This window comes from Nonomuraea sp. NPDC050404 (genome assembly GCF_040655495.1).
Taxonomy (GTDB): Bacteria; Actinomycetota; Actinomycetes; order Streptosporangiales; family Streptosporangiaceae; genus Nonomuraea.
Window position 1 is genome coordinate 280,845 of the sequence record NZ_JBFAKB010000003.1, and the last position, 109,850, is coordinate 390,694.

113 protein-coding genes, 4 tRNA genes, 2 pseudogenes and 1 riboswitch (1 of these 120 only partly in view) are annotated in these 109,850 nt (G+C 69.5%); of the genes and pseudogenes, 54 read left to right on the forward strand and 65 right to left on the reverse strand.

Going from position 1 to position 109,850, the window contains the following annotated elements:
* The 4 genes in view from AB0I81_RS09700 to AB0I81_RS09715 are tightly spaced (at most 17 nt apart) and all read right to left on the reverse strand, a layout consistent with a single transcriptional unit that may run on beyond the window.
* Positions 1-18 carry the 5' end (the start) of an FtsW/RodA/SpoVE family cell cycle protein gene (locus tag AB0I81_RS09700; RefSeq protein ID WP_360652863.1) on the reverse strand. 1,404 nt of this gene lie to the left of the window's left edge, so 18 of the gene's 1,422 nt are visible here — the first part of the coding sequence; the start codon lies at positions 16-18; its stop codon lies beyond the left edge, outside the window.
* Complete coding sequence (locus AB0I81_RS09705) at positions 19-1,317, reverse strand: Stp1/IreP family PP2C-type Ser/Thr phosphatase (RefSeq protein ID WP_360652866.1); 1,299 nt, start codon at positions 1,315-1,317, stop codon at positions 19-21.
* The gene (locus AB0I81_RS09710) at positions 1,314-1,784 is read right to left on the reverse strand and encodes an FHA domain-containing protein (RefSeq protein ID WP_360652869.1); all 471 of its coding nucleotides are present in this window, start codon (positions 1,782-1,784) and stop codon (positions 1,314-1,316) included. The genes AB0I81_RS09705 and AB0I81_RS09710 overlap by 4 nt, the downstream gene beginning before the upstream one ends.
* A 17-nt stretch (positions 1,785-1,801) precedes the next feature.
* On the reverse strand, positions 1,802-2,542 hold the full coding sequence (locus AB0I81_RS09715; protein ID WP_360652872.1) for a DUF3662 and FHA domain-containing protein: 741 nt from the start codon (positions 2,540-2,542) through the stop codon (positions 1,802-1,804).
* A gap of 200 nt (positions 2,543-2,742) precedes the next feature.
* Between AB0I81_RS09715 and AB0I81_RS09720 the strand changes: the two genes are divergently transcribed.
* Positions 2,743-2,825, forward strand: a tRNA-Leu gene (locus AB0I81_RS09720).
* Between the two features lie 252 nt (positions 2,826-3,077).
* On the opposite strand, the gene AB0I81_RS09725 is transcribed toward AB0I81_RS09720, so the two are convergent.
* Both AB0I81_RS09725 and AB0I81_RS09730 read right to left on the reverse strand, forming a co-directional pair.
* Positions 3,078-4,088 (reverse strand): hemolysin family protein, encoded by a 1,011-nt coding sequence (locus AB0I81_RS09725; RefSeq protein ID WP_360652875.1) that lies wholly within the window; start codon positions 4,086-4,088, stop codon positions 3,078-3,080.
* Entirely contained in the window at positions 4,085-5,437 is a 1,353-nt protein-coding gene (locus tag AB0I81_RS09730; RefSeq protein ID WP_360652878.1) for a hemolysin family protein, read from the reverse strand. Before AB0I81_RS09730 ends, AB0I81_RS09725 begins: the two co-directional genes overlap by 4 nt.
* Before the next feature lie 243 nt (positions 5,438-5,680).
* Between AB0I81_RS09730 and AB0I81_RS09735 the strand changes: the two genes are divergently transcribed.
* A complete protein-coding gene (locus AB0I81_RS09735; protein WP_360652881.1) occupies positions 5,681-7,003 on the forward strand; it encodes an LCP family protein in 1,323 nt (440 codons plus the stop codon).
* Positions 7,004-7,214: 211 nt separating this feature from the next.
* Here AB0I81_RS09735 and AB0I81_RS09740 read toward each other — a convergent pair whose 3' ends face one another.
* Positions 7,215-7,862: a GPP34 family phosphoprotein gene (locus AB0I81_RS09740; RefSeq protein ID WP_360652884.1), complete on the reverse strand. Its 648-nt coding sequence runs from the start codon at positions 7,860-7,862 to the stop codon at positions 7,215-7,217.
* Between the two features lie 23 nt (positions 7,863-7,885).
* Between AB0I81_RS09740 and AB0I81_RS09745 the strand changes: the two genes are divergently transcribed.
* Together AB0I81_RS09745 and AB0I81_RS09750 are read left to right on the forward strand one after the other, a co-directional pair.
* The gene (locus AB0I81_RS09745; RefSeq protein WP_360652887.1) at positions 7,886-8,491 is read left to right on the forward strand and encodes a TenA family protein; all 606 of its coding nucleotides are present in this window, start codon (positions 7,886-7,888) and stop codon (positions 8,489-8,491) included.
* A gap of 30 nt (positions 8,492-8,521) precedes the next feature.
* A complete protein-coding gene (locus tag AB0I81_RS09750; RefSeq protein WP_360652890.1) occupies positions 8,522-9,400 on the forward strand; it encodes a DNA-formamidopyrimidine glycosylase family protein in 879 nt (292 codons plus the stop codon).
* A 58-nt stretch (positions 9,401-9,458) separates the two neighbouring features.
* Here the strand turns inward: AB0I81_RS09750 and AB0I81_RS09755 are convergent, their stop codons facing one another.
* Entirely contained in the window at positions 9,459-10,868 is a 1,410-nt protein-coding gene (locus AB0I81_RS09755) for an MFS transporter (protein ID WP_360652893.1), read from the reverse strand.
* Between the two features lie 120 nt (positions 10,869-10,988).
* Here AB0I81_RS09755 and AB0I81_RS09760 point away from each other — a divergent pair, with 120 nt between their 5' ends.
* The 3 genes from AB0I81_RS09760 (at position 10,989) to AB0I81_RS09770 (ending at position 13,241) form a co-directional block, all read left to right on the forward strand.
* Positions 10,989-11,378, forward strand: a complete 390-nt coding sequence (locus AB0I81_RS09760) for a helix-turn-helix domain-containing protein (protein WP_360652896.1) — start codon at positions 10,989-10,991, stop codon at positions 11,376-11,378.
* Positions 11,375-11,698, forward strand: a complete 324-nt coding sequence (locus tag AB0I81_RS09765) for a rhodanese-like domain-containing protein (protein WP_360652899.1) — start codon at positions 11,375-11,377, stop codon at positions 11,696-11,698. Before AB0I81_RS09760 ends, AB0I81_RS09765 begins: the two co-directional genes overlap by 4 nt.
* Positions 11,699-11,820: 122 nt before the next feature.
* A riboswitch (TPP riboswitch) is annotated at positions 11,821-11,934 on the forward strand.
* Positions 11,925-13,241: a cytosine permease gene (locus AB0I81_RS09770; RefSeq protein WP_360652902.1), complete on the forward strand. Its 1,317-nt coding sequence runs from the start codon at positions 11,925-11,927 to the stop codon at positions 13,239-13,241. It overlaps the preceding riboswitch by 10 nt.
* 91 nt (positions 13,242-13,332) lie before the next feature.
* Here the strand turns inward: AB0I81_RS09770 and AB0I81_RS09775 are convergent, their stop codons facing one another.
* Complete coding sequence (locus tag AB0I81_RS09775) at positions 13,333-13,905, reverse strand: methylated-DNA--[protein]-cysteine S-methyltransferase (RefSeq protein ID WP_360652905.1); 573 nt, start codon at positions 13,903-13,905, stop codon at positions 13,333-13,335.
* Between the two features lie 95 nt (positions 13,906-14,000).
* On the opposite strand from AB0I81_RS09775, the gene AB0I81_RS09780 reads away from it, so the two are divergent.
* Both AB0I81_RS09780 and AB0I81_RS09785 read left to right on the forward strand, forming a co-directional pair.
* Complete coding sequence (locus AB0I81_RS09780) at positions 14,001-15,869, forward strand: PAS domain-containing sensor histidine kinase (protein WP_360652908.1); 1,869 nt, start codon at positions 14,001-14,003, stop codon at positions 15,867-15,869.
* 142 nt (positions 15,870-16,011) lie between these two features.
* Positions 16,012-16,443, forward strand: coding sequence for an ATP-binding protein (locus AB0I81_RS09785; protein ID WP_360652911.1), 432 nt, complete (start codon positions 16,012-16,014; stop codon positions 16,441-16,443).
* Positions 16,444-16,460: 17 nt separating this feature from the next.
* On the opposite strand, the gene yidC is transcribed toward AB0I81_RS09785, so the two are convergent.
* The 3 genes from yidC to AB0I81_RS09800 form a co-directional block, all read right to left on the reverse strand.
* Positions 16,461-17,102 (reverse strand): membrane protein insertase YidC, encoded by a 642-nt coding sequence (gene yidC / locus AB0I81_RS09790; protein WP_360652914.1) that lies wholly within the window; start codon positions 17,100-17,102, stop codon positions 16,461-16,463.
* 192 nt (positions 17,103-17,294) lie between these two features.
* Complete coding sequence (locus AB0I81_RS09795; protein WP_360652918.1) at positions 17,295-17,492, reverse strand: DUF6412 domain-containing protein; 198 nt, start codon at positions 17,490-17,492, stop codon at positions 17,295-17,297.
* Complete coding sequence (locus AB0I81_RS09800) at positions 17,492-17,665, reverse strand: hypothetical protein (protein WP_360652921.1); 174 nt, start codon at positions 17,663-17,665, stop codon at positions 17,492-17,494. Before AB0I81_RS09800 ends, AB0I81_RS09795 begins: the two co-directional genes overlap by 1 nt.
* 104 nt (positions 17,666-17,769) lie before the next feature.
* On the opposite strand from AB0I81_RS09800, the gene AB0I81_RS09805 reads away from it, so the two are divergent.
* Both AB0I81_RS09805 and AB0I81_RS09810 read left to right on the forward strand, forming a co-directional pair.
* Positions 17,770-18,465 (forward strand): response regulator transcription factor, encoded by a 696-nt coding sequence (locus tag AB0I81_RS09805; RefSeq protein ID WP_360652924.1) that lies wholly within the window; start codon positions 17,770-17,772, stop codon positions 18,463-18,465.
* A 70-nt stretch (positions 18,466-18,535) separates the two neighbouring features.
* A complete protein-coding gene (locus tag AB0I81_RS09810; protein ID WP_360652927.1) occupies positions 18,536-19,651 on the forward strand; it encodes a HAMP domain-containing sensor histidine kinase in 1,116 nt (371 codons plus the stop codon).
* Positions 19,652-19,763: 112 nt separating this feature from the next.
* Here the strand turns inward: AB0I81_RS09810 and AB0I81_RS09815 are convergent, their stop codons facing one another.
* The gene (locus AB0I81_RS09815; protein WP_360652930.1) at positions 19,764-20,159 is read right to left on the reverse strand and encodes a hypothetical protein; all 396 of its coding nucleotides are present in this window, start codon (positions 20,157-20,159) and stop codon (positions 19,764-19,766) included.
* Positions 20,160-20,346: 187 nt separating this feature from the next.
* Here AB0I81_RS09815 and AB0I81_RS09820 point away from each other — a divergent pair, with 187 nt between their 5' ends.
* From AB0I81_RS09820 to AB0I81_RS09835, 4 genes are all read left to right on the forward strand, one after another.
* Entirely contained in the window at positions 20,347-20,694 is a 348-nt protein-coding gene (locus tag AB0I81_RS09820; protein WP_360652933.1) for an STAS domain-containing protein, read from the forward strand.
* Between the two features lie 39 nt (positions 20,695-20,733).
* Positions 20,734-21,462, forward strand: a complete 729-nt coding sequence (locus AB0I81_RS09825; RefSeq protein ID WP_360652936.1) for a glycosyltransferase — start codon at positions 20,734-20,736, stop codon at positions 21,460-21,462.
* A gap of 186 nt (positions 21,463-21,648) precedes the next feature.
* Positions 21,649-22,188, forward strand: coding sequence for a DinB family protein (locus AB0I81_RS09830; protein ID WP_360652939.1), 540 nt, complete (start codon positions 21,649-21,651; stop codon positions 22,186-22,188).
* 45 nt (positions 22,189-22,233) lie between these two features.
* Complete coding sequence (locus tag AB0I81_RS09835) at positions 22,234-24,987, forward strand: hypothetical protein (RefSeq protein ID WP_360652942.1); 2,754 nt, start codon at positions 22,234-22,236, stop codon at positions 24,985-24,987.
* Positions 24,988-25,037: 50 nt separating this feature from the next.
* On the opposite strand, the gene AB0I81_RS09840 is transcribed toward AB0I81_RS09835, so the two are convergent.
* Entirely contained in the window at positions 25,038-25,241 is a 204-nt protein-coding gene (locus AB0I81_RS09840; protein ID WP_360652945.1) for a hypothetical protein, read from the reverse strand.
* Between the two features lie 219 nt (positions 25,242-25,460).
* On the opposite strand from AB0I81_RS09840, the pseudogene mptB reads away from it, so the two are divergent.
* Positions 25,461-26,468 (forward strand): annotated as a pseudogene (gene mptB, locus AB0I81_RS09845) (polyprenol phosphomannose-dependent alpha 1,6 mannosyltransferase MptB); the annotation flags it as partial.
* Positions 26,469-26,706: 238 nt separating this feature from the next.
* On the opposite strand, the gene AB0I81_RS09850 reads toward mptB, so the two are convergent.
* Entirely contained in the window at positions 26,707-28,932 is a 2,226-nt protein-coding gene (locus AB0I81_RS09850) for a hypothetical protein (protein WP_360652947.1), read from the reverse strand.
* 59 nt (positions 28,933-28,991) lie between these two features.
* On the opposite strand from AB0I81_RS09850, the gene AB0I81_RS09855 reads away from it, so the two are divergent.
* The 3 genes from AB0I81_RS09855 (at position 28,992) to pheA (ending at position 31,630) form a co-directional block, all read left to right on the forward strand.
* Positions 28,992-30,197 (forward strand): glycosyltransferase 87 family protein, encoded by a 1,206-nt coding sequence (locus tag AB0I81_RS09855; RefSeq protein WP_360652951.1) that lies wholly within the window; start codon positions 28,992-28,994, stop codon positions 30,195-30,197.
* A gap of 22 nt (positions 30,198-30,219) precedes the next feature.
* Positions 30,220-30,639, forward strand: coding sequence for a DUF4446 family protein (locus tag AB0I81_RS09860; RefSeq protein WP_360652954.1), 420 nt, complete (start codon positions 30,220-30,222; stop codon positions 30,637-30,639).
* Between the two features lie 70 nt (positions 30,640-30,709).
* Positions 30,710-31,630 carry a prephenate dehydratase gene (gene pheA / locus AB0I81_RS09865; RefSeq protein WP_360652957.1) on the forward strand — a complete coding sequence of 307 codons (921 nt, stop codon included), beginning with the start codon at positions 30,710-30,712 and terminating at the stop codon, positions 31,628-31,630.
* A gap of 3 nt (positions 31,631-31,633) precedes the next feature.
* On the opposite strand, the gene AB0I81_RS09870 is transcribed toward pheA, so the two are convergent.
* Positions 31,634-32,272 (reverse strand): response regulator transcription factor, encoded by a 639-nt coding sequence (locus AB0I81_RS09870; protein ID WP_360652960.1) that lies wholly within the window; start codon positions 32,270-32,272, stop codon positions 31,634-31,636.
* On the reverse strand, positions 32,260-33,504 hold the full coding sequence (locus AB0I81_RS09875) for a sensor domain-containing protein (RefSeq protein WP_360652962.1): 1,245 nt from the start codon (positions 33,502-33,504) through the stop codon (positions 32,260-32,262). The genes AB0I81_RS09870 and AB0I81_RS09875 overlap by 13 nt, the downstream gene beginning before the upstream one ends.
* Before the next feature lie 133 nt (positions 33,505-33,637).
* Here AB0I81_RS09875 and AB0I81_RS09880 point away from each other — a divergent pair, with 133 nt between their 5' ends.
* Complete coding sequence (locus tag AB0I81_RS09880; protein WP_360652965.1) at positions 33,638-34,591, forward strand: CPBP family intramembrane glutamic endopeptidase; 954 nt, start codon at positions 33,638-33,640, stop codon at positions 34,589-34,591.
* A gap of 41 nt (positions 34,592-34,632) precedes the next feature.
* A complete protein-coding gene (gene serS, locus AB0I81_RS09885) occupies positions 34,633-35,895 on the forward strand; it encodes a serine--tRNA ligase (RefSeq protein ID WP_360652968.1) in 1,263 nt (420 codons plus the stop codon).
* Here the strand turns inward: serS and AB0I81_RS09890 are convergent.
* Both AB0I81_RS09890 and AB0I81_RS09895 read right to left on the reverse strand, forming a co-directional pair.
* Positions 35,859-37,268: a hypothetical protein gene (locus AB0I81_RS09890; RefSeq protein WP_360652970.1), complete on the reverse strand. Its 1,410-nt coding sequence runs from the start codon at positions 37,266-37,268 to the stop codon at positions 35,859-35,861. The genes serS and AB0I81_RS09890 overlap by 37 nt on opposite strands.
* A 319-nt stretch (positions 37,269-37,587) precedes the next feature.
* Entirely contained in the window at positions 37,588-37,791 is a 204-nt protein-coding gene (locus tag AB0I81_RS09895) for a cold-shock protein (RefSeq protein ID WP_080043977.1), read from the reverse strand.
* 223 nt (positions 37,792-38,014) lie between these two features.
* On the opposite strand from AB0I81_RS09895, the gene AB0I81_RS09900 reads away from it, so the two are divergent.
* Complete coding sequence (locus AB0I81_RS09900) at positions 38,015-38,812, forward strand: HAD family hydrolase (protein ID WP_360652974.1); 798 nt, start codon at positions 38,015-38,017, stop codon at positions 38,810-38,812.
* Positions 38,813-38,879: 67 nt separating this feature from the next.
* Here AB0I81_RS09900 and AB0I81_RS09905 read toward each other — a convergent pair whose 3' ends face one another.
* Positions 38,880-39,395, reverse strand: coding sequence for a bacterial proteasome activator family protein (locus AB0I81_RS09905; RefSeq protein WP_360652976.1), 516 nt, complete (start codon positions 39,393-39,395; stop codon positions 38,880-38,882).
* 5 nt (positions 39,396-39,400) lie between these two features.
* Positions 39,401-40,357, reverse strand: a complete 957-nt coding sequence (locus tag AB0I81_RS09910) for an NAD(P)H-quinone oxidoreductase (RefSeq protein WP_360652979.1) — start codon at positions 40,355-40,357, stop codon at positions 39,401-39,403.
* 114 nt (positions 40,358-40,471) lie between these two features.
* Between AB0I81_RS09910 and AB0I81_RS09915 the strand changes: the two genes are divergently transcribed.
* Positions 40,472-42,808, forward strand: coding sequence for an AAA family ATPase (locus AB0I81_RS09915; RefSeq protein ID WP_360652982.1), 2,337 nt, complete (start codon positions 40,472-40,474; stop codon positions 42,806-42,808).
* Position 42,809: 1 nt separating this feature from the next.
* On the opposite strand, the gene AB0I81_RS09920 is transcribed toward AB0I81_RS09915, so the two are convergent.
* A tRNA-Ser gene (locus tag AB0I81_RS09920) sits at positions 42,810-42,896 on the reverse strand.
* Between the two features lie 36 nt (positions 42,897-42,932).
* On the opposite strand from AB0I81_RS09920, the gene AB0I81_RS09925 reads away from it, so the two are divergent.
* The gene (locus tag AB0I81_RS09925) at positions 42,933-43,274 is read left to right on the forward strand and encodes an STAS domain-containing protein (RefSeq protein ID WP_360652985.1); all 342 of its coding nucleotides are present in this window, start codon (positions 42,933-42,935) and stop codon (positions 43,272-43,274) included.
* A 33-nt stretch (positions 43,275-43,307) separates the two neighbouring features.
* Here the strand turns inward: AB0I81_RS09925 and AB0I81_RS09930 are convergent, their stop codons facing one another.
* Positions 43,308-44,153 carry an NUDIX domain-containing protein gene (locus tag AB0I81_RS09930; protein ID WP_360652988.1) on the reverse strand — a complete coding sequence of 282 codons (846 nt, stop codon included), beginning with the start codon at positions 44,151-44,153 and terminating at the stop codon, positions 43,308-43,310.
* A 298-nt stretch (positions 44,154-44,451) separates the two neighbouring features.
* Between AB0I81_RS09930 and AB0I81_RS09935 the strand changes: the two genes are divergently transcribed.
* On the forward strand, positions 44,452-45,594 hold the full coding sequence (locus tag AB0I81_RS09935; protein ID WP_360652991.1) for a methyltransferase domain-containing protein: 1,143 nt from the start codon (positions 44,452-44,454) through the stop codon (positions 45,592-45,594).
* A gap of 46 nt (positions 45,595-45,640) precedes the next feature.
* Here the strand turns inward: AB0I81_RS09935 and AB0I81_RS09940 are convergent, their stop codons facing one another.
* Genes AB0I81_RS09940 through AB0I81_RS09960 form a run of 5 tightly spaced genes read right to left on the reverse strand, consistent with a single transcriptional unit; the run spans position 45,641 to position 49,358 of the window.
* The gene (locus AB0I81_RS09940; RefSeq protein WP_360652994.1) at positions 45,641-46,369 is read right to left on the reverse strand and encodes a M15 family metallopeptidase; all 729 of its coding nucleotides are present in this window, start codon (positions 46,367-46,369) and stop codon (positions 45,641-45,643) included.
* Positions 46,370-46,398: 29 nt separating this feature from the next.
* Positions 46,399-46,875 (reverse strand): universal stress protein, encoded by a 477-nt coding sequence (locus tag AB0I81_RS09945; protein ID WP_360652997.1) that lies wholly within the window; start codon positions 46,873-46,875, stop codon positions 46,399-46,401.
* Between the two features lie 13 nt (positions 46,876-46,888).
* Positions 46,889-47,125, reverse strand: a complete 237-nt coding sequence (locus tag AB0I81_RS09950; protein ID WP_360653000.1) for a hypothetical protein — start codon at positions 47,123-47,125, stop codon at positions 46,889-46,891.
* Entirely contained in the window at positions 47,122-47,553 is a 432-nt protein-coding gene (locus AB0I81_RS09955; protein ID WP_360653003.1) for a hypothetical protein, read from the reverse strand. The genes AB0I81_RS09950 and AB0I81_RS09955 overlap by 4 nt, the downstream gene beginning before the upstream one ends.
* Entirely contained in the window at positions 47,550-49,358 is a 1,809-nt protein-coding gene (locus AB0I81_RS09960; RefSeq protein WP_360653005.1) for an MDR family MFS transporter, read from the reverse strand. Before AB0I81_RS09960 ends, AB0I81_RS09955 begins: the two co-directional genes overlap by 4 nt.
* A gap of 97 nt (positions 49,359-49,455) precedes the next feature.
* On the opposite strand from AB0I81_RS09960, the gene AB0I81_RS09965 reads away from it, so the two are divergent.
* The 3 genes from AB0I81_RS09965 (at position 49,456) to AB0I81_RS09975 (ending at position 52,620) form a co-directional block, all read left to right on the forward strand.
* Positions 49,456-50,016: a TetR family transcriptional regulator gene (locus AB0I81_RS09965; RefSeq protein ID WP_360653008.1), complete on the forward strand. Its 561-nt coding sequence runs from the start codon at positions 49,456-49,458 to the stop codon at positions 50,014-50,016.
* Between the two features lie 225 nt (positions 50,017-50,241).
* Positions 50,242-51,561, forward strand: a complete 1,320-nt coding sequence (locus AB0I81_RS09970; RefSeq protein WP_360653011.1) for a glycoside hydrolase family 6 protein — start codon at positions 50,242-50,244, stop codon at positions 51,559-51,561.
* A 78-nt stretch (positions 51,562-51,639) separates the two neighbouring features.
* On the forward strand, positions 51,640-52,620 hold the full coding sequence (locus tag AB0I81_RS09975; RefSeq protein ID WP_360653014.1) for an LLM class flavin-dependent oxidoreductase: 981 nt from the start codon (positions 51,640-51,642) through the stop codon (positions 52,618-52,620).
* Here the strand turns inward: AB0I81_RS09975 and AB0I81_RS09980 are convergent.
* Positions 52,617-53,075, reverse strand: coding sequence for a hypothetical protein (locus AB0I81_RS09980; RefSeq protein WP_360653017.1), 459 nt, complete (start codon positions 53,073-53,075; stop codon positions 52,617-52,619). The genes AB0I81_RS09975 and AB0I81_RS09980 overlap by 4 nt on opposite strands.
* Positions 53,059-53,874 (reverse strand): PAS domain S-box protein, encoded by an 816-nt coding sequence (locus AB0I81_RS09985; RefSeq protein WP_360653020.1) that lies wholly within the window; start codon positions 53,872-53,874, stop codon positions 53,059-53,061. Before AB0I81_RS09985 ends, AB0I81_RS09980 begins: the two co-directional genes overlap by 17 nt.
* A gap of 146 nt (positions 53,875-54,020) precedes the next feature.
* On the opposite strand from AB0I81_RS09985, the gene AB0I81_RS09990 reads away from it, so the two are divergent.
* Positions 54,021-54,239, forward strand: a complete 219-nt coding sequence (locus AB0I81_RS09990) for a hypothetical protein (RefSeq protein ID WP_360653023.1) — start codon at positions 54,021-54,023, stop codon at positions 54,237-54,239.
* A 4-nt stretch (positions 54,240-54,243) separates the two neighbouring features.
* Here AB0I81_RS09990 and AB0I81_RS09995 read toward each other — a convergent pair whose 3' ends face one another.
* The 3 genes from AB0I81_RS09995 to AB0I81_RS10005 are packed head-to-tail and all read right to left on the reverse strand — an operon-like array spanning position 54,244 to position 58,198.
* A complete protein-coding gene (locus AB0I81_RS09995; RefSeq protein WP_360653026.1) occupies positions 54,244-55,530 on the reverse strand; it encodes a VWA-like domain-containing protein in 1,287 nt (428 codons plus the stop codon).
* Positions 55,527-56,750, reverse strand: coding sequence for a MoxR family ATPase (locus AB0I81_RS10000; protein WP_360653029.1), 1,224 nt, complete (start codon positions 56,748-56,750; stop codon positions 55,527-55,529). Before AB0I81_RS10000 ends, AB0I81_RS09995 begins: the two co-directional genes overlap by 4 nt.
* 59 nt (positions 56,751-56,809) lie before the next feature.
* Positions 56,810-58,198 (reverse strand): hypothetical protein, encoded by a 1,389-nt coding sequence (locus tag AB0I81_RS10005; RefSeq protein WP_360653032.1) that lies wholly within the window; start codon positions 58,196-58,198, stop codon positions 56,810-56,812.
* A 195-nt stretch (positions 58,199-58,393) separates the two neighbouring features.
* Between AB0I81_RS10005 and AB0I81_RS10010 the strand changes: the two genes are divergently transcribed.
* Positions 58,394-59,380 (forward strand): ATP-binding cassette domain-containing protein, encoded by a 987-nt coding sequence (locus AB0I81_RS10010; protein ID WP_360653035.1) that lies wholly within the window; start codon positions 58,394-58,396, stop codon positions 59,378-59,380.
* Positions 59,377-60,213 carry an ABC transporter permease gene (locus AB0I81_RS10015; protein ID WP_360653038.1) on the forward strand — a complete coding sequence of 279 codons (837 nt, stop codon included), beginning with the start codon at positions 59,377-59,379 and terminating at the stop codon, positions 60,211-60,213. The genes AB0I81_RS10010 and AB0I81_RS10015 overlap by 4 nt, the downstream gene beginning before the upstream one ends.
* A gap of 1,668 nt (positions 60,214-61,881) precedes the next feature.
* On the opposite strand, the pseudogene AB0I81_RS10020 reads toward AB0I81_RS10015, so the two are convergent.
* A pseudogene (locus AB0I81_RS10020) lies at positions 61,882-63,261 on the reverse strand (BTAD domain-containing putative transcriptional regulator); the annotation flags it as partial.
* Between the two features lie 264 nt (positions 63,262-63,525).
* On the opposite strand from AB0I81_RS10020, the gene AB0I81_RS10025 reads away from it, so the two are divergent.
* Together AB0I81_RS10025 and AB0I81_RS10030 are read left to right on the forward strand one after the other, a co-directional pair.
* Entirely contained in the window at positions 63,526-64,086 is a 561-nt protein-coding gene (locus tag AB0I81_RS10025; RefSeq protein WP_360653041.1) for a MauE/DoxX family redox-associated membrane protein, read from the forward strand.
* The gene (locus AB0I81_RS10030; RefSeq protein ID WP_360653043.1) at positions 64,086-64,607 is read left to right on the forward strand and encodes a TlpA disulfide reductase family protein; all 522 of its coding nucleotides are present in this window, start codon (positions 64,086-64,088) and stop codon (positions 64,605-64,607) included. The genes AB0I81_RS10025 and AB0I81_RS10030 overlap by 1 nt, the downstream gene beginning before the upstream one ends.
* Before the next feature lie 137 nt (positions 64,608-64,744).
* Here the strand turns inward: AB0I81_RS10030 and AB0I81_RS10035 are convergent, their stop codons facing one another.
* From AB0I81_RS10035 to AB0I81_RS10065, 7 genes are read right to left on the reverse strand one after another with little or no spacing between them, the layout of a single operon-like run.
* Positions 64,745-65,419 carry a hypothetical protein gene (locus tag AB0I81_RS10035; RefSeq protein WP_360653046.1) on the reverse strand — a complete coding sequence of 225 codons (675 nt, stop codon included), beginning with the start codon at positions 65,417-65,419 and terminating at the stop codon, positions 64,745-64,747.
* Positions 65,416-66,105: a vWA domain-containing protein gene (locus tag AB0I81_RS10040; protein WP_360653049.1), complete on the reverse strand. Its 690-nt coding sequence runs from the start codon at positions 66,103-66,105 to the stop codon at positions 65,416-65,418. Before AB0I81_RS10040 ends, AB0I81_RS10035 begins: the two co-directional genes overlap by 4 nt.
* On the reverse strand, positions 66,102-67,064 hold the full coding sequence (locus AB0I81_RS10045) for a serine/threonine protein kinase (protein WP_360653052.1): 963 nt from the start codon (positions 67,062-67,064) through the stop codon (positions 66,102-66,104). Before AB0I81_RS10045 ends, AB0I81_RS10040 begins: the two co-directional genes overlap by 4 nt.
* Entirely contained in the window at positions 67,061-68,077 is a 1,017-nt protein-coding gene (locus AB0I81_RS10050; protein WP_360653055.1) for a hypothetical protein, read from the reverse strand. The genes AB0I81_RS10045 and AB0I81_RS10050 overlap by 4 nt, the downstream gene beginning before the upstream one ends.
* Positions 68,074-69,021 carry a hypothetical protein gene (locus tag AB0I81_RS10055; protein ID WP_360653058.1) on the reverse strand — a complete coding sequence of 316 codons (948 nt, stop codon included), beginning with the start codon at positions 69,019-69,021 and terminating at the stop codon, positions 68,074-68,076. The genes AB0I81_RS10050 and AB0I81_RS10055 overlap by 4 nt, the downstream gene beginning before the upstream one ends.
* 1 nt (position 69,022) lies before the next feature.
* Positions 69,023-71,239, reverse strand: a complete 2,217-nt coding sequence (locus AB0I81_RS10060; protein ID WP_360653061.1) for a hypothetical protein — start codon at positions 71,237-71,239, stop codon at positions 69,023-69,025.
* A 14-nt stretch (positions 71,240-71,253) separates the two neighbouring features.
* Positions 71,254-72,414, reverse strand: coding sequence for an AfsR/SARP family transcriptional regulator (locus AB0I81_RS10065; RefSeq protein WP_360653064.1), 1,161 nt, complete (start codon positions 72,412-72,414; stop codon positions 71,254-71,256).
* Positions 72,415-72,561: 147 nt separating this feature from the next.
* Between AB0I81_RS10065 and AB0I81_RS10070 the strand changes: the two genes are divergently transcribed.
* Entirely contained in the window at positions 72,562-72,777 is a 216-nt protein-coding gene (locus AB0I81_RS10070; RefSeq protein ID WP_360653067.1) for a DUF397 domain-containing protein, read from the forward strand.
* A 111-nt stretch (positions 72,778-72,888) separates the two neighbouring features.
* Here the strand turns inward: AB0I81_RS10070 and AB0I81_RS10075 are convergent, their stop codons facing one another.
* Complete coding sequence (locus tag AB0I81_RS10075; RefSeq protein WP_360653070.1) at positions 72,889-73,770, reverse strand: helix-turn-helix transcriptional regulator; 882 nt, start codon at positions 73,768-73,770, stop codon at positions 72,889-72,891.
* Positions 73,771-74,519: 749 nt separating this feature from the next.
* Here AB0I81_RS10075 and AB0I81_RS10080 point away from each other — a divergent pair.
* Entirely contained in the window at positions 74,520-75,191 is a 672-nt protein-coding gene (locus AB0I81_RS10080) for a hypothetical protein (protein WP_360653073.1), read from the forward strand.
* A gap of 434 nt (positions 75,192-75,625) precedes the next feature.
* Here the strand turns inward: AB0I81_RS10080 and AB0I81_RS10085 are convergent.
* Together AB0I81_RS10085 and AB0I81_RS10090 are read right to left on the reverse strand one after the other, a co-directional pair.
* A tRNA-Arg gene (locus tag AB0I81_RS10085) sits at positions 75,626-75,698 on the reverse strand.
* Between the two features lie 158 nt (positions 75,699-75,856).
* On the reverse strand, positions 75,857-76,261 hold the full coding sequence (locus tag AB0I81_RS10090) for a hypothetical protein (protein ID WP_360653076.1): 405 nt from the start codon (positions 76,259-76,261) through the stop codon (positions 75,857-75,859).
* Between the two features lie 308 nt (positions 76,262-76,569).
* Between AB0I81_RS10090 and AB0I81_RS10095 the strand changes: the two genes are divergently transcribed.
* From AB0I81_RS10095 to AB0I81_RS10120, 6 genes are all read left to right on the forward strand, one after another.
* On the forward strand, positions 76,570-77,895 hold the full coding sequence (locus AB0I81_RS10095; protein ID WP_360653079.1) for a histidine kinase: 1,326 nt from the start codon (positions 76,570-76,572) through the stop codon (positions 77,893-77,895).
* Positions 77,892-78,530 (forward strand): response regulator transcription factor, encoded by a 639-nt coding sequence (locus tag AB0I81_RS10100; protein ID WP_360653082.1) that lies wholly within the window; start codon positions 77,892-77,894, stop codon positions 78,528-78,530. Before AB0I81_RS10095 ends, AB0I81_RS10100 begins: the two co-directional genes overlap by 4 nt.
* A 1,269-nt stretch (positions 78,531-79,799) precedes the next feature.
* Complete coding sequence (locus tag AB0I81_RS10105; protein WP_360653085.1) at positions 79,800-80,078, forward strand: hypothetical protein; 279 nt, start codon at positions 79,800-79,802, stop codon at positions 80,076-80,078.
* A gap of 1 nt (position 80,079) precedes the next feature.
* Positions 80,080-80,811, forward strand: a complete 732-nt coding sequence (locus AB0I81_RS10110) for a prolipoprotein diacylglyceryl transferase family protein (RefSeq protein WP_360653088.1) — start codon at positions 80,080-80,082, stop codon at positions 80,809-80,811.
* Entirely contained in the window at positions 80,808-82,334 is a 1,527-nt protein-coding gene (locus AB0I81_RS10115; protein WP_360653091.1) for a radical SAM protein, read from the forward strand. The genes AB0I81_RS10110 and AB0I81_RS10115 overlap by 4 nt, the downstream gene beginning before the upstream one ends.
* A complete protein-coding gene (locus AB0I81_RS10120; protein WP_360653094.1) occupies positions 82,331-82,567 on the forward strand; it encodes a hypothetical protein in 237 nt (78 codons plus the stop codon). Before AB0I81_RS10115 ends, AB0I81_RS10120 begins: the two co-directional genes overlap by 4 nt.
* Here the strand turns inward: AB0I81_RS10120 and AB0I81_RS10125 are convergent.
* The 5 genes from AB0I81_RS10125 to AB0I81_RS10145 are packed head-to-tail and all read right to left on the reverse strand — an operon-like array spanning position 82,557 to position 86,300.
* On the reverse strand, positions 82,557-83,666 hold the full coding sequence (locus tag AB0I81_RS10125) for a hypothetical protein (RefSeq protein WP_360653097.1): 1,110 nt from the start codon (positions 83,664-83,666) through the stop codon (positions 82,557-82,559). The genes AB0I81_RS10120 and AB0I81_RS10125 overlap by 11 nt on opposite strands.
* Positions 83,663-84,139: a SigE family RNA polymerase sigma factor gene (locus tag AB0I81_RS10130; protein WP_360653100.1), complete on the reverse strand. Its 477-nt coding sequence runs from the start codon at positions 84,137-84,139 to the stop codon at positions 83,663-83,665. Before AB0I81_RS10130 ends, AB0I81_RS10125 begins: the two co-directional genes overlap by 4 nt.
* A 48-nt stretch (positions 84,140-84,187) precedes the next feature.
* Positions 84,188-84,646: a MaoC family dehydratase gene (locus tag AB0I81_RS10135; RefSeq protein WP_360653103.1), complete on the reverse strand. Its 459-nt coding sequence runs from the start codon at positions 84,644-84,646 to the stop codon at positions 84,188-84,190.
* Positions 84,647-84,657: 11 nt separating this feature from the next.
* Positions 84,658-85,785 (reverse strand): hypothetical protein, encoded by a 1,128-nt coding sequence (locus tag AB0I81_RS10140; protein ID WP_360653106.1) that lies wholly within the window; start codon positions 85,783-85,785, stop codon positions 84,658-84,660.
* Entirely contained in the window at positions 85,782-86,300 is a 519-nt protein-coding gene (locus AB0I81_RS10145; protein WP_360653109.1) for a SigE family RNA polymerase sigma factor, read from the reverse strand. The genes AB0I81_RS10140 and AB0I81_RS10145 overlap by 4 nt, the downstream gene beginning before the upstream one ends.
* A 220-nt stretch (positions 86,301-86,520) precedes the next feature.
* Between AB0I81_RS10145 and AB0I81_RS10150 the strand changes: the two genes are divergently transcribed.
* Positions 86,521-87,702: an ATP-binding protein gene (locus AB0I81_RS10150; protein WP_360653112.1), complete on the forward strand. Its 1,182-nt coding sequence runs from the start codon at positions 86,521-86,523 to the stop codon at positions 87,700-87,702.
* 103 nt (positions 87,703-87,805) lie between these two features.
* Here AB0I81_RS10150 and AB0I81_RS10155 read toward each other — a convergent pair whose 3' ends face one another.
* The gene (locus tag AB0I81_RS10155; protein WP_360653115.1) at positions 87,806-88,597 is read right to left on the reverse strand and encodes a MauE/DoxX family redox-associated membrane protein; all 792 of its coding nucleotides are present in this window, start codon (positions 88,595-88,597) and stop codon (positions 87,806-87,808) included.
* Positions 88,598-88,602: 5 nt separating this feature from the next.
* Positions 88,603-89,550, reverse strand: a complete 948-nt coding sequence (locus AB0I81_RS10160; protein ID WP_360653118.1) for a hypothetical protein — start codon at positions 89,548-89,550, stop codon at positions 88,603-88,605.
* Positions 89,551-89,767: 217 nt separating this feature from the next.
* On the opposite strand from AB0I81_RS10160, the gene AB0I81_RS10165 reads away from it, so the two are divergent.
* Positions 89,768-90,259, forward strand: coding sequence for a SigE family RNA polymerase sigma factor (locus AB0I81_RS10165; protein ID WP_360653121.1), 492 nt, complete (start codon positions 89,768-89,770; stop codon positions 90,257-90,259).
* Here the strand turns inward: AB0I81_RS10165 and AB0I81_RS10170 are convergent.
* Positions 90,218-90,730 (reverse strand): MarR family transcriptional regulator, encoded by a 513-nt coding sequence (locus AB0I81_RS10170; RefSeq protein ID WP_360653124.1) that lies wholly within the window; start codon positions 90,728-90,730, stop codon positions 90,218-90,220. The two genes, AB0I81_RS10165 and AB0I81_RS10170, sit on opposite strands and share 42 nt — an antisense overlap.
* Positions 90,731-90,833: 103 nt before the next feature.
* On the opposite strand from AB0I81_RS10170, the gene AB0I81_RS10175 reads away from it, so the two are divergent.
* From AB0I81_RS10175 to AB0I81_RS10185, 3 genes are all read left to right on the forward strand, one after another.
* On the forward strand, positions 90,834-91,397 hold the full coding sequence (locus AB0I81_RS10175; RefSeq protein WP_360653127.1) for a YceI family protein: 564 nt from the start codon (positions 90,834-90,836) through the stop codon (positions 91,395-91,397).
* 176 nt (positions 91,398-91,573) lie between these two features.
* Positions 91,574-91,663, forward strand: a tRNA-Ser gene (locus AB0I81_RS10180).
* Positions 91,664-92,066: 403 nt separating this feature from the next.
* Positions 92,067-93,092 (forward strand): hypothetical protein, encoded by a 1,026-nt coding sequence (locus AB0I81_RS10185; protein WP_360653130.1) that lies wholly within the window; start codon positions 92,067-92,069, stop codon positions 93,090-93,092.
* A gap of 1,234 nt (positions 93,093-94,326) precedes the next feature.
* On the opposite strand, the gene AB0I81_RS10190 is transcribed toward AB0I81_RS10185, so the two are convergent.
* Positions 94,327-94,746 carry a profilin gene (locus AB0I81_RS10190; RefSeq protein ID WP_360653133.1) on the reverse strand — a complete coding sequence of 140 codons (420 nt, stop codon included), beginning with the start codon at positions 94,744-94,746 and terminating at the stop codon, positions 94,327-94,329.
* Between the two features lie 233 nt (positions 94,747-94,979).
* On the reverse strand, positions 94,980-95,585 hold the full coding sequence (locus AB0I81_RS10195) for a hypothetical protein (RefSeq protein WP_360653136.1): 606 nt from the start codon (positions 95,583-95,585) through the stop codon (positions 94,980-94,982).
* A 113-nt stretch (positions 95,586-95,698) separates the two neighbouring features.
* On the opposite strand from AB0I81_RS10195, the gene AB0I81_RS10200 reads away from it, so the two are divergent.
* Together AB0I81_RS10200 and AB0I81_RS10205 are read left to right on the forward strand one after the other, a co-directional pair.
* The gene (locus AB0I81_RS10200) at positions 95,699-96,274 is read left to right on the forward strand and encodes an RNA polymerase sigma factor (protein WP_360653139.1); all 576 of its coding nucleotides are present in this window, start codon (positions 95,699-95,701) and stop codon (positions 96,272-96,274) included.
* Positions 96,275-96,276: 2 nt separating this feature from the next.
* On the forward strand, positions 96,277-96,918 hold the full coding sequence (locus tag AB0I81_RS10205) for a hypothetical protein (protein ID WP_360653142.1): 642 nt from the start codon (positions 96,277-96,279) through the stop codon (positions 96,916-96,918).
* A gap of 8 nt (positions 96,919-96,926) precedes the next feature.
* Here AB0I81_RS10205 and AB0I81_RS10210 read toward each other — a convergent pair whose 3' ends face one another.
* Together AB0I81_RS10210 and AB0I81_RS10215 are read right to left on the reverse strand one after the other, a co-directional pair.
* Complete coding sequence (locus tag AB0I81_RS10210; protein ID WP_360653144.1) at positions 96,927-97,616, reverse strand: hypothetical protein; 690 nt, start codon at positions 97,614-97,616, stop codon at positions 96,927-96,929.
* Between the two features lie 68 nt (positions 97,617-97,684).
* Positions 97,685-97,999, reverse strand: a complete 315-nt coding sequence (locus AB0I81_RS10215) for a hypothetical protein (RefSeq protein ID WP_360653147.1) — start codon at positions 97,997-97,999, stop codon at positions 97,685-97,687.
* A gap of 211 nt (positions 98,000-98,210) precedes the next feature.
* Between AB0I81_RS10215 and AB0I81_RS10220 the strand changes: the two genes are divergently transcribed.
* Positions 98,211-99,110: a hypothetical protein gene (locus tag AB0I81_RS10220; RefSeq protein WP_360653150.1), complete on the forward strand. Its 900-nt coding sequence runs from the start codon at positions 98,211-98,213 to the stop codon at positions 99,108-99,110.
* Here AB0I81_RS10220 and AB0I81_RS10225 read toward each other — a convergent pair.
* Together AB0I81_RS10225 and AB0I81_RS10230 are read right to left on the reverse strand one after the other, a co-directional pair.
* Entirely contained in the window at positions 99,107-100,714 is a 1,608-nt protein-coding gene (locus tag AB0I81_RS10225) for an SMI1/KNR4 family protein (RefSeq protein WP_360653153.1), read from the reverse strand. The genes AB0I81_RS10220 and AB0I81_RS10225 overlap by 4 nt on opposite strands.
* 282 nt (positions 100,715-100,996) lie before the next feature.
* Positions 100,997-101,401 (reverse strand): hypothetical protein, encoded by a 405-nt coding sequence (locus AB0I81_RS10230; RefSeq protein ID WP_360653155.1) that lies wholly within the window; start codon positions 101,399-101,401, stop codon positions 100,997-100,999.
* A gap of 261 nt (positions 101,402-101,662) precedes the next feature.
* On the opposite strand from AB0I81_RS10230, the gene AB0I81_RS10235 reads away from it, so the two are divergent.
* From AB0I81_RS10235 to AB0I81_RS10245, 3 genes are all read left to right on the forward strand, one after another.
* Positions 101,663-101,878, forward strand: a complete 216-nt coding sequence (locus AB0I81_RS10235) for a hypothetical protein (protein ID WP_360653158.1) — start codon at positions 101,663-101,665, stop codon at positions 101,876-101,878.
* 77 nt (positions 101,879-101,955) lie between these two features.
* Positions 101,956-102,453, forward strand: a complete 498-nt coding sequence (locus AB0I81_RS10240; protein ID WP_360653161.1) for a DinB family protein — start codon at positions 101,956-101,958, stop codon at positions 102,451-102,453.
* 35 nt (positions 102,454-102,488) lie between these two features.
* Positions 102,489-102,731 carry a hypothetical protein gene (locus tag AB0I81_RS10245; protein WP_360653164.1) on the forward strand — a complete coding sequence of 81 codons (243 nt, stop codon included), beginning with the start codon at positions 102,489-102,491 and terminating at the stop codon, positions 102,729-102,731.
* Positions 102,732-102,748: 17 nt separating this feature from the next.
* On the opposite strand, the gene AB0I81_RS10250 is transcribed toward AB0I81_RS10245, so the two are convergent.
* Positions 102,749-103,942, reverse strand: a complete 1,194-nt coding sequence (locus tag AB0I81_RS10250; protein WP_360653167.1) for an MFS transporter — start codon at positions 103,940-103,942, stop codon at positions 102,749-102,751.
* 92 nt (positions 103,943-104,034) lie between these two features.
* On the opposite strand from AB0I81_RS10250, the gene AB0I81_RS10255 reads away from it, so the two are divergent.
* Positions 104,035-105,162 carry a hypothetical protein gene (locus AB0I81_RS10255; RefSeq protein WP_360653170.1) on the forward strand — a complete coding sequence of 376 codons (1,128 nt, stop codon included), beginning with the start codon at positions 104,035-104,037 and terminating at the stop codon, positions 105,160-105,162.
* Positions 105,163-105,184: 22 nt separating this feature from the next.
* Here the strand turns inward: AB0I81_RS10255 and AB0I81_RS10260 are convergent, their stop codons facing one another.
* The 3 genes from AB0I81_RS10260 to AB0I81_RS10270 form a co-directional block, all read right to left on the reverse strand.
* The gene (locus AB0I81_RS10260; RefSeq protein ID WP_360653173.1) at positions 105,185-105,559 is read right to left on the reverse strand and encodes a VOC family protein; all 375 of its coding nucleotides are present in this window, start codon (positions 105,557-105,559) and stop codon (positions 105,185-105,187) included.
* A gap of 2 nt (positions 105,560-105,561) precedes the next feature.
* Positions 105,562-105,939, reverse strand: coding sequence for a VOC family protein (locus AB0I81_RS10265; RefSeq protein ID WP_360653175.1), 378 nt, complete (start codon positions 105,937-105,939; stop codon positions 105,562-105,564).
* Positions 105,940-106,044: 105 nt separating this feature from the next.
* Positions 106,045-107,049 carry a S1 family peptidase gene (locus AB0I81_RS10270; protein ID WP_360653177.1) on the reverse strand — a complete coding sequence of 335 codons (1,005 nt, stop codon included), beginning with the start codon at positions 107,047-107,049 and terminating at the stop codon, positions 106,045-106,047.
* A gap of 270 nt (positions 107,050-107,319) precedes the next feature.
* Here AB0I81_RS10270 and AB0I81_RS10275 point away from each other — a divergent pair, with 270 nt between their 5' ends.
* A complete protein-coding gene (locus AB0I81_RS10275; protein ID WP_360653180.1) occupies positions 107,320-107,802 on the forward strand; it encodes a hypothetical protein in 483 nt (160 codons plus the stop codon).
* Here the strand turns inward: AB0I81_RS10275 and AB0I81_RS10280 are convergent.
* The 3 genes from AB0I81_RS10280 to AB0I81_RS10290 all read right to left on the reverse strand — a co-directional run bounded on the left by AB0I81_RS10280 (position 107,796) and on the right by AB0I81_RS10290 (position 109,768).
* Positions 107,796-108,935 (reverse strand): MFS transporter, encoded by a 1,140-nt coding sequence (locus tag AB0I81_RS10280; RefSeq protein WP_360653183.1) that lies wholly within the window; start codon positions 108,933-108,935, stop codon positions 107,796-107,798. The two genes, AB0I81_RS10275 and AB0I81_RS10280, sit on opposite strands and share 7 nt — an antisense overlap.
* 112 nt (positions 108,936-109,047) lie before the next feature.
* Positions 109,048-109,500 carry a MarR family transcriptional regulator gene (locus AB0I81_RS10285; RefSeq protein ID WP_360653186.1) on the reverse strand — a complete coding sequence of 151 codons (453 nt, stop codon included), beginning with the start codon at positions 109,498-109,500 and terminating at the stop codon, positions 109,048-109,050.
* Between the two features lie 22 nt (positions 109,501-109,522).
* Entirely contained in the window at positions 109,523-109,768 is a 246-nt protein-coding gene (locus AB0I81_RS10290) for a hypothetical protein (RefSeq protein ID WP_360653189.1), read from the reverse strand.
* Positions 109,769-109,850: the final 82 nt, after the last annotated feature.

A 109,850-nucleotide genomic window follows, 5' to 3' on the forward strand; every position in this document is an offset into this window, starting at 1 on the left:
GACGGCGACTTCGCTCATCTACTGCTGCTGCTTCGTCTTGGTCGCGGTGGCGCTCGGAGTGGGGGACGTGGTCGTCTCGGCGGGGGTTGTGTCCTTCGGTTCTTCCTCGGCGAACTTCAATGCGTTGATCCTCGTTACGCCTTCCGCGGCGGTCGGGACGGGGATGCCGCTCTTGATCGCTTCACGGTCGGCCTCGGAGAGCTGGGAGAGCTTCTTGCCCGTGGCCTCGGAGACCTTGAAGAGCTGGAACGGCCCCACCTCCTTCTGGATCCCCTGGAACACGACCACCTCGTCGCCTCTGGCACCGACGTAGAACTGGTCCTGGGTCCACTGGTATCCAAAGTAACCGCCGGCGCAGACACCGGCGACGCCGATGCCCAGCACCGTGACCAGAATGGGCCACACCCGACGACGTCTGCCCGAGCGCTTGGTCGCCTGGGCGACCGGCTCCTCGTAGTCGTCGCCGCCCAGCACCGGCTGGGGTGCGGTCACCGCGCCGGGCTGCCCCGGCACGGTCTCCGGCGAGTCACCGTGCAGCCGGTTCATGCCGGCGGCGCCTACGACGGCGACCTCGGCGGGCAACTGCTGCCCATCGGTGATCTCCAGCACGTCGGCCAGCACGCAGGTGATGTTGTCGGGCCCGCCACCTCGGTTCGCCAGGTCGATGAGCTGGCGGACGACCTCTTCGGGGTCGTCGATGTTGGTGAGCGTGGCATGCAGCGTCTCCGCGCTCACCACGCCTGACAGGCCGTCGGAGCACAGCAGATATCGATCGCCCACCTGCGCCTCGCGGAGCGTGAGGTCGGGATCGACCTCGCCGCTGCCGTCGAGCGCGCGCAGCAGGATCGAGCGCTGCGGATGCGTGGCCGCCTCTTCCGGCGTGATGCGCCCGTCGTCGACGAGTTGCTGCACCAACGTGTGGTCATGCGTGATCTGGTAGAGCTCCCCGCGCCTGAGCAGGTAGGCGCGCGAGTCGCCCACGTGCACCAGGGCGACCTGGGCGCCGTTCCAGAGCATGGCCGTCAGAGTCGTGCCCATGCCTTTGAGGCTGGGATCCCGCCCCACCATCTCGTGCAGCTTGCGGTTGGCGTTGCGAACCGCCGCCTCGATGGCGTTGAGCAGGTCACCTCCCTGTTGGGCCTCTTCGAGTGAGGCCATGGCGGCGATGGCGACGGAACTCGCCACCTCGCCGTGGGCGTGCCCGCCCATGCCGTCGGCGACGGCGAGCAGGCGGCCGCTAGCGTACGCCGAGTCCTCGTTTCCTTCGCGGAGGAGGCCGACGTCCGAGCGGGCGGCGTAGCGGAGTGCGATGGTCATTTGCGCAATTCAATGACTGTCTTGCCGACGCGGATCGGAACACCGAGCGGCACCGGGGTCGGGCGGGTGACTTTTGAGCGGTCGAGATACGTGCCGTTGGTGGACCCAAGATCTTCCACGATCCATTGACCGTCCTGAGGGAAGAGCCGGGCATGCCGGCTGGAAGCGTAGTCGTCGGTGACTACCAGCGTGGCGTCATTGGCCCGGCCTATGGTGATGGGCTGCTCCGTAAGGTTGATGGTGGTGCCTTGGAGTGGGCCGCCGGTGACGATGAGCTGGCGTGGCTCGCCCTTCTTGCTCTTGGGCTTGGCCACCGGTTTGGCGGGTTTGGCCGACTTGCGACCGCCCGCGGGAGCCGTGCGTGAACCGAACAAGTCAGTCCGGATCACGCCGACTGCGGCAATGACGAAGAACCACAGCACCGCCAGGAAAGCGAGCCGGATCAGCAGCAGCGTGAGCTCGGACATGGACCGTCTGTCTACCCCTAATCGCGCCGGAACACCAGAGTCGTGCGCCCCAACGTCACTCGCGTGCCGTTCTGGAGCTCGATTCTGCGTACCGGCTGGCCATTGACAAAAGTGCCGTTCGTCGATCCGAGATCCACGAGAGCTACATTCTGGCCCTCGACGCGGAGTTCCGCGTGATGTCGGGAGACTCCCGGGTCGACAAGACGAAGATCGCAGTCCGTGCCCCTGCCGAGCAAGGTCACCGGAGTGGTGAGCTCGTAGGAGCGGTCGCCCTGCGGGTCGTCCTGGGTGGAGACGAGCAGCCGGGGCCGCCCGTTGAACGCGTTGGGTCGGGAGGGGGGCAGGTCGCTCGCCGGCTGGCGGATCTCGTCCTGTTCCACCGTCGCGCCGCGGATGACGCCAGACCGGATGCGGAAAAGTCCCACAGCCAGGTCCCCGGCGGTCTCGAAGCGAACCCGGACCGGTCCCACGAAGGAGTAGCCCTGTTCCTTGGCGTACTCCCTGGCGAGGTTGGCCAGCTCGTGGCTGATGCTGTCGGCGTAGACCTCAAGCCGCTCGCTGTCGGTCGTGGACAGCTCAACCACGAAGTCGTTGGGCACGAGCGTGCGACCTTGCGCGACGATCGCCGCACGCTCATCCATCTCCCGCTGAACCGCGCTGGCGACCTCGACCGGTTGAAGGTCAGATTTGAACGCCCGCGCAAAGGCTCCCTCAACCAAGCCTTCGAGCCTTCGCTCGAAGCGCTGAAGGACTCCCACCGGGTACCTCCCTTCCTCCATGCATATGATCGCGGCCCCGAGACGCTTATGGCGCCCGGTTTCCGCTCGTCCCACGTCACGGCCCTGCCAGGCGCCCGTCGGCTGCCGCGCCCAGCTCCTCCGCTCCCGTGTCTTATGCGATCGTATCCGGGTTCAGTACCAGTGGCTGTTCCGTGCTAATGTTCTTTCCGCACCCACAAGGGCGGGTGGCGGAACGGCAGACGCGCACGGTTCAGGTCCGTGTGTCCGAAAGGACGTGAGGGTTCAAATCCCTCCTCGCCCACTCGGGTCCACCGATGAAAAATCGGCAGACCCACAGTGACGAAACTAGCCCCGGCTGGCAAGAGCCGGGGCTATTTCTTTTGTTCAACTGGCCGATACGGCTGCGCTCCGCATGGAAGACGGTAGATCCGTCCGGTTGCAGATGGCTTTCACCTGACTTGCGTGATTTACGTCACGCCGTGGGATCCGCTGTCTTTACGTGTTCTAGGTGTGTGGCGGGGGCGGCCGGCGGTGTGCCGGTCGCCCCCGTCGTTCAGGCGGCCCTGGTGTCCAGGAGTTCGCCCACCAGGTCGGTGAGGCTCACCATGCCGATGACCTCACCCCCCTGATTCGTCACCAGACCCAGATGGGATCGCGATTCCTGCAGAATCGTGACCGCTTCGGGGACCTGGGTGACGCACGCCAGCTTCGGCAGCGGCCGCGCCAGGTCACTGGCCTTGCTGGCGGGCTGCAGCAGGGCGTCGCGGGCGTGCAGGGCGCCCTCGACCCCCCGAGGGCCCTCCACCAGGAGCCTCAGGTGGGCGCTGCCCGCAGCGGCGGACCTGATCTCGGCCGCCGTGGCCGTCACCGGGACCTTGACGGCCCGGTCGATGGGCACCATCAGGCGTTCGATGCCCTCGTCGTCCAGCCGCAGCGCCCTGGTCAGCAGGTCGTGCTCCTCGCGGTCCAGCAGGCCCATCCGGCCGGACTCGCCGACCAGCATGGCGAGCTGCCGTGGGGTCCTCGTCGTCGCCAGTTCGTCCCGCGCCTGGACGCCGAAGAGGCGGAGCATCACGTTCGTCAGCGCGTTCAGAGATGACAGCAGCGGGCGCATCACCGTGGTGAAGGCCCTGAACGGGAAGGTCAGCAGCAGCGCGGCCCGCTCGGGGTGGGTCAGCGCCCAGGACTTGGGCGCCATCTCGCCCACCACCATGTGCAGAAACGTGACCAGCGCCAGGGCGAAGGTCAGGGCGATCGGCAGGCGCATGGCCTCGGGGACGCCGATGGCGGCGAAGACCGGCTCCAGGTAGTGCTCGATCGCCGGCTCCGTGACCTGGCCCAGGCCCAGCGTGCACAGGGTGATGCCGAGCTGGGCGCCGGCCAGCATGAGGGAGAGCTGCCTGCTGCCGCCCGCCGCCGACCTGGCGGCCAGCCTGACCATGCGGTTGCCGCCCGAGGCCATCTCCTCCAGGCGGTGACGCCGTGAGGAGACGAAGGCGAACTCCGCGGCCACGAAGAGCGCGTTGAAGGCGAGCAGCGCCACGCTTATAATGATCATGGTCATCGCGACGTCGCCTCCACGTGCGCGAGGGGCGTCACGCGTACCCATTCAGGGACCCGGCGATTGAGAGACATGACCGTGAGTTCCGCCAGATGTTCCTGTGCCGTCTCGTCCTCGAACGGATCCGTGTCCGGGGTGACCGGCACGACGACCGTGTCGCCCGGGTTCGGCATCCTGCCCAGCCTGGCCAGCACCAGGCCGCCGAGGGTGTCGTAATCGTCGCTCTCCGGGAGCGCCACGCCCGTCGCGCGCTCCACTTCGTCCAGGCGGAGCCTGCCCGGGATCTCCCAGATGCCGTCGGGGTGCCGCACGGCGCCCACCGGCTCCGGGTCGTTCTCGTCCACCAGCTCCCCGACCAGCTCTTCGGCCAGGTCCTCCACCGTGATGACGCCGGCCAGGCCGCCGTACTCGTCGATGACGCAGGCGATGTCGTCCTTCGCGGCCCGCATCCTGTCCAGTACGGCGGGCAGCGGCACCGAGTCGGGCACCAGCAGCGCCGGGCGCGTGATGGTGGCGATGACACCCTCGTCCAGACCGGAGGCGAGCAGCTCGCGCACCCCGGTCACGCCCGCCACGTCACCGTCGTCCCCGACCACCGGGTAGCGGGAGTGGCCGCATCGGCGCATGACCGCCAGCAGATCGGAGATGGGCTGCGAGGCACGCAGGGCCACCACCCGGGGGCGGGGCACCATGATCTCCTCCGCGGTGCGGTCGCCGAACTCCAGGGCCCGCTCCAGCAGGTCCGACAGCTTCGCCGGCAGCTCGCCCGCCTGCGTCGACTCCGCGATGATGCGCGACAGCTCCTCGGGCGTGGCGCCGTGTTCCACCTCCTCCACGGGCTCGATGCCGACGCGCCTGAGCAGGCCGGTGGCAGCGGAGTCGAACAGCTTGATCACCGGGCCGACGACGGCCAGGTAGACCAGCGTCGAGTTGGCCAGGAACTTCGCCACCGGCTCCGGCCTGGCGATGCCCAGGTTCTTCGGAGCCAGCTCGCCGAACACCATCTGCACCACGGTCGCCACGAAGATGCCGACCGCCACGGAGATGCCCGTGATCATGGTGTCGGACAGTCCCGCGCCGGCCAGCCATGGCCGTACGAGGGTGGCGATCGCGGGCTCGGCCAGGAAGCCGACCAGCAGGGCCGTCACCGTGATGCCCAGCTGGGCGCCGGAGAGCATGAAGGACAGCCGGGAGGTGACCTGGAGTGCCTTCTGGGCGGAGGCGTCGCCCGCGGCGGCCTGCTCGCGCAGCACGCCGCGGTCGGCGGCGACGAAGGCGAATTCCTGGGCGACGAAGTAGCCGGTCGCCGCGGTGAGAAGCAAGAGGGCCAGCAGCCCGAGATAGGCGCTCACCGTAGTGAGCCCTCAGAGGAACCCGTGCCCGAGCACGGGCGAAGACTCCACGGGTCCGGTTCGGACACGATCATCCCTTCGATAGAGGTCGTCCATAACCGTAACGACGCTGGTGGCCCCAATGTTTCCGAGGTGACCCTCAGCTAGTTCAGCGTACTTTTCCGTGGGAAAACCTTGGCGCAACGTCTTCACTGCCTGGGGGTTGGACGTAGCGTTTGTACAAAGCGAAGGGAAGAAGGCGAAGTGTCTGAGGACGACCGGACGCGGGCCATGCGCTCGCCAGGTGACGGCCGCCCGCTACCACCACGGCCCAATGACGGACGGCTGCGGTCCGGAGGCGCGCCCGCTCACCGGCTCCCCCCGGGAGAGCCGGGGGCGCCCACGCAGAAGCGTCCCGCGGCGGAGCCGGGGGCACCCACGCACAAGCTTCCCGCCGCCTCCCAGACTCCCGAGTCGCCGCGGGCCGAGCCGCCGCCGCGCTCCGGCGGGCGGGTCTATGGGCGGGAACGGTCGGGCAAGAGCCCGATCAGGCCGTTCAGGTCGCGCGGCGAAGGCCCGCCCAAGGGGCCTGGTGAACCCCCGCGAGGAGCGGGAGGCCCGCGCAGGCGGCCGTCGGGGAAGACCGTACTGAAGATCCTCGCGGGCGTGCTCGTGCTGCTGCTGGTGGCCGCCGTGGGCATGTTCTTCTGGATCGACTCCCGGCTGGCGGGGATCGACGGAGTGCTCGACGACTACCCCGACCGTCCCGCCGACACCCCGGGCACCAACTGGCTGCTCGTCGGCTCCGACAGCCGCAAGGGGCTGACCGCGGAACAGCGCAAGAAGCTGGCCACGGGCAAGGCCGCCGGGCAGCGTACGGACTCGATGATGTTGTTGCACATCCCCGAGGGCAGCGACAAACCCACGCTGGTCAGCCTGCCGCGCGACTCGGCCGTGGACATTCCGGGCAAGCGCCGCGACAAGCTCAACACCTCCTACGCCATCGGCGGCCCCAAGCTGCTGGTGCAGACCGTGGAGAACGCCACCGGGGTGCACGTCGACCACTACATGGAGATCGGCTTCGCCGGATTCGTGGACATCGTGGACGCCATCGGCGGGGTGGAGATCAACGTACGGGCCGCCGTCAACGACCCCAAGGCCGGGCTCAAGCTGAAGAAGGGCACGCAGGTGCTCACCGGCGCCCAGGCGCTCGGCTACGTGCGTACGCGTAAGGGCGGCGCGCTGCCCGACTTCGAGCGGACCAAGCGGCAGCGGCAGTTCCTCGGCGCGGTGGTGAAGAAGGCCGCCAGCCCCGGGGTGCTGATCAACCCGTTCACCTCGATCCCGCTGGCCTTCAGCGCCACCGACGCGGTCGAGGTCGATTCGGGGACCGGCGCGTTCAACATGCTCTCGCTGGGCCTGGCCATGGGGGACAGCCCGGTGACCACGGTGGTGCCGTTCGGCGGGAACGAGCAGATCCCGAACGCCGGCACCGCGGTCAAGTGGGACAGGGCCAAGGCGCTGCAGCTGTTCAACGCGCTGAAGGAGGACAAGCCGGTGCCGAAGGAGATCATCGACGCCTCCTGATCCGCCGAATCCCCAATCCACCGACGTCTCCTGATCCGCCGAATGCTCAATCCACCGACGCCTCCTGATCCGCCGGATGTCCGATTCATCGACGTCTCCTGATCGGCAGGATCTCCGATCTACCGACGTCTCCTGATCTGCTGGATGTCTGATCCACCGACGTCTCCTGATGCGCCGATCGGCGAGCGGCCCGCTCGCCGACGGCGGCGCGTCAGGTCGTGGTGACGGTGGTGATCGCGGCGGTGGTGGCGACGGTGGCCGCGATCGCGTGGATGGAGGCGATCGTCTTGGCCACCGCGTCGGCCGCCCAGGCGCCCTCGGCGATCTCCTTAACGCGCTTCTTGTCGGCGTCGGGGAAGACCTTGCGGGTCAGCCCGGCCGCGTGCGTGATCGCGATGAGGGCGGCCGTACGGGCGTCGGGGGCCGCGCCCATCAGCACGGCGGAGACCCGCTCCCTGACGTCGGCCTCCACGCCCGGGTTCGCCTCCGGCCAGCGGGAGACCGGGAAGATGCCCAGCACCTTGCCGCGCTCCTCGCTCAGCACGCCCGCGGCGGCCAGCCGGGACAGCAGACGCTCACGCAACTTGTGCGACTGCAGTTTCTGCACCCAGTGGGCGGGGGCCCGCTCCTTGCCCTCGGCGATGAGGGCCAGCGCGGCGTCGAGCTCCTCGTCGCCGAGCGGGGCCGGGTCCTTGACCGTGAGCTTCTTGTCCGACAGCTCCACCCGGCCGGCGATGGCCAGCTCGCCCAGGATGGCGCCGGCGAGGGCGGGATCGAGTTGCGTGCCGCCGACGAGCGGTTTGCCCTTGTCCTCGCTGAGGGCGAGCAGGAGGAGTTCCTCGGCAATCGTTACCGTCATGCTTCGACACTAATCTCTCAGGCATGACCATCTCGGAGAAGCTGCACGTTGTCGGCCGCCCGCTGCTCCAGGCCCAGCTCGACCACCCCACGGTCGCCGGGATCGGGCGCGGCGACCTGCCGGAGCCGGTGTTCCGGTCGTGGCTGGAGCAGGACTACCTGTTCCTGCTGGACTACGTGCGGGTGTTCGCCAGGCTGGCCTGGCAGGCGCCGGACGGGCACCTGGGCGACCTGGTGGACCTGGCGCACACCACCTTCCATGACGAGCTGAGCCTGCACCGGTCGATGTCGGCGCGGTTCGGGGCCGATCTGGAGGGGGCGGTGAAGGGGCCGGCGTGTGCGGCGTACACGGGGTTCCTGCTGGAGTCGGCGGCGTCGTACGGGGAGGGGCTGGCGGCGCTCTATCCCTGCATGTGGGGCTATTCAAACCTTGGGCGGATATTGGCGGAGAACCCGCCCGCCGAGCCGAGATATCGGGCCTGGGTGGACACGTACGCGGATCCGGGGTTCGCGGCGCTGACCGTGCGGATCGCGCAGCTGATCGACGAGGCGGATCCGGATCCCGGGCGGGCGCAGGCCCTGTTCGAGGAGGGGATGGCGCATGAGCTGGCCTTCTGGGACGTGCCGTAGACGGTCGGACCCGGCACGTACTCTGGGGTCATGCCGGAACTTCCAGAAGTGGAGTCCCTGACCCACTTTCTCCGTGAGCGGGCGGTGGGCCGCACGATCCTGGCGGTCGATGTGGTCGCCTTCCAGGCGCTGAAGACGTTCGATCCGCCGGTCACCGCGCTCGGCGGGCTGAGCGTGACGGGTGTGGCCAGGCATGGCAAGTTCCTCGACCTCGACTGCGACGGGCTGCATCTGGTCATCCATCTGGCCCGCGCGGGGTGGTTGCGCTGGCGTGATGACCTTTCCGGCGCCAAGCCGGTGCGGCCGGGCAAGGGCCCGCTGGCGGTACGGGTGCGGCTGGCGCCCGACGATGAGGGCCTGGCGCCCGGGTTCGAGCTGACCGAGGCGGGGACGCAGAAGCGGCTCGCCGTCTATGTCACGAAAAATCCGGACGATGTGCCCGGTGTCGCGGCTCTCGGGCCCGATCCGCTGGCCGAGTCCTTCACCGTGGACGTGCTCAAGCGGATCCTCGGCGGCAACCGTACCCAGATCAAGGGGTTGCTGCGCGATCAGAAGGTCATCGCGGGCATCGGGAACGCCTACTCCGACGAGGTGCTGCACGCGGCACGGATGTCGCCGTTCAAGATCGCTTCGTCGCTGACCGACGCGCAGGTGGCGGACCTGCACGAGGCCATCGTCACCACGCTGGGGGAGGCGGTTGAGCGGGCGCACGGGCTGGCGGCCAAGGACCTCAAGGCGGAGAAGAAGTCGGGGCTGCGTGTGCACAACCGGGCGGGGCAGCCCTGCGACGTGTGCGGCGACACGATCAGGGAGGTCTCGTTCGCCGACTCCTCGCTGCAGTACTGCCCCACGTGCCAGACAGGCGGCAAGCCGCTGGCCGACCGCCGCCTGTCCAAGCTCCTCAAGTAGCCGCCGCTCAAGTAGCCGCCGCTCAAGCAGCCACCGCTGCTCAAGTGGCCGCTGTCGCTCAGGTTGTGCTGAGTGCCGGTTCCGTTGAGGCGCGGGTGCGTGCGCGCAGGCCGACGATGGCGATGATCGCGGCCAGCAGTGTCGCGGTGGCGGGGACCAGCAGGGCCATGCGGATCGCGGACAGTCCGGCCTCCGCGCCCGTCGCGGCGCCCAGGGCCGCCACGTTCACCGCGGTCACCATCGACAGTCCCAGGGCCGCGCCGAACTGGAACGAGGTGTTGATCATCCCGCCGGCCAGGCCCTGCTCGTGCGCGGCGATGCCGTCCGTGGCCGCGATCGTCAGCGGGCCGTAGACGAAGGCGAACATCAGGCCGATCAGCAACATCGACGGCAACATGGCCGCGTACGTCCAGTCCAGGCCGACGCCGAGGAACAACGCGTAGGCCAGCAGGCCGGACAGCAGGCCGCCGAGCACGACCTTGGCGTTGCCGTACCGGTTGACCAGCCAGGGCGTGAGCGTCGGGGCCAGCACCACGTCGGCGGCCGCCGCCAGCAGGGCCAGGCCCGTCTGGATGGCGGACCAGCCGCGCAACTCCTGGAGGTAGAGGGTGAGCAGGAACTGGAAGCCGAAGAACGAGGCGGTGAGCAGGGCGGCCATCAGGTTCGCCCGGACCAGCGGGCCCGAGCGCAGGATCCCGAGCCGGACCAGGGGATGGGCGGTGCGGCGTTCGATGGCCACGAAGGCCGCCAGCAGGGCCAGGCCGCCGGCGAAGGCGGTCACGGTCAGCAGCGGGCCGTCGGAGACGTGCTCAAGGCGTACGACGCCGTAGACCAGCAGCATCATCGCTCCCGTGATGCTCACCGCGCCCGCCACGTCGAAGGAGCGCGCCCCCGGACGCTCCCCGACCGGCTCCTTGAGCAGCGGGATCGCGGCCAGCAGGATGACCAGTGCCAGCAGGACGGGGGCGAAGAACACCCAGCGCCAGCCGAACGCGGTCAGCAGGCCGCCGATCACCAGCCCGAGCGCGAAACCACCCGCGGCCGTGCCCGCGTAGATGAGCAGGGCCTGGTTGCGCTGCCTGCCCTCGGGGAAGTTCGTGGTGATCAGGGACAGGCCGGCGGGCGTCATGAACGCGGCGGCCACCCCGGTGACGAACCTGGCGACCAGCAACACCCAGCCGTCCTGCGCGAAACCGCCCAGACCGGAGAAGACCAGGAACACCGTCAGCCACAGCAGGAACATCCTGCGCCGTCCCAGCAGGTCGGCCGCCCGGCCGCCGAGCAGCATGAAACCGCCGTACCCCAGCACGTACGCGCTCACGACCCCGCTCAGCATGCCCGTGGACAGCCCCAGGTCGGCCCGGATCGACGGGAGCGCGATGTTCAGCATGGCCACGTCGATGCCCTCAAGGAAGATGGCCCCGCACAGAACGATCAGTACGCCCCATGAGCGGGCGGATGTAGGCACAACAAACCCCCGGTTACGAATAGTAGGTCGGTTCTCTCTTGTAACCGTCCAAATCATGCGTCAACATGGAATTTCATGGAAGACGGCACTTTGAGGTCACTCAGTTACTGCGAAGGCACCATGGATGACGACTACGACGTGCGCCAGTGGGATGTCCGGCAGGACTGCGAGGTCCGTCAGATACTCGACCGCATCGCGGACAAGTGGTCGCTGCTGGTGATCGCCCTGCTCGACTGCCAGAGCCTGCGCTTCACCCAGCTCCGCCGCGAGATCGACGGCATCAGCCAGCGCATGCTCAGCGTCACCCTGCGCCAGCTCGAACGCGACGGCCTGGTCAGCCGCACGGTGTATCCCGTCGTGCCGCCCAGGGTGGACTACGCGCTGACGCCGCTCGGCCGTACCCTGCACCAGACCATCAAGCCTCTGGTCACGTGGACGGAGGCGCACCAGGAGCAGATAGCGGCGGCACGTGCCGCCTACGACGCCAGGCACGAGATGATGGAGGCATGACCGTTCCTGAGATCGAGGCCGGCGCCGTTCCCGCCGACGCCTACCTGCTCGACGTCCGCGAGCAGGACGAATGGCTGGCCGGGCACGCCCCCGACGCCGTGCACATCCCGATGACCCAGATCCAGGGCCGGGTCGAGGAGGTCCCCGAGGACCGGAAGATCTACGTCGTGTGCCGGGTGGGCGGGCGGTCCATGCAGGTCGCGGCCTGGCTCAACCGGCTCGGGCGCGACGCGGTCAACGTCGGCGGCGGCATGCAGTCGTGGGAGTCCGCCAGCCGCCCGATGGTCAGCGAGACGGGCCAGCAGCCCTACGTCGCATAAAGCGGGACAGGGCAGCGGCCCCTACGCCGCACAAAGGCCGCACAAAGTACGTCGCTTAAAGTACGTGAAGGCGCCCTCTATGGCGGTTCAGCCGCCATTGAGGCATGATGAGGGCGCAAACTTCAGATAGTCGCGGGAGCTCGGGGTGCCGGGCTGAGAGGGCAGCAAGTGATCCGCTGCCGACCGCCTGAACCTGTCCGGGTAATGCCGGCGTAGGGAGTGTGCGATGGCGCGCGTCGCCGACGAAGTTCCGCTGACACTCGAAGGCAGGCCGCCGAAGACGCTGGGCGTGCTCGACCAGGGTGCGCTCTGGGCGAACCTGGGCGTCAGCCTCCTCGGCTTCTCCGGGGCCATGTTTCTGCTCAACCCGCTCGGGAACGCCCCGCTCAGCCTGTCCGCGGCGCTCGTGGCCACCGTGGTCGGCAGCCTGATCGGCACGGCCATGGTGGGCCTTTCCGCCATCCCGGGCACGCGCACGGGGCAGCCGTCGATGGTGCTGCTGCGGGGGCTGTTCGGGGCCAGGATCTCCTATCTGCCTACGGTGCTGAACATCGTGCAGATGCTCGGCTGGGGGGCCTTCGAGCTCTGGGTGATCGCGATGGGGGCCAGCGCGATCTTCGGCGCGGTGCCGTACCAGGTGTGGGTGATCGTGGCGGGCGTGCTGACCACCGCGCTGACGATCTGGCCGCTCGGGTCGATCCGGGTGCTGCGCCGGTACGTCACCATCGGCGTGATCATCTCGATGGTCTGGTTCACGGTGGTGTTCCTGCGCGAGGCCCCCGCGCACACCGGCGGGTCGTGGAGCGCCTTCCCGGCCGCGGTGGACTACGTGATCGCGCTGTCGGTGTCCTGGGTGCCGATGGCGGCCGACTTCGCCAGGCACTCCCGTTCCAGCGCCGCCGCCTTCACCGGCGTGGTCGGCGGCTACACGCTGGCGCAGGTGGCCTGCCTGGGACTGGGCGTGTACGCGGTGGCGATCGCGGGCTCCTCCGACCCGGCCGCCGTCTTCGGACCGTTCGTCGCTGCGCCGCTGGGCGCGTTGTTCTTCGGCATCCTGGTGCTGCGCGAGACCGACCAGTCCTTCGCCAACGTCTACTCCACCACGGTCTCGCTGCAGAACCTGATGCCGCGCATGGACCGGCGGGTGTTCTCCGTGGCCATCGGCGTGCTCACCGTCGCGATCGCGCTGATCGTGGACGTGACGTCCTACAGCGCGTTCCTGGGCGTGATCGGGGCGGTGTTCGTGCCGATGTTCGCGGTGCTCGCGGTGGACTACTTCGTGCTGGGCGGGGCCGGTCGCTGGAACACCGCGCACGACGCGCCCTCGCGCTGGGCCATGCTGATCCCGTGGGCGCTGGGCTTCGTGGCCTACTGGCTGACGACCTCGACGCCGTCCGTGGCGGCCTGGGATGCCTTCTGGGCCGGCGCGCGGGAGGCCATCGGCTTCACCCGGCAGACGTGGATGAACGGGGCCCTGGGCGCGGCTCTGGTGGCCGGACTGGTGACGCTGCTCCTCGGCCTGCTGCTGCGGCGGCGGCGCTGAGCCCCAGTCGGTGGTCGGCCCGTTGTGGCGACGCTGAGCCCCAGCCGACGCTCAGCCCGTTGTGGCGGCGCTGAGCCGCCCCGGCGGGCGCTCAGCCCGCGGTGGCGGTGCGGCGTTCGACGTTGAGCAGGTGCTGCTTGGCGGACTGGCCGCCGGCGTAGTCGCCGAGCGCGCCGTCCTCGCGCACCACCCGGTGGCAGGGCACGATCACGCAGACGGGGTTGGAGGCCAGCGCGTTGCCGATCGCCCGCAGCGCGCGCGGCCTGCCGATGCTCTCGCCGATCTGCTCCAGCGTCGTGGTGGTGCCGTAGGGGACGGCCATCGTCTTCTGCAGCACCGTACGCGCGAAGGTCGTGGCCAGCGTCAGGTCCACCGGCGTGGCGAACGCGCGCAGCCGCCCGGAGAAGTACGCGTCCAGTTCCCTGCGCACCGGGTCGAGCCGTCTGGCGTCGGGCCCGATGAAGCGGCCCACATGCCGGGACAGCAGCTCGTACACGTCGTTCTCAGGCTCGAAGCTGCACGCCGCGATGCCCTTGCCCGTCACGGCCAGCATCAGCGTGCCCACCGCGCCCTCGTAGGCGCCGAAGGCGATGTCGGGTGGCGTCTGACCCCGATAGGTGCTGGAGGTCACCCGCAACAGGGCATCGAGGTCGTTACTCGACATGCCACCACCTCTCCCACCGCAAGGGAATCACCGTGACCGCAGCGTATCGGACGGATCGCCCGACGTACCCACCGCGCCACGTGCACTATGGAGGAGTGGGGGACGAATGGGCCGGTAGTGACGATGAGATAGCACGCGCGGCGCTCGCCAGTTCACCCAACGCCATCGTGGCACTCGACAGGGACCACGGCGTGCTGGTGTGGAACTCGGCGGCGGAGCGCGTGTTCGGCTGGACTGCGGAGGAGATGCTCGGGCGCAGGCCGCCGATCGTCCCCGAGGAACTGGCCGCCGAGCACAACGCCGCGCTGGAGCGGGTGCGCACCGGCGAGCCGGTGTCCCTGGCCACCAAGCGCCTGCGCAGCGACGGCACCGTGCTGGACCTGCGGGTGGACATCAGCGCGCTGCGCCTGGGCAACGCCGTGGGCGGCTACGTGTGCGTCTACCACCCCGCGCTGGCCGACGCGCAGGCCAGGGACCGGATGGCGCGCCGTGCCAGACTGGTGCGCCGGCTCACCGACGTGGTCGGCGACATCAACTCCGAGCTGGAGTTGTCGGCCGTGCTCGACCGGATCTCGGCCAGCCTCACCGAGCTGACGGGCGCGGACGCGGGCGGGTTCGTGCTCATCGAGGGCGAACGGCTGCGGCTGGTCAGCACCTACCAGTTGCCGGACACGATCAGGGGCACCACCACCGACCTGCGTACGAGCCTGGTGGACAAGCTTTTACGCACGGGCAAGACCGTGATGCTGGAGTCCCACGGCCTGGACGACCTGGTCTGGGCGCGGCTGGGCGGGCTGCACACGATCGCGCTGGGGCTGGCGGCCGTGGGCGGGCGGCCGTACGGGGCCCTGTACGCGCTGTTCGCCCGCAGCACGCCGGGACACCTGGAGCTGGAGCTGCTGGAGTTGCTGGCCGGGCACGCGGGCATCGCGGTCGGCAACGCCGTGGCCTACCAGGAGGCGGTGCGGCAGCGGGCGCACGAGCGGGCCGTGTTCGACGCCAGCGCCGACGGCATCGCCGTGCTCGACCACGCCGGGCTCGTCGTCCGGTGGAACCCGGCCGCCGCCGAGCTGACCGCGCTGCCGCCGGACTCGGTGATCGGCGGGCCGCCGCCGTTCCCGCTGCCGGGCGCAGGGGAGAAGGGCACCTTCCAGATGGACAACGGGCGGTGGCTGGACGTGGTGAGCGCGCAGATCGAGGAGACGGGCGAGGTGGTCGTCGACTTTCGTGACGTGACGGCGGCCAAGGAACTGGAGGAGGCCAAGGACCTGTTCCTGGCCACGACCAGCCACGAGCTGCGTACGCCGATCACGATCGTGCGGGGCTTCGCCAGCACGCTGGACTCGCGCTGGGAGAAGCTCAGCGACCCCGAGCGCCGCTCCGCCGTGCACACGATCGCAGGGCGGGCCAGGTCGCTGGGCGAGCTGATGGACCACCTGCTGCTGGGGGCCAGGGCGGGAGCCGACGAGCTCAAGGTGCGCATCGAGGCGTTCGACCTGACCGAGCGGATCAACGGGGCCACGCTGGGGCTGCCCGAACTGTCGGACAAGCACCGGGTGGAGGTGGACATCTCCGACGGGCTGCCTTACGTGCTGGGCGACGCCCTGGCCACCGACATCGTCCTGGGGCAACTGCTGGAGAACGCGTTCAAGTACTCGCCCAAGGGCGGCCTGATCAGCGTCGCGGCCTGGCCGGAGGACGACAACGTGGTCGTGGTCGTGGACGACGAGGGCGTCGGTATCGCCCCGCCTGACCGGGAGCGGATCTTTGAGCGCTTCGTCCAGGTGGACAGCGGCGACCGAAGACGGTTTGGTGGAGTGGGGCTCGGTCTCTACATCGTCCGCAGTCTCGCCAGAGCGCAGGGGGGAGATGTGAGTGCTCATCCAAGACCGGGAGGTGGCACCAGAATGCGACTCGTGCTCAGGTGTGCTTCCACTATCGGATCCGACACACCGATGCGGTAACGAGGTGGTCACGGTTGCGCTGATCTATCGTCCAATGTGTACAAGCTGTGATCGAGATGCGGTTTCTGGGATCGAGTAACGGGGCATTTCGGTCGTACCGGGGAGTGTTCCCGCGGGGGGCACAGGGAACGGGGAGGTGGGTGTGTCAAGCGTGGTGCTGCTGCCGTACGCGCCGTCCAGCGTTGCCGTCGCCCGCCAGCGTCTGAGCACTGACCTGCAGGGCAGTGGGGTTTTCACCGCCGCCATCGATGATGCCGTGCTCGTGGTGAGCGAGTTGCTGAGCAACGCGCTGCGACACGCGCATCCGCTTCCGTCGGGCATGGTCAGGGTGGCCTGGCTGCGCAGCGACGATCACATCGAGGTGGCGGTGAGCGACGGGGGTGCGGCGACCGAGCCGCGGGCGGGCCGCCCGACCCTGTCATCGCTCGGAGGCCGGGGGCTTGGCATCGTCGAATACGTGGCGGAGAGCTGGGGGGTCAGGCACGACGGCGACACGACGACGGTCTGGGCCATCCTGCCCGCACCGAGCCAGTCGGTGAACGGGCAGGTCGCGGCGCTCAGAGAGGCCGGATAGCGGGCCCCGTCCGTCTCTCAGGTGAGGCGGGCGTTCAGCACGGCCCGCTCACTGACGGCCCACGCCGTGGAGACGAGCAGATAGATCCCGGCGGCCAGCGGAAGCACCAGCGCGGCCAGCACCGAGCCGTACGGCAACAGCGGCATGATCTTCTTCATCAGCTCCGGCTGCTCCTCCGCGATCTTGATCTGCCGGGCCGAGAACCACGCCACCGCTGCGACCAGCGCAATGACCAATACAAAGACCAAAAATGGCGTGCTGACCAGACCGTAATTAGCCACCACTCCGGCGACCTGCTGTCCCAGCGGAGCCCCGAGCAGATCGTGGCCGACGAGCGCGGTCGGATGCGTGGCGACCCGGTACATCAACCACATGAACGGCAACTGCGCCAGCATCGGCAGGAACCCGGCGAACGGCGAGGTGCCCTCCTTGGCGTAGAGCGCGTTCAGCTCCTTGGACAGCCGCTCCGGGTTGCGCCCGTAACGTTTCTGCAACTGGCGCAGCTTGGGGGCGAGCCGCTCGCGGATCTTCGCCGTACGGGCCTGGCGCACGTTGAGCGGCAGCAGCAGGAGCCGTACGGCCAGGGTGAACAGCACGATGCCGAGCGCGGCGCTGCCGCCGGACATGCCGATGACGAATGTGACAAGAGAATCGATCATGAGCCCTTTTCCTCGCGTCGGAAAGATGGGGCTCGCTCGCCGATCAGGCTCGCCGACTTACTCAGGCTCACTGACCGCTCAGGCTCACTGAGCGCTCAGGCCCGTTGAGCGCTCAGGCCCGCTGAGCGCTCAGGCTTGCCGGCCGATCGGGCGCGCGAAAAGCCCCGCTTGCTTGTCGGAAGCGGGGCGCGCCTAAGGGGCTCTGGGACGCGATCGGCCTGCCGCGTCGGGGTCGCGCTGGCGCTGGAAGGCGCTACGGCGCGCGTAGGACAGCGGAGAGCCCGCCGGCTCCCCGCCGAGGATGGGCAGCAGCGTGGCCGCCCACATGGCCAGCAGCAGGATCGCCATCATGGTGATCCCGACCAGCCACGGGTCGAACAGCAGCGCCATCAGTGCGAGCGCGAGGACTTGCTCACGACGGCGACCACGATGAAGAGGGCGACGGCGATCACGCCGACGATCAGGGCGAGCTTGACCAGGCCGACCAGCATCGGCACCAGGAAGTTGAACACCAGGAAGAGACCCAGCAAGGTCCCTATGACGAGCATGACGACTCTACTCATGGAGCCACCGTACGTCCTCGGCACATGATCCGCGAGCCTTACGAAGCGATGACGTAAACCTCACTCCCGGGCACTGTTTCCGGTCGCGGACATACCGTGAAGGCATGAACACGCGCATCCTGGTGGTGGACGACGATCCGACGGTCTCCGAGGTCGTCGCGCGCTACCTGGAACGCGACGGGCACGACGTCGAGTGCGTGGGCGACGGCGTCGAGGCGCTGCGCAGGGCCCTGGCGGACCCGCCCGACCTCATGGTGCTCGACCTGATGCTGCCCAAGATCGACGGGCTGCAGGTGTGCAGGAAGCTCAGGGAGCGCTGGCCGGTTCCCGTGATCATGCTCACCGCGCTCGGCGAGGAGATCGACCGCGTGGTCGGGCTGGAGACCGGGGCCGACGACTACGTGACCAAGCCGTTCAGCCCGCGTGAGCTGGCGCTGCGCGTGCAGTCGGTGCTGCGGCGGGCGCGCGGGGCCTCCGTCACCGGCGGCACCGGGGTGTTGCGCGACGGGGACCTGGTGGTGGACGTGGGGGCCCACGAGGTACGGCTGCGGGACGCGGAGGTCATGCTGACGGCCCGCGAGTTCGACCTGCTGGCCTACCTCATGCGCAACCCGCGCCAGGCGTTCAGCCGATCGCAGCTGCTCGACCAGGTGTGGGGCTGGTCGTTCGGCGACTCATCCACGGTGACCGTGCACGTGCGGCGGCTCCGGGAGAAGATCGAGCCCGACCCGACCGCGCCGCGCAGGATCGTGACGGTGTGGGGAGTCGGGTACCGCTACGAGCCACTGGAGGGCCCGTGATGCCCCCGATCGGAACGGGAAGGCCCGTGATGCCCTCGTCGGACCGGTATGAGCCACCTGAAGGCCCGTGATGCCCGCCTCGACGGTGCCCGTGGGCGAGTTGTGGATGGTCGTGGCCGTGACGGCCGGGCTCGGGCTGGTGATCGCGCTGGCCGGGCTCTGGCTGCTGCGGCTGCTGCGCGCCCGGTCCATCGGGGTGATGCTGGCCGTGGTCGTGGTGGTCGCCGTGGCGGCCACGCTGGCCGGCGTCGTGGCGATCATCATGAAAATGATCATCGAGGGAGCGGTCAAGGACTTCGTGCTGAGCGTGGTGGCCGTGGGCGGGCTGGTGGGGCTCGGGGTGGCGTTCGTGTTGTCCAAGCGGGTGGTCGGGGAGAGCAGGCGGCTGGTGGACGCCGTCCGCGACGTGCCGTTCGTGGCGCCCCGGGGGCTGCCGGTGGAGCTGCAGACGATCGCCAACACCCTGGAGGAGGCGTACGCACGGGAGAGGGCCCTAGAGGGCGCCCGGCGCGAGCTCGTCGCATGGGTGAGCCACGACCTGCGCACGCCGCTGGCCGGGATGCGGGCCATGGCCGAGGCGCTGGAGGACGGGGTGGTGTCCGACCCCGGGACGGTCGCGCGCTACCACGGGCAGATCAAGCTGGAGGTGGAGCGGCTGTCCGCGATGGTGGACGACCTGTTCGAGCTGTCCAGGATCCACGCGGGGGCGCTGCGCCTGTCACGGAGCAGGATCGGGCTGGCCGACCTGGTCGCCGACACCCTCGCCGGAGCGGAGCCGCTGGCCAGGGCCAAGGGCGTGACGCTCACGGCTGAAGCGCCCGCCGCCGTGCCCGTGGAGGCCGACGCGGGGGCGCTCGGCAGAGCACTGGGAAACCTGGTGGTCAACGCCATCCGGCACACGCCGTCCGACCGGGCCGTGGTGCTGCGGGCCGGGGTGGACGCCGAGGGGATGGCCTGCCTGTCGGTCGCGGACGGATGTGGCGGGATACCCGAGGAGGATCTGGCCCGGGTGTTCGAGGTGGCCTTCCGGGGGGAGGCCGCCCGTACTCCCAGCTCCGACGGCGGGGCCGGGCTGGGGCTGGCCATCGCGCAAGGGATCGTGGAGGCGCACGACGGGGTGATCGGGGTGGTCAACGATGGGCCGGGGTGCCGGTTCGAGATCCGGCTGCCCCTGGTCGGCGGGTGACGATCGCTCCCCTGTACGTGTCCGCGCGAGCCCCCGTAGGCATCTGCGCAAAGCCCCCGTACGTGCGTTCAGGCGTTGCTATCGCTGATCGGCGTTATTGCTGATCGGCCCTTCAGGCGCTCTCCGGCAGATCCCTGGAGGAGCCGAACGACTCCGACATGGCGCGAAATGTCGGGCAGGGCCAGCGCCACATGCAGCTCCGGCACCGCAGGATCGGATGGGCGGTGTCACTCGTGATGCCTCCCGCGTCACGAGGCTGGTGGAGATCGAGCAACCTGAGCCCGAGCTCCGAGAACTTGAGCAGTTCCGTGCGTGCCCCGGACAGGAATTCGAGGTCCTCGACCGCGAGCCGGGTGCGGATGGGGACATAGCCGTCGTGGTTCACCAGGCCGCGCAGGCGGCCCGCTTCGTCATGCCATGAAGTCGCCTTCTCTGTGCGGATGAGGATGTGCTCAAGGCGCTCTCTGAGTCCCTGACGCGCAGCGTCTTCGGGTTTGTCTGTTTCCATCGATGCGGGGCCCGTTGATCGCGCCCCAGCCCCTCCTTCGCCATGCGGCGGTGCCGGTTCCCGTGTCACGCTGTCAAGCTTCGCGTACTCTCCGTTTTCATGGAGCCCAAACGGAGGACAAAAACCTGTCAGTCCCCTATCGGCGTGACAACGTGACCGGAAGCCTCCGCGCCGCTAGCCTGCCCATGTGGAGCTCAAGGTCTCGACTCGATCACATGCCGGGTGCGCGCTCGTCGCCATCACCGGAGAAATCGACCTCTATACGGCCCCCCACCTGCAGTCCGAGTTCACTCGGCTGCTGCAGGACGGGCCTGGCCGGCTGGTCATCGACATGTCCGCCGTGGATTTCTGCGACTCCACGGGGATGAACGTGCTGCTATCGGCACTCAAACGGATGAAGGAGCAGGGAGGAACGCTGGAGGTAGCCGCCCCGCGTCCCGCCGTGAAGAAGATTCTGCAGGTCACAGGGCTGGACTCGGTGTTCACCGTGCATGAAGAGATGCCGCAGGAGTTCCTCATCACCGAGGGATCATGACGGGATCCTGCCTGACGTCCCGTCCGGAGGTGGACGCCGATGAGCGGTGACACCGCGGTCATCATTCCCGCCGTCAACGAGGCCGACCGCATCTCGGCCACCGTCGCGGCGGCCGCGGCCCTGCCGGGCGTCGATCTCGTCGTGGTCGTGGACGACGGCTCGGCCGACCAGACCGGCAGGGTGGCGCGGGCGGCCGGGGCCCGGGTGGTGCGGCACAGCCGCAACCGGGGCAAGGCCGCCGCCATGGAGACGGGAGCCGAGGCCGTACGCCTCCTGGACGGGGACGGCACCCCTCGCCACCTCCTCTTCCTCGACGCGGACCTGGGCTCGACGGCCCAGGCCGCGGCGCCGCTCATCGAGCCCGTACGCGCCGGCGAGGCCGACATGACGATCGCCGTGTTCACCACGAGGGTGAAGCTCGGCGGCCACGGCTTAGTCGTACGGCTGTCCAAGGAGGGCATCCGCCGGGCCACCGGCTTCTCACCCGCCCAGCCGCTCAACGGGCAGCGCTGCCTCACCCGGAGGGCCTTCGAGGCCGCCCGGCCGCTGGCGCACGGGTTCGGGGTGGAGACGGCGCTGACGATCGACCTGCTGCGCAAGGGGTATCGGATCACCGAGGTCGAGGTGGACATGGCACACCGGGCCACGGGGACCGACTGGCGGGCGCAGCTTCATCGGGCTCGGCAGTTGCGGGATGTGGGGTGGGCGCTGGTCATCCGGGAGCCGGTGGTCACACAGAACCGCCGCAAACTCGGCCCAAGGCGCTGACCCGGGGCGTTCCTCCGAGGCGTTCGCCTGAGGCGTTCGTGCGGGGCGTTCGCCCGAGGCGTTCGTGCGGGGCGTTTGCCCGGGGGCTTTGAGGGGCCGTCGCCGCTGAAGGCGCGCTCTTGAAGACCCGCCTGCTGGTTGTCGCGCGCCCGAAAACCGGTTGTGTGCGGTCATAAACTCCGGCTCATGACAACACTGGACGAGCAGGGCCGCCCGGAACCCCCCGTCGCCTCCGATGAGCTCTCCACCCTCGTGGGTTACCTGGAGTTCCATCGCGCGACCCTGACGTGGAAGTGCGCGGGCCTGGACGCGGCCGGGCTGCGGGCGACCGTGGGCGCGTCGTCGATGACGCTGGGCGGCATGCTCAAGCACCTGGCCTACGTCGAGGACCACTGGTTCTCGCACTCCCTGCACGGCAACGAATGGCAGCCCATCTGGAACGCCGTGGACTGGAAGGCCGATCCTGACTGGGACTGGCACTCGGCCGCCGAGGACTCCCCCGAGGAGTTGCACCGGCTCTGGCAGGACTTCGTGTCCCGCTCCCGCGTCCTGCTCGACGAGGCGCTGGCGGACGGCGGCCTGGACCGTCCGGCCCGCCGCGGCTGGTCGGACGGGCGCGTGCCCAACGTGCGGTGGATCCTGGTGCACATGATCGAGGAGTACGCCCGCCACAACGGTCACGCCGACCTGATCAGGGAATCCGTGGACGGATCGACGGGCGAGTAGCGACCGACATACCCGATCTATACCGCCGCCCGGAACGATGTCCGCGTGCACCACGAAGAACAGTTGTCCGCGCTCGCCCCGCTCGCCGGCCTCCCGCTGCACGACCTCGCGGCCGGTCTGGCCACCGCGCTGCACGACGGCCACCGCTCCGGGGTACGGCTCGCGCCCGGCCTCGTGTTCGTCGGCCCCGGCGGCGTACGGCTGGAGGAGCGGAACGCGCCGGTCCCGTTGGAGTTCGTGGCACCCGAGGTCCTGTCCGGCGCGGCGCGGGGGCCCGCGTCGGAGGTGTACGCCTGGGGCAAGGTCATGCTGTACGCGGCGACCGGCAGCCCCTCGCTCGACCAGGACCTGCGGATACTGCCGGAACCGCTGCGGGGCCTGGTGGCCAGGGCGGTGGCCGAACAGCCGGAGAGGCGGCCGACCACGGAAGGGATCCTGTCCGGGCTGCGGGAAGTGGGCACCACACCGGAGGGGATCCCGCGTGGGACGCGCGGCATGGGCGCGGAGTCAGAGGCCGCGCCGCGCGACGTGGACCCCGCTTCGGAGGCGTGGCGTCAGGTGAGCCAGGCACCGCCGCCCGCTCCGGAGCGCTCACGGCGCAGGCCGTGGTTGTGGGCCGGTCTGGTGTCCACACTCGTGATCGCGCTCGTCGCGGGCGGCGTGGTCGTCCTCAGGAGCGAACTGTTCCCACCGGACGCCGCCGGAGCCGGTGGCGAGGCGGTCCGGGCGGGCGAGCCGCTGCGGGCCGACCGGGTGTTCGCGCCCGCCTCCAAGGCGGCGCCCGGCGCGGGGCTCGACCAGTCCGCGATGGCCGCCGCCACCGTGGGCCGGACCATGGTCGTCGTGGGGATCGAGGCCGTGAACTTCCGGGCCGCCTTCCGCCCGCTCTTCATGGTCTCCACCGACGGTGGCGACACCTGGCGGGCGGCGTCGAGCTCGCAGCGGACGCTGACCGGTGCCTTTCCGCAGTTCGTGGCGGGCGGCCCGAAGGGATGGGTGAGCCTGCCCTCCAACCCCGGCGCCGAGCTGACGGGCTGGACCAGCCGGGACGGTGAGCGATGGGACGTCATCCCGGCAGAGGGCGCGGCCGGGATGAAGGACGCCGGCATCACCGGCCTGGTGGCTACGCGGGACGGCTTCGTCGCGGTCGGCATGCTCGACGACCCCACGGCGGTCGTCTGGACTTCGGCGGACGGCAGGCGCTGGGAGCGCGCCGCGACCGGCGTGGACCTTCCCCACGGAATCTCCAACACTCTAGTGGCGCACGGCGACCAGGTGATCGTCGCCGGCAGTCCGCCCAACACCACCGACCGGTCGGATGACGGCCCGATGCAGGTGCTCGCCCGTTCCTCGGACGGAGGCCGTACCTGGCAGCGGGCCACGCCACCCACCGACGGCCTCACCTGGCGGCAGGCCGAGCCGTTCGCCAAGCACAACGTCTGGTACGCCACAAATGGCAAGACGTTCTACGCCGCCTACAACGAGGGCGACCGCACCAGGGTCGTCCGCTCGCAGGACGGCGCCGCCTGGCAGCCGGTGGGCACGTACGAGGGCGGGACACAGAAGGCGGCCGGCCTGGCGGTCGGCCCGACCGGGTTCTACCTGCTGAGCCGCGGCCAGGGCGGGAGCAAGGGCACGATCGTGCACAGCCGGAACGGCTCGGCGTGGACACCGCTGGGCTCCAGCGCCGAACTGGACGGATCAGATCTCCTCCCGTTGCTCCTGCCGACCGCCACCGGGCTCCTGGTCCGTCGCGACGGCGGCAACGGCGGCATCGGCATCGGCGGCGTGACCCTGGACTCGGCCCCGGGCGGGCAACGCCTGCGCCTGCTGGCCGCCACCCCGGGCAAGGGACTGGTCCCCTTCGACTTCCCGGATGTCAAGGAACTCACCTACCCGATGACCAGGGTCGAGGCGCTCGGCCACAGGGACGGCCACACGGTCGCCGTCGGGCAGTCGCTGGGCATGGCCAGCGCCTGGTGGAGCACCGATGACGGCGTCACCTGGACCCGTTCCTCCCTGGAGGTGCCCGGCGACCTGACCGGGCTGGTGAGCGGGCCCGAGGGCTGGCTGGCGGTCGGGAACGCCGGCGCCTACGCCTCGCGCGACGGCCGCACATGGCAGCGGACCGCGGCAGAGGCGGGCGGCCTGCTGTACGTGGCCGCCGCGAAGGACAGCTACCTGCTGATGGGCGTGAAGGAGGGCAAGCCGGTGCTCTGGCGCTCCACGGACCTGTCCACCTGGCAGAAGGTCGAGGTGTCGGCGGACATCCCCCGCGCCCTGGCAGGCGGTGAGCTCGGTTACGTCTTCACCACCTATTTCTGCCCGGGAAGCGCGGCCAGTTGCATGTGGTTCTCGGCCGACGGCCTGTCGTGGAAGCGCCTGGAGGGCCCCGCCGTCGCCCGCGACGAGACGGTCACGGTGGACAAGGTCGCCGTGGGCTCCGACGCGCTGGTGATCACCGGAAGCATTCGCCCCAGGACCTTGAACGCCGAAGCCGAGCCCTTCGCCGCGCGATCCAGCGGGGCGAGCGGCACCTGGGAGAAGACCACGTCGCAAGAGAGCCTTCTCACGATCAGTGCCGCCGGTGAGGGCTATACCGGTCTGCGGTCGAGCGGGAAGGAGATCGAGGTCGTTCGTTCCGGTGATGGTCTGACCTGGAAAGCGGCGGCTAGCACCACGGCGGGTGGCGGGACGTTGAGCGCCGGCGTGGAGATCTCCGGGGCGTTCCTGGCCACCGGGCACGTCCGCACCATGACCGAGGACTACCCGATCGTGTGGCGCGTGCCGGCGTCCTGATCACAGGAGCCCCGGCCCCTGTCAGGCAGGGCCGGGGCTCCTGGATCGCGTCAGTTGTTGTCGTCCTGCTCGTTCTGGTCCTGGTCGGTGCCGCCGTCCTGGTCGTTGTCGCCGTCCGGGGCCTGCGTGTTGACCACGTCAGGGTCGTCGTCGCCACCGTCGTCGCCGTCGCCGTTGCACGCGGCGGTCAGGCCGAGCATCGCAACCATGGCAGCCGCCGCCAGCATCCTCTTCCGGCCGGTCCTACCCAACATGCGCACCCTCCAAGATGTCGCGGCCCCTTCCGCTTTCCGAATAAAAGAGGATCTAACCCCCGAGCCGCCGAGGCACCTCCCCGAGTGTGCTGGAATTTCCCGGTGACTTCGGAGACGCAGCACGTAGTAGCACGAGGCCGGCCGGGCGGTCCCGCCACGGCGGCGATCGGCGTCTCGATCCTGCTGACGATCACCATCGGCCTGCTGGGCCCGTCCTCGATGGTCCCCGCGCTGAGCGGCCCGTCCTGGCAGCCGCCCTACTCCCTCGGCGCGAGCCCGGAGGGACACCTGGTGATCGCGCTGGCGGCGGCCGCCATCCTCCTGGGCGGCCTGGGCCTGCTCGGCGCGCTGCTCAGGAGCCAGTGGCGGCGACGGCTGCCCGGCGCACGGGCGCTGGTGCTGATCGGCTGCGTGGTGGCGGGCGTCCTGGCGTTCCTGCCCCCATCGGGCTCCGGGGATCACCTCAACTACGCCGCGTACGGACGCATGGTGACCCTGGGCCTGAACCCGTACACCAACGGGGCGGTCAACCTGGCGGGCGACCCCATCGCGGACGCCGTGGAGGAGCCGTGGCGTGAGGAGCCGAGCGTCTACGGGCCCGTGGCCACGGCGCTGCAGGCGGGTGCGAGCTGGCTCGGCGGAGACTCGCTGCGGCTGACGATCTTCGTGCTGGCCCTGGTCAACGCCGCCGCGTTCATCGCGACGGGCCTGCTCATCGACCGTTTCACGCGCGATGACCCGGAAAGGCGCCTGCGCGCAGCCCTGCTGTGGACCGCCAACCCGCTGCTGCTCTACCAGCTCGTCGCGGGCATGCACGTGGACACGCTCGCCATCGCCTGCATGGTCGCCGCGCTGCTGGCCAGGAGCCGTCCCGTCGGGTCGGGCGCGCTGCTCGGGCTCGGTGTGGCGGTGAAGGTCAACGCGGGTCTGGTGGCCCTGGGGCCGGCCTGGGAGTTGCGGCGGCGACCCGGCCGGCTGGCGCTCATGGCCGGGTGCGCGGTCGCGGTGGTGGTCGTGGGGTACACGATCGTCGGGCCCGAGGCGATCGCGCCGATGACCAGGACGAGCAAGTCGATCTCGCACGCCTCGCTCTGGAAGCTCGTCCAGGGCTGGTTGCAGGCGATCGTGGGTCAGGGGAGCGCGTACCGGGGGGAGATCCAGGTCGGCTCGATCCTGCTGCTCGCGCTCATCGCCTGGTCGTTGCTGCGGCTGGCGTCCAGAACGACGGGGCGCGGCCGGGAGCTGGACGCGCCCGTCGTGGCGGCGGGGCTGATGGTGGCCTACCTGTTCGCCACGCCGTACATCCTGCCCTGGTACGACGGGCTGGCGTTCGGGCTGCTGGCGCTGGTCGCGGCCTCGGCCCTGGACTCGTTCGTGGTGGTGCACCTGCTGGTCCTGTCGCTGGCGTACCTGCCCGCCAGAGTGGAGGGCGTGCCGGGCGACCTGGCGTGGCTCAGCGGCGAGCTCAGGCCCCGGCTCGCCTGGGTGCTGCTTGCTCTGACTGTGGCGCTGGTGGTGTGGGCGCGGCGAGCTGCAGGGCGCGAACACAGGCCGCGAGCGTCAGCGGTACGGCCACCGTCAGCGCCATAGCGGGGATGGCGATGCCCGAGTCGTTCATCAGGAACCCGACGAAGGCGCACGTGAGGCCGCCGATCAGGCCCGCCCTGAGCGTCGGGGCCAGCCGGTAGGCCTGGCCGAGCGCCGGGGCGCCCCAGCGCGAGGGGCGGGCCAGCACCAGGAACAGGAAGGCCAGCGCGACCAGCGACAGCAGGGTCAGCGACCAGTTGCCCACGGTCACGCCGATCATGGCGCCGAACTTGCGGGCGACGACGGTCAGCGCCTGACCGTCGATGACCTGCTGCACGAACGTGCCCAGGTGGGTGCGTTCGGTGTCCGGGCGCATCCAGTCGATCACCGAGAGCACCCCGATGATCGCGGCCCCGACCAGGCCCACGAGCAGGAGCTTGAGCAGGGACACCCGCTTGCCGGAGAGCAGGATGAGGAAGACGGCCAGGCCGATCACGAAGGCCGGCACGCCGCCGAAGTCGGCGCCCCACGAGGGCCAACCGTCCGCGAAGATCGCGAACGCCCCGTACGCGCCGCACAGCGCCACGACGACGCCCTTGGAGACGTTCCTGCCGAGCAGCCACTGGGCCACACCCGCCAGGCCGAGCACGGTGCCCGTGGCGTAGATGGCGAAGGCGATGTTGCTGAAGCCGTAGAAGCGTCCGCCGGTCACGGGCTCGTAGCCGCTCACGGCGTTCACCTGGAGCGTGGAGCCGGTCATGACGTCGATCAGGAGGGCGAGCGAGGTGACGGCGGTGACGACGGTGAGCGGGCCGAGCGGGTGCGCGCGCCAGGGCCCGGCGAAGGCCAGGGCGGTGATGAGGCCGGCGATGGCGAGGATCGTCACGACCACCGACAACATCGGCACCGGCAGGGTCCACCAGGGCACGAGCTGGGCCAGGAAGGTGGAGATGGCGATGGCGCCGCTGACGACCGAGACGATCTGCACGGTCATGAGGAGCTTGGAGGTGCTCGCGTGCTCGTCCTCGTCGGAGTTCTTCCTGCGGCGGCGCAGGGCCAGCGCGGCGAAGGCGTAGAAGAGCAGTTGGAGCACGACCAGGACGGCGAAGAACGGGCCGCGCACCTCGCGCAGCACCTGGCTGGCCAGGTCCGCGTCCGCCAGTTCCGCCACCGTCTCGGACGTCGTGGCGGCCGCCTGGCCGCCGGGCTGCCAGGCGCGGCCGACCACGTCGCGGGTGGCGGGCAGGCCGAGGAGCTGGATGGCGGTGGCGGTGAGGTCGGTGATCGCGACCAGGCCGTCCTGGCGGGTGGAGGTGGCGGTGAGGTGGCCGCGGGGGTAGGGCCGGCCGTCAGGGGAGGGGCCGGTGGCGAGGGCCACGTGGAGGTGGGCGCCGGGACCCACGTCCGAGATGCCCGCCACCAGGATGGTGGTGTCCGCGGGCAGCCGGGCGGTCAGCGCGCCGATCCGCTGGTCCGCCAGGCTCACCGCCGCCCGGCGTTCCGCCCCGGGCAGGCCGGTGGGGATGCCGTACTCGTCGAGGGGCCGCTTCAACCAGGCGTCGGCGAGGTCGGCCACGTCGAGGACGATCAGGTTGTACGGAGTCAGCTCACCTTCGGGGTTATAGCTGGCGACATTTCCGGACTTGTCGGCTGCTCCCAACACCGCACCGGGACCGATCGCGGCGACCTTGCCGCCACCGTCCACGACGACCTGCCCCAGCGTGCCGAGCTGGGCGGCGTAGCCGGTCTCGGCCTGGTGGGCGGCCAGGGCGCGCCAGTTCGGCACCGTGGCGCCCTGGCCCGCGACCTGGGGCGCGGGCGGCGGCGGGCAGCCCCTGCCCTCCGTACCGGCCCGCTGGCCGGCCGAGACGGTCAGCCAGCCGGCCATGGGACAGGTGATGCCACGGTCGGGCGGCGGTACGGCGCGGGTCGAGAGCGAGGCCGAGGCGCCCTGCTCCACCAGGCGCCACAGGTTGGGGGTCCTGGTCCTGTCCAGGTCGCTCCACTCCAGCCCCGGAACGCCGATCAGCGCCACCCGCCGCTGCGGCTCGGCTGTTGCCATAGCCGGAAGGAGCGCGATGAGCAGGAGGCCGAACAGGGCTGCGGCGAGGATGCGGCGCGCTCCGTACCGCCCCTGAGGCGGGCACGGCGTGGCGATGTGCATGTACGGACCCCCAGTAGTCTGCCCCTCGATCGGCAACAGCCACGGTAACGTGCCACACCGTGACAAGTGGCGAGGTGCGGTTGATCCGGCGGCAGTGGTGGGCGTGGGCGGTGGTCGCGCTCGTCGTCGCGGTGGCCGTGGCGCCGTTGGTGCACATGTGGCTCACCAATCCGGACGATCAACGGCTGGTGGACCTGGACGTTTACCGTACCGGGGGGCAGATGCTCCTGGACGGGCGGCCGGTGTACGACTACTTCACGCCCGCGCCGCAGTTGTTGCCCTTCACCTATCCGCCCATCGCCGCGATGCTGGCCGTGGCGCTGGCCAAGATGTCCTGGGAGACGGCCCAGTGGGTGTGGACGGCCGGGATCTTCGTGGCGCTGGCCGTGACGGTGGGCTTCGCGTTCAGGGACTTCCTGGGGCGGGAGAGCCTGCGCAAATACGTGCCGTGGGTGTTCGGGCTGCTCATGATCCTGTGCACGTACCTGATGCCGGTCAGGGACCAGGTCCGGTTCGGGCAGGTGGACATCCTGCTGGTCGCCCTCTGCCTGGCCGACTGCGCGGCCAGGAGGCCCTGGTGGCCACGGGGGTTCCTGATCGGGCTCGCCACGGCCGTCAAGCTGACGCCGGGCGTCTTCCTGATCTACCTGCTGGTCACCAGGCAGTGGAAGACGTTCTTCATGGCCTCGTTCACGGCGGCGGTGCTGACGCTGCTGCCGTTCGGGGTGATTCCGCAGGACGCGGTGGACTTCTGGTTCTCGGCGCTGCTCGACCCCGAACGGCTGGGCGCCAACGCGGCCACCACCAACCAGTCGATCAGGGGCATGCTGATCCGGCTCTACATGCCCGAGATGCTGACGATGGCGATCTGGGTGGTGCTCGTGGCCGTGGTCGGCTGGTACGGGTTCCGCGGCGCCAGGGACGCCTATGGGGCCGGTGACCGGCTCACCGCGGTCGCGCTCGTCGGGCTGATGGCCGTGCTGCTCTCGCCGGTCGGCTGGATCCACCACCTGGCCTGGGTGGTCGTGGTGCTCGCGGCGATTCTCGGCGACGGCCGCGATCCGGTCAGGCTGAAGGTCGCGGCGGGGGTGTGGCTGTTCTACGTGCTGACGGTGCCATGGTTCGGCGTCTCGCTGCTGGCGGCCGGGATTCCGGGCGTCAGCCTGGTGCTGGGGAAGATCGTCCAGGACGGGTTCGGGCTGGGCGCGCTGGTTCTGGTGTGGTTGTTGGTGTCCTGGCTGCCGAAACAGCGGCAGATGGCTTGACCGAAGCATTACCCTCTGTGCCGTGCTCGTTACCACATGGGTGATCGTGGGCGTCGTCGCCGGAATCAGTGGCGTATTGATCGGTTTTCTGGCGCTGCGGCAGGCCAGAGCCACGGTCGAGGACTGCCAGCGCATGTTGTCCAGACAGATCAGCGAGGGCCGGGGCGACCTCAAGGCCATCAGGGACGTGGCCGTGTGCCGGTACGACGCGCTCTCGGAGATGACCGGGCGGCTGTCGTTCTCGGTGGCGATGATCAACGGGCTGGGCGACGGAATCGTGCTGACCTCCATCAACGGGCGCAGCGAGACGCGTACCTACGTGCGGCCCGTGGTGGGCGGCAAGGGGCAGCAGCCGCTGTCGCCGGAAGAGGAGGAGGCGGTCCGCGCGGCCAGGCTGGGCCATGGGCCCGCCGCGGCCTGCCGGGCCTCTGAGCTGCTCTGATGCCCCTGTGATTGATCCGCGCGGCGGAAAACGGCAACGCACGCCGTCCACCTGCGGATACTCTGTGAGTATGCCCAGACTCGCCTATCTCGGACCGGAAGGGACCTTCACCGAAGAGGCCCTGCGGCTCCTCGACCCCGCCGCCGAGCGGCTGCCCTGCGCGACCGTGAGCGCCGCGCTCGGCGCCGCCCGCACCGGTGACGCCGACGGCGCCGTCGTGCCGCTGGAGAACTCCATCGAGGGCGCGATCACCACGACGCTCGACGAGTTCGCCTGGGGCGAGCCGTTGCTGATCAACGCCGAGCTGCTGCTCCCGGTGCAGTTCTCGCTGCTGGCCCGGCCGGACACCGAGATCCCGCACATCAAGCGGGTCTACACACATCCCGCCGCCATCACCCAGTGCCGCGCCTTCATCGCCCGCGAGCTGCCCGACGCCGTCGTGGTGTCCGCCCCCTCGACCGCGGCCGCGGCGCAGGAGGTGTCGCTGCCCGGCTCGCCGTACGACGCGGCCATCGCCGCCCGCATCGCCGGGGAGCACTACGGGCTGGTGGAGCTGGCCACCGACATCGGCGACAGGTCCGACACGGTGACCAGGTTCGTCAAGGTCGGCCGTCCCGGGTCGCTGCCGGAGCCGACCGGCAGCGACCGCACCACGCTGGTGGTCTTCCTGGCCGACGACCACCCGGGCGCGCTGCTGGAGATGCTGACCGAGTTCTCCGTGCGCGGGGTCAACCTGACCCGCATCGAGTCGCGGCCGACCGGCGACGGCATCGGGCGCTACTTCTTCCACTTCGACTTCGAGGGCCACATCGCCGACGCCCGCGTCGGTGAGGCCATCGCCGGGCTGCACCGGATCTGCGGCGAGGTGCGCTTCCTCGGCAGCTACCCGAGGGCCGACGGTAGAGCCCCGCAGATCAAGCGCGGCACCTCCGACCCGGAGTTCGCAGAGGCGGGCGGCTGGCTGGCCAGGATCAGGGCCGGCCAGGTCTGAGCTTCAGACGCCCAGATAGGTCAGTACGGCGCGTACGCGGCGGTGCCCGGAGTCGGTGGGCGCGAGGTCGAGTTTGAGGAAGATGTTGCCGATGTGCTTGTGCACGGAGCGCTCGGTGATGACGAGCCGGTCGGCGATGTCGGTGTTGGCCAGGCCCTGAGCCATGAGGGTGAGGACCTCGCCCTCCCTCGGCGTCAGGCCGGCCAGCGGATCCGCCTTGCGGACGAGGAGCTGGGAGACGACCTCCGCGTCGAGCGCGGTGCCGCCGCCGGCGACCCGGCCCAGCGCCTCCAGGAACTCCTCCAGCCGGCTCACCCGGTCCTTGAGCAGGTAGCCGATCCCGCCCCGGCCGTCCGCGAGCAGTTCCCTGGCGTAGATCTGCTCGACGTACTGCGAGAACACCAGCACGGGCAGGCCCGGCCTGCGCCGCCTGGCCTCCAGGGCCGCGTGGATCCCCTCGTCGCGGAAGGACGGCGGCAGCCGCACGTCCACGATCACCACGTCGGGCCGCTCCCGCTCCACGGCGGCCACGAAATCGGGCCCGTCGGCGGTGACCGCGGCCACCTCGTAACCCGCCGACGCGAGCAGGAGGTTGAGGCCCTCGGCCAGGACGACGTTGTCCTCGGCGATCACGACTCGCACGGCAGCGTCACTTCCAGGGTCGTCGGGCCGCCCGCCGGGCTGGTCAGCCGCATCGTGCCGTCGAGAGCCGCGACCCGGCGCCGGATGCCGGCGATGCCGCTGCCGCGCGACTCGTCCACGCCGCCGATGCCGTCGTCGGTGAGCTCAATCAGCAGGACCGTCCCCTCGCGCCGGATGCCGACCTCCGCCTGCTCGGCCACCGCGTGTTTGGCGATGTTGGTGAGCGCTTCGGCGATGACGAAGTACGCGGTGGACTCCACGGCGGCCGGCACCCTGCCGAGCCGGTCCACGGTGAGCCGGGTCGGCACGGGGCAGCGTGCGGCCAGCGCCTCGGCCGCGCCGTCGAGGCCGCGGTCGGCCAGGATGGGCGGATAGATCGTCCGTACGACGCCGCGCAGCTCGGCCATCGCCTCCTCCGCGCCGCTCTGCGCCTCGCGCAGCAGCCGCATGGCCGCCTCGGGGTCGTGCGTCATGGCCCTTTCGACCACCCCGAGGCGCATCGCGAGGGCGACGAGCTGGGCCTGAGTGCCGTCGTGCAGGTCCCGCTCGATCCTGCGCAGCTCCGCGGCGTGCGCCTCCAGCGCGCCCGAGCGGCTCTCGGTGAGCACGTCCACCCGTTCGGCGAGCTGCTCGGCGGGCGAGGCGCTGAGCAGCGCCCGCGACATGCGCGCGTGCACGCCGGCCGCCGCGGGCGCGACCCACGCCAGCAGGGCGGCGCACACGAGAAGCTGGGCCGTGCCCGCGCCGAGTGCGATGCCCCAGCCGGTGACGGGGACGGCGAGCAGGGTCAGCGGCTGGTCGGCCGGAGCCAGCCACCACAACGCCATCTGCAGCACGGTCACCGGCGCGCCGCCGATGGCGAACACCCCGACCGCGCCGAGCCCGATCCCCGCGAACATGTGCGCGAACATCCAGCCGACGTCCCGTCGGGTCGCCGGGTCGGTGAGCACGGCGCGGAACCGGGCGCCGACGCCCGCGGGCAGCTCCCGGTACCGCGAGGGAACGGGCTCTCCCAGGTAGGAGCCGGTCCGGCGGCGGGCGAGGCCGGCCCACCGGCGCAGCACCAGCAGGGCCCTGGGCAGCAGGACGAATCCGGCGCCGGCGGCGGCCAGGGTCATGCAGGCGCCGAGCAGCAGCATGGGCATGGGCGCCGTGACGACGCCGGTGAGGAGCGCGACGACCAAGTAGCGTGCCGCTCGAAGCCCTGTGATCAGGCGCTCGCGCGGTCCCATCTGTCTCTTCGTCCCATTCACAGGGAAAAGTCTCGCGGCTCACGCCGGGAAGCGCAGTGTAGTCAGCTACACCCTCAGCCGGGGAGTGTGCTCGCTCGTGGCAGGAGGGCCGGTTTACCTAGCGTCGGCTGCCATGACGATCAACCAAACGGCCGGTACGACGACGCCCTGGCGCGCGGTGGGAGCTTTCGTCGCCCTCGCGTTCGGCGGGGCATGGGTGGCCATGTCGCCCCTGCTGCTGAGCGGCTTCCGGCGTACCGAGGCCGCACACGACATGACCCTGCTCATCCAGGTCTGCATCGCGGCGATGATGCTGACCCCCGCCCTGGCCGCGTTCGTGGTGCTGCGCCTGATCCATCGGCCGGCGAGCGTCCGGGCCGCGATCGGCCTGGTCAGGCCCCGGCCGATCGGGCGGCTGGCCCGTGAGAGCCTGCTCGCGCTGGCGGTGCCCTGCCTGCTGCAGCTCCTCGCGCTCGGCGTCGCGGCGCTGGCCGGGACGTACCGGATCGACCTGGCCGATCTTTCCGGTTTCCGCGCCCAGTTCGCCCCCGACACAGTGGGACAGACCGGCCTCCCCGTGATGGAGCTCGCCCTGTGGCTGGGGGCTCTCGTGCTGCACATGGTCCTGTGGCTGCCGATGTTCTTCGGCGAGGAGCTCGGCTGGCAGGGCTATCTGCTGCCCAGGCTCGCCCCGCTCGGCGTCTGGCCGGCGATGGCCTGTACGGCGCTGGTGTTCGCACTGTGGCACCTGCCCACCCTGATCATGGGCGGGCAGTATCCGGGGCACTCGCCGCTGACCTCGGTGGCGTACATGATCATCAGTACGGTCCTGATCGTGCCGATCTTCGCCTGGCTGCGCATGCGCTCGGGCTCTGTCTGGCCCGCGGTGCTCGCGCACTCCTTCGTCAGCGGGGCGGGCGTGCAGCTGGTGTGGCTCTTCTCCGACGCCGACCACCCCATCGACCCGCTGCAGGTGGGCCTGAACGGCTGGCCCGGCTGGATCGTCATGAGCGCTTTCGTGGCGTTCCTCGGGCTGACCGGACGGCTGCGCTGGGCGAACGGCGCCGGTCCCCGCTCGCGCGCCTAAACAGGGGGCGGGACGCTTCTCCGCGCCGGTAGCCTTTCCTTGTGATTGACCTGCGTACCCTTCGTGAGGACCCCGACCGGCTACGGGCGTCGCAGCGTGCCCGCGGTGAGGACGACTCCGTCGTCGACACGCTGCTCGACCTCGACGAGCGCCGCCGATCCGCGCTGACCTCGTTCGAGTCCCTGCGCGCCGAGCAGAAGAGTATGGGCAAGTCGGTCTCCAAGGCGCAGGGCGAGGAGAAGGCCGCCCTGCTCCAGCGGGCCAAGGACCTCGCCGGCCAGGTCAAGTCGGCCGAGTCCGAGGCGGAGAAGCTGGGGGCCGAGCTGGACGAGGTGCTCCAGACGGTGCCCAACATCGTCGAGGAGGGCACCCCGCCCGGCGGCGAGGACGACTACGTGGTGCTCGAGACGCATGGCGAGCCCAGGCAGTTCGACTTCGAGCCCAAGGACCACCTGGAGCTGGGCGAGGCGCTCGGCGGCATCGACATGGAGCGCGGCGCCAAGGTCTCCGGCTCGCGCTTCTTCTTCCTCAAGGGCGCCGTCGCGCGGCTGCAGCTCGGCCTGCTCAACATGGCCATGCAGCAGGCGGTCGAGACCGGGTTCGTGCCCATGATCCCGCCGGTGCTGGTCAAGCCGGAGACCATGCAGGGCACCGGTTTCCACGTCGCCCACGACAAGGAGATCTACCGGCTGCCCGAGGACGACCTCTACCTGGTCGGCACCTCGGAGGTGCCGCTGGCCGCCTACCACGCGCAGGAGATCCTCAACGCCGACGACCTGCCGCTGCGCTACGCGGGCTGGTCCTCGTGCTTCCGCCGGGAGGCGGGCTCCTACGGCAAGGACACCAGGGGCATCATCCGGGTCCACCAGTTCGACAAGGTCGAGATGTTCTCGTACGTGCGTCCCGAGGACGCCCACGAGGAGCACCTGCGCCTGCTCGGCTGGGAGAAGGAGATGCTGGCCAAGATCGAGGTCCCCTACCGGATCATCGACACGGCGGCGGGCGACCTCGGCATGTCGGCCGCCCGCAAGTTCGACTGCGAGGCGTGGATCCCCACCCAGGGCCGCTACCGCGAGCTGACCTCGACCTCCAACTGCACCGGCTTCCAGGCCCGCAGGCTGGCCGTGCGCTTCCGCGACAAGGACGGCAAGCCCCAGCACCTGTCCACGCTCAACGGCACGCTGGCCACGAGCAGGTGGCTGGTGGCGATCCTGGAGAACCACCAGCAGGCCGACGGCTCCGTGGTGATTCCCCGGGCGCTGCGTCCCTACGTGGGGCTCGACGTGCTCGTGCCGTCGAAGTAGTTCTCCGAGTCCTCTGCCGCGCGGCGGGCGTCGTTCCTGATCAGGAAGGCGCTCGCCAGCAGGACGAGGGCGGTCAGCGGCACGGCCAGCGCGACCGCCACGCCGTACGAGTCCAGCGCGCCCCGGGACCAGCCCGCGAAGGGCAGGTAGACGGCGGCGTAGACGAGCGGCGCGGCCAGCAGCCCGACGGACGCGGGCACGGCTCGCGGCCGTCCGGCGATCGCCAGCACGAAGCACACGGCCGTGCCGACCCCGATGACGATCAGGGCCAGGCCGGCCAGGGCCATCGGGCCGGGACCGGAAAGCGCGTCCTCGCCGTTGAACAGCGTCAGCACGCCCAGGCACGTGGCCGACGCGAAGCCCATGAAGACGCGGACGTAGTGCCGCAGCCCCGCCCCGATCCCGCCGAGCAGCATGCAGGCCGCCAGGAAGAGCGCCACGCCGTGTTCGGAACCAACATCCGCCCCCGCGAGCTCGACATGGGGCCAGCCCACGCGCCGCCAGGCGCCGGAGACGTCGCGCACGAGGATGCCGTCAAGGCCGTTCGCCACGACCACGACGTGCCCGCCGGGGCGCGCCTGCACGCCCAGCGAGGTCGAACTGAGCCTGCCGTCATCCCGGCCGGCCGCGCCATCGAGATCGTAGGTCCTGGTCATGCGCTCCAGGTCGTCCTGTGACGCCTGCCAGGACGGCCGCCAGGTGTGGCCGCCGTCGTCCGACTGCTCCACGGCCAGCCGGCCCTTGACCACCTGGTAGCACCTCGTCGCCTGGCCCGGCACGCACATGGCGCTCTGTCCCGGTTTGAGCTGGGAGCCGTTCGTCGGCCACCAGGTGAGGCCGCCGTCGTAGGAGCCCAGCGAGGTGCCGTCGGCGGTGTGGACGTTGATCCTCCCGTCGGGGCGCACCTCCACGGTGTCGGCGTAGGGCCGCGAGTCCGTGACGGGGGTAATGGGAGGCGTGCCGGACGCGTTGGGGTCGGCGGACGTGGCGACGACGGAGAGCAGGGCCAGGGGCACCGTCACGACGATCCGCCAGCGGGCCGAGGGCGGGTGGTCGAGGCTGCGGCGCCGTACCCACCAGGCGAGGGCGAGGGCCGGTAGCGCCAGGAGGTCCGTGGGATCGGCCAGGACGCGCGACGGGCCCGCCACGAGGGTCCAGGCATGGGAGGCGACCTCCGCGCCCGTCTCCGTCGATTTCACGAGCGCGAACAGCACTCCGGTGAGTACGGTCGCCGCCAGATCGGCCCGCCGCCAGAACAGCAGCGACACCAGGGCGGGCGCCACGACGAGCCCGGCGAGGTCACTGAGCTTGCCGGTGACCGGTCCCGGCCAGGCGGTCTTGAGCAGATGGTCGTTGACCAAGAGCACGAGCACCCCGGCGACGGTCACGGGGTGACACAACCACGCGTACCTCATATCCAGGACGACCACTGGAGGAGGCGCACGGTTCAACGTCTGTGTGAGTCGAGTCGCAGCCGTGACCATCCTGACACCAGTAGCCGGTCGACCACGCCGGAAGAGCAGCCGGCGACCCTTCGGACACCACAGCCGGAGACCTTTCGGGCATCACAGTCGGTGACCGCCCCGGCACATCGGCCGGCGGCCCTCCGGCGTCACAGCCGGTGACCATCCCGGCACAGCAAAAGACCGGAGCCCGCTGGAAGCGAACTCCGGTCTATCTCGCTGCTACAGGTTAGAGGGCCCGGACCTGGGAGGCCTGCGGCCCCTTCTGGCCCTGCGTGATCTCGAACTCGACCCGCTGCCCGTCTTCAAGGCTGCGGTAGCCGTTGCCGACGATCTCGGAGAAGTGAACGAACACGTCCGGCGCACCGCCGTCCGGGGCGATGAAGCCGAAGCCCTTCTCGGCGTTGAACCACTTGACGGTTCCCTGAGCCATAAAAGCTCTCCCTCAGGATGTGAATCTATGGGACCCACACCTCGTGGATCCCGGTGTGTCGTACAGCAAGCACCCGGGGTGGCTCAGACAAAGTCATGCTGGTTTTCACTACGGGATCAGCTAATACAACGCCATCACATCTAACACCATTCTGGCGCGTTGGTGTTCCCGTCCCAAGGAAGATTTCTGTCGGGCGGCATCACCGGGCAAACTGGAACCTGTTATGCAGAGACTTCCCGCACCGCGTCTTGTGGCCACTGACCTCGACGGAACGGCGTTGCGCACCGACGGAACCGTGTCTCCCCGCACGGTCGCCGCCTTCGGCAAGGTCGAGGAAAACGGGGCCGTGCTGGCGATCGTCACAGGTCGGCCGCCCCGGTGGATGGGCGGGGTGGCGAGTGCCGTACGTCACCGCGGGCTCGCCATCTGTGCAAACGGAGCCCTGATCTACGATCTCCATACCGAACGGATAGTGGAATCTCACCTCATCGCGGTGGACGTACTTGAGGAAGTCGTCGCTCAGCTAAGAGCGAACGTGTCCGAACTCCTATTTTCGGTCGAGTATGAAGCCGGTTTTGCGCATGAGTCGGATTTCCTGCTGGGCGGCTTGGACCGCCACGCGGGGTCCGTCAGGGTCGACTCGCTGACCGCCCGGCCGTGCGCCAAGCTCCTGGCCCTGCATCCCGGCATGGACGCCGACGAGTTGCAGGCCATCGTGCACGGGTTGGTGGGGCATCTGGTCACCGCCACGCACTCCAGCCGCAGGGGCCTGATCGAGATGAGTGCACAGGGCGTGACGAAGGCGACGGCCCTGGCGGCGCTGGCCCGGCAGCACGAGGTCGAGCCCGCGCAGGTCGTCGCGTTCGGTGACATGCCGAACGACCTGCCCATGCTGAGCTGGGCAGGCCGGTCATACGCGGTCGCCAACGCGCACCCCGCCGTGCTGGCGACGGTCGATCACGTGACCGCCACCAATGACGACGACGGCGTCGCCCGCGTCATCGAGGAGCTCTATGCATGACCACACTCAGCGGCCATCCGTTTGTACCTGCTCGGAATAGCCGTATTGAACGACTGCCCCCAGCCGCTTACAGGTAGGGGCCCGAGCCGCCGTGCGGGCGCTGGGGGTCGTCGCCCTGCGGGACGCCGGGCAGCGCCCTGCGCATCTGCTCCAACTGGGCGCGGGCGGCCATCTGCTGAGCGAACAGCGTGGTCTGAATGCCGTGGAACAAGCCTTCAAGCCAGCCCACGAGCTGCGCGTGCGCGATCCGCAGCTCCGCGTCGCTCGGCGGCGTGCCGTTCTCGTCGGTGAAGGGGAGCGAGAGCCGCTCCAGCTCATCGACCAGCTCCGGCGCCAGCCCGTCCTCCAGCTCCTTGATGGAGGACTCGTGGATCTCCTTCAGCCGCTTGCGGCTGGCCTCGTCGAGGGGAGCCGCGCGGACCTCCTCGAGAAGCTGGCGGATCATGCTGCCGATGCGCATCACCTTGGCGGGCTGCTCGACCAGGTTGGCAACCGACCGATCTTCCTCGCCGTTATCGCCCTGACCTTGGAAGTCGGGGCCCACCACCACGATGTGGGGGGTGTTGTTGTCCTCAGCATTCATAACACTCACCGTACTAGCAGGATCTTGCCGACGTGCTCCCCGGAATCCAACATTCGGTGAGCTTGTGCGGCCTCGGACATGGGTACTTCGGCGTACACGACGGGACGGACGGCACCCGCGCCGACCAGGGGCCAGACGTTGTCCACGACACTACGTACGATGACGCCCTTCTCGTCCACGGAACGTGCGCGGAGCGTGGTGCCGTGCACGGAGGCGCGCTTGGTGAGCAGTGCGCCCAGGTCGATCTCGGCCTTGCGGCCGCCCTGCATCCCGATGATCACCAGCCGGCCGCCGGTACGCAGCGCCCGTACGTTGCCCGCCAGGTACTTCGCGCCCATGATGTCGAGGATCACATCGGCTTTCACCTTGTCGGCGAAGTCCTCCTCGCGGTAGTTGACGACCTCGTCCGCGCCGAGTTCCCTGACGCGGTCGGCCTTGGCGGCCGAGCCGACGGTCGTGACGACGTACGAGCCGAGCGCCTCGGCCAGTTGCACCGCGAACGTGCCGATCCCGCTGGCCCCGCCGTGCACCAGCAGCGTCTCGCCCCTGCGCAGCCGTCCGGTCATGAACACGTTGGACCAGACCGTGCAGGCCACCTCGGGCAGCCCGGCGGCCTCGCGCAGCGACACCTTGTCGGGGACGGGCATGACCTGCTGCCACGGCACCGCTACGCGCTCGGCGTAACCGCCGCCCCCGAGCAGCGCGCACACCTCGTCGCCCGGCTTGAAGTGCTCCACGTCCTCCCCGACCTCGGTCACCACACCCGAGACCTCCAGACCCGGGTACGGTGAGGAGCCGGGGGGAGGGTCGTAGAATCCTTGCCGCTGCATGACGTCGGCGCGGTTCACCGCGGAAGCCGCCACGTCGATGAGCACGTCCCCCCGCTCGACGTGCGGATCCGGCACCTCGTGCCACTCCAGCACCTCTGGTCCGCCTGGCCTGGTGATCTCGATGGCTCGCATGCGAACCACGGTAGCCGGGCAAAGAAGTTGTGGGTTGCCGGGCTGCGCGGTTACCCATGGCGATAATCTGCAATGTATTTGCTGCCCCTTTAGACCCACCCGAGGGGGAACACGGTGGCAAGACACGATCGAGAAGAATCTCTCGAGGAACAGCTGGCCTGGCTCGACGCGATCAAGGAGACGGAGGAGGCCCCCGTCCCTGTCAGCGCCTCGGCTGCTTCCACGGACGAGCCGATCGCATCGCCGTACCCCGCGGACCCGTGGCTGCTGGTGCCCCAGCACGACACCCCGACGCCGCCGCTGTTCCGCGCGGCCGTCGACTCCGTGTACGGTCCCGAGGCGGCCGAGGAGGTCCCCGAGCGGGAGAGCGAGGCCGGGGAGTGGCTCGGCAGGGCCGCACTCATGGAGCCGGCGGCTTCCGAGCCGAGCGTGGAGGACCCCTTCCACGCCCCGCTGAAGCCGCTGCCGCGCCCCGACGACACCGACACCTACGCGGCGCTGCCGTTCACGCCGCCCGACGCCTCCGCCCGGTCGGAGCAGCCGGAGCAGGTCGAGGAGACGTCGTGGCCGCCGCCGGCGGCCGAGGAACTGACGGCCGACTGGTCGCGGGAGGTGGAACGGCTGGCCGCCGAGCAGGCGCGCACAGAAGCCGAGCCCGCCCATCCTGAGGCGGCCCGCGATAGTGCCGCCCGTGACGAGGCCGCCCGTGACGAGGCCGCCCAGGCCGAGTCCGCGCGCTCTGACACCGGTCACGCCGACGCCGATCGCCCCGAGCTCGATCGCCCTGAGGCTGCTCACACCGAGGCTGAGGCCGCGCGGGTGGAGGAGGAGCCCGCCAGGCAGGAACGGACCGCCTGGGCGGACACGCAGCCGCGCAACGAATCTCCGGCATGGGCCGAGGAGCCCGCCGCCCGTACGGAGGACTCCGGTTCTGCGCCGAAGTCCGGCCCCACGGACGAGCCCGCCCAGCAGGCGGAGTCGCCCGAGACGCTGCCGCGCGCCGATCTGCCGCAGTGGCAGGAGTCGTCGCAGACGATGCCGAGAAGCGACCGCCCGCAGTGGAGCGATCCCGAGGCACGCGCTCAGGAGCACCGCCTCACGTGGAGCGAGCAGCAACAGGAGCGCCCCCACCGAGACGAACCGCAGTCGGAACGCCAGCTGTGGAGCGAATCGCCGACCGACCGCCCCCAGTGGAACGAGCCGCAGACAGACCGGCCGCAGTGGAGCGAGCCGCAAATCGACCGCCCGCAGTGGAACGAGCCGCAGACGGACCACCCCCAGTGGAACGACTCACAGACCGACCACTCGCAGCGGAACGAACCGCAGACCGACCGCTCGCAGACAGACCGTTCGCAAACGGACCGGCCGCAGTGGAGTGGGCCGCGGGCGGAGCGGCCGCAGCGGAGCGAGCAGCACGAGTGGCGGCCCGCCGAGCGGGAGATCCCGCCGCAGCCACGCCGCCGCCCGGCCCCGACCCCGGTGTTCACCTCCTCGCCCAGACCTCCGACCACCGGCCGCCCCAACGCCGACAGCCTCGACCCGGAGTCCCTGCTTCGCGGACGGCGTAACGCCCCTTCCAAGGGCTGGCGCCGCCTGATCTACAAGGCGTCCGGCGGCTGGATCAAGCCGGGCGAGTCCCCGGAGGTACGCCGCCGCCGCGAGCTGGTCACCAGGGCCCGCACCCCGGTCACCGCCGGACACCACCGCGTGGCCGTGCTGAGCCTGAAGGGCGGCGTGGGCAAGACCACCACCACGGTCGGCCTCGGCGCCACCCTGGCCGCGATGCGCGGCGACCGCGTGATCGCCGTGGACGCCAACCCCGACAGGGGCACGTTGTCCGACAAGCTCGTCCTGGAGACCTCGGCCACCGTGCGCGACCTGCTCAACGAGCGCGACCAGGTCAAGCGGTACGTCGACATCAGGGCGTTCACCTCGCAGGCGTCCTCGCGGCTGGAGGTGCTGGCCTCCGACCGCGACCCGTCGGTCTCGGAGGCGTTCAGCGGCTCCGACTACCAGGACGTCTCCCAGGTGCTGGAGAACTTCTACTCGATCTGCATCACCGACTGCGGCACGGGGCTGCTGCACTCCGCCATGGGCGGCGTGCTCGGCCTGGCCGACCAGATCGTGCTGGTCAGCTCGCCGTCCGTGGACGGCGCGCGGGCGGCCTCCGCCACGCTCGACTGGCTGGAGGCCCACCACTACGCCGATCTGGTCAAGGACGCGACCGTGGTGCTGTGCAGCGTACGGCCGAGGTCGAAGTCGGCGGTGGACATCAAGAAGTTGGAGGCCCATTTCGCCGCGAGGTGCCGTGCGGTGATCCGGGTGCCGTACGACCCGCATCTGGAGGAGGGCGCGGAGATCGACCTCGACCGGCTCCAGGAGCCGACCAGGGAGGCCTACCTGCAGCTCGCCGCCTACGTGGGCGACGGTTTCGCGGGCATCCACGAGTGAGCGGAGGGTGTGGGATTCGAACCCACGAGGCCATCGCTGACCTGGCCGCTTTCAAGGCGGCTGCACTCGTCCACTATGCGAACCCTCCTGTGCGGAAACCACGATAGCGGCTGTGGTGACAGGGGTGTACGTTCAGGAGGTGGCGGATCTCAACGTGGAGGTGCAGCGCGGCGACAGCGACGCGCTCGTGCGCCTCACCGGTGACCTCGACAAGTTAACTGCGCCACTGCTGAAGACCAGCCTGGTGCAGTTGTTCACCGAAGGCCGTGTGGAGATCGTGATCGATGCCGAGGAGCTCGAGTTCTGCGACTCCAGCGGCCTGTGGGTGCTGGTCGAGCACCAGCGCAGAGTCGCCGCGCACGCCGGTTCCCTGGGGATCGTGGGCGTGCACGGGGTGCTCCAGCGGGTGCTCGACGTAACGGGCCTCAAGGCCGCCTTCGACCGAGTGGTCCCTGTGGACGTCTGACGAATCGTGTGGTCCCTGTGAACGTCTGACGAGCTAGGCGCCGAGCTGCGTCAGCAGCCATTTGGGGCCCATGGTCTCGGCGCCCAGCGCGCCGACGCGTTCCTTCAGCGCCCGGTCCGCGGTGACGACGACCACGCGCTCCCACGGCTTGGCCTGCCGTACGACCTCCACGATCGCGTCGTCACCACTGCCGATGGCCGCCACCACCTGGATCCCCGGCACCGGCGGCGCGCTTCTGGCCGCCCCTTCCACGACGGCCACCATCCGCGGGTACCACTGCGCCAGCACCGGATGGGCCAGCCGCAGCCCCGAGACGTCGTGCAGCAGCCGGGTGGCCGCGCCAAGCCGGTCGCGCCACCAACCGTGCTCGGCCCGCGCACCGACGATGTTGGCCACGTCGAGCACGATGATCTCCGGCTTGATCGCCCCCTGGATGTCGCTCCACGACGCGGCGAAACCGGGATGCAACCTGCGCTCGGCGACCTCGGGCAACGCCAGCCAGCGCAACTCGTCGCTCTCCCCGTTGGCGGGCGCGGCGGCCAGCAACTCGGCCGACGCGGCGATCACCGTCTCGAACGCCCACCCCCCGTGATCGTCGAGATAGACCCCCTGCACCCGCAGCCCCTCACCACCCAGCGCCGCCTCCTCACGGGCTTCACGCAGCGCGGTGGTCACGGCATCCTCATGGCTGTCCCGGGCCCCACCGGGCAGCCCCCAGGTGCCGCCATGATGACTCCACAAGGAACGCTTCTGCATCAACACGTACGGAACGCCGCCATCGTCATGGTGAACGACGAGCAGCCCCGACGCGCCGTGCACCCCCCAGTGCCGGTGGCCCTGCGAGCACTCGGTCCACCCGTCCCCGTCCATAGCCGCCATGAGGAAATTCTCTCAGGGCTCGTCGCGCACACCCCATACTGGGCTGCCAGGGAGAAGGCGTGTTGTGCGTGAGGTGATGGGGTTCTCCCCTTGTCGGCTTCTTACGGTAGCCATATGGTCACGGCGAGAAGTTTGGCGAGGTAAGGGGGATCAGCGTGGGCGGAAAGCATGGCGGGGGACAGAAGAAGGACAAGCCTTTCGAGCCGCCGCCACCCTCGAAGGACCAGCAGGGCGGTGGCCAGCACGGCGGAGGCAACGGCAACGCGGGAGGCAAAGGCGGTAAGGACGGCGAGGGTAAGTGACCGCCGACCGGGTTGAGGCGCTGATCCGCGAGATCAGCGCCTTCTCCCCAGCGGGCGCCCGGGTGTACGACGCGTTCCGCGCGGTTCCCCGTCACCTCTTCATCCCGCCGGTGGGGCTCGCGGACGCCCGCGACGACAGTACGCGCGTCATCGACCGCGACGCGGACCCCCAGGATTGGATGGCCGCCGTCTACAGCGACACCGTCGTCGTCACCCAACTCGATGACGGCGCCACCGATCTACGGGCAGCGGCCGGCGACTACACCTCCTCGGCGTCCGCGCCCTCCACCGTCGCCGACCTCCTCCATTGGCTGGCCGTCGAGCCCGGCCATCGCGTGCTGGAGATCGGGACGGGGACCGGGTGGACGGCCGCCCTGCTGTCGCACCTGGCCGGCCAGGACGGCGCGGTCACCTCGATCGAGGTGGACCAGGCGGTCGCCGAGCAGGCCGGCAAGAGTCTCGCCGCGGCCGGGATCGCTCCACGCCTGGTGGTGGGCGACGGCGCACACGGCCACCAGGAGGGGGCTCCGTACGATCGGGTGCACGTCACCTGCGGCGTACGGCACGTGCCGTACGCGTGGATCGCCCAGGCCCGGCCGGGCGGCGTCATCGTGCTGCCGTTCCGGCCCGGATCCGGCGCCGACCATGCCCTGCGCCTGACCGTCACGCCGGATGCGACGGCACACGGCCGGTTCCCCGGCTTCGCCTCGTACATGCTGATGCGCTCTCAGCGCAAACTCCGCCCGCGGGCCGCGCGCAGGCCGGAGGACAAGCATTGGTCGGCGACGCTCGTCGATCCGCGCACGGTTGCCTACGCGCCCGCCGGCGCTGGTCTGGCCATCTCGGCGGCCACCGGCCTCGCCTCGGTGTACGCCCACGACCAGGACGAGGACGGCCCTCTGTGCCGGCTGTGGCTGTCCGATCCGGCGGACCCGTACTCGTGGGGCACCGTGGAGTGGCGGCCCGGCGAGAACGAGTACGAGGTGTACCAGGTGGGTGATCGGCCCTTGTGGGACGACGTGGTGGACGCCTACTTCCGGTGGGTGTCGTGGGGCGAGCCCGGCCCCGAACGGTTCGGCATGACCGTCACGGCGGACGGGCAGCGCATCTGGCTCGACACCCCGGAGCACGCCATCTGACCGGGTGCGCGGAAGGCGGTGCCGCTCCATTCTTTGGGTGGAAGCCTTATCCTCCACCCTTGGAGAAATGCTGATAGTCCTTGGTGCCGGACCAGTAGCCGCCCCATTCCCAGCCGACCTGGGCGAACGCCTTGACGACCTTGTCGCCGGGGTTGATCACGCCTTTACCCTTAGTTGGGCGTTCTGTGAACTTTTCGGCGTTTTTGTGTGCTGTGCTGCCGCTTGCGGTGACATAGGGGTTCTCGCGGGGATTGATGTCGATTGCTTCCCCATAAGCGTGGTTTGACCAGTTGCTTGACCCGGTCGCGCGGCGGCAGTTGAAGGCTGAGGTGTTGTCGGCGTCGATCGAATCGTAGTCGTCCGCCTTGTACGCGTCCACCAGCTTCATCTGCCTGATCGGCCAGCGCCAGTCGTACAACTTCCTGAAGACCTTCTCGATGTCGTCGGTGACGGTCTTGCGCACCACCAGCTCACCGGTGTGCGGTTTGTCGTCGAAACCCCAGTACGACAGCGTGATCAGCCGCAGGTCCCGGTAGTGGACCGGGCATCCGGGCTGCCACGAGTGCGGAAGGCGGTCACGGGACACCCGGGAGACCTTCGAGGTGAACTCGGGCGGGCCGGATGGGGACGGCGTGGCCGTGGCGGGTCTGGGCGTGGATGATGACGGCGTCTCGTAATCGGGGGCCGAGGGTGCGGGCGCGGCGGCCGGCTCTCCCGCGCCGCACGAAACGGACCCGACGAACACTACGAGCGCCATGGCGGCGACACGTTTCATCTGGCCACCATATGCGACGTCCGGCCAGGTCAGGGGACTATCAGCACCGTACGGCGAGCCCGTTTCGCCAGGGTCGCCGCCACTGACCTGCGCCACGACGAACGCGAGCGGCCCACCACGATCGCGTCGGCCATGTACGAGCTGGCCAGCGTCTCCAGCTCCCGCGCGGTGTCACCGCGCACGCTGACGAAATGCCACGGCACCCCGGCCCCGCGCAACTCGTCGCGCAGGTCCTCGGTCAGGTCCGCCGCCGCGTCGGGGATGATCGGCGACCCGGCGAAGAACCAGAGCGAGGCGGCGTTCAGCGCCTCCACGAAGGCGATGAGCAGGGCGGCGTTGTCCCTGCGGGCGAGCCCGGCCGCGTACGCAAGCGCGTTGCGGCTCGGGCCCGACCCGTCGAAACCCACCACGAGCAGGCCGGCGCCGTCTTTACCGATCTCGAACTGCCCTGCGGGGAGCCGGCCTGCCAGCGGCTCCCACCGCGGGTCTGCGCCACTGCCGAACACGGCATGTTCCGCGTCAGACGTCCGCGTGCTTGCCGCGACGGGCGAGGTCGCGCAGCGCGTCGGCCGCGTAGACCACGAGGGCGACGAACGAGAGGCCGGCGAGCCCGCCACCGATCCACAGGTCGTTGATCGTCGCGTCTACGTACGCGCCGCCGCGCGGCTGGTAGCCGACCGCGAACGGCGCCGCGACCAGCCACAGGCCGCCCAGGAACAGCAGGACGAGGGCGGACACGCCCAGCTTGGCCTTCATCGGGTCTCCTCCACTCCAACCAGGGAAGCCTTGCCGTTCTGACGGCGCTCGCCGTGGGAGCCCCCACGGGAGGTGTTCAGGTCCTCGCGCAGCGCCTCCACCAGCGGCGCCAGCAGCGTGGCCAGCTCGGCCGAGGACGCCTGCGGCGCGGCGGGCACGGGCTCCGGCTCCGGCTCCGCCGACGCCCTCGGCTTGGGCACCACCAGGCCGCGCACCACCAGCTCCTCATGGATGGCCAGCACGAAGGCGATCGCGCCCACCAGGCCCACGACGGCCACGCCGAGACCGGCGAAGAACTCCGACTGGGTGGCGTTCGTCCAGTCGGCGTTCTCCGGCTGGGTGCCGAGGGCGAAGGGCGCGATCATCAGCCACAGCCCGGCCAGTACGGCCAGGGCCGCCGCGACGGCGCCCACGAACTTGCGAATCATTGCGAGATTCCTCCTGTTACGAGGTCTTTCTGTGGTGGCGTGGCCTGCGTGATCAGGGCGCGCGACGTGGGCCGCAGCACGTCCTGAGCGACCGACCTGGCCCGTTCACGCTCGGAGCGGCCGTCGGGCGGCGCCATGCCGGCGACCGCGGACAGCAGCGCGGAACGCTCGCCGTTCGCCCGCTCGACGCGCTGGGCGATGAGCTCCAGCAGCAGCCCGGCCAGGACCAGGTCGTCCTTGCTGAGCGGCTGGGGCGCGGGGGCCACGGGCGTGCTCGACCCGCGCAGCGGCAACTCCTTGAGGAAGAGCGTGGCCACGAAGCCGAGCAGCGCGATCGGCACGCCCACCAGGAACACGGTCTCCAGACCGCGCGTGAACGCCTCCAGCACGATGTTCTTGATCGGCCCGGGCAACTGCTGGATGGCCGCGGGGCTGCCGAGCTGGACGTCGGAGCCGCCGGGCAACGAGATGCCCGCCGCCCGCAACATCTCGGCCATCTCGTCCTTGAGCCGGTTCGTCAGGATCGCGCCGAACGCGGCCACGCCGACGGCGCCGCCCAGCGAGCGGAAGAACGACACGCCCGACGTGGTGGAGGCCATGTCGCGCATCTCGGAGCCGTTCTGCGCGGCCAGGATGAGCATCTGCATGGACAGGCCCAGCCCGGTGCCCAGCACCGCCACGTCGAACCCGATCAGCCACTCGCTGGAGTCCACGTGCAGCCGGGACAGCAGGAACAGCCCGATGGCCACGATGAGCAGGCCCGCGACCGGGAAGATCTTCCATCTGCCGGTGTTGGTGACGATCTTCCCGGAGATCACGCCGGACAGGAACAGCGCCGCCACCATGGGCAGCGTCATCAGGCCGGAGTTGGTCGGGCTGAGCCCCTTGACGATCTGCAGGTACTGCGGCAGGTAGATCATCGCGCCGAACATCGCCATGCCGACGAACAACGAGGCGAGGCTGGTGAGCACGAAGGTCGGGTTGCGGAACAGCCGCGGCGGCAGGATCGGGTTGCGCGCGGTCCGCTCCGACAACACCGACAGCGCCAGCATGAGCAGGGCGGTGGCGGCCAGCAGGTACGTCCAGCCGGAGTTCCACTCGAACTCGTTGCCGCCCAGCGTCAGCAGCAGCATGAGCGCGCTCGCGCTGGCGGTGATGGTCGTGGCACCCCAGATGTCGATCGAGGTGTTGCGCTTGACCTTCGGCAGCTTCAGGACCTTCTGGATCACCAGGAAGGACACCAGCGCGAAGGGCACGACCACGTAGAAGCACCAGCGCCAGCCCAGCCAGTCGGCGTCCACGATGAACCCGCCCAGCAGCGGCCCGGCGACCGTGGAGATCCCGAACACGGCCCCCATGTAGCCGGAGTAACGGCCGCGCTCGCGGGGCGAGACGATGTCACCCAGGATCACCTGCGACAACGCCGACAGACCACCCACACCCAGGCCCTGTACGGCCCGCGCGGCGATCAGCTGCCCCATGTCCTGGGACAACCCGGCGACCAGCGACGCCGCGACGAACAACCCCAGCGCCGTCTGGAAGAGCAGCTTGCGCCCGAACAGGTCGGACAGCTTGCCCCACAGCGGCGTGGAGACCGTCATCGTCAGCATGGTCGCGCTCGCGACCCATGAGTACTGGTCCTGACCGCCTAGTTCCCCCACGATCGTCGGCAGCGCGGTGCCCACCACGGAGGTCGAGATCATCGACGTGAGCATCGCGAGCATGAGCCCGGACATGACCTCGAGGATTTCGCGGTGGGAGTAGTGCCGGCTCGCGGGAGATGCGTGCTGAGCCTGGGCTACCACGACACCACATCCCCTTCTTGCAGCTTTATCCGGATTTGAGTATACGCATGTTTACTAGCCGCGCGGTAAGTGGGTGTGCGTTCAGTAGAGTGCGGGCATGAACCCCCAGGTGACTGAGGCCAGGCCGCGCGACCGTGAGGCCACCCGGGAGCGGATCCTCCAGGCGGCCCGCACGCTTTTCGGCGAGCAGGGCTACGAGCAGGTGACCGTACGGATGATCGCGGCGGCGGCTGAGGCCAACATCGCGCTCGTGGGCCGCTATTTCGGGTCGAAGGCCGGCCTGTTCGGCGCGGTGCTCCAGGGCGAGCCGTCCTTCGTCGGTCTTTTTGAAGGCGACTCCGAGGGGTTGCCGCGGCGGCTGGCCGAATACGCGGCCGAACGCATGCAACATCCGCCGGAGAGCCCGATCCTGCGCACCCTCGAACGCTCCGCCGGTGATCCCGAGGTGCACGCGGTGGCCAGGGAACGCCTGATCACGGCGGTGCTGGAGCCGCTGGCGGCCACGCTGGCGGGTCCTGACGCGCACGCGCGGGCCCGTACGGCCACGGCGGTCTTCCTCGGCATCGGCGCCATGCGACGCCGGCTCGGCCCGGAGAAACCCACGCCCGCCGACATCGACCGCCTGACCGCGGTCTTCGAGGCATGTCTGGCCGGTTGAAAAGGCGCCGTCCGGCCGGCTGAGGGGTGCCGCCGCCCGGCCGCGTTAACTTACGTCCGACCGCGTGAAAGTTTCAGCCTTCGTAGCGCCCCTGAGCTGCGATGACCACTTACAGATCGATCCGATGTCTTTGTCCGGGCCCGGGTGCCTACCTAGCATCCGGGGTGCCCGTGGGAGCGCTCCCACCCGACGGACGGAGTTATCTACATGTCTCGCAGAAGGCCCATGTTGGCGGTGCTCCTGACGGCGGCCGCCACGGCCGCCGCGGGGGCGATCGTCCTGTCCTCCTCCACCGCGCAGGCCGCCGACTCCGCTTTCTACGTGGATCCGCAGACCAACGCCGCCAAGTGGGTGGCCGCCAACCCCGGCGACAGCCGTACCGCCGTGATCAGGGACAGGATCGCCGCGGTGCCGCAGGGCCGGTGGTTCGCCACCTACAACCCCGCGGCCGTGCGCGCCCAGGTGGACGCCTACGTCGGCGCCGCCGCGGCGGCGGGCAAGATCCCGATCATGGCCGTGTACGCCATGCCGAACCGCGACTGCGGCGGCCCCAGCGCGGGCGGCGCGCCGGACCACGCCTCCTACCGCGCCTGGATCGACCAGATCGCGGCCGGACTCGGCGGGCGGCCCGCCTCCATCGTCCTCGAACCGGACGCGCTGGCGATCATGACCAACTGCATGAACGCCTCCGAGCAGGCCGAGGTCAAGGCGTCCATGGCCTACGCCGGTAAGAAGTTCAGGGGGACGTCGTCGCAGGTCAAGGTGTACTTCGACATCGGGCACGACGGCTGGCTGGGCGCTTCCGAGGCGGCGTCGAGGCTGAACGGCGCGGACGTGGCCAACAGCGCCGACGGCATCGCGGTCAACACCTCCAACTACCGGGCCACGCCGGGGCTGGTGTCGTACGCGAAGAGCATCATCTCCGCGACCGGCGTGTCCAGGCTGAAGGCGGTCATCGACACCAGCCGCAACGGCAACGGCCCGTCAGGCAGCGAGTGGTGCGACCCCGCGGGCCGGGCCACGGGCATCTGGAGCACCACGAACACGGGCGACTCCGCGATCGACGCCTACCTGTGGGTCAAGCCGCCCGGCGAGGCGGACGGGTGCATCGCGGGGGCGGGCCAGTTCGTGCCGCAGCGCGCCTACGACCTGGCCATGGCCGCACCCCAGCCAACCGTGACGCCCACGGTCACCCCCACCGTCACTCCCACGGTGACGCCGACCGTGACGCCCACGGCCGGTCCCGGCGGCTGCACGGCGACGTACAAGGTGGCGAGTCAGTGGACGGGCGGCCACCAGGGTGAGGTCACCGTGAAGAACACCGGCACGTCCGCGATGAGCGGCTGGAAGGTCGGCTGGACGGTCCCGGGCGGGCAGACGATCAAGCAGCTCTGGAACGGCACCCTGTCCGGCAGCAGCGGCTCCGTCAGCGTCACGAACCTCAACTGGAACGGCGCCCTGGGCGCGGGCGCGTCGACCACGTTCGGCCTGCTCGCCGACGGGCCGGCGGGCTCTCCGTCCACGCTGTCCTGCACCACCTCCTGAACGGGCCATGAAATAACGCGCCTTTCGCCGATGTTGTGCAACACCAGGTCGAACTGGCTCTGCGAAAGGCGCGTACTCATGGCTCTGCCGCTGTCCATCCTGGATCTGGCGCACATCGGCGAGGGCGAGACGGCGGGCGACAGCTTCGCCGCCACCGTCGCCCTGGCCCAGCGGGCCGAGGAGCTCGGATACCGGCGCATCTGGTACGCCGAGCACCACAACATGGACAGCATCGCCTCCTCGGCCACCAGCGTCCTGATCGCCCATGTGGCCGCCCATACGCGGACGATCCGCCTCGGAGCCGGCGGCGTCATGTTGCCGAACCACTCGCCGCTGACCATCGCCGAGCAGTTCGGCACGCTGGAGACGCTGCACCCGGGGCGCATCGACCTCGGCCTCGGCCGCGCCCCCGGCAGCGACCAGCAGACGATGCGGGCGCTGCGCCGCAGCCACGCCTCGGCGGACTCCTTCCCGCAGGACGTGCTGGAGCTGCAGGGCTACCTGACGGGCGAGACCCGCATCCCCGGCGTGCACGCCACGCCGGGCAGGGGGACGAACGTGCCCCTTTACATCCTGGGTTCCTCGTTGTTCGGGGCCCAGCTCGCCGCCGCGCTCGGGCTGCCGTACGCGTTCGCCTCGCACTTCGCGCCCGCCGCGCTGGAGGAGGCCATCGCGGTCTACCGGCAGGAGTTCAAGCCGTCGGCGCAGCTCGACCGGCCGTACCTGATCGCGGCGCTGAACGTGATCGCGGCGGAGACCACCGAGGAGGCGCAGGAGCAGTTCCTGGCCTCCAAGCGGCTGCGGGTGAGCAAGTTCCTCGGGCGGGGGCGCACGTTCACGACCGAGGAGGCCGACATGATCCTTGACTCGCCCGCCGGGCAGCAGCTCGTGCAGATGGCCAAGTACTCGGCCGTCGGCGACCGGGCCGAGGTCAAGGCGTACGTGGACTGGTTCGCCGAGCACACCGGCGCCGATGAGCTGATCGTGGCGTTCTCGGCGCCCGACAGGAAGGCGTGGATGCGCTCGGCGGAACTCCTGGCGGAGGTGCACGCCGGTTAGCCGGTCTGCGGCGGATGTCGTAGCTGGTAGGGGCCGGTGGTCTCGGACGTCGGCGCGGGCGCCAGGCCGGCCGCCAGCAGTTGCGCGCGCAGCGTGACCACCGTGCGTTCGAGCGCCCTGATCTGCGCCTGCAACAGGCGGATCTGGTCGCGCATGGCGGTGGAGGCGGTCTGCTCGCCGGCCAGGTCGGCGGTCACCTGGTCCGCCTGGCCCTGCATCCGGGCGAGCTGCTTCTCCATCTGGTTCAGCGCGTCCTCGTAGATCGTCTTGGCGCGTACGAACGCCTCCGCGTCCACCTTGGAACGCTCCAGCTCGGCCTGCCGTTCGACCTGGAGCAGCGCGGTCTGCTGGCCTTTCCTGTTCGCGTCGGTGGCCGAGCGGAAAGCCAGGTAGGCCACGCCGAGCGGGACGCCGCCGATCCCGATCTGGATGAGAATGTCAGTGAACGTCGGCATCGCCGCCTCCGAGTGGCCTGATCACGCCCGTGTAGAGACGGCCGCCTGAGGACGCGTCTCCGTCGGCGCCGTGCCAGGCGTTGACCGTCAGCGCCATGGGGAACTCGCTGCCGTCGCGCCGCAGCCCGACCAGCGGGATGATCCGCCCGGCCAGCTCCGAGGCGCCGTTGTCGCGCACCCTGGCCAGCCCGGCGGTGTGCCGCTCGCGCAGACGCGGCGGCATCAGGATCGTCAGCGGCCGGCCCACGGCCTCCTCGGTGCGCCAGCCGAACAACACGGCGGCCTGGGGGTTCCACGACACGATGACCCCGGTGGCGTCGGCCACGATCACGGCCGCCGTGCCGCCGGGCATGGCCTCGGGCAGCCGGTGCAGCGTGACGGCCTCCGGCCAGGTGGCGATCAGGGCGATCCAGCCGCCGAACGCCAGCCAGACGGCCGCGCCCACCCAGCCGCGCGGGTTGTCGCCGGTGAAGGTGGAGATCAGGTAGACCAGGCCGTACAGCAGGAGCAGCGCCGTGGCGGCGGCGAAGGCGATCCGGTCCGAGCGCATGAACATCTGCACCAGGCACAGCGCGCCGACGGCGCACCAGGCCAGGGCCCAGACGTGCAGCGGTACGACGGTGGACAACATGGCGTAGCCGGGGGTGGCCCGCTGCGTGGCCGGGGCGAAGGCTAAGGAGGCCGCGATGGCCTGGCACAACAATCCCACGAAGGCCAGCGAGGCGCCTCTCCGGCCGATGCGGTGCAGGATGCGTGCGAGGGTACGGGAGGCCGTACCGGTGACGTCTCCGTTACTCACGGTCGCTAGATTAATGCATATAGTTAGCTTTTGGCGGCGTAATGAAAGAGGTGCGAGACCCCGTCATCGTGGGGTCCCGATTCGTGCCGATGGGCGGGGAAATCGCAGTCTGGACCGGGCGCGGGATGGCTCGTTAGAGTGACCGCATGACTACTCTGGGCTACGACGTCGACACTCTCCGTACTGCGTTTCCCGACTGGTCGTTCTTCTACAGCGACGAAGGTGTGCTCTACGCGACCAGGCGTGGCGTCCGGCTCGACGACGAAGAAATCCACAAGGGGATGCACCAGACGGTGAGCGCGAACGACATCGAGACCGTCGTGGGCCTGCTGGAGGACCAGCAGCGGGTGGCGGCGACGTCATAGCGGGTCAGCCGATGTCGACGACCCGCGCCCATGCGGGTGGCGCGTCCGGCCGGTACCTGGGCTCGTCCCGCGATCCCGCCTCTCTCACGAACCGCCCCACCACTGTCCGGCACGCAGGCCGGGACTCCGGCCAGGGGGTCTGCCCGTCGGTGAGGATCACGATGGCGTCCGGTCGCGGGCTCGCCCGCAGCGCCCGGGCGACGCCCGTACGCAGGTCCGTGCCGCCACCGCCCACCAGCGCGATGCCCTCGGCACGGCACAGCGGCTGCACGGCCTGGGCCGCCGCGTCGCACGACAGCACGCTCACCAGGTCGCGCCGGCCGCCCACGGCGCGCACGATCGCGGCGACCTCCAGCAGCGCGCTCCCCAGCTCGCTGTCGCTGACGGACCCGGAGGTGTCGATGACCACGCAGACCCGGGGCGGCCTGCGCCGCAGGCTCGGCAGTACCACGCCGGGCAGGGAGGCGGAGCGCCGTGACGGCCGGCCGTAGTTGTAGTCCTCACCCGCCCCCGGTCCCGAAACCGCCGAGCGGATGGCCGCGCCGAGCAGCTCCCGCCACGGTTGTGGCGGATGGAACGCCTCCTCGGCCCATCGCCGCCACCCCTGCGGCACATCCCCCGGGCGGGCGTTGATGCCCTGCGCCACCCGGAAACGCACCGCGTCCCGCTCCTGGGCGGTGAGCCCGTGCGCGCCCTCCGGCCCGAGCTCCCACTCCCGCTCCAGCCCGTCGGCGCCGCTGCCGCACTCCAGCCAGACCAGCTCCTGGAGGTAGGGCCCGAGCCGGAACAGGTGCAGGTAGTCCTCCATGAGCTCGCCGGCGGGCAGTCCGAGCTTCTTGGGATGTACGGCGTCCGCGGGCCGGGCCAGTCCGTGCCCGAAGACGTCGTCGTTGATCTCGCAGTCCGCGGCGATGTTCATCCGCAGCCGTTCCCCCGGGCCGCTCAGCCCGCGCTCCGCGGCGACCCGGTCGCTGCGGCCGTGATGGTCGCGCAGCAGGTGGGAGACCTCGTGCACCCACACGCCCGCCAGTTTCTGCACGGAGGAACGGGCGACGAACGCCGGCGAGACGTAGCACCGCCAGTGCTTGTCCACGGCCATCGTGGGCACCTGCCGCGACTCCACCGTGTGCAGCGCGAACAGCGCCGTCGCCAGGTAGGGGCGGACCCGGGCGGCGTACAGCCGGGCGGCGAACAACTTCTCGGTGTCAAGCGCCGTCACCTTCTCGGTGCCGGGCGCTGCCACCTTCTCGGTGCGGGGCGTTGCCACCTTCCCGGTGCGGGGCGTCGTCATCGGCCGCTGCCCGCGCCGGCCGCGACCCGGGCCGCCACCTCGTCCGCCCGCCTGCCCAGGGACACCACCCCGGCCAGCCCTTCGATCGACGCCGGGACGTCCCAGTCCTCGCGGCGCAGCGCGGCCAGCGTGGAGGCGGGCACGACCACCAGGTCGGGGGCTCCGGTGCGCATCGCGCGTACCAGGAGGGTCCATGCCGCGTCCCAGCGATCCTTGTCCGGCCGCCGCCTGACCGCCTCGACCACGCCGTCGAGCACGGCCTGGCGCAGGTCGCCGCGTTCGGGCAGGTCGGCGCCCGCCGGGTCGGCCAGCAGCGACTCGGGGTCGGGCAGGTCCATCCGGTCCATGGCGGCCAGCAGCTCCAGGCCGGGGCCGTCGCCGACCGTGCCGCGTACCAGCATGGACAGCACGTCCTTGGACGCGCCCGCCGCGGTGGCGAAGGCGACCAGGCGCAGCGCCATCTCCCAGCTGCGCGGCGAGGGCCACGGGCCGCCGCGCTGGGACTCGTTGCCCGGCAGCCGGTGAACGAGCGTGGGCCGGGCGGCGAGCAGCCCGGTCACCGCGCGCCTGGCGAACGTCACCGCCTCCGGCAGCCGCCCCGGATCCAGCCGGGGCAGCGACGCCCGCGGCCAGGTGCCGCCGAGGCCGCGTACCACCACCTCGTGGTCGTGCCGCCACTGCAGGTGCACGAAACGGTTGGCCAGCGGCGGGCTCAGCTCCCAGCCGTCGGCCGCGGAGGAGCGCGGGTTGGCGGCGGCCACGATCCGGACGCCGGCCGGCAGCCGCAGCGCGCCGACCCGCCGCTCCAGCACGAGGCGCAGCAGCGCGGCCTGGACGGCGGGCGGCGCGGTGGACAACTCGTCCAGGAAGAGCAGCCCGTGGCCCGCGCGGGCCAGGCTCACGGCCCAGTCGGGCGGAGCCATCGGTACGCCCTGCACGGCCGGGTCGTCACCGATCACCGGCAGGCCGGAGAAGTCGGACGGCTCGTGCACGCTGGCGATCACCGTGGTCAGCGGCAGGCCGAGGGCCACGGCGAGTTGTTGCAGGGCCGCGGTCTTGCCGATCCCCGGTTCACCCCAGAGCAGCACCGGCAGGTCGGCCGCGACGGCCAGGGTGAGAGCGTCCAACTGCAGGTCGGCGCGGGGTTCTGTGGTGGTGTCCTGAAGCAGGGCAAGGAGGTCGGCGGCGACGTCCAGCCGGGTGGAACGAGACGTGGTCATAGACATGAGATCACCTTTGGAGGTCTGGTCGGGCGTGAGGCGCGGAAGGTCCGCCGGGGTCAGCGCGGCGGCAGAGTGTGGCGTGGTTGTGTGCGGCGGCGCGTGGGACGGCGGCTGCGCAGGGCGGCCGGGCCCTGTTCGAGCTCGACCAGGCCGGTACGGAACAGCCCATGGGCGACCTGCCGCCGCGCCGCCGCCTCCAACTCGTCCCGCAGCGCGCCGCCGGGCAGCGTCGCGCCGGGTCCGAGCAGGCTTTCGACGGCCGCCAGAGCGCCGGCGGTGTCGCCGTGGTCCAGGCGCGCGCGGATGTCGTCCAGACACCCCGGATCGCGGTGGGCCTCGACGATCATCCGCAGGCAGGGCAGCGGGGTGCCGGTCAGGTCGGCCAGCAGTCGCTCGCGGCGGATCTCGTCCTGATCGTGGTCCAGCGGCACGAGCACCCCGTCCACGAGCCCGAGCCGGTGCCGGGCGCCACGGCACTCGACCACGATCGGGCCGCCTGCCCGCTCCCGGCCTTGCGGCGGCGAATGATCCGGTACGAGCGCCGGAGCCACGAGCGGGTGCAGCCGGTCGGCCTCGATCAGCCCGGCCCGCAACAACGCCAGGTCGGGCAGCACCCAGGTCGCCGCGTCGGGCAACATCGGCAGCGTGCCACACCCGGCCTGGTCCGGGAGCCCGTGGTTCAGGCGCAGCACCAGTTGACGCCGCCCGCCGAGCCGGATGGCGACCGCGTCCCCGGCGTGTCCGTCCGCGCGCAGCAGGATCGCCGCCTCGGCCGCCCACCGGTCCACGGCACAGCCGGGCTCCGGCAGCGTGTCCACCCCCGGTGACCGGCCGGGTGGTGGCGGCGCGGCCGGGTGAGCTGGTCGCCGGTCCGCGCCCGAGCGGACCCGCAGCTCATCGGTCCTGCGCACGTCCCACAGGTGGCGGTGCAGGTCGAGGCGGAAACGCCGGTGCGGACGGGCATGCGGATGGAGACCGGCACCGGGCCGGCCGCTGCCCCGGAGGCCGGCCCCCGATCGGGAGTCGTCCCACAGGGCCAGGCTGATCCGCTGACCGGCGGCGGCCCAGGCGGGCGGGGTCCGTGCCACCAGGTGCACCGTGCCCCCGCGGCCCTGCTCCGCCGGCCCGTACCGGGCGAGGGAGAGCGTCAGGCCGGGCCGCAACAACCCGTCGGGCGCGACTCTCGGCATGTGCCAGCGCAGCAGGTCAGGAGCCAGATGGCGGAGATCATCGCGGATGCGCGCGACGAACTCCCGGCCATGGGCGCCGGCCACGGAGCGCAGGTTGAGATCGACATCGACGTGGGCCGCGGCACACGCTCCTGCCCAGTCCCCGCTCGCACGGCGGGCGGTGGCAGTTTCGATCATGGAAGGCGGCACCGCGAACTCGCGCGCGTGCAGCCAGAACAGGAGGCGGAAATCCTCGTTCGCAGTCTCTGAGCGCATCAGCACTCACCTGTTGCGAACGGGACCCCCAATCTGCTGGAGGAGATATTCATCGTGATCAGCGTACAACTTCACGCGGCACATCCGTCAAGCCATTCTCATCGGCCCTGCTCACGGGCGGGCTGCTGCGGGTTCCGGTCGCGGTGAAACCCGGTCGAGGGTGCGGTGAAACCGGGGCCGCCGAAGCTTGAGGTCATGACCATCACAGAACCAGGGCGCGCCGAGGTGGCCGTACGCGCGCAAGGGCTCGCCAAGACGTTCGGCGAGCACCGCGCCGTCGATGGGATCGACCTGGACGTACGCACCGGCGAGATCTTCGGCGTCCTCGGCCCGAACGGCGCAGGCAAGACCACCACACTGCGGATGCTGGCCACCCTGCTGAAGATCGACGCGGGCCGCGCCGAGATCTTCGGGGTGGACGTGGCCGGCAACCCGCACGTGATCCGCCAGCTCGTCGGCGTCACCGGCCAGTACGCCTCCGTCGATGAGAACCTGACCGCCCGCGAGAACCTCTGGCTCTTCGGCCGCCTGCAAGGCGTCGCCGCGCCGCGCGCCCGGAGCATCGCCGCCGACCTGCTCGGCCAGTTCGGCCTGGAGGACGCCGCCGACAAGCCGATCTCGCAGTTCTCCGGCGGCATGCGGCGCCGCCTCGACCTGGCGGCCAGCCTGATCACCCGGCCACCGTTGATCTTCCTCGACGAGCCGACCACCGGCCTCGACCCGCGCACGCGCGGCCAGATGTGGGACACCATCCGCGGCCTGGTCGCCGACGGCTGCACGGTGCTGCTGACCACGCAGTACCTGGACGAGGCCGACCAGCTCGCCGACCGCGTCGCCGTCATCGACCACGGCCGCAAGGTCGCCGAGGGCACCCCCGACGAGCTGAAGACCGCCGTCGGCGACTCGACCCTGCAGTTGTTGCTCGCCGAGCCGGGGGAGGTGCCCGTCGCCGTGCAGGTCGTGCGGCGCGTCCTCGGCTCCGAGCCGGTGCTCAGTCCGGAGCAGGGCAGGCTCAACGTCGCCCTCGACCAGGCCGACCTGGCCGCGGACGTACTGATCGCGCTGCGCACCGCCGGGGTGTCGATCACCTCGGTGAGCGTGGCCAAGCCCAGCCTGGACGAGGTGTTCCTCGCCCTCACCGGCCACGGGACCGGTACCGACACCTTGGAGGAGAACCGATGACCACCACGATCGCACCGGCCCGCGAGGCGTTCCGCGCCGCAGACCGCGTGGCCGCCGCCAAGCGGCGCGTCTCCCCGGGGGAGACGGTCGGCCAGACCCTGACGATGGCGTGGCGGGCGTTGAAGAAGATGCGCCGCAACCCGGAACAGTTCTTCGACGTGGCGCTGCAACCCATCCTGTTCACCGCCATGTTCGCCTTCATCTTCGGCGGCGCCATCGCCGGCGACGTGGAGAGCTACCTGCCGCTGATGATTCCCGGCATCCTCGCCCAGACCGTGCTGACGACCTGCATGGCCACGGGCACGCAGTTGCGCGAGGACATGGAGAAGGGCGTCTTCGACCGGTTCAAGGCGTTGCCGATCGCCCGGATCGCGCCGCTCGCCGGCCCGATGGTGGCCGACCTGCTGCGTTACACGATCGCGGCCACCCTGACCTTCGGCATGGGCGTGGTGATGGGCTACCGTCCCGGCGGCGGGGTGTTCGGCGTGCTCGCCGCGATTTTGCTGGCGATCGTCACGGGGTGGTCGCTGGCCTGGGTCTTCACCTGGGTCGGCACGATCGCCCGCAGCGCCCAGGCCGTGCAGGGCATCTCCATGATGATCCTGTTCCCGCTGACGTTCCTGTCCAACGCGTTCGTGCCCGTCGAGACCCTGCCCGGCTGGCTGGCCGCGTTCGTCCGGATCAACCCGGTCTCACACCTGGTCACCGCCGCCCGCGACCTGGCCAACAGCGCCCTGATCAGCGGGGAGGTGGCCTGGACGCTGCTGGCGTGCCTGATCGTCATCGCGATCTTCGCCCCGCTCTCGGTACGCAGCTACAAGCGGCACATGTAAGCCACGCACCTTCTCGACGAGACCGCGCGCCTCGTCGAGCAGGGCTGCGCCGCGCCGGTCGCCGTACCCGGCCCGTACCTCGGCGAGCATCCCGGGCGCGGCGCGCTCCGCATACGGTTCGATCCGCTCGAAGGTCATGCCGGGCATGCTGTTGTTGTAGGCGAACCGTTCGGCCAGCACCATCAGCCCGATCGCGTCGCGGGGCGTCATGGCCCCGCGCAGCAGCCCCCAGGTACCGAGCCCGAAGAGCGCCGAGCCGCACAGCGGATAGTCGAGATTGGGGTCCTCGGTCAGCAGGTCGTAGCCGAGAATGTCGCGGAACAGTTCCTCGCCGTAGGGGACATCCTGCGGCGGGGCGTGGTGCGCGAACGCCGTCAGGGCGACCGACTCCGCCACCATCGACCACGGCGTGACCACGCGCATGCGCCCAGGCAGCCGCAGGTCGCGCGCCCGCCCGACGGCCACCCGGTACTCCGCGAGCGCCACGGCCGTCTCACCTCGGGCCAGGGCGAGCTCGGCCGCGCACAACGAGGCGAGCGCCATCCCGCCGAGCACCGTCTCGGCGTTGTTGATCCGGTTCATCTGGGCCAGCTCGGCCTCGGCGAGGTCGAGGTCGCCGTCGGCGAGTGCGGAGACCAGCAGCACCGCGCGGAGCTGGGTCTCATCGTCGGTGGCGCCGAGCCGGTTCAGCACGGGAAGCGCGGCCCGCGCGTGCTCGACGGCCCGCCGCCGGTCGCCGAGCTGCATGATCAGGTGGGCCAGCATGGCGTGAACGATCGCGCCGAACCACGGCCCCTCATCCCCGCGCAGCAACGTCAGGGTCCGCTCGGCGGCCTCGATCGCCTCGTCCGCCTCGCCCGCGTTCTCCAGGATCTGGGCGCTCATCTGCGAGGCCACCAGGGCGACCGCGCGGTCGGTGCTCTGGCGCAACCGCGCCAGCCGCCGGCGCATGCCGGCGTCGTCGTCCGTGCTGGACGCGAGCAGCACCGTGGCCATGGCCTTCAGAAAAGGATCCATCGTGTCGCTCATGGGCAGCGAACGGAGCAGGCGGAGCATCGGATCGGCGAGGCGGTCGGTGACGACGATGGTGTTCATGAGCGTGATCAGCACGGCGGCCCTGGTCACCTCCACCAGCTCCGGCGGCGGCACCCAGCCGGTCATCACCTGAGCGATCGCGTCCCGGTGCACGAGGATCCTGACGTGGTCGCCGCGGACCGACCACAACGAGCCGACGCCGGTCAGCAACTGGATCGCCGTGACGGGATCGGGCTCGCTGAGGGCCTGCCGGAGCAGGTCGGCGAGGTTGCCCTCCTCGGCGTGCAACGCGTCGACCGCCGCGAACTGCGCCGGGCCGAACAGGCGGGGGGTGTGTTCGAGTGCGTACGCCGTCGCCCAGTCCCGCTGCGCCGCCCGCGCCGGCTCCTCCTCCCCGGCCTCCTTCAACCGCATCCGCCCGAACTCCCTGACGGTCTCCAGCATCCGGTGGCGCAGGCCGTAGGCCGTCTCGCGGACGCTCAGCATCGACTGCTCGGTCAGCGCGTTGACGACGTGCAGGGCGTCAGGCCCGAGTACGCGCTCGGCCGCAGCCAGCGTGAACCCGTCGCCGAACAGCGACATCCACCGCAAAGCCCGCCGTTCCGGCTCCTCCAGCAGGTTCCACGACCAGTCGATGACCGCGAGCAGAGTCTGGTGCCGGTCAGGCGCCGTACGGTTCCCTCCGCGCAACAACGCGAACCGGTCCGCCAGGCGCCGCGCGATCTCCTCCACCGACATCACCCGCACCTTGGCCGCGGCCAGCTCGATCGCGAGCGGTAGCCCGTCGAGCCGGACCACGACCTCCTCCACGGTCCTGTCGTCCAGCCGTACGTCCGGCCGGGCGGCCGTGGCCCGCTGGCGGAACAGTTCCACCGCGTCGCCCGTGGGCAGCTCGCCGAGCAGGTAGACGCGTTCCGCCGGGATCGACAGGGGCGCCCGCGAGGTGATGAGCACTCGCAGGTCGCGGGTGGTCACGGTGAGGAAGGCCACCAGGTCGGCGACGGCCTCGATCACGTGTTCGCAGTTGTCCAGGATCAGCAGCGCCGGAGCCTGGCCGAGATGCTGGGCGATCCTGGCGCGTACGTCGGAGCGTTGCTCGGGGCTCAGGTTACGGCGCCCGCTGACCGAATCCCGTACCCCCAGCGCCGAGCCCACCTCGCCCACCACGCCCTCCGGCGAGGACACGCCGACGAGCTCGACGAAGTGCGCGACGGGCTGCGCGGCGTTCCTGCCGACCACATGGGCCAGCCGCGTCTTGCCCAGCCCGCCCGGGCCGACGATGGAGACGACCCGGTTGGTCTGCGTCAGGGCGTGCACGGCGCGGATGTCGTCGTCGCGGCCGAGCAGCGAGGAGCCGTCGAACAGGATGCCCGCGCGTACCGGGCGATCGGCGGCCAGGAGTTCGGCGTACACGCGGGCCAGTTCCGGCCCCGGCCCGGTGCCGAGCCTGGCCGCCAGGTCCGTCCGGTGGCGCTCGTAGCGCTCAAGGGCCGCCCCGACGCCACGTACCGCGGCCTCGCTGCGCAGCAGGCAGGCGAGCAGTTCCTCGTCCTGCGGCCGATCGGCCGCGGCCTCCTCCAGCAGCGGCAACGCACTCTCGTGCGCGCCGCCGCGGCCCCGCGCGATCGCCGCCACCCGCCGCGCCTCGGCCACCCCTTTCGCCGCGACGCCCCTCAGCTCGGCGAGCGCGCCCATCGCGCCGTCCAGGCCGCCGTTCATGAAGGCCATGGCCTCTTCCGCGCGGCCGCGCGCGAGCGTCATGTCGTCCTCGCCCAGCGCGGTCCGCGCCTGCTCCACCAGCTCGCCGAGCCGCAGCGCGTCCACCTGGCCTGCGGGCAGCCCGAGCCGGTAGCCGCGCGTCATCCGCACCACTACGTCGGCGCTGGTCGCCGCCCTGGTCCGGGAGACGACCACCTGCAACGCCTTCGTCGGGTTGGCCGGCGGCTCGTCCGGCCACAGCTCCTCGACCAGCCGCTCGTCGCTGACTCCCGCGCGGTCGTGCAGGGCGAGCATGGCCAGGAGGGTGTGCGCGCGATCGCCCACCACGCGTACACCCTGCCAGCGGACGCCGTCGAGCAGGACCAATGCGCAGGACACACCTTCAGCTTACGATCGGCGGCCCGTGGTGGGGTTATTCATGATCGGCGGCCCGCTGTGAGGTTATTCGCCGTGGGGCTATTCGTGATCGGCGGTTCGCTGTGGGGTTATGCGTGATCGGGGGCTCGCGCTAACGCCGCGCTAGCCGACCGCTAACGGGCCACTGCAGGATTTCGCTCCATGTCCGTGGTGACAACGGGTTGTCAGCTGTCGATCGCCATCGTGTTCGCCATCTCGGCGTTCACGAAACTCCGTACCGGCGCGGCCTTCAGGTCGTTCGTCGCGTCGCTGGTCATGGTGCCGGGGCCCTTCCGGTACGCGGTCGCCGCCGTGCTGGCGGCGGGCGAGGTGATCGTGACCGTGCTGGCAGCGGGTGGGGTGGCCGCGGCCGTGGCCGTGGCCGCGGCCACGCCTGTGCCGGCGTGGCCGCGGCTCGGCCTGGCGCTGGCCGGAGTACTGCTGGTCGTGCTCAGTGCGGGCATCGCCGTCACGCGGTGGCGCGGTCTGCGCGTCGCCTGCCGCTGTTTCGGCCGGTCCGAAACCCCGCTCGGCGGCGTGCACCTGGTGCGCAACGCCCTGCTCCTGGTGGTGGTGGCGCTGGGCCTGTCCGCACCCGCCGTGACCGGGCCGCTGCCGGTCGCCGGGCTGGCGGTCGCGGTGCCGGTGGCGCTGACGACCGCCGTCGTCCTGGTCTTCTTTGACGACATCGCCGATCTGTTCGTCCCGGGGGAGAGAACCTGATGATGTACCTCGCCGCGGCCATCGCCGCGCTCACCGTCCTGTGCGTGCTGAACCTCCTGCTCACGGTCGGCATCATCCGCCGACTCCGTACGATGTCCGCTCGGCAGGACACCCTCATGAGCCTTCCCGACAGCCTGCCGATCGGCGCGCGCCTGCCGGAGTTCGAGACCACGACCGTGGACGGCGAGCCGATCAGCTCTGCGCTCCTCGGCACACCCGCACTGATCGGGTTCTTCTCCCCGACCTGCCCGCCCTGCAAAGAACTGCTGCCGCGCTTCATCGAGCAGGCCAGGCTGGATCCCGCGAACGCGCTCGCGATCGTCGTCACCGGCAGCGACGACAAGGCCGCCGACGAGGTGGCACGGCTGCGCGAGGTGGCCCACGTGGTCGTGGAGCCGCTCGCGACGGGCCCGCTGCAACAGACCCTCCGGGTCACCGGGTTCCCGACCCTCTACGTGGTCGGCGCCGACGGCACCGTACTCGCCCACGACCTTGACCACGTGGTGCCCGCCCGCACATGATCGCCTCCGCGCGGCGCCGGGCCTCATGGGCGGATACCGGGGCCTGACGGCGGCCGGATGAAGGGCCAGATGATCCGCCGCCGCTTTCCGGACGACGACGCCCCCTCGCCCTTCCACCTCCACCGGCTCCACCTCTCTCAGGGAAAGCGCGGGGACGTGGCGACGAGGCGTTCCCGTACGATCTCGCGGCCGTCCACGCTGACCACCACCTCATCCCCTCGTATCTCGTACAGGTAGGAGCCGTTGCGAGCCAGCAAGCCCGCCGCGGTCTCCTGCGCGGACATGAGCAGCCCCGTACCGTCCCGGCCGATGTACTGGCCGTAGTAGTACAGCTCTCCGGTCGCGGTGCGGCAGATGACGATGTGCTTGTCGCCCGCGTCGTAGGCGACCACCAGGTCGGCGGCGTCGGCCGGAATGAGCAGCGTAACCCGGTCAGGACAGGTGACTGCCTGTACGGCCGGCGTCGGGTTGATGGGAGGGTCGGGCAGCGGCGCGCTCGCCGGCGCCCGCGCCCTGACACCGGCGAGCAGCACGAGCAGCAGGGCGAGCGAGCAGAGGAAGGCTACGGTGAGTAGGGCGACCATGCATCCGGTGAAGCTGCCGGTGGAGGATGAGCGGTAGGCAGGCGGCGGCCTCCAGGCTGGCAGAGGCGGCGGGGGCATCACCGGCGGGGGAGGCGGGGCGAAGAACAGGGCCGGTGCGGGTTCGGTGACGGTGCGGCGTACGGTGTCGCAGCACTGGCACGAGGTGTCGGCGGTCGCGTTCCACACGTCGCACAGCGAGCATCGCCAGGTCGTCGTCACACCGGTCACAGACTGTTGGCTATCGTGTCGATGATCTCGTCAAGTTCCAGCTCCGCAAGTCCCTGGCCGGCGACGGAGGGGAAGTGCAGGGTCATGTTCCACTCCTCGGTGATCTCGGTCCACGGGTAGGCGTCCGGCGCGAAGAGGACCAGCCGCTTGGCCGCGTTCTCCATGACGGCCGCCTGGCTCCTCGCGTACCCCCACTGCTCGAAAAGCCCGTCCAGGTCGCGTGGGATGTCCCGCGGATAGGTGTGTGCGGTGACGGCCTGCGGCGCGTGCAGTGGGTGGGCGGGGGCGTCGGTGAACATCACGATGACGTGGCGCCGCCGGTCCAGCCCGCGTTCCCAGTCGGCGTTGATGGCCAGGGCGAGCGCCTCCAGTCCGGATTCCGGCACGTCGCCGCCGCCCGACGCGTGCAACTCGCGGACGCACCGATCGAAGTCTGCCGCCCGCTCCGGGAAGACCAGGAATTCGGTCTCCTCGATCGCGTCCTCGGCGAAGTCGCCGAAGTCCCTGAACGCGATCACCTTGAGCCGCAGCCGGCTGATCTCCTTGCCCTTGCCGCCCATCACGAGGTTGAGCCGCTCGTGAAAGGTGAGGGCGCTCTTCTTGACGGTGTCCAGCACCGGGGCCATGCTCTCGGTCACGTCGACGCAGAGCACGATGTCCACCGCGTACCGCAGGTTGCTCGTCATGGCTGTCTCTCCTTCGTTGGCCTGTTGATCCGCACTCGTGATCCCGGCGACGTCAGGCAGGGGGCGCGTACCTCGCACGTCGCCGGATCCCGCAGCACCGCAAGAAAGGCACCGGTGTCAGGACGGGCGTCGGGCGAGCGCGCCGTCATGGCCGCGAGCAGCCCTCGCATCGGGGCGCTCAGCCGCTCGTCGATGCGCAGTTCGGCGCCGTCGTTGAGGGCGTCGGCAGGCGACGCGTAGCGGTCACCGAAGCCCGGCAGCGCACCCGTCAGATAGTGGTGCGTCATCAGCCCGAGCGAGAAGACGTCGGTCCGGGTTGTCAGCCACTCGGGCCGTACGTCCGCGTCGCCGCGCACATAGCGGTGCCACTCCGGAGCCCCGTACACCAGGTCACCCGCGATGTCGTCCGGGGCGGGCGGGCGGCCGGACACGTAGGCGTCGTCGAAGTCGATGAGCTTGGCGGTGTGGTACGCGCCCGCCCCGCTCCGCCCGACCAGCACGTTGCCCGGCTTCAGATCGCCGTGCACGACGCCGATGCCGTGCAGGAGCCCGACGCTGAGCCCCAGCGTCCGCAGCAGCACGGCCTTCCGCGGCGGTGTGAGCGCGCGCGGCGGTGGCGTCCGTACGGAGTGGATCCGCTCGGTGACCTTGTAGTACGTGGTGCCGTCGTGGAAGAAGTCGAGGGCGAGCACCAGGTTTCCGCCGCCGACGGCGTCCGGCCGCAGGAGCCTCATGATGGTCCGGTGCCGTCGTTCGAACTCCTCGCACGCCTCCAGCCGTAGCCGCACGCTCCTGACGCTCGCCGTGGAGCCCTCCTTCGGGCGTTTGGGATCCAGGAACCGCTTGATGAAGTAGTCGCGCCCGTGGCGCTGCGCGAAGGCCCACACGCAGCGTCCGCCGCCGCTGTTGGTCGGCTCGCTGACGATGCGGTAACCCCTGATGACGTCGCCCACCCTCATAGCGGCTCCGCCGGCGGCGGCATGAGTCGTTCGTAGTCCGGCCGGTACTCGTCCCAGGTGCGCCTCCGCCACCGACCGGCGGCCCCCTCCTCCGCTGGGCGGTCATCCGCCCCGTAACGCGCCTCGACCTGTTCGGCCCGCTGGGCGAAGCTCGCCCGGAGCCGGTCGAAGTCCGCGTAACCACCCAGGGCCACGAGGCTGAGTGAGGCGTCGTCGCCCGTGTAGCCCGACACGTGTCGCGCCAGCCGTTCGGCCCACTCGCGCGTGTCCCGCGACTCCTGCATGGTGCGCAGCAGGTGGCATTCGAAGTGCGCGGGCGTGTCCACGTATCCGTGGAAGCCGTCCGTGGCGCAGACGAGGACGCTCGGCAGCGGCAGGAGCAGCACTTGCGCGTCGATCGTGAACTCCTGGTCGGCGCAGATCACGTTCGTCATCGGCGGATCGCAGATAAGTTGCTCCAGGCCGTCCGTTTCGTCGGTGTGGTCCCTGGTGAGCGCCTGTAACCCCTGGCCGGGGCTCAGGACGTAGGCCCGGGAGTCGCCCGCCCACAGGACGCGGCACTCCGCCTGGTCGCCGGTGAGCCGGTAGCGTACGGCGGCCATGGTCGTCGGGAGCCACCTGCGCATGCCGCTGACGATCTTGCTGGGACGCGGCGGAACGGCTCCCAACACCTCGACCAGCCGTGCACGCAACGACTCCTGGGCGCGTCCGCCCAGGAACCACGACGCGACACCGTGCCTGGCCAGCCGAGCCCCCACCCATGCCCCGCTGCGCGTCGTCCCGTCGCTCAGCTCGCACGCCGCTCCCGCGCCCGAACCACCCAGCCCGTCGAACACCCCGAGGACCCCTTCAGCCGTCGGTACGCGGTGGGCGAACAGCGGCTCGGCGTCCTCGCCTCCTCCACGTGAGCGCTCCGTCCACACCCCGAGCGCCAGAACGTCGTCGCTGTCGTACCACCAGACCGTCCCCTCGCCCGGACCGGCGAGCACGCCTTCGATCAGCACGGTTGTCACTCGTTCGTATCCTCGGCCCGCGTATGCGGCAGCCCCCTCACTCGGCTGGGGGCACGGCTGGGAATCTGCTCCGCGTCGACCGCGAGCGAGCCGCGCAGGCGGCTGGAGCGGATCCCGCCGAAAGGCGCGGCTGAGCCGCCGGTGAGCCGGTCCCGCAGAGCCCGCTCGGCCTGCAGGAACTCCCACGGCTCGCGCTCCTCGCTGTGAGAGCCCTCCACCATCTTGTTCCACGCGGCGAGCAGCTCGTCGCGCTCCTCCCGCTCCGCACTCGCGATGATGTCGTAGGCGGCCCGAGGGCCCTCGCGTTCCATGATCTCGGCGACCAGCCCCTCCGCGCCGTCCTTGCGCAGCATGCGCAGATGGCGCTCCCTGCGCATCTCCATGAGACGGGTCTCCCGCTCGATCTCCCGGTACCTGCGCCCGCTCGCCAGCACCTCGTCGCCGTCCACGACCAGCTCGACGGTGATGTTGCGCAGCCGGATCGCGTCGTCGCCGGTGAAGACGCGGACCGACTCGCTCAGCGCGTCCTCGGCCAGGTGCAGCTCGCCGATGTCGTAGTTGCGCGAGACCTGGCGGAGCATGCGCTGCAGCGGCAGGCGCAGGGCGGCGCTGACGTCCACGATGCCGCGCACCACGATCTCGGCGGGGTTCTCGACCCGGCAGTTCAGCCGGATCAGGCTCGGGAAGCCGAAGGCCGGGTCCTGGCTGAGCAGCGGCATCTGCAGGACGAGCCGGTGCTCGGTGGTGTCCACCAGGTAGGCGTGCCGGTAGCTGCCGTACCAGGCGGCCGGGATGGCCTCGCCATGCCTGATCGTCAGCAGGGGGCCCTTGCGTGGCGCCAGCACCAGCGCCGATCCCGGCTCGGGCGGGCGCAGAGGCATGCGCGGCAGGACGAGAGGCAGGCTCGTGCTCTTCGTGATCGGGTTGTAGGTGTATTCCTCCACGTCAGGTCCTTCCATTGCCGTATGAGTGGACGTATGAGGGACGGGCGAGGTCGGCGAGTACACGGGCGGCGGGGTGGTCCGGGCGGCCGGCCGCCCTGGCCCATGCGCCGAGGTGGTGGCGCAGCCGCTCGCGGTGCCGCTCCGACCGGCCGGCCACTTCGAGCACGAGGCGGCGCGCGTCGCGGTAGGCCAGGTCGTCACGGTGCGCGTGCTCGTCCAGGTAGCCGCGCAGCGTTTCGAGTGCCTGGTCCTGGGCGGGCTTGCGGTCCAGGGCTCGGGCCCAGAGCTCGGTCAGCGAGGGCCAATGCCGCTCGGCCCCGGCCAGCAGCAGCGGTACGCCGGACGTACCCGCACTCTCAGCAGGACGGGCCGCGAGGAAGGCGAAAGCCGACAGCGCCTTCGCCGCGAACTCCGTGGACGCCCGCGGCTCCGACCAGGCCAGCAGCCCCGCCAGCACCTCACCGGCGCACCCACCCTCGACCAGGTGGAACAGGGCTTTGCCGACCGGTAGGAGCGTGCCCCAGTCGTTCGTACGGTCCAGCAGCACGCGCAGCGCCTTGACCGCGCGTTCCGGCCGCGCCACGCCCAGGCTGCCGCCGAGCGTCGCGGCCGCCGTCACGCCGCGGCGGCGCTGCTCGGCCCTGTCCGTCTCCGCGACCCACGTCTCCAGCAGCATCCACACGGCCTCGGTGAGGTCGGGATGCCCGCCCGCCACGTCGAGCGCCGTCGCCGCGCTCTGCCGCACGACGAGCGACGGGTTCTCGGCCCACGACTTGAGGTAGCGGTGCAGGGCGTGCGAGTAGTCGCTCCAGGCGATGACGCCGGCGGCAACGGACACCCGCGCTCGAACATCGACGTCGGCATGCGTGACGAGCCGGCGCATCCAACTGACCAGTGCCGAACGTTGCCCGTCCAAGTAGGTCCAGGCGAAACCGAGCACCGCCTGCCGTACCAGGGGATTGTCGTACCGCACGCGCGGCGCCACGTCGCCGGGTGTCTCGCCGGAGCCGAGCGTGAGCTGCACCCACGGGTGCTCCGTCGCGATGTGCTCACGGAAGCGCAGGTCGAAAGGCGCTTCCGCAGGCAGCACCAGCCGCTCGTAGAGCGCCGAGGCGGCATCCGAGACCGTCAGGTAGGTGGCGCCGTCCAGCACCGCCGCCGCCAGCGCGAAGCTCACGGTCTCTGATGTACGGTGCCGAGTGAACCACTCGTGGACGCGCCCGGTCGGATCCCGCAACTCCTGGACGCACGCCGTCAGGTCCGAGCCTTCGCGGATCGCGTCGCCCAGACGCAGAGCCGTGCGTGGGCGGTGGTCCTCGCGCAGCAGTTCCAGCGCCCCCGCCTCGCCGAGCCGGCGGCGCAACTCCGCCGACTCCTCCGGCGAGGGGTCGCGGCCGTGGACCCGCCGCTCGATGAGCCGTACCGCGTCCAGCCGGCCGAGGTCGGTCAGCACCTGCGCGGAGCCACCCCCGGCCTGTACCAGCGCGCCTCTGGGAGGACCTGTCACCAGCACCAGGTAGCTCCCGTGCTCGTGCAGGCAGACCGTCATGTCCTCGATCCACTGCTCGTCGATCAGGGACGCGTCCAGTCCCGTGGGAAGACCGTCATGGACGAGGTAGCCGCCGTCGCGCTTGGGCTTCCACCGCACGTCGCACAGCTCCGAGGCGTCGCGCACTTCGTAATAGGCGGCGCCCGGCTGCTCCCGCAGCACCGTGGCCAGCAGATTCCAGCTCGTGGCCTTCCTGCCGCCGGGCGGTGCGGCCAGGATCAGCAGCCGGCGCTCGGCGAGGATTCGCAGCGCCTCGCCGAAGTGCGGCACGGGCACATAGCCCTCCGTCCAGCGGGCCAGCCGAGTCGGACGGACCTCCGTCGTCGGCCGCCCCGCGCGCCGCTCCTCGCCGCCGATGCTGAACCCGCCGCCGAAGTCGACCTTGTCGTTGAACAGGGCCAGCGTGTTGATGCGCATGCCGCGCGAATCGTCGCTGAGCTGCTCCATGACCCGGGCCGCGATGGCGGCCGCCCGCGCCGCCTCCGCACGCTCCGCCCGCTCCGCCTCGTCATTGCCCTTGCCCCACAGCGCCTGCAGCCCGTCCTGCTCGCTGACCGGCCCGCCATCGTCCTTGCCCTTGTCCTTGTCCTTTTCGGGCTGCGGGGGTGGTTCCTGGCCCGCCGCCTCCGGGCTCTCCTTGACAGGCGGCTCTTCGGTCTGCTGGCTCATCCGGTCACCTGTCCCTACGAGATGTTGAAGTCGCCCGAGAAGTGCACGGGCGCGTGGTAGACGCTGGCGTTCTTGATCAGGCGGGCGGAGATCGACGGCCCGCCGGCCTTCGCCCGAGACGCCTGCTCGACCAGCAGCCGGGCAGCCTTCAGGAAGGATTGGTCCCGGTCGAGGCAGGCCTCCAGCACGCGTCCGAGCGCTGCGACGGCCACCATGTCCGCGGGGTCGGCTTCGACCCGCGCGAGCGTGCGCTGCGCGTCCGCGTCGCCGGCGAAGTGAACGCGGACCAGCTCCAGCATCTCGACGGGCTGGCTCATCCAGGACTCTCCTCTGACGGCCTCGGTGACAAGGCGGGCGGCGTCTTTTCCGATCTCGGCTGATGACCGCATGGTGGCTCCAGGGGGATTGACTTCGTAGGAATGAGCGGGCGGGGCGACGACGGGGTCCTGCCGCAGGATCTGCTGCTGCAGCGCCTGAACGGGAGCGCCGGGATCGGTCCCGAGCTCCAGCAGGGTGCGGCGGAGGCCGTCGTACGCGGCGAGCGCGTCGGAAGAGCGGCCCGCACGGTGCAGCGCCAGCATCAGCAGCCGCGTCACGTCCTCGTCCAGCGGCAACTCCTCGGCGAGGTCCTGGAGTTCGGGCACGAGTTGCGTGTGCCGCCCGAGCCGCAGCTCGGCCACCAGGCACTCAAGGAGCGCCGCCCGATGATCTTCCAGCAGCCGGGCCCGCGCGCCCGCCGCTCCCGGGCCGGGCAGCCCATGGAGCGGTTCGCCCGGCAGCAGTCCGCGGCCCCACTGCCGCAAAGCCTTGCGCAGCAGGTACGTGGCCTGCGAATCGTCCGCGCCCAGCAGTGGCCGCGCTTCCGCGGCGAAGTCGTGGAAGCGGTGCACGTCCACCTGCTCCCTGCCGACTTTCGCCACATAACCGATCTGGTGTGTCGGTAGCAGTGGCTTCCCCAGCCGCTGACGCAGGCCGCTGGCGTAATGCGAGAGGACCCGGCGGGCACTTTTGATCGGGTCGTCGCCCCAGATCTTGTCGATGAGCTGCTCGATGGTGACCGGCCTGCCTTCGGCGAGCAGCAGCAGGGCCAACATCAGGCGCTGCTGCCGATCCCCCAGTTCAACGGGCTCGTCCCCTTCGAACGCCTGCATGCCATTCAGCAGGTGAAACTGCATGGCCCACTTCTCCCCGTAGTTGGAGTATTCCTATGACGGACCTATGACCGGCCTTACACTCACTCGCCCACCCGACCTCGTAACGCGTTATCCGATTCTTTATCCAGCGGGACGCACAAGGGCTTCCCGAAGACAAAGGAGAAAGAAATGAACGAGGTCAAGGGCAACAAGTCGCTGGGCACCGCGTGGTACAAGGCCACCTTCAGCGACCACGGTGGCGGTTGCGTCGAGGTGGCGATCGACCGTAATTGGGTCGCTGTACGCGACTCCAAGGACCCGAGTGGGCCTGTGCTCCGCTTCAGCGCCGCGGAGTGGAACGCCTTCCTCTCCGGCGTGGACGCCGGAGAGTTCGACCTGGCCTGACCCAGGCCGGACCGTTCTCAGGAGAGGCGCCGCGGTCTGCGGCGCCCTCCCCGGCCTTGGGGCGGGCCCCCGTCGGGCGCGCCCCAAGGCCGGTCGGACGGCCCCCGCGGGTCATCGGGCCGTGGCACGTATGCCGGCGCTCAACTGCGCGAGAAACTCCCGCGCCGTGTCACCGTAAAGAGCCATCTCGCCGAGCAGCGACCATTGCCGCCGGTACGTCGCCACGTCCTCGGCGTCGCGCACGATCAACCTCATATGTGTGACCTCTACTTCCACAAAACTGTCTATCGTGCTGCTGTCGCTCTCGTAGAGCGTGAATCCGTGTGGCGGGCACACAGCCGATTCCGCGTCTTGGGGAATCACCCCGAGCGTGACGTTCTCCAGCGTGCTCAGAGTCGCGATGCGGTCGAGCTGCGCCAGCAGCAGCCGCACCGGTCCCGGCCTGCATCGCAGCGCCGCCTCTGTGACGATGAATTCGAACTTCCTGCTCTCGTCGTACAGCGCGAGCTGGCGTTGCAGCCGCGCCGCGACGACCATCGGCAGGTCGCCCTCCAAGTAGGGCGGGTCGAACAGCGAGAAGACGCGGCGGGCGTACTCGGCGGTCTGCAGCAGGCCTGGAACGATCGCCGGCTGGAAGACCCGGAGCAGTTGCGCCTCGTCCTCCTGCCCACGAATGTCGTCCTGGAGATGCGTCTGCTGCTGCAGGGCCGCGCGCCAGGTGTGCATCTCGGTGAACGCGGCCTCTGTCAGGTCGGCGAGCAGCTCCCTGGTCTGAGCCGGCGCCTCCACCGCGTCGCCCCAGGCCGCGACCTCCGGCAGTGAGGGGATCACGCTGCCTGATTCGATCCGGGAGACCTTGGACTGACTCATGCCGATGCGGTGGGCGAGGTCCCGCCCCGAGATGCCGGCGAGGTCGCGCAGGCGCCGGAGCTCGATCGCCAGCCGCTGTCGCCTGGTGCGGTGCCTCCCCGCTTCTGCCGCGAGGTCGTCCATGGGTCCCCGATCCGGTGGAGCTGGTTCATCTTCTGAGTCGGATTGATTCATTGCTATTCAACACGATGCACTCAACCACGATCGGTGATGGTGGTCAAGGCTCCTATAGCGGCTCGGTATGGGCCTAGGTGGGAGCTCTCTGGAGGAACGATGATTCATGCGGATTCGCGCCCGTCTGGCGTTGGTGAGGCTTGCGGGATCGGTGGTGGTGGAGATGGTGATGGTGGGGGTTGCGCGGCTCGCTGGTCCTGTATGGGGTACTGGCCGGCTCGATCCTGTGTCAGTGACGCTCCGCGTGTCCATCGTTCCCGAACGTCTCCGGATGACCTCGGATGGGAGGTGGCCCGTTCCGAGATCATCCGACCTCATCCGGATTCGTCCGGATTTATACGGCGAGTATGAACAGGTCGGAATTCATCATGATCTGAGTGATGGGTCAGCTTTACTGCTCTGAGATGGGAATGAACGTTCATTGTGCGCACCTGGCCGTCAGGCGATGCCAAAATTGCTCACAGCACCACGCATACTCGAAGATCACTCATCTCCGGCATGGAGCGATGGCTGAACATCCCCCCGATGCGGCGCTATGCACTTTCGTCGCTCAGTTGAACGAGCTGGTTGCGCTGGCCGGCTCTCCGACGTTGTCAGAACTGCGAAAATTATCGCGAAGTAGCAACAGAGAGCTGGCGGAAAGCACCACGCATGACATTTTGACCGGGAAGCGCAAACGTGCCCCTGAGTGGCCGTGGGTGTTCTCGTTCGTGACCGCGTGCCGTACGGCGGCTCAGGGGGCCGGCCTGGACGTGCACCCTCTGGACGACATCAAGGCCTGGCACCTCTTGTGGCGCGCGGCCCGCGACACCCAGCCGGACTCGGCGCCCTCGTCCGTGCCGTCTGTGCCGTTGCCCGCGGCAGGGCAGGAGGCTCCGGAGGAGAAGATCGAGCCGATGTCACGGGAGTACTTGCTCCGCGTCTTCGGCAGGAGCGGCATCCGGGTGCTGTTCGCGAGCGACGCGCACGATCCCCGCCACTTGCTGCGCTTGGCCGTCATCGCCCTGCTTCGCGGCTGGCCGGACGACGCCCACCATTGGCTGGCCCGCGCCCGCGCCGCCGGCCACCCCGACGCCGCCACACTGTCCGACCACCCCCAGAGCTTGCGGTTCGCCGCCAAACTCGCCTACTCGTACGGCCGGGAGTTCCAGCTACGGCAACCCGTCCACCTGAGCCTGGCCATGTTCTTTTACCGCCTTGCGAGCGACGGCGGCCACGTCGAGGCTGCTTACCAGCTCGGCCTGGCCCACCGCAGCAGAGGCGAGCCGTGGGTTGCGGCGAGCTGGTTCCGCCGCGCCGCCCTCCACGGCCATCGCGCGGCCATGCTCGAGTTCGACGGCGCCACCGACCAGCTCACCCAGAGCCCGTAGCAGCCCGGCCAAAGCCTGCCCCTCATCCTCCCGGAGGAGCTCCAGTACGATCCGGCCGTTCGGCTGGCTCAGGCTCGCTCTTGCGCATCTTCGGCCACCCGGCTTCCCGAACGAGAACGCTCCCCACGGCATCCACCAACGGCCGGCAGCCGACACGCCACAGCCATCTGAGTGCACGGGCAAGCGTGAACATGAAGACCACCCAGGGCACGTTCCGGCACGGCCGCCTTGCCCGGTCACGTGAGCTACGACCCGGCAATGGCGAAGGAACCGACAAGCACCGGCTGACGGACGTGCACGGTGTGGGGCTCGAGCGATCGGCTCGTCAGCGAAACCAGCGACACTCGTCCGTTCTCAGACGCCAGAACCGAAACCGATCCTAGAAATGCCACAGGGAGTCCCTCTAGATCGAGGAACTCCCTGGTCAGACTGTGCGCGGCCGACAGGAGTCGAACCCGTAACCTTCTGATCCGTAGTCAGATGCTCTATCCATTGAGCTACGGCCGCTTGCTGCGTAAGCAAGCATAGCGGGTTTCGGGGAGTGCCTCGAACCAGATACGGCAATCGTGGTTGATGTTGGGTGGGTGACTGGGGGCTTGGGCTGGAGGGAGGGGGACTGGGCTGGGGGGTTGGGAGCCCCCGATGCGGGTCGGGGGCTCGGGGGTTTATGGATCTGTCTTCTTCAGGAGGCGTTCGAGCAGGATTGTCAGGTCGGTCAGTCTTCGGTAGACGGAAGTGTGCTGGTCTCCGATCTGGGCGCGGAGCTTGGAGAAGTGGTCGTTGGCCTGCCTTCGCATGCCGGCGATCTCGTCGTTGACGGCGGAGATGTCCTGTGACAGTTCGGCTTGGAGGGTTCTGAGCCGGGTTGTCATCTCCGTGACGTTCATGGATGTGGTGGTGATGTCGGTTTGGAGGTCCTCCGCGGGGGTGCAGGTTTGTGCCGGTATGTTCATGCGCCGGCGTTGGGCCCTCATGCGGCGGCGGCCGGAGACCGTGCTGCCTGGACGCAGGTGTCTTTCGAGGGCGTCTACACGGAGTTTCAGATTGCGAATCTCCGCCTCTATGTCCACGTACCCCTACCTTTGCGGCAGTTGGAAGGGATCCCTTGCTCGGGTCCCACGTTCTGTGAGCACATAGTTGCAAGGAGTGTCAGGTTCGTGAAATCCCGCGGGTGGCGGTCGGGTGGAGATTTTTCTATCGCGGTGTAACAAAGATCGCCGCTGAGGCTAGTTCTCTTCCTGACTCGCCAGGGGCGAAAGTTGCCATCCGTGTCAAAGGGTTCGCAATGGGTCTGAGGGCTGTGGATACATCGAAGGGTGTATCCACAGGCGGACCTTTGCAGGAGGGCAGGGCCCTCGGTAGGTGGTGGGATGTGGGCATGAACCGTGTGGCGTTGTGGGCCGGGCTGGCCTTCGCGATGGGGGTGGTGCTGATCCTGGGGCAGCGGCCCCTTGTCGATCGCGGTGCGCCCACGTGGGTGTTGATCGTGCCGTTGGCCTTCACCTGTGCGGGAGTGCTGGTGCGTACGCGGGCTCCCCTGGGTTCGCTGGGGTTGGGCGTGGTCGGGATCGTCATCGATGGGTTCGTCGGGCCGTCGTTGGCGACGATTCTGGTTTTTACCGACAACCTGTACGCCGCGGCGCTCTATGGACCCGCTCGGTTCGCTCGGGTGCTGCTCGGGGTGGCGACCGTGCTGGCGGTGGTCGCCGGGGCCTTGGCCGGGTTTCTCGCCGAGGATTGGCGGGCGCTGGCCGTCATGGGGGTGCAGGCCGGGCTGGTGCTGATCACGCCCGTCACCACCGCGCTGGTTCTGCGGGAGCAACGGGACAGGGCCGCGGCAGCGCGGGCGCGGGCCGAGCAGATGGCCCGTCTCGCGGAGCTCGACAGGCAGGCCGCCATAACCGCCGAACGTACGCGGATGGCGCGCGAACTGCATGACATGATCGCCAACCACTTCAGCGCCATCGCCATTCAGTCCACCGCGGCGCTCTCGCGTAAGGACCTCGATCGGGAGACCGTACGGAAAATCATGGAGTCCGTACGGGAGAACAGCGTCAAGGGAATGGCCGAGATGCGGGCCATGATCGGGCTTCTGCGGCAGGAAGGCGACGAGGGGGACAACGAGGCCACCCGGCCGCGGCTGGCCGATGCGGAGACTCTGGTCGACAGGGTCAGGCAGGCCGGAATGGACGTTGAACTGCGGGTGGAGGGTGAGGTGCGGGAGTTGCACGCGCCGATCGATCTCGCGGGATACCGGATATTGCAGGAGGCCCTGACCAATGCGCTCAAGCATGGGGAGTCGCCGGTTTCGGTTGTCGTGGCTTATGAGAAGGAGCGGGTCCGGGTGAGTGTTGGCAATGCGCTTGGCGGGAGGAGGAAAGCGGTCGGGTTGCCGGGAGCCGGTGCGGGGCTGATCGGTATGCGGGAGCGGGCTGCGTTGGTCGGGGGTTTCTTCGAGGCCGGGGATATTTCCTATGAGGATGGTGCTTCAGGTGGGGAGGAGGCGAAGCGTGATGGGGGTGATGCCGGTGGTGGTGGGTGGCGGGTTTTGGCGGTTCTTCCGACGGCTGAGGGGGGTGAGCTTGGTCAGGGTGTGGCGCGATTGGAGCTTGCAGAGACTTCCGCCGAGGGGGTCGACAAGGCGTCTTCTGGTTCTGATCGTGGAGCCGGTCACATGGGTGAGAGGAATGGAGGTGGCTGGTGAGCATCAGGGTGTTGGTGGCTGACGATCACGCGGCGGTCAGGGCCGGGATTGTGCTGATCCTGGGCGGAGCGGATGACGTCGAGGTCGTGGGTGAGGCCGGGGATGGGGAGCAGGCCGTTGCCATGGCCCGGGAACTGCGGCCCGATGTCGTGTTGATGGATGTACGGATGCCTCGGCTCGATGGGATCTCCGCCACGCGGGAACTCGCCGGGGTTTGTGATGTGCTGATTCTCACCACGTTCGACATTGATGAGTACGTGTTCGGGGCGCTGCGGGCCGGTGCCGCCGGGTTTTTGCTGAAGAATACGGATGCCGAGGCGTTGGTCGAGGCGGTTCGGGTGGTGGCCCGGGGGGATGGGCTGATTTCGCCCGGGGTTACGCGGAGATTGATTTCGGCGTTTGCCGAGCAGGTGCCGGTACGCCGGGAGTTGGGAGCGGATCCGGCCAGTTTGACGCCTCGGGAGCGGGAGGTGCTGGCTTGTATCGGCCGGGGATTGTCCAACGCTGAGATCGCCAGGGAGCTTGATATGGCGGAGGCCACGACCAAGACGCATGTCAGCCGGGTGTTGAACAAGCTGGGGTTGAAGAGCCGGGTGCAGGCGGCGATCTACTACTCGGAGGGTGAGGGTGTGTAGGCCCTACTACGCTCCTCGGAGGGGGAGAGTGATAGGCCGCTACGCAGGAAGGTGAGGGTGATGGGCCCCACTACGGGGCGGGGGAGGGGGATGGGCCCCACTACGCGGAGGGGGAGGGGCCCACTGCGCGGAGGGTGAGGGTGTGTGGGTCGGGGCGTCGGTGAGTGCCCGCGCGCCAACGGTTGCCGTCTCACGTTGTCGGTTGCCGGTCGTCTCGCGTCGCCGGAGTCGTCTCATGTCATTGGTCGTCTCACGTCGCGAGGATCGTCTCACGTCGCGAGGATCGTCTCACGTCGCGAGGATCGTCTCACGTCGCGAGGATCGTCTCACGTCGCGAGGATCGTCTCACGTCGCGAGGGTTCGTCTCGCGTCGCGGGGGCCGTCGCACGTCGTCGAGTCCAGGTCCCCCCGGTTCCACACCCTGGACACCTCGGCCAGCTCGCCGTCTTACGCCGCCGCGCGTGCGTCCGAGACCCGTTGAGGATGATGATTGGATGGCAATCGGCGTTGCCTAGTCTGATCATGACTAGGGGGTAGACCAAGCAGATGAGCACAACACCGCCACCACAGCCTCCGCGTGAGGAACCCGAAGAGCCTGGCAGCGAAGCGGGGCTGGGTGGGGAGCCGGAGTTCTTGCCGCCTCCGTCAGGGGAGTCGGTGCCGAGGCCGTCGCCTCCGCCTGGGGAGAAACCGGTAAATACGCCTCCTCCTCCGAGCGGGAAGCCTACGTTTACGCCGCCTCCTTCGAGCAGTGAGCCGGTGACCCCGCCGCCTCCTCCGAGCGGCGAGTCGATGACCCCGCCACCTCCTCCGAGCGGAGTGCCGGCGCACTTGCCCCCACCGTCCGGCATGCCAGGGCCTATGGGCGTATCGGGTCCGCCTGGGGGAGGGGACGGTCCCGCTGGGCGGCCGTCTTTCGTGCCGCCGGACGTTGGGTACCCGTCGCAGACGCAAGGGACGGAGGCGGGACACCCGTCGCAGGATGTCAGGCCCGCGTCTCAGGGGCCGCCGCCTCACGGCCCGATGCCTCCTGGCGCGGCGGGTCGAGAGGAAGGCACGTCCCAGCAGCCCTCGTACGGAGCACAGCAGCCCCCGTACGGAGCGCAGCAGCCCCCGTACGGAGCACAGCAGCCCCCGTACGGGCCCTCGCCTCAGTACGGAGCTCAGCCTCCCGACGCGATGCAGCCTCCGTACGGGCCGGGCGGGTATGGGGCGGCGTCGGCGCAGGTGCCGCCGCCGGCCGCCGGTTCGACGGGCATGCTTGTTGGCATGCTCTTCGCCGGCCTGGCGATCTACAGCGTCCTCAACACGGTGATCGGCTTCTTCACCTTCATCACCGCCCTCGACGCCGACGGCAGCGCCACCCCGTACTTCATCGTCGGCGCGGTCCTCCTGGCCCTCGCCGGCCTGGGTGCGGGCATAGGCCTGTGTTTCGTGCGCAGGCCCTGGGCCAGAGGACTCGGCCTGGGGCTCATGATCGGCTGGGCGCTGTGGTCGATCCTGTCGGCCGGCCTGTGCACCGGACTCAACCCGAGCCTGTACGCCTGACATGCCCTACCACGAGATATTCGTCGGCCTGGGCGTGTTCGTCGCGGCCGTCGTCTTCATCAGGGAGGCGCGCAGCCGGGGCGCGCTCAACGAGCAGTCGCTGACGGCGGTGGCGGGCGCCCTGGTCGGCGGGGCGATCGGGATGCGGCTGGCCGGATGGCTGGAGACGTTCGACGCCGAGAACCTGTGGTTGTGCGGCTCCCGCAGCATCCTCGGCGGCCTGACCGGCGCGTACGTGGGCGTCCTGGTGGCCAAGAGGATCATCGGCTACAAGGAGCGGACCGGCGACCTGTTCGCCCCGGCCGTGGCGCTCGGCATGGCGGTGGGCAGGATCGGCTGTCACCTGACGGAGGCGCCGGGCAGGCCCACCGACCTGCCCTGGGGAGTGCACGCCCCGCCGACGACCCCCGAATGCCCCGGTTGCCTCACCGGGCAGGCCATGCACCCGTCGTTCGTGTACGAGATCATCTTCCAGCTCGCCGCCTTCGCCGCGCTGCTCTGGGCACGCAAGCGGCTCACCCAGCCGGGGGAGTTGTTCACCCTCTACCTCGCCGCGTACGCCGCCTTCCGCTTCCTGGTCGAGTTCACCAGGGCGAACGAGACGGTCTGGCTGGACCTCACCAGGCCGCAGTGGTTCCTGATCCCGGGGCTGCTGTTGCTGACCCTGAGGCTCGGGTACGGCTGGCGACGCGGCTACTATCGATCCCTTTTCGAGCGGAAGGTCATGACATGAGTGCAGGGATGGGCCTGAGGGGCGACCGCATCCTCAGATACGTCAACGCGTTCTGCCCGAGTTGCCACAACCGCGACCTGGCCAGGGTGGAGCGCCTGAGCGGCTACCTGGCCGAGCGCGACGGCCGGGTGTGGCTGGAGCGCGGATGCCGCGAACACGGATTTATCCGCACGCTGTACGACGAAGACCCAGAAATCCTGAAATACCTGGAGGAATGGACCGCCCCCACCAAACAGCACATGCCGGATATTTCGGGAAACTTCGATCCGATCCCCCTCGCCTACCTCCGAGGGCTCCCCGAACTCCAGACCCAGCACACCTGCATCCTCCTCGAAGATATCGCCGAAACCTGCAACCTCCGCTGCCCCACCTGCTTCACCGACAGCTCCCCCGACCTGACCGGCATCGTCCCCGTCCCCGACGTCCTGGCCAACGTCGACCAGCGCCTGGCCAGGGAGAACGGCAAACTCGACGTCCTGATGCTGAGCGGCGGCGAGCCGACCCTGCACCCCGAACTCAAGACCCTCCTCGCCGAACTGAGCGCCCGCCCGATCACCCGCATCCTGATCAACACCAACGGCGTCCTCATCGCCAGGGACGACTCCCTGCTCGACCTGCTCACCGAACACAGGGAGCGGGTGGAGGTCTACCTCCAGTACGACGGCGCCTCGGCCGAAGCCTCCAGGCACCACAGGGGCGGCGACCTCACCCGCGTCAAGGCGCAGGCCGTACGGCGCCTGTCCGAACGCGAGATCTTCACCACCCTCGTCATGACCGCCGCGCTCGGCGTGAACGACGGTGAGATCGGCGACGTCGTACGCCTCGCGCTGGACACCCCGTACGTCGGAGGCGTGTCCCTGCAACCCCAGTTCGGCTCCGGCAGGTCGGGCACCATCGACCCGCAGGACCGCCTCACCCACACCGGCGTGCTCAAACGCCTCGGACCGCAGACGGACGGCCTGGTCACCTGGCGCGACCTGACCGCCCTGCCCTGCTCCCACCCGCACTGCTGCTCGGTCGGCTACCTCATCCGCGACGACTCCCGCCGGTGGCGCTCGCTCACGGAGCTGATCGGCCACGACCGGCTCAAGGAGAACCTGGGCCTGGTCTCCAACCGCATCGCCGACAGCGAGATCCCGCGCGAGCTGCGCCTGGCCGTACAGGAGTCGCTGCTCGGGTTGTTGTCCGAGCAGTCGTCACTGTCGCATCCGCAGGTCGGCGACCTGTGGCGGAACATCTGCGAGAACTGCGACCTCGGCGTCTCCACCCTGCTCACCCTCGCCTCCTCGGCTCTGCCGGGCAGGCGCAGGAAGTTGCGCGCGATGCTGGGGGAGCGGGTCGTCCGGATCACGGTCAAACCGTTCATGGACCTCTCGACCATGATCGAGGAACGGCTCACGCAGTGCTGCGTGCACGTCGGCACCCGCGCGGACCAGGACCAGTGTGCCCCGTTCTGCGCCGTACAGGCGTGGCCGGAGCTGTCGCGGCAGCGGCTGTCCGCACAGGCGCGGGTGCTTTCATGAAGAAGGAGCCGTACGATCCGCTGCGTTTGTGCGTGTACGCGACCATCGCCCTGCTGGCCTGGCTGCTGGGCCCGTGGGCGGTGCTCGGCTTCGCGGTGCTGGGGTTCGCCGGATACTGGCGGGCGTGGCGGGCCGGGCTGACCCACAGCAAGTGTTTCCTGCGCGACACCCGGCTCGTACTGGCCTACCTGGGCCTGATCGGCCTGGCGGCGCTCGCGGCGATCATCCTGTGACGGCCTTCAGGTTGAGCACCGTGCGTTCCTTGCCGGTGCCCCAGAAGAGCACGGTCGACGGCGAGGGGGAGATGAGTGACTGCGCGCCGTCGCCGAGCCCGGCCATCGTCCCGGTGGTCAGGTCGTACAGCACGGGCTGCTGCCGCTCGGGGGTGTTGAGCAGGAAGAGCGCGTACCGGTCGCCGTACAGCCAGCGGAACCCCATCCGCAGCAGCGTGCCGGGCAGTGTCGTGCGCCCGGATCCGTCCACCCGCTGCACGATCAGCCGGCCGTCCCGCACCCCGGCGCACCACTGCGGATGGCACTGCATCATGTCGATGCCCTCGGGCAGCGCGACGGCGGTGGACTGACCGGTCTCGAGGTTGGCGATCCTGGTCGTGTTCGCGCCGTCGCCGCCCTCGCGCGCCCAGGGCCAGGAGGACAGGTGCAGCCTGTCGGTGCCGGGCAGCAGCTCAGGCGTGCCGCCGGAGAGCGGCATCCGGTAGACGCCGCCCTTCCGCAGCGACCAGACGAGGTGGTCGCCGGTGAGGCCGACCCCGTCCACGTCGGCCGCGACCTCGCCGATGCGCCGGGCCTCGCCGCCCTCCCGGGGCATGATCCAGAAATCCGCCCACTCGCGGTTCTCGTCGTTCTCGCCGTGCCAGGCGATGTACCGCTCGCCCACCGCGAAGCCCTGGGGAAAGTACTGCTTCATCGGGTACGGGATCTCGCCCAGCACCCGCGTCTTGCCGGTGGCCGAGTCGTACACCTGGAGCCGGGTCTTGGTGGCCATCAGCAGTTCGGTCGCGCTGAGGCCGGTCACCGGGTACGCCTCACCGCCATCGGCCGGGATCTTGAGCACGGCCCGTGGCCACAACTCGGCGACCGGCACGATGCTCCTGGGCGCCGGTGACGCCGCCACCGGCGGGGCCGCTGGCTCCTGACCCGACAGGACCGCCGTCGTGCCGCCCACGACCGTCACCACCGCGGCGGCCGCCAGCAGCACCCGCCCCCGCTGCCTGGCACGCCGCCGCCGGCTCACGCCCTCCGCGAAATTCGCGGGTCCGGCCTGCCCGGCGGCCGCCCGCAGGGTCTCGACCAGGTCCTCTTCGCTTCTCATCGCGCCTCCCGCAGCACAGGTGTCTCGCGTTTGATCCGGAGTTTGTCCAGCGCGCGGGCCGCCTGGCTGCGTACCGTTCCACGTGAAACGCCGAGAATCTCGGCAATCTCCTGGTCCGGCAGGTCCTCGTAGTAACGCAGCACGAGTACGGCCCGCTGCTTGCGGGGGAGTTCCTGGAGTTCGGCCCAGAGGTCGGGATCGCCGTGGCGGTCGTGCTCGCCACGCTCGGGCACGGCGGCCACCAGGTCCTCCCGGTGCCGCCGGCGCCAGGACTTGATGTGCAGCCTGGCCATGGTGGTGCGGACGTACCCCTCGGGGTCGTGCTTGTTACGCACGCGCGGCCAGGCGTCGCCCAGCCGGGCCAGCGCCTCCTGGACGAGGTCGGCCGCGTCCTCGGAGTTGCCGGACAGCACATAGCCGTACCGGAGCAGCGCGTCTCCCCGGGCTCGGATGAACTCGTCGAAATCTCCCACGAACCCAGGGATCGCGTCAGGCGGAATTCTGTTGCACGCGAAAGGGGATCAGTCGGCGGCGACGTACAGGATGAGGGTCTCGGCGACGCACGCCGGGCGCTTCTCGCCCTCGATCTCGACCGTCATCTTCAGGTTGGACAGGTAGCCGGCGGGGGTGCCCTTGACGTCGGTGAGCTCGCCGACGGCCCGGACGCGCGAGCCGACGGGGACCGGCCTGGGGAAGCGGACCTTGTTCAGGCCGAAGTTGACGCCCATCGCGATGCCCTCCACCTTGACCAGGGAGAACATGAACGTCGGCAACAACGACAGGGTCAGGTACCCGTGCGCGATCGTGCCCCCGAACGGCCCGTCCTTGGCCCGGTCGACGTCCACGTGGATCCACTGGTGGTCGTCGGTGGCGTCGGCGAACAGGTTGACCTGATCCTGGGTGACGGTGCGCCATTCGGTCGGGCCGAACGTCTCGCCGACGGCCGCCTTGAGCTCCTGAACATTCGCGAAGGTTCGCATGGGGCGAAACGCTATTGCGCGGTCGGGACGGCTGCCAAGTTGAGCACCTCGATAGTGCCCCGCGTGACGGGCCAGTAGAAGATCGTGCTGGGTTCACCCGACCCCGGCAAGCCGAACTGAACATTGCCGACCGTGGCCGTCGAGCCGGTCTGGATGTCATAGACGCCCGACTTCAGCAGGACGAAGCGGTTGAGCACGGGCGCCAGCGACCATGGCTGCAAATGGTCGAAACCGGCGCCGACCCGCCGCAACTGGCTGCCGTCGATTCGCTGCAGGAAGCCGTCGCCCCGCGAATCGCGGCCGTAGCACCAGTGCGGCCCGCAGCGCAGGGACGTGCTCCGCGGCCGCGGGCTGACCTCCTGCCTGGTGCCTATCGTGAGGTCGACGACGATGCGCTGATTGTTGTCGTGATTGTCGGGCACGTCGCTCGCCCACGGCCATCTCAGCAGGCGCAGGCCCTTTCCCGCCGGGATGCGCTCGGGCCCGCCGCCGGTCAGGGAGATGCGCCACACGTCGCCGCGCCGTTCGGACCAGACGATCCGGTCCCCGTTGATCGAGATCGCGTCAACCGAGCTGCGTCCGGCGGGCAGCGTGGTGACGAGCCTGGCCTTGCCGCCGCCCGCCAGTGGCGCCGTCCAGATCTCGCCGGTGGTGTACCAGGCCACGTTCACGCCGTCGGCGGCCACGATCGGCGTGTTGTACTTCCTTACCGAGCCCAGCTCGGCGATCTGGCGGAACTGCCCGGCGGCGGTGTCGTACACCTCCAGTCTCCGCCGCGTCTCCTTCACCTGCGTCAGCACCAGCACCTCCGTCGGGCTGACGCCCGTGATCGGATGACGGAGCACCTCACCCGGTCCCACGGTCCGCATCGTGAAGACCGCGCCGGGCCAGAGCCGCTTGGCCGGTGCCGTCCTGGGCGCCGGGGCCGGAGGCGTGGCCACCTCGCCCTCGCCGGACCGGACCAGGCCGCCGATGCCCACGCCGAGCAGCACCACGGCGGTCGCCGCCGCCAGCATGCGCAGCCGCCGCCGGGTCCTGCGCCGCCTGCGCAGCGCCAGGCCCGCCAGCAGATCGCCTTCGTCGGGAGCGCGCTCGCCCGCCGCGCGCAACGCGCCGGCCAGCTCTTCCTCAGTCCTCATGCCCGCTCCCATCCACGCGCCGACGGGCGCTCAGCCCGCTCCCATTCACGCACCGACTGCTTGACACGCAGCGCGTTCAGCGCGTGGAAGGCCTGGCTGCGCACGGTTCCCCGGGTGATGCCGAGGAGCTCGGCGATCTCCGCGTCGGAGAGGTCCTCGTAGTAGCGCAGCACGAGGACGACCCGCTGCCTGCGCGGCAGCGTGGCCAGTTCCCGCCACAACTCGCCGAAGGCGTGATCGTCGGTGTAGGAGCCCTCGGGTACGTCGTCCGTCAGGTGCTCCCTGCGCCGCCTGCGCCACCAGCTGATGTGCTGCCTGGCCATCGTCGTACGGACCCACGCCTCGGGATTGTTCCTGCTGCGCACCCGTTTCCAGGAGTCGCTCAGCTTGAGCAGCGCCTCCTGGACGAGGTCCGCCGCGTCGTCGGCGTTGCCGGTGAGCACGTAGCCGTATCGGAGCAGGGCCGCGCCGCGCGCCCGTACGAACTCCTCGAACTCCACATTCCTAAGACGCACCGGGGGCTCCGGGCTGTTGCAAAGATCTTTACTCGAAACCATCGCATAGGTGTTCGAGTCCGCGCTACAGTCTTAGGTACCGCAATCGAACAGAGGTTCGGCCTGGTGAGAGGGGGTGTGTCCGATGACGGTACTCGCGACGGCCCCTGCTCGGACACGCCGTAGCACTTTCTTCCCAAATCTAAGACGGCCGCTATATCCCGCAATAAAGTCCGAGAGCGTGGACCCTGTGCGAAACCCCTACGCTCCAGGCGCCGGGCAGCGCCCGCCGGAGCTCGCCGGGCGCGATCGAGAGCTGCAGCAGTTCGAGGTCGTGCTGGAGCGGGTGGCCCGCGGCCGTCCCGAGCGCAGCATGGTCGTGACCGGCCTGCGGGGAGTTGGTAAGACCGTTCTGCTCAACACGTTCAAATCCATGGCCATGCAGCGGCTGTGGGGCACGGGCAAGATCGAGGCCCGGCCCGACCAGTCGATCAGGCGGCCGGTGGCCGCCGCCCTGCACATGGCCATCCGCGAGCTGGCCCCGCGCCACCGCGCGCCCGAGCGCATCGAGGAGTTTCTCGGCGTGCTCAAGGCGTTCGCCATGCGCGATCCGGCCGCGGCCAAGGGCACCTCGCATTGGTCGCCCGGGATCGAGGTGCCGGCCAGCCGCGGGCGCGCCGACTCGGGCGACCTGGAGATCGACCTCACCGAGTTGTTCGTGGACGCCGCGAGCGTGGCCACCGACCTGGCCGTCGGCATCGCCCTGTTCATCGACGAGATGCAGGACGTGCAGGCCGCCGACGTCTCCGCGCTCTGCGCCGCCTGCCACGAGCTGTCGCAGACCGGCGGGCCGCTGATCGTGGTGGGGGCGGGGCTGCCGCACCTGCCGAGCGTGTTGTCGGCCAGCAAGAGCTATTCCGAACGGCTCTTCCGCTACGCGCGCATCGACAAGCTCGACCGGGACGCGGCCGACCTGGCGCTGATCCTGCCGGCGCGCGAGGAAGAGGTGGAGTTCACGCAGGACGCGCTCGACGCGCTCTACGAGGCGGCCGACGGCTACCCCTACTTCGTGCAGGCGTACGGCAAGGTCGCCTGGGACCTGGCCCCGCGCAGTCCGATCACGCTCGACGACGTCAAGGTCTCCGCGCCGGAGGCCGAGGAGGAGCTCGCGGTCGGGTTCTTCGGCAGCCGTTACGAGCGGGCCACTCCGGCCGAGCGCGACTACATGCACGCCATGGCGCAGATCGGCGACGAGCCGGTGCCGACCTCCGAGGTGGCCGACGCCCTCGGGCGCAAGCCGTCCAGCCTCTCGCCCGCCCGCGACAGTCTCATCAAGAAAGGGCTCATCTACAGCGCCGAGCGCGGCCTGATCGCGTTCACGGTGCCGCATTTCGGGAAATTCCTGCGCGCTCAACCGATCTGAGCGACGCCCCTAGACCTCTATTGGGCTGTCTAGTGGGGAAGCTAGACAGCCCAATAGAGCTGTATCGGCATGCCTGTCGAGAGCTTTATTGGGCTCTATAGCGTCAGGCCGATACTGGCGTATATTCCTGCAGAGACCCGCTGCCCTCCGCGCCGACCACGGCCATCCGCACCGCCGGGCGGCGCCCGCTCAGGTAGACGGCGAAGACCACGTCGTCCTCGTCGTGGTTGCGGAAGGCGAAGAAGCGCCAGCACAACTCGCGCCAGCTGTCGTACGGCTCCGCCTCGGCCAGCTCTCCCCGGTGGGCCCGCCAGGTGCCGCTCGACCTGAGCCTGGCCAGGGTGACCGACTCGGCCGGGCCGGGGCGCTGCTCGCAGGGGGCGCGGTAGCGCAGGCGGTCGATCAGCTCCTCGATCTCCGGCGACAGCGCCGCGAGCAGGACCAGCCCGGCGGCCAGCCACCACGAGGGCCGGATCGCGGCCTCCCAGCCCGGCACCGGCGCCCACACCGACACCACGGCCATCCCGGTCAGCACCACGGTCCTGCCGATCGAGCGCAGCCCGACCGGCGCAGAGCTCACCTCGCCGAAGCAGCCGCAGCCCGCGTCGGGCCGCCGCCTGCGCAACTCCAGCAGCACGTACGTGGACAGCGCGAAGAACGCGATTGTGCCGTACCTGAACAGCGGATATGTCGTGAGCAGCAACCCCACGGCCAGCACCAGCTCACCGGCCGCGCACCCGAGCAGCGCCGGACCCTGCCACCGTCCCGGCACCAGCACCGCCGGCCCCAGCTTGGACAGCGCCCCGGGCTCGCCGCCTGAGCCGACGGTGAACACCTTCGCCGCCATGCCCAGCAGCAGCATGACGATCAGGAGCGGAAGCTGCGACTCCAGCACGAGCCTCACCCCAATCCGATCTGCGCGTTGAAGCATCCATTGACCAGGTCGCCGCCGAGCTCCACGTAGGAGAACGGCGACAGCTCCGCGATCCGCCCGCGTGGTGAGGTGTCGCACTCCACGCATCGGTCGCAGAACCGTCCCGCCACGCACCCGCACGCCACCACCGGCACGTTGGCGCTGCGGTTCGAGCACACGTTGCTGACCTGCAACATCGACCCGACGGACAGGTACGGCAGGCCCGCGCACGACACGCCCGCCTGCCGGCAGCCGGCGTCGGCACGTTCCAGCATGGGATAGGCGGCGCCCAGCTCTTCCTGGTCGAACGTGTCCGACCAGGTGGCGGTGCCCGCGATGCGCGACTGCGTGCGCGCGTACGCCGTGGGCGCGGGCGGCACGGACCGCGCCGGGTAAGGGGGCTGCGAGGTGGCGGGCAGCAGGGCCAGGCTCGTGCCGTCGCGCCTGATGCCGATGGCGTCGAAGAGGTAGCCGGGTTCGAACTTGGGGTGGCGTACCTGCAGGCGTCCCGACGAGCGGTAGGGGATGACGATCGTGCGGTGGCCCCGGTGCGGCCCGCAGTCGAGTTCGACGGTCAGGTCCTCGCGGCCCTTGATGGACTGGATCGTCCCGGTCATACGGGTGGTGTCGGCCCAGATCCGCTCGATCACCCGGGCGCCGCGCAGGGCCCGCATCAGCACCATGGAGCCCAGGGGCAGGTCGGCGGGGGCGACGTCGGCGCCGTGCCAGGCGGTGGCCCACGGCGCGATCACCAGGCGCTCCTCGGCGCCCGCGGGAGTCTCGATGGTGATCACGTGCGGGCTGACGTCCAGCAACTCGCCGGCGACCGCGCGCAGAGGCTGGCCGCCGGCCGGATCGGGGCCGGGGACGCCGCTCTCGCGGCCCAGCGCGGCAGCGGCGAGCACCCGGCGGCGCTCAACGCTCGGATGTCCCATCCGCCCCTCCCTCGCTTGTTACTAGGTTCACACGAGTTGAGGGCGGCTCACGCCGTAGCGGCCCAGAAGAGAGCAAAATACGCATCCCCTGGGAAGTGGCTTCATCTACAGCGGCGTACAAACCACCACCGACCTTGAAGGTCCTTTATCGTCGGCGGGCCGAAACCTGAATTGCGGTTCAGGCACAAAAGGGCATCAGGCTGCGATTCTGGCCACAGTGCAGACAGTCGGCTGGGAAGACGAGTTCCGCGAGTACGTGATGGCGCGCGGGCCTGCCCTGCTGCGCGCGGCCAACCAGCTCACCGGGCATCCGCTGGACGCGGAGGATCTGTTGCAGAGCGCGCTGGCCAAGACGTACCTGGCCTGGGAGCGCATCGAGGACCGGGGCGCGCTGGACGGATACGTGCGGCGGGCCATGGTGAACATCAACATCTCGCAGTGGCGGCGGCGCAAGCTGGAGGAGTACCCGTCGGACGAGTTGCCGGAGCCTGCCCCGTCAGAGTCGGCCGTCGCCTTCTCCGAGGCTCATGAGGCGCTCGAACAGGCGTTGCGGGAGTTGCCCGAGCGCATGCGGGCCGCGATCGTGCTGCGTTACTACGAGGACATGACCGAGCCGGAGATCGCCAGGACGCTCGGGATCAGCGTCGGGACGGTCAAGAGCACGGTGTCACGCGCGATGGCCAAGCTCAGAACAGCTCTGGGAACCTAGCGGGTCGTTGTGGGCGCCGGCGGTGGCGCAGGGGCGTACGACATCCCTGATCTTGCGCAGGCTCGCCAGCAGCGTCTCCAGCTCGTCGGCGCCCAGCAGCCCGGTGAACCACTCCTCGATGTCGCTCACGTGCTGCGGCACCACGGACGCCAGCCGCTCCTGCCCGGCCTCGGTGAGCACGGCGTAGGAGGCGCGCCGGTCGCTGGGACACGCCTCCCGCCGCACCAGCCCTTCGCGTTCGAGCCGGTCGACGACTCGGGTCACGCCGCTCGTGGACAGCTGGGTCTGCGCCGCCAGGTCGCTCATCCGCAGCCGCTGCCGAGGGGAACGTGCCAATCGGATAACGGTCTCGAAGTCGACGTCCGACAACCCCGACGCGCTCAGCGCCGGCTGGAGCCGGCTCATCAGTCCGGAGTGGACCTCGGTCAGCAGTCCTACGGCGGTCAGGCGGGGGTCGTCAAAGTTCGTCACCCGCACCACCTTAGCGGACGATAGTTGACGCGCGGAATATTCCTCGTGTAGATATTTGTTGCCGCAACATACTCAACCGACCAGCCACCAAGGAGAACCCCAAATGACCACCCGCACCTGGGAGTCCCTGACCATCCCCGCCGCCGGCACCTACACCATCGACACGGCTCACACCAGCATCGGGTTCGTGGTCAAGCACATGATGGTCAGCAAGGTCCGCGGGAGCTTCGGCGGCTTCACCGGCTCGGTCACGATCGCGGACAACCCGCTTGAGTCCACCGCCGAGCTCACCATCCAGGCCGAGACCATCAACACCGGCGCCCCCGACCGCGACGGCCACCTGCGCAGCGGCGACTTCCTGGACGTCGAGAAGTACCCGCAGCTCACCTTCAAGAGCACCCGCGTCACCGCCCACTCGGGCGATGAGTTCACCGTCGTCGGCGACCTGACGATCCGCGACGTGACCAGGGAGGTCGAGCTCACGGTCGAGTACGGCGGCGCCGGCACGAACCCGTGGGGCCAGGCCGTCTGGGGCTTCTCGATCAGCACGGAGTTCGACCGCGAGGACTTCGGCCTGACCTGGAACCAGACGCTGGAGACGGGCGGCGTACTGGTCGGCAAGAAGGTCAAGATCGAGATCGAGGGCGAGGCCAACCCGGCCGCCTGACCTCTTGGGCTCGGCCAGGTTATCCACAGCCCCGAAGCCCGCCCCAACTCGGGCGGGCTTCATCCACAGGTGGTTACCCACAGGCTGTTGATAACTCTTGGTGAAGGCTCGGCGGACAACCGCTTTGCCGCCTGGCCAGAAGGCCGGTACGCTGTGCTGAGCCGCGGTGGCTACCGGGAGGATTCGCCTAGTCAGGTCTATGGCGCCGCACTGCTAATGCGGTTTGGGTTTACCGCCCATCCGGGGTTCAAATCCCCGATCCTCCGCACGTCAGAGGCCCTCTCTCCTTCCATGGGGAGAGGGCCTCTTTGGTCTTTGTGGGTCTCGTGGGCGTCATGGTGGCTCCCGGGCGTCGCAGCAGGCGGACACTGGGCGTCGGTGCCGGCTCGGGTGCGGCCGGGGAGCGCTCTTACGATGCGGTGTCCACACTCGCGCGGTGACTCGGACATTGGCCGGCTTCGAGGACGGATCGCCATGGCTTCCAGTCCTCGATGCGTTCTGTCGGGCCGCCGAGGTGCGTTGATCGCCCATGCGGGTTGCCGGCCGGGCTGGGGTTATTGATCTTCATCGGCAGTTCATCGCATGGCCCCGGCCTGTTCTTGTCGTTTTGACTAGGCTCTTTGCCACCTATTCTCTGCATTTGATCACATCGCGATAGGATGAGGTGGCGTGGCTTTGGGAGCGAATTCGCAAAAGGATGGCGCGGATGGCGGCCCCAGGATCAGTAATGATTGGCCCGGGCTCGGAGATCTGGCCGTAGATGGTATTGACGTCGATCGCGGGGCGCTGCGGGAGATCGCTGAGAAACTCGTGGTGAATCTCAATGACGTCGAAATTCCCGACTGGTGGGATGGGAAGAGTTTCAACGCCGGGGATTGGGGCAGGGCCAGCGATGTCTCGAAGATCTTTCGATCTTTCACCGATAGTTTGTACTGTATCAGCGCTGATGCAGTGATCGAGTGCATCGTAGCCGCGTGCGGTGTCGCCACTGCCGGCCAGAACTACAGTATCGCCGAAGAGAACAGCTGGCTCAACAGGCAGTCCATGTGGAACAGATGGCATTCCCCCACTGACACGGTGAGCCAATTCTCGGACACTCCGCGAAGCAGTTGGAGCAGTGTCGAAAAGGGTTATGCCGTCAGCGACCAATATCCATCGGGGAGCATCCGCGTCGACTGGGAAGGCATCGAGTTGCGTCATGACTACGACGGCCTCGACAAGGAAAAGATCAGAGAGCTGTTGATGACCGGCGACGAGGGGTCGATAAGAAGCTTCTCCAGCTCAATGACGGCGATTTCCGACGACCTGGAGACGATGGCCGGCAAGCTGCGCTCCCATGCGAGCGACGTCAGCCACAGTTGGGGCGGCGGCGCGGCAAGTAAGGCGCAAAAGGCACTGAAGGCCATTCATGACACCGTCCTTCCGCTGGCCGATATCTACAGCACCCTCGGGTCGCTCGCCCGTACGTGCGCGGATGACATCGTGGCACCGGCCAAGACGCGCTTCGATCACGCGGTGGCCGACGAGAACTGGTTCACCGACATCTTTCAGGACGACGACGACGCCTCCGCTCGGAACTACCTGAAGGGAGTCGATGCGCAGTTGACCGAACTGCTCAAGGGCTTCCCGCAGGAGGCCCGGCTCGCCCTCCCGGGGTTGATTCGGCCAGAGGACCGGCTCGTGTACTTCACCTGACATCACGGCTGACTGGCCGCCCACGGGCCTGCCGCGCCGTGTTCCCATGGCGCCGTGCCTCCCCTCCGCCGTCACCTCGTGGGAGAAGATGGCGCCTTCAGATGGGGGAGGCGCGCCGTAGACGCCAGTGCTTCCCGGTGGTTCTCCCTTTCCCGTTGTGGAGATCGTTTCGGGCTCCGGATGGCACAGGGATGGCACGGGCGGTCAGATGCGGCTCCTGCGTGGTACGAACGCGGCGATGGCCTGCGCGGTCTCTTCCTGGAGTTCTTCCGCCACGCTGGTCACGCATTTGTAGGGTGAGGCAGGATGCGTGCCCGGCGGGACGGGCGCCGCGTCAAGTGGAAGCTCTGTTGGGCCCGGACAACCTGCCTAGGCGCTTCCAGGCCGAGACGGTATTCGGGCCCTCTGGTCCGGAGCTGAGAGCTGACACGGTGAGGATGAACGTCCTCTACAAAGGCTGTGCACATCACCGCCCCTCCCAAGAGGCTCGTGGTCGAGGCTAAATGAGCCCACTGCCGCGGCGTCCATCACTCTCATGTCGCACGGACACCGCCTACCCGATCGAGCCGTCGTCCGACGTGTCCCCGATCCTCCGCAGGTAAGAGGCCCTCTCTCCAAATTGGGAGAGGGTCTCTTCGCGTTTGTGGGGTTGTGCCGGCTGCAAGCGCATCCTCGACGCGGGTGTCGGTTGCGGTCATGAACCGCGGGTACGTGACGTGCGAGCGGGGCGGCGGCCGTGGGCGTCGAGGCGATCAGGTTCCTGCCGGACACCAGCCGAACGCTCAACTCCTGGCTGTAGGTGGGCGCCTGCGTGAGGCTCGTTCGCTGTTAACGGGCCACATGGCGTCTTGTTGAGCGGCGGCGACGAAGTCCGCGAGAACCAAAGTGGCGTCTTGTACGCGGAAGGTGCCGCCACGAGCGGTCGGATCCCAGCCGTTCGCAAGGGCGTGGTCCACCACCGCACGCACATCCCCTGGCGTCGGAAACGCCGTGTCGGTGGTGCAGTAGCCCCAGGGGCCGCCCTCATAGGTGGAGAGCAGGTCCACCTGCAACGGCCGGCTGTTCTTTCCCCCGCCCCAGACACGAAGGCGGACGTATCGCCGGCAGGCGTCATCGCCTTTCGTATGGCCTACTCGCGCCGTCCATACGAACATCTGACCGCCTCTTCGCAGCGTCCGGATCCTGGTCTTCACGTGGCACCTCCTTACGGCCGGCCGTCATTGGCATGAAGCAGTCAGTTGCGCTGGGCGCCGACTTGGTCGGCCAGAAGCTCGATGTAGGTGTATTCGTCGTCCGACGTGTCTTCGTTGAACAGCGCGATGATGAGGCCCTGCTCGATCTGGGCACAGCCGATGCCGTCACTGTCCTGGTCGTCCAGGCCTCTGACCACGAACTGCGGCACTTCGTACGTCAACAGGTTCTCGTTGAACGACAACTCGTACGGGACGTCGTCAAGGAAGAGATAGTTCTCGTTGTCCAACAGGGAAACGTCATTGACCGCGGCGACCATCGCCTGAAATTCCTCGGGCCGGACACTGAAACCGTCGGGACTGACGGCCCACAGCTGACCGTCCAATCCGTAGACGGCAATCTTGGTGTACCCGGCGGACTGGATCGCCTGCTTCACCGCGTTCTGCAAGTCCTTCTGCGACATGTTGAAACCCCTCTCCTGGCTCTGCTGGCTGCGGCACCCCGTCGCGGTTGCTCGCGAAGATCCTCTTTGCCATCGTCGATCAACCTGAGCCTCTGATCAAGGGGCGCCCCCTCCGGCGCCGCCCTGCGATCCAGCGGCGCCCTCCGATGAGGACCGGTTCCGCGCAGGGGCCGCCGGTGAAGGAGTGGGCGTTCGCCGCCGTGACGGGGTCCGGTCGTGTCAGGTGACGATCCTCACCGGGATCTGATCGGCTGCTCGAACGGAGCCCACTTCACCGCCACGACCCCGCCGTACCGTTGGGCCAGCCTGCGGCGTAGAGCCTGGTCGAAGGTGGTGGTCTGGATGATGACCCGGTTGGTCTTCTCGTCGATCCACATGCTGTGAGCGGCGGGCTCGGCAAGCGGCCAGTGCTCGCGGCTGACCGTCCGGCTCAGTGCGGTCTGACTGTGCGCGACCCGCCGTACCTCCGGCACGATGTCGTACCTGATCCGTTTCCCCTCGGACCAGTACGCCTCCGAGATCACCGGAGAGGCCAGCGCGCGCCCTCGTACCGTGACATAAGGGGCGATGAGCCGGTGCGGGCTGCCAAAGGCGATGTAAGGGGGAGCGAGGTCGTCGGGGTACGCCCTGGCACGCTGCTCCGCGATTTGCAGCGCCCGGATGAAGCGCCCGAGGTCCTTATACGACCCGCGCATCCCGGGCGAGACGGGCTGGAAGTACACCTCAGCCGCGTCGGCCGTAGCCGGCTGGACGATCATCCGCAGCTCGCCGGGCAGGAACAGGGGCGCCGCCGTGACGGCGTAGACCAGGCCCAGGATGAAGATCATCTTTAATCGCATGCGCGCAGAGTGTAACGGGGGGCCGTGTCGCCGTACGGATGACGCCGTGAAGCATTTTGGCTTGGCGCGGTAAGTACAGATGACCGCATACGCCAAGGAAAAGGCCGACATGCATGACACTTTCCCGCGAAGTTATTGAGGTCGATGACACGGTCCTCATTGAGAGGTCGCTGGGTGAGCCCGAGATCTTCGCCGTCCTGTTCGACCGGCATGCGCCGCTGCTGCATCGCTACGTGACCAGACGCCTGGGTCCCAGCGAGGCGGAGGACATCGTGGCCGACACCTTTCTGGCCGCGTTTCAGCGTCGGGGTGATTATGACCGGGGCCGCGCCGACGCCAGGCCGTGGTTGTACGGCATCGCCTCCAACGTCATCGGCAAGCGCCGGCGTACCGAGATGAACCTTTATCGCGCCTACGTCCGCAGCGGTGTGCACCCGGCGGAGGTGTCGGGGCTGCGGGTGGAGGACGGGGTCGGCACTCTGGCCGTCAACCGGCCGCTGGCCCGGGCCCTGATGGGGCTCGCGCCGGCCGATCGTGACGTGCTGCTGCTCGTCGCCTGGGCCGAGCTGAGCTACCAGGAGGTCGCCGACGCGCTCGCCATCCCCGCGGGCACCGTCGCCTCACGACTCAATCGGGCCCGTCTTCAGATCCGCCAGGCACTGGCCCAGGAAGAACGACAGGGAGAATGATCATGGATGAACTGAAGAGCATGTGGGCGGCGATCCCGCCGGCCGGCCCAGAGGAGCTCGCCGGGGCGCGGCGGCGACTGCTCGATGGCATGCACCACGGGCAGCAACCGGTCCTCGCCGCTCCCCGGCGCGTTCTCACCGCTCCCCGGCTGCTGGTCGCGGCGGGGGTCGCGGCGGCGGTCGTTCTCGCGCCGCTGTTCGTCGGAACCGACACCACGGCCTACGCGGTGGCCAAGAGCCCGGACGGCACGGTCACGGTGACCGTCAACGAGCTGCGCGATCCCGCCGGACTGCAGGACAGGCTGGCGGCGGCCGGGGTCAAGGCCGACGTGACGTTCCTGGAAGAGGGTAAGTGGTGCGCGGCGCCCCGGTTCGCCAGTGTGGACCAGATGTACGACGGGGAACCGGTCGCCGGGCGGGAGGAGATGCGCAAGCTGGTCGAAGGGTCGCGTTCTGCCAAGGCCATGCGGGTGTTGTCCGTACGGACGTTCCAGATCTCCCCGGCGTACATCGAGCCTGGTGAGACGCTCGTTGTGCAGTTCCGCGACACCCCGAACGGCCCTGGGCCCTGGCGGCTCGGCGCCTGGCTGGCCAGGGCGGGTACCTCGGTGAAGCCCTGTACGCCCGTCGAACAACCCCGCTGAGAGGCGTATCACCAGCTCAGCACCAGCTCGACGAGCCGCCCGATGCCCATCGCCGTGAGCCCCCACACGATGGCCATCAAGATCGATAACACGCAGCCGCTGCACCCGTCCACTCGCTTGGCTCGGGGTAGTCCTTCGCCGGGTCCCCGCCACAACGGTCTCGGTTCCAGCAGGAGCCAGAAGATCGCCCCCAGGTCCCCGACGGTGAACAGCCAGAACCAGGCCCACCGGTTGGCGAGGCGGGGTGTGGTGAACAGCATGGTGAGGAACGCGATCAGCCAGGGGCCGGCGATCCACCAGCCGCCGGGAGACTCGAAGACCCAATCGGGTGGCGGGCCGTCGTTACTCGGCGTCCCCTTCAGGATCGGCCAGACGTCCGTGTGCCGTAGGTCGGCCATGAGGCGCGTGGTCGTGTACGGCCCCTCCTGGTCGGAGAACTCGCCCTCGATCCGGTGCCAGCTCAGCGGCGAATCCGACCACGACAGGGACGTGACCCAGTCTTCGGAGTCGCCGGTCCGGTAGTGCACCCGGTCGATCTCTCCGGCCAGTGCCGCGCCGCGGAAGTCGGCCAGCGTGCGCGAAAGGGGCGAGACGGCGGCACCCACCATCAGGAGGCCGGCGATCAGAGGGATCAACAACACCAGCCGGATCACGTACGTGGACGTGTGGAGGATGCGGGTGCGTAATTCGGAGTCCAAGCCTTGTTCCTGCCGCGAGCGGACACTGTCACTAGTAATGCCACGATACTTCGCGTGCTGCGAGCGGATCAGGCGTCGCTGTCCTCGCGAACCGCGGGGCCCCGTACGATGCGCCAGATCAGATACGACTGCAGCAGGCCGGCGGCGGTGAGGAGCACGACGAGAAGTATGGGATTCGCCGACTGAGGCGGGATTGCCCCCCACGCCCACCAGATGAGCGGGCCGAGGGGGACGGTGATGATCATGAGCACGACGCCGGACAGCAGGATCGGGTCCTGTGCGGTCAGCAAGATCACCACGGAGACGATCCCAAGAAGGGCCACGAGAGCGGCGTACACGCCGCCGATGATCGTCGCGACACGGCCGTTCCGGTAACGCCTCATCCGGTCACACTCCCTGAAAAGTCCTTCGGGGAAGGTGGAACTACCCATCGAGGCCCCGCGATATCCGCGCGCCGCTCGCGCGGTTCGGTCTCAAAAGCTGATCGTTTCTCGGTCTGGTAATCGTTTACGTGAGACGGCGGGGACTTCACCGCTACGATCCGGCCTTCGTGACAAAGGCCGTCAAGGCCCGGATCGAGAGAGGTCAGTTCAGATGTGGATCGCTTTAGGCGTGGTCGCCGCCCTGATCATCGGCGTCGTCCTGTGGTGGAAGTTCCGTGACCCGCTCAGGGGTGAAGACTTCTACAAGTTTCACGTGGAACGCACGTGGGCCTGGGAGCTCGTACTCACCGAGGAGCAGGAGCAGGCCTTCATGACCGGCCTGGACGCCTACAACGAGGAGAACACCGTCTTCCTCCACCGCGAGGCCGGGGCCCTGCGCGTCTACGACCCGTCCATGATGGTCTCGTTGTTCCTGCTCACCGAGCAGTTCGCCGCGCTGGGCCCGGGCGCGCTCGGGGACCCGGCGGGCGCCGTACGCCATCTCATCGACCGCGCCGCCCAGGCCGAGACCGGCGGGGTGCTGCATCTCGACGACGACTGGATGTCGGAGCCGGTGGACGGCATGGACAAGTACGACTTCACCGGCGCGATGATGAGTGCGACGCACGCACAGGGTGTGGACGGCGGTGTCGGCGGCTACGGGGACGAGGACGGCGGGTACGGCATGCTGACCGTGCTCACCGAGGAGCCGCAGCACGTCCGTCGCATGTACGACGACGCGCACAGCCACTCCTCGGCCGGCGAGATCCGTAACCGGCTCGACGTGTACAAGGCCGTGATCCAGGAGCCGGAGCCCGAGTTCGTGGCGGGCCTGGAGCGCGCCGATGGCGAGCGGAGCCGGTTCACCAACACGCTCATGTACGACTACGGCCGGATCCTCGCCGGGTATCGGATGATGCGTCCGCAGATGTCGTACGCACAACCTTCGGATGTCATGTCCGCCGTCATGGCGCGCATGCTCGCGGAGAACCACCCCGGCATCACCTGGACGCGCCCGCCGTCGCCCGAACAACACCAGCGCGCCCTGGACCTGATCTCCACCCGAGGCTAGCGATGCCGTTGACGGGGGAGTCTGCCCTTGAAGACCTGCACGTCGGCGGATTCCCCCGCCAGGTCGGCCGCCCACGCGATCGCCGTCCGCAGCGACGGCTCGGGGGCGTGGTACGCCTTGTCGGCCGACCACCACCAGGACTTCTCCCGCAGTGGCTCGGCCGCCAGCCCCGCCGCCGCCAGTCCGGCCGGAGGTCCGCCCCGTTCCTGGAGCTCCTGCCACTGGGCGCGGCGCAGGCGCAGGTAGAGCAGCTGTTTCAGCTCGGCGAGAACGCCGATGTCGCCGATCGCGGCCCCGGAGAGGTCCAGCGCATACAGGCGGGGGCAGGACAGGAGCGGCGCCAGATCGACGGGGCGTTCGGTGCGGAGGGTCACGAAGCGCAGGGCGGCGTGGTTCGCCAGGGGCGTCAGATCGATCGTGTCCATGGCCAGGTCGAGCAGTTCCACCGGGGTGTCCTGGAGCGGCGACAGGTCCGCACCGGGGCAGTTCGCGACGCTCACCTGCCACAACATCGGCGCACCCCGTACGGGACCGAAGTCGGCCCAGGGCGCGTTGCGTACCGAGAGCCGGTGGATGCCGTGGTGCAGGCCACGCATCGTGGTCGCGTCCGCGCCCGCCACCGTCAGCGAGTCCTCGCCCTCGTCGTCCTCGTAACCGAGGTCGATCCACAGGCCGTCCTGTTCCACCTGGTAGGACCCTGACCGCAGCGCGGTGACGTGCCGGCGCAGGAGGCTGGTCACCGAGTCGGCGACGTAGAGGGGGCCGTCGTCGTGGTGCACGCCCATGCGGATGACCTGGCCGGGGCGACCCTCGGGGCCGGGGGCCAGGTCCACGGCCAGGAAGTCGCCGAGGGTGCTGGTGGCGAACGGGATCCAGCGAGGGTGGTCGGAGGCGCGGCGGACCGCCAGCGGGGAGCCGCCCCTGCCGGTGATGAGCGGCCGGCGCAGGTGGTGACGCCAGGCACGGCCGCTCGCCCACCAGCGGTTCTCGGGGCGGCTGTTCTCTTCCACGAGGTCGAGGCCGAACCAGGGGTGCCCGGCCAGCAGCCCCTCGCCGCCGTCGCCGTCCACGTGCGCGTACAGGGCGCGCAGGTCGTCGGGGAGCCGGGCCGGGAGCCTCGACTCAAGCCAGGTTCTGCGGGCTTCGGGGAGCGCGGGCGGTGGTGCGTAGGTGTCGGCGCCGTTGAGGATGCGGTCGCGTTCACGCAGGTACGCGCCGAGCAGGGCGACGGCTTCCGCCGGGTCTCCCGCCGGGGTGGCATGGGGTGGGCCCTGCTGGAAGTCGGCGGGTTCCGGCGGGAGTGTGTGCGGGTTGAGCACGTACCGGAATCCGTGCTCGCCGTCGCGCTCCAGCGACTCGCTGATCACCGCCTCGTACCGGCCGCCGGCCTCTACCGTCAGCTCGATCGAGAGGTGGTCACTGGTCGAGCCGGTGAGGGTGTGGATGGCGCACAACTCCTCGTGCACATCGACGTCCGCCGCGCCTTCGTCGGTGGGCTCGTAGGTGAAGCCGTGATGGCCGGAACCGCCGTTCCCGGCCGCGAACCCCCGCACCTCGGCCCGCCGCCATCCCGGGGGCGCACCCGCCGTGATCTTTTCGGCCATGGTACGGAGTACATCGTCAATCACGCGTTACACCTCGTCGCCGAACGGCACTCGACATGGTCGGACCCTGCTGATGGAAGCTAACCAGTTTCCCGAGGGGACGCGACTCGGCGGCCCCGCGCGCGGGCCGCTCGTTGCGGTTGTGCGACGGCGTCGGCTCAATGTCAGAGCGCGAAAGGACGGTAGGCAAGCGCCTGATCGACGATTTGTTCCGCGGTAGGGTCGGCGCTTTCCGGCCGGAAGATCAGCTCGGCGACATATCCCGAGGGACTTGCGGAGACATCACCGGTTGAACCAGTCCTGGCCTTTGTCGGTGAGCAGGATCGCGCCGATCACGAGGGCGAGGAGGAGCCCGATGAGCATGGGGAACGCGCCGCCGGACACGAGACCGAGCAGGGCGTTGAGCACGGCCACGGCCTCGATGATCAGGACGACGACGCGTACCCAGCGGAATCGCCGAGGTGCGAGGACCCCGCACACGACCAGCACTGCAGCCACGATGAGGGAGAAGTACAGCAGGCCCTGCACCAGGCCGAGGTTCTGGACCTCCTGGCCGTGGTCGAGCCGGCCCTGTACGTCGGTCAGCAGCGCGAATCCGCCGAACGCGTTGGCGACGGCCTGGAACCAGACCCCCACGAGGGCGATCTTGATGCTTGTCGGCATACGTTCTGACGCCTGATCAGCCATCGGGTCTCCTCGCCGGGTTCTGCGATTGCCGGGGTAAACGAACTGTCCCAGGCTCGGCTCGGGACCGGTCCCGCGAAGAACCGGGCGGGACATACCTGTGGCATACCGGGCCGTGCTTTGATTTCGCCCCGAGCAAGCAAAGTCAAAGGAGAAGAAGACATGCGTAGGCTGAGGCTCGCGACCACGTTAAGTCTGGCGGCGGCGGGAACTTTCCTCCTGGTGAGTCCCGGCGCGGCGAGCGCGGTCGAGCAGGATTGCACCGTGGGAGTCGACCGCCTCGTGAAACCGCACGAAGGCTGGGCCAGGTGCGGCATCGGGGCGAAATTCCGGGTGGTCCTCGCCTGCAAGACCTCCGCTTCCGCGACGGACGCGACAAAGTACAACGGCCCCTGGGTGATGCCGCCGGGCACTTCGCGGGCCGCCTGCCCGAGCGCCAAGCCGTACATCGCCGAGGCGGGCTTCGAGCGCGACAGCTAGAGGCAGGGGCTTAATGCGTTGCGCCGCCGGATCCGGTCCCGCAGGATCATGGCAGGTCCGGACCCGGGGAGAGGTTCATGAACGAGATCCTGCTCGATTCGATCCGCCACAATAACTGGGCCACCAAGCGGCTCATCGAGTTCTGCCAGGACCAGAATCTTTCGGCCGAACAACTCGACGTTCGTGGCGTCGGCACCTTCGGCGGCATTCTTTCCACGCTTCACCACATCGTCACCTGCGACGGAAGTTATGTACGGCGACTGGCCGACACCGACCTCGCGTGGGTCGATCGTGGCGAGGACACCGATCTGCGCGAACTCCATGTCTGGGCGTCGGAGGCCGAACAGGTCTGGGAGGAGTTGCTGGCCAAGCCGATCGACGTGGAGCGCGTCATCGTCGTGGACGACGGCGCCCGCGAGGTGCATGCCGGAATCTTCATCGCCCAGGCCGTCAACCACGCCAATCACCATCGCGAGCAGGTCTGCGCCATTCTGACCGGCCTCGGCATTCAGCCGCCGGACATTCAGGCTTGGGAATATGCCTGGGCCACCGGCCGGATCTGGGATCGCGATTGATCGGACCGCCTGGGAATCGGTCTTATGATCAGCTCATGCGCGGCGGCGGGCACAGCGAGCCACTGGTGATGCTCGGTTATCTGGTGGGAATGACGGTGACGCCGTTCGTCCGGCAGTTGGCGTACTCCGTCAGCGACAGCGCCGTGCTCGGCCAGTTCCTTGTCATGTGCGAGGTGCTGTTCCCGGTCGCGTTTCTCATCGGGCTGGCCGGCCTGCTGTTCCGGGCCGGGCGGTGGTTGCTCCGGCGGTTGGTGATGCGCGGTGACGAGACCGCTTGAGGCTGCGATAAGCCTGATCAGTCACGGAGGACGAGCACGCAGACCAGCGCTCCTGCGGCGAGCAGCGGCACCCCGATCAGGATCGGCGCGCTCAGCCCCCACGCGGCCGCGACGAGCCCGCCGGCGAAGGCCCCGAGCGGGGCCGCGCCCATGACGATGGTCATCGCGGCGCTGCTGACCCGGCCGAGCAGGTCGGGCGGGGTGAGTCGTTGCCGGAGCGTGCGGGCCGCGACCGCCCACACCCCGAACGCGCCGCTGGTGATCACCAGCCCGGCGGCGGCCACGTAGGTGGAGGTGGTGAGCCCGAGCATGACCTGGCCCGCCGCCGCGCAGGCCAGGCAGGCCGTCAGGGTGGCCCTGGAGCCGATCGAGCGGGTGATCCGCGCGGCCAGGAAACCGCCGGTCAGGCCGCCGATGGCGCCCACTCCCAGCAGTACGCCGTAGGCCCAGACGGGCAGCGCGAGCACCTGGTCCACGTACAGGACGAGGATGGGGAACCAGGCGGCGTCCAGCATCGCGAACAGCCCGCCCAGCGCGACGAGGGTGCGCAGGCGGCGGTGACCCGCCAGCCAGCGCAGGCCGGCGAACGTGTCGTGCCAGATCCGGCCCTTGGGCGCGACGTCGGCGGGCTTGGGGGCGAACACGTTCGGCAGGCTGAAGATCAGGGCCGCGGCCAGCGCCAGCGCGCCGCCGTTGACCGCGAACGGGAGCACCAGCGCGACGCCGAACAGGTAGCCGCCGAGCGGCGGCCCCACCAGTTCGTTGCCCGCGACCTCGGCGTTGACCAGGCCGCCGTTGGCGCGGTCGAGGTCGTCGTCCTTGACCAGGGGCGGCAGGAGGGTGGCCGTGGCCGTGTCGCGCAGGGTCTCGCCCACCCCGCAGGCGAACGCCACCACGTACAGCAGCACCAGGCCGGCCACGTCGAACGCCAGGGCGGCCACGAGGACGGCCAGCAGCGACACGCGCGTCACATCGACGGCGACGGTCAGCCGGCGGCGGTCGAAACGATCGACCACGGCTCCGGCGAAGAAGCCGAACAACAACCACGGGATCTGCCCGGCGACCGCGATTCCGGCCACCAGGACGGGGTCCTTCGTCATGGCGGCCGCCAGCAGGGGCAGGGCCGCCATCCGGATGCCGTCGCCGAGGTTGGACAGGGCCGTCGCCCATAACAGGCGGTGGTAGGCGGGTCCGAGAGAAATCGATGCCATCACGCCACTCCCCCGATCGCTGATCTTTGTGACGAAGCTATCGCGACTTTCGATTTCCGAGATGTCCGGGGACATTCGCGAGAGGGCGGCTCATGCAGGTGCCGGTGGAGACAGGACTGTCCAAGGAATTGCTGGAACGGCTCATCGCGGCCGATGAACGTCCGTCCGGTCCCGAGGAGGTGGAGCTCTTCTCCGTGGTCGAGGAGATTCGCGGAAAAGAGGTGTTCCAGCGGACGTATCACGCGCTCGGACTGCCAGGCTACGTGCCGGGAAAGAGGGTGATGACCGGCCTGACGTTGGTCGTCACGGCATCATGGCCCTACCTCGTCAATCTCGCCCTCTGGCCATTGCCGTGGGAGATCGCCTACCGCCATTCGGCGGGAAACCTCTTCGCGCTCGGCGCGGTGGTCATCTGCATCACCACATTGTCCGTCGTCTGGTTCTCGTACGGGACGGCGATGAAGGTCGGTGGCGCGATGTCGGAACTGGTCGCCGTTCCCGAAGAGCGGGTCAGACTGCGGGAATGGCTGGTCGGCGGCTTCGACTGGTGGAAACAGTTCGTGGTCTCCCTGCCGCTGGCGGCGGTGGGTGTGGTGCTGGCCGTGATCGCGCTCGGCGACCAGGGCGGATCCTGGAGTTCACGAATCCTGCTGTTCCTGATGGGCGCCTGGCTGGGATTCCTGACCGGCAACATCCTTTACTGGCTGCTGGCGGGAGCACGCATTCCCGGGCGGCTGATGAAATGCGGGAGATTGCGCATGGCCTGGATCGACCCGGCGAGCACCCCGGCGATCAGGGACCTGTGCCGCTCCTACGCGTTCGTCGCCGCGGGACTGGCGGTCACGGTGCTGGTCTCCGAGGTGGTCGCGGCGGTCTACGCGAGCAGGCAACAGTCCGAGGTGGCCGCGGACGTCGTCGTCGCCCTGCCGGTGATCATGGTGCTGGTCGCCCTGTACGTCGGCGTGTGGCCCTATGTGATGATCGCCCGCCTCGTACGCAACCAGATCGACCTCATACTCCACCCGATGCGCGCGCAACTGAGAGAACCGCCGCCGGACCTGTTGACCAGCCCGGGATTCGACGAGCTGGTCAAGGTCTACCAGTACTTCGGCACTCTCAGAACGCTGCCCATCAAGACCTCGGCACTGCTGCAGTACGTGGCGGGCATCGCGGCCTCGCTCCTGGTCTTCTTCGTCCAGCGCTATCTGACCTCGGACTGACCCGCGGCGGGGCCGTGCCCGCCTATTCCTGAAGGACCGACAGGATGTTCCCGGAAGGGTCGGTGAACCAGGCGATCGGTGGGCCGTCCTCGCCCCGGGAGATGCCGTGCTCGTCCTGCTCGAAGCCCTCGTAACGCAGGAACCGCACCCCTCGCCCCGTCAGCTCCCGCACCGCCTTGTCGATGTCCTCGACGGGGAAGTTCAGGATCGTGAACGTGGCGGGCACGTGGGCCTCGCCCTTCGGGTAGGCCAGGACCTCGGTGCCGCCGCCGACGTCCAGCGTCAGCATGCCGTGCACCTCCTCGACCCGGAGGCCCAGCGTCTTGGCGTAGAACTCCTTCGCGGCCTCGGTGTCGTGCACCGAGAACCCGCTGTACGCCTTTGTCGTGCCGAACACGGCTACATCCCCTTCCGGTGTTCCTCGCTGATCTGGATGATCTGCACGTAGTTGCCGTCCGGGTCGATCGCGGTGGCGAACAGGCTGCCGTCGCGGTCCTCCAGCTCGGCCAGCCACTGCACGCCTGCCTTCTCCATGCGGGCAACCACCTCGCGGGCGTCGCCCACGTCGAAGTTCAGGATCACCCTGCCGGGCTCGGGATTCTTGTCGGCCACGTCCGCCCGGGTGTCGATGAACAGGTAAAACTCCCCGAACTTGAGCACCCCGTACTGGTTGACGTCGGAGTTGTCCTGCGGGTCGAGCGCGGAGACGTACCAGGCGCGCAGCCGCTCGGGGTCGGTGCTGGACAGCAGCAGGCTGCCCAGGACGGGTCGCGTCATCACGAACTCCTCTGTGTCGTCGGCGCACAAATGTGCCTTCCAACGACAGACCCGGCGGCCGGCGAAAACTCATCGCCGACCGCCGGGTGTTTTGGACTAAGCCTGTCAGCCGGTTCGGAGCGTGAGCCCGTACACGCTCAGTGCCTCATTGACCGGCTGGTGGTACGTCGTGCCGCCGACGGAGCAGTTGCCCGAACCGCCGGACGTCATGCCCTGCGCCTGGCTGCCCGAGATGAACGAGCCGCCGGAGTCGCCGGGCTGGGCGCACGCGCTGGTGCGGGTCAGGCCGTTAACGGTGCCCTGCGCGTACCGGACACTGGCGTTGTGCTGCTGGATGGTGCCGCAGCGCCAGCCGGTGGTGGAGCCGGAACGGCAGATCGACGAGCCGACGGAGGCCTGGGTGGAGCCTCGTACGGTCACGTTCGCGCCACCGGAGCCGCGCACGTACGGCGTGGCGGTGTTGCCGGGAGCGGCGACCCAGGCGTAGTCGTTGCCCGGGAAGGACGAGCCCTGGAAGGTGCCGGTCGGGCTGCTGGTCGCGGCGCCGGCCCGGCCGCAGTGCCCTGCCGTGGTGAAGCCGGGCGTGCTGCCCCTGGTGACCGCGAAGCCGACGCTGCACCGGCTGCCGCCGATGTAGTAGGCCGCGCCGCCGATGATGTTGATGAACGTCGTCGGCTGCTCGGCCGTCGCCGCCACGGTGACGGCGCTCTTGTCCACGTCAGTCGCCGCGACGAGGGCCTGGGCGGCCTCGACCGTGGGTGCCTGGACGGAGACGGTGTTGGTCTTCACATCGACGAACCAGAGCGTGGCGCCGTCCTTGGCCTGCTGAGGGGCCTGGTCGAGCGCCTGCATGATGCCGTTGAGCTGGTCCAGCGAACGCGAGACCACGACGGGCTGGGCGCCCTGCGCCTCGATGGCCTTGGTGGTCGCCGGGTCCGTGGTGGCGACCATGAACTTGGAGGCGTCGTCGTTCAGCCAGGCGCCGCCGTACGAGCTGCCCAGTGCGGTGGTCAGGCTCGCTTCGGCGGCCATGGCCCGCTCTTCGTTGGCCAGGCGGGTGATGACCTGGGCCTCGGAGAGACCGAGGTCGCGCTCGAGAGCGTCGATCATGGAGGGGGGTGCGGGGGTGGCGGCTTGTGGCGCCTTTTCAGCTGCTGCAGCGCTGAGGGGGGTGGCCAGGCAGACGGCGAGGATGGCGCCGCCTACCAGCGCACAGCGTTTACTCAACATGTGCACTCCTCGGGTGGGGGTGCTGTCAAGCTAGCGGTTGCTACGCCCCGTGCTTAGATACCAAATGGGAGATATTTCGGTGTTATGGGTGCTTTTCGGGCTGGGCCCCCATGGGGGAATTCGCCGCCTTTAAGGTGCGGGGCCTGATGGGTGGCTAAGGTCCCTGGGCTGGAGGTGTTCTCTGTGCGTAATGGTGTTCGTCATTGGCTCGGCGCCGGCGCGGGATTGGCGGCGACGCTGCTGTTCGCGGCCGGTTTCATGGCCTGGGAACGCCCGGTCGCCGAGTGGGCCGGCTGGGCCGCCCTCATCGGTGTCCTGGTCCTGGGCGGAGTCCTGGCGGGGTCGCGGATCTCCCCGGTCGCGTCACTGCTGTGCGGTCTGCTCCTGCTCTCAGGAGGCGCATTGTCATTCGTGCCCTGGTTGTGGCGAGATCTGGTGCCTGAGGCTTATTACGAGGCAGTCAAGAATCTCTTCGAGGCGTACTTCTGGCCGACCGGAATCGTGCTGGTGAGCGCCTCGGTATTCCCCTCCCGCTGGCGGGCGGCCACCCGGTCGCAGCCGCCCGCCGAGGAGGTGAAGGAGGAGATCCCTGAGCCGCCGCCGCTGCCCAAGCGCATCCCGCCCCGCTACTGACGACTCCGGGCCACCAGCAGGGCGATCAGCAGGTACGGCAGGGCCAGCAGGGCGAAGGTCACTCCGTGCGAGGCGTACGACGACGCCGCCCCGTACGCGGTGTAGACCCCCAGCGTCATGACGTTGGTGCCCAGCCCGGCGACCGAGGTCACGGTGGCCCTGGCCGAACCGGTGATCCGCGCCTGCAACCGCGCGTCGGCCAGCACCTGGGCGAGCTGGAACGTCCCGAAGGCCAGCGCGATCGCCACGAACCCGGCCGGACGCCCGCTGATCGCCCCCACCGCCATCGCGGCGGTCGCCAGGGCGAGCAGCAGGGCGTACGGGCGGGACGGCAGGCGCTCGGCCGGCTCCGCCAGCAGTCCGCCCGCCGTGATGCCGACCCAGACCAGCAGGACCAGCAGCGGGATGGTGGCCGTGGAGACCCCGGTCTCGGCGGCGAGATACGGGACGTACTCCTCCAGCGCGCCCCAGATCGCGGTCACGAGGGCGACCAGCAGGACCGCGTGCCGCACGCCACGGTCCCGGCGGACCAGCCCGGCCCCCTCCTTGAGTATCGCCAGGTAGCCCAGGCTCCGCTCGCCGCCGCGCGGCCGGTGCTCGGGCAGCGTCAGCGCCGTGACCGCGGTCAGCACGCAGGCCAGCACGCTGGCCGCGCCCACCGCGGCATAGCCGCCGGCCGCGAAGACGGGCGCGGCCAGGCCGATCGCCGCCGCGGCCGCCGCCAGGGCGAAGGCGTTGGCCCGGCCCATGACGCCGGCGTACCGGTGCTCCTGGCCGCGCCGCTCCAACTCCTCGTACGCCAGCGCCTCGTACGCGCCCGACACCAGCGCTTCGCCCGCGCCCCACAACACGAAACCGGCCGCGAACATCCAGTAGGAGGGCAACAACACCCACAACGCGAAGCCGAGGCCGATCAGCAGCGGGCCGAGGAACAGCAGCAGGCGCCTGGAGACGGCGTCGGCCCAGGCGCCGGAGGGGATCTCCAGCACCAGCCCCGTCACCGACCAGATCGCGAACAGCGTGGAGACCTGGGCGACGGAGAGCCCGGTGTCGGTGAACAGGAGCGCGTACACCGGGTAGATCAGGATGAATTCACTGAGGAACGCGTAAGCGTACAGCGATATGACAAGCATGGGACCTTCCGGGGGATGAGCAGGGACTCCGGGTGCTTGCCGCCCCGGAGGCCCGCGCGTCCCGCGCCGGCCCCTCGTTATGGATCAATGTCGCCAGGTCATACGGGCGATTCTAAGCGGATACGTCCCCGATGCGCACTCGAAAAGAACGCCGCTCCAGCGCCTCCAGCGTGGCCGTCATGAGCTGCTCCAGCGGTACGGGCAACTCCGCGTCCAGCTCGCGCACGGCCCGTTCGGTGGCCGCCCACTCGGCTTCGATGAGGGGCAGCGCGGCACGGGCCTTGGCGGTGAGGTGGACGATGCGGTGGCGGGCGTCGGAGCCCTTCTCCAGGGTGACGAAGCCGTCGCGGCGCATCTGCACCACCGTCTGGCTGGCCGCCGAGTGGGTCACGCCGATCGCCCCCGCCAGGTCGCGGATGGCCAGCGGACCCTCCGCGACCAGCGTGCGCACGACGGGTGAATAACGCGGCCGGTATTCGGGCAGGCCGTGCTCGGCGTAGATGCCGGCGACGGCGCCGTCCATCGTCTCGTGCACGTGGCGCATCAAGGTACCCAGTCCGATCACGCCCGACAATGTAACAGCGCTATCAGGTGGGTCGTGGGCCGTCGTCGTCGTCCAGCGCGCTGAGCACGCGTTCAAAGGCGTCGCCCACCGGGCGCAGCGCCTGTGAGAACGCGTTGACGAGCGGACCGAAGATCTCGCTGACCTCGGTCATGAGATCGGGACTCTTGTCTTCTGGAGGCGCCCAGCGCATCGCGTCCGCGCTCAGGGTCTCCCACTCGTCGACGACACCGTCGATGGCGTCGAGCACGTGATCAGGATCTCTTGGCATGACCGTTCTCCGTGCAGGCCGTGAAGGAGGGGTCGATATACCTCCACGGTACTTCAGACGGGCACGGAAGATGGGCACGGAA

Bases quoted from the DNA above. Each gene is read 5' to 3' on its own strand.
- AB0I81_RS09705 (WP_360652866.1), bottom strand. From the start codon at position 1,317: ATGACCATCGCACTCCGCTACGCCGCCCGCTCGGACGTCGGCCTCCTC.
- AB0I81_RS09710 (WP_360652869.1), bottom strand. From the start codon at position 1,784: ATGTCCGAGCTCACGCTGCTGCTGATCCGGCTCGCTTTCCTGGCGGTG.
- AB0I81_RS09725 (WP_360652875.1), bottom strand. From the start codon at position 4,088: ATGACCATGATCATTATAAGCGTGGCGCTGCTCGCCTTCAACGCGCTC.
- AB0I81_RS09740 (WP_360652884.1), bottom strand. From the start codon at position 7,862: ATGACGGTAACGATTGCCGAGGAACTCCTCCTGCTCGCCCTCAGCGAG.
- AB0I81_RS09745 (WP_360652887.1), top strand. From the start codon at position 7,886: ATGACCATCTCGGAGAAGCTGCACGTTGTCGGCCGCCCGCTGCTCCAG.
- AB0I81_RS09750 (WP_360652890.1), top strand. From the start codon at position 8,522: ATGCCGGAACTTCCAGAAGTGGAGTCCCTGACCCACTTTCTCCGTGAG.
- AB0I81_RS09760 (WP_360652896.1), top strand. From the start codon at position 10,989: ATGGATGACGACTACGACGTGCGCCAGTGGGATGTCCGGCAGGACTGC.
- AB0I81_RS09765 (WP_360652899.1), top strand. From the start codon at position 11,375: ATGACCGTTCCTGAGATCGAGGCCGGCGCCGTTCCCGCCGACGCCTAC.
- AB0I81_RS09770 (WP_360652902.1), top strand. From the start codon at position 11,925: ATGGCGCGCGTCGCCGACGAAGTTCCGCTGACACTCGAAGGCAGGCCG.
- AB0I81_RS09775 (WP_360652905.1), bottom strand. From the start codon at position 13,905: ATGTCGAGTAACGACCTCGATGCCCTGTTGCGGGTGACCTCCAGCACC.
- yidC (WP_360652914.1), bottom strand. From the start codon at position 17,102: ATGATCGATTCTCTTGTCACATTCGTCATCGGCATGTCCGGCGGCAGC.
- AB0I81_RS09795 (WP_360652918.1), bottom strand. From the start codon at position 17,492: ATGGCGCTGCTGTTCGACCCGTGGCTGGTCGGGATCACCATGATGGCG.
- AB0I81_RS09800 (WP_360652921.1), bottom strand. From the start codon at position 17,665: ATGAGTAGAGTCGTCATGCTCGTCATAGGGACCTTGCTGGGTCTCTTC.
- AB0I81_RS09805 (WP_360652924.1), top strand. From the start codon at position 17,770: ATGAACACGCGCATCCTGGTGGTGGACGACGATCCGACGGTCTCCGAG.
- AB0I81_RS09810 (WP_360652927.1), top strand. From the start codon at position 18,536: ATGCCCGCCTCGACGGTGCCCGTGGGCGAGTTGTGGATGGTCGTGGCC.
- AB0I81_RS09815 (WP_360652930.1), bottom strand. From the start codon at position 20,159: ATGGAAACAGACAAACCCGAAGACGCTGCGCGTCAGGGACTCAGAGAG.
- AB0I81_RS09825 (WP_360652936.1), top strand. From the start codon at position 20,734: ATGAGCGGTGACACCGCGGTCATCATTCCCGCCGTCAACGAGGCCGAC.
- AB0I81_RS09830 (WP_360652939.1), top strand. From the start codon at position 21,649: ATGACAACACTGGACGAGCAGGGCCGCCCGGAACCCCCCGTCGCCTCC.
- AB0I81_RS09840 (WP_360652945.1), bottom strand. From the start codon at position 25,241: ATGTTGGGTAGGACCGGCCGGAAGAGGATGCTGGCGGCGGCTGCCATG.
- AB0I81_RS09850 (WP_360652947.1), bottom strand. From the start codon at position 28,932: ATGCACATCGCCACGCCGTGCCCGCCTCAGGGGCGGTACGGAGCGCGC.
- pheA (WP_360652957.1), top strand. From the start codon at position 30,710: ATGCCCAGACTCGCCTATCTCGGACCGGAAGGGACCTTCACCGAAGAG.
- AB0I81_RS09875 (WP_360652962.1), bottom strand. From the start codon at position 33,504: ATGGGACCGCGCGAGCGCCTGATCACAGGGCTTCGAGCGGCACGCTAC.
- AB0I81_RS09880 (WP_360652965.1), top strand. From the start codon at position 33,638: ATGACGATCAACCAAACGGCCGGTACGACGACGCCCTGGCGCGCGGTG.
- AB0I81_RS09895 (WP_080043977.1), bottom strand. From the start codon at position 37,791: ATGGCTCAGGGAACCGTCAAGTGGTTCAACGCCGAGAAGGGCTTCGGC.
- AB0I81_RS09900 (WP_360652974.1), top strand. From the start codon at position 38,015: ATGCAGAGACTTCCCGCACCGCGTCTTGTGGCCACTGACCTCGACGGA.
- AB0I81_RS09905 (WP_360652976.1), bottom strand. From the start codon at position 39,395: ATGAATGCTGAGGACAACAACACCCCCCACATCGTGGTGGTGGGCCCC.
- AB0I81_RS09910 (WP_360652979.1), bottom strand. From the start codon at position 40,357: ATGCGAGCCATCGAGATCACCAGGCCAGGCGGACCAGAGGTGCTGGAG.
- AB0I81_RS09930 (WP_360652988.1), bottom strand. From the start codon at position 44,153: ATGGCGGCTATGGACGGGGACGGGTGGACCGAGTGCTCGCAGGGCCAC.
- AB0I81_RS09940 (WP_360652994.1), bottom strand. From the start codon at position 46,369: ATGAAACGTGTCGCCGCCATGGCGCTCGTAGTGTTCGTCGGGTCCGTT.
- AB0I81_RS09950 (WP_360653000.1), bottom strand. From the start codon at position 47,125: ATGAAGGCCAAGCTGGGCGTGTCCGCCCTCGTCCTGCTGTTCCTGGGC.
- AB0I81_RS09955 (WP_360653003.1), bottom strand. From the start codon at position 47,553: ATGATTCGCAAGTTCGTGGGCGCCGTCGCGGCGGCCCTGGCCGTACTG.
- AB0I81_RS09965 (WP_360653008.1), top strand. From the start codon at position 49,456: ATGAACCCCCAGGTGACTGAGGCCAGGCCGCGCGACCGTGAGGCCACC.
- AB0I81_RS09970 (WP_360653011.1), top strand. From the start codon at position 50,242: ATGTTGGCGGTGCTCCTGACGGCGGCCGCCACGGCCGCCGCGGGGGCG.
- AB0I81_RS09975 (WP_360653014.1), top strand. From the start codon at position 51,640: ATGGCTCTGCCGCTGTCCATCCTGGATCTGGCGCACATCGGCGAGGGC.
- AB0I81_RS09980 (WP_360653017.1), bottom strand. From the start codon at position 53,075: ATGCCGACGTTCACTGACATTCTCATCCAGATCGGGATCGGCGGCGTC.
- AB0I81_RS09990 (WP_360653023.1), top strand. From the start codon at position 54,021: ATGACTACTCTGGGCTACGACGTCGACACTCTCCGTACTGCGTTTCCC.
- AB0I81_RS09995 (WP_360653026.1), bottom strand. From the start codon at position 55,530: ATGACGACGCCCCGCACCGGGAAGGTGGCAACGCCCCGCACCGAGAAG.
- AB0I81_RS10000 (WP_360653029.1), bottom strand. From the start codon at position 56,750: ATGACCACGTCTCGTTCCACCCGGCTGGACGTCGCCGCCGACCTCCTT.
- AB0I81_RS10005 (WP_360653032.1), bottom strand. From the start codon at position 58,198: ATGCGCTCAGAGACTGCGAACGAGGATTTCCGCCTCCTGTTCTGGCTG.
- AB0I81_RS10010 (WP_360653035.1), top strand. From the start codon at position 58,394: ATGACCATCACAGAACCAGGGCGCGCCGAGGTGGCCGTACGCGCGCAA.
- AB0I81_RS10015 (WP_360653038.1), top strand. From the start codon at position 59,377: ATGACCACCACGATCGCACCGGCCCGCGAGGCGTTCCGCGCCGCAGAC.
- AB0I81_RS10025 (WP_360653041.1), top strand. From the start codon at position 63,526: ATGTCCGTGGTGACAACGGGTTGTCAGCTGTCGATCGCCATCGTGTTC.
- AB0I81_RS10030 (WP_360653043.1), top strand. From the start codon at position 64,086: ATGATGTACCTCGCCGCGGCCATCGCCGCGCTCACCGTCCTGTGCGTG.
- AB0I81_RS10040 (WP_360653049.1), bottom strand. From the start codon at position 66,105: ATGACGAGCAACCTGCGGTACGCGGTGGACATCGTGCTCTGCGTCGAC.
- AB0I81_RS10045 (WP_360653052.1), bottom strand. From the start codon at position 67,064: ATGAGGGTGGGCGACGTCATCAGGGGTTACCGCATCGTCAGCGAGCCG.
- AB0I81_RS10060 (WP_360653061.1), bottom strand. From the start codon at position 71,239: ATGAGCCAGCAGACCGAAGAGCCGCCTGTCAAGGAGAGCCCGGAGGCG.
- AB0I81_RS10065 (WP_360653064.1), bottom strand. From the start codon at position 72,414: ATGCAGTTTCACCTGCTGAATGGCATGCAGGCGTTCGAAGGGGACGAG.
- AB0I81_RS10070 (WP_360653067.1), top strand. From the start codon at position 72,562: ATGAACGAGGTCAAGGGCAACAAGTCGCTGGGCACCGCGTGGTACAAG.
- AB0I81_RS10075 (WP_360653070.1), bottom strand. From the start codon at position 73,770: ATGGACGACCTCGCGGCAGAAGCGGGGAGGCACCGCACCAGGCGACAG.
- AB0I81_RS10095 (WP_360653079.1), top strand. From the start codon at position 76,570: ATGAACCGTGTGGCGTTGTGGGCCGGGCTGGCCTTCGCGATGGGGGTG.
- AB0I81_RS10105 (WP_360653085.1), top strand. From the start codon at position 79,800: ATGCTCTTCGCCGGCCTGGCGATCTACAGCGTCCTCAACACGGTGATC.
- AB0I81_RS10110 (WP_360653088.1), top strand. From the start codon at position 80,080: ATGCCCTACCACGAGATATTCGTCGGCCTGGGCGTGTTCGTCGCGGCC.
- AB0I81_RS10115 (WP_360653091.1), top strand. From the start codon at position 80,808: ATGAGTGCAGGGATGGGCCTGAGGGGCGACCGCATCCTCAGATACGTC.
- AB0I81_RS10120 (WP_360653094.1), top strand. From the start codon at position 82,331: ATGAAGAAGGAGCCGTACGATCCGCTGCGTTTGTGCGTGTACGCGACC.
- AB0I81_RS10125 (WP_360653097.1), bottom strand. From the start codon at position 83,666: ATGAGAAGCGAAGAGGACCTGGTCGAGACCCTGCGGGCGGCCGCCGGG.
- AB0I81_RS10135 (WP_360653103.1), bottom strand. From the start codon at position 84,646: ATGCGAACCTTCGCGAATGTTCAGGAGCTCAAGGCGGCCGTCGGCGAG.
- AB0I81_RS10140 (WP_360653106.1), bottom strand. From the start codon at position 85,785: ATGAGGACTGAGGAAGAGCTGGCCGGCGCGTTGCGCGCGGCGGGCGAG.
- AB0I81_RS10160 (WP_360653118.1), bottom strand. From the start codon at position 89,550: ATGGGACATCCGAGCGTTGAGCGCCGCCGGGTGCTCGCCGCTGCCGCG.
- AB0I81_RS10175 (WP_360653127.1), top strand. From the start codon at position 90,834: ATGACCACCCGCACCTGGGAGTCCCTGACCATCCCCGCCGCCGGCACC.
- AB0I81_RS10190 (WP_360653133.1), bottom strand. From the start codon at position 94,746: ATGTCGCAGAAGGACTTGCAGAACGCGGTGAAGCAGGCGATCCAGTCC.
- AB0I81_RS10195 (WP_360653136.1), bottom strand. From the start codon at position 95,585: ATGCGATTAAAGATGATCTTCATCCTGGGCCTGGTCTACGCCGTCACG.
- AB0I81_RS10200 (WP_360653139.1), top strand. From the start codon at position 95,699: ATGACACTTTCCCGCGAAGTTATTGAGGTCGATGACACGGTCCTCATT.
- AB0I81_RS10205 (WP_360653142.1), top strand. From the start codon at position 96,277: ATGGATGAACTGAAGAGCATGTGGGCGGCGATCCCGCCGGCCGGCCCA.
- AB0I81_RS10215 (WP_360653147.1), bottom strand. From the start codon at position 97,999: ATGAGGCGTTACCGGAACGGCCGTGTCGCGACGATCATCGGCGGCGTG.
- AB0I81_RS10220 (WP_360653150.1), top strand. From the start codon at position 98,211: ATGTGGATCGCTTTAGGCGTGGTCGCCGCCCTGATCATCGGCGTCGTC.
- AB0I81_RS10225 (WP_360653153.1), bottom strand. From the start codon at position 100,714: ATGGCCGAAAAGATCACGGCGGGTGCGCCCCCGGGATGGCGGCGGGCC.
- AB0I81_RS10230 (WP_360653155.1), bottom strand. From the start codon at position 101,401: ATGGCTGATCAGGCGTCAGAACGTATGCCGACAAGCATCAAGATCGCC.
- AB0I81_RS10240 (WP_360653161.1), top strand. From the start codon at position 101,956: ATGAACGAGATCCTGCTCGATTCGATCCGCCACAATAACTGGGCCACC.
- AB0I81_RS10245 (WP_360653164.1), top strand. From the start codon at position 102,489: ATGCGCGGCGGCGGGCACAGCGAGCCACTGGTGATGCTCGGTTATCTG.
- AB0I81_RS10250 (WP_360653167.1), bottom strand. From the start codon at position 103,942: ATGGCATCGATTTCTCTCGGACCCGCCTACCACCGCCTGTTATGGGCG.
- AB0I81_RS10255 (WP_360653170.1), top strand. From the start codon at position 104,035: ATGCAGGTGCCGGTGGAGACAGGACTGTCCAAGGAATTGCTGGAACGG.
- AB0I81_RS10265 (WP_360653175.1), bottom strand. From the start codon at position 105,939: ATGACGCGACCCGTCCTGGGCAGCCTGCTGCTGTCCAGCACCGACCCC.
- AB0I81_RS10270 (WP_360653177.1), bottom strand. From the start codon at position 107,049: ATGATCGACGCTCTCGAGCGCGACCTCGGTCTCTCCGAGGCCCAGGTC.
- AB0I81_RS10280 (WP_360653183.1), bottom strand. From the start codon at position 108,935: ATGCTTGTCATATCGCTGTACGCTTACGCGTTCCTCAGTGAATTCATC.
- AB0I81_RS10290 (WP_360653189.1), bottom strand. From the start codon at position 109,768: ATGCCAAGAGATCCTGATCACGTGCTCGACGCCATCGACGGTGTCGTC.